79 protein-coding genes, 1 pseudogene and 1 riboswitch (1 of these 81 cut by a window edge) are annotated in these 82595 nt (G+C 66.7%); of the genes and pseudogenes, 39 read left to right on the top strand and 41 right to left on the bottom strand.

Features of this window, described 5'->3' with window-relative positions:
• Positions 1 to 116: 116 nt before the first annotated feature.
• From KNW02_RS03605 to KNW02_RS03565, 9 genes and pseudogenes are all read right to left on the bottom strand, one after another.
• A pseudogene (locus KNW02_RS03605) lies at positions 117 to 419 on the bottom strand (transposase); the annotation flags it as partial.
• A gap of 238 nt (positions 420 to 657) precedes the next feature.
• Positions 658 to 819, bottom strand: a complete 162-nt coding sequence (locus KNW02_RS03600) for a hypothetical protein (RefSeq protein ID WP_216031893.1) — start codon at positions 817 to 819, stop codon at positions 658 to 660.
• 196 nt (positions 820 to 1015) lie between these two features.
• Positions 1016 to 4354, bottom strand: a complete 3339-nt coding sequence (gene carB, locus KNW02_RS03595; RefSeq protein WP_216031892.1) for a carbamoyl-phosphate synthase large subunit — start codon at positions 4352 to 4354, stop codon at positions 1016 to 1018.
• Positions 4355 to 4536: 182 nt separating this feature from the next.
• Positions 4537 to 5316 (bottom strand): DUF1217 domain-containing protein, encoded by a 780-nt coding sequence (locus KNW02_RS03590; RefSeq protein ID WP_216031891.1) that lies wholly within the window; start codon positions 5314 to 5316, stop codon positions 4537 to 4539.
• A 7-nt stretch (positions 5317 to 5323) separates the two neighbouring features.
• Positions 5324 to 5728, bottom strand: a complete 405-nt coding sequence (gene flbT / locus KNW02_RS03585; protein WP_216031890.1) for a flagellar biosynthesis repressor FlbT — start codon at positions 5726 to 5728, stop codon at positions 5324 to 5326.
• Positions 5725 to 6072 (bottom strand): flagellar biosynthesis regulator FlaF, encoded by a 348-nt coding sequence (gene flaF / locus KNW02_RS03580; RefSeq protein WP_216031889.1) that lies wholly within the window; start codon positions 6070 to 6072, stop codon positions 5725 to 5727. Before flaF ends, flbT begins: the two co-directional genes overlap by 4 nt.
• A gap of 82 nt (positions 6073 to 6154) precedes the next feature.
• Positions 6155 to 6997 carry a flagellin N-terminal helical domain-containing protein gene (locus KNW02_RS03575; RefSeq protein ID WP_216031888.1) on the bottom strand — a complete coding sequence of 281 codons (843 nt, stop codon included), beginning with the start codon at positions 6995 to 6997 and terminating at the stop codon, positions 6155 to 6157.
• A gap of 175 nt (positions 6998 to 7172) precedes the next feature.
• Positions 7173 to 7490 (bottom strand): hypothetical protein, encoded by a 318-nt coding sequence (locus KNW02_RS03570; RefSeq protein ID WP_216031887.1) that lies wholly within the window; start codon positions 7488 to 7490, stop codon positions 7173 to 7175.
• Positions 7487 to 7735, bottom strand: coding sequence for a rod-binding protein (locus KNW02_RS03565; protein WP_216031886.1), 249 nt, complete (start codon positions 7733 to 7735; stop codon positions 7487 to 7489). Before KNW02_RS03565 ends, KNW02_RS03570 begins: the two co-directional genes overlap by 4 nt.
• Before the next feature lie 106 nt (positions 7736 to 7841).
• On the opposite strand from KNW02_RS03565, the gene KNW02_RS03560 reads away from it, so the two are divergent.
• Complete coding sequence (locus tag KNW02_RS03560; protein ID WP_216031885.1) at positions 7842 to 8969, top strand: flagellar hook-length control protein FliK; 1128 nt, start codon at positions 7842 to 7844, stop codon at positions 8967 to 8969.
• A gap of 11 nt (positions 8970 to 8980) precedes the next feature.
• Positions 8981 to 9646 (top strand): flagellar hook capping FlgD N-terminal domain-containing protein, encoded by a 666-nt coding sequence (locus KNW02_RS03555; protein ID WP_216031884.1) that lies wholly within the window; start codon positions 8981 to 8983, stop codon positions 9644 to 9646.
• A gap of 13 nt (positions 9647 to 9659) precedes the next feature.
• On the opposite strand, the gene cbbR is transcribed toward KNW02_RS03555, so the two are convergent.
• Positions 9660 to 10580, bottom strand: coding sequence for a LysR family regulator CbbR (gene cbbR / locus KNW02_RS03550; protein ID WP_216031883.1), 921 nt, complete (start codon positions 10578 to 10580; stop codon positions 9660 to 9662).
• Positions 10581 to 10681: 101 nt separating this feature from the next.
• Between cbbR and KNW02_RS03545 the strand changes: the two genes are divergently transcribed.
• From KNW02_RS03545 to KNW02_RS03475, 15 genes are all read left to right on the top strand, one after another.
• Positions 10682 to 11677, top strand: coding sequence for a class 1 fructose-bisphosphatase (locus tag KNW02_RS03545; RefSeq protein WP_216031882.1), 996 nt, complete (start codon positions 10682 to 10684; stop codon positions 11675 to 11677).
• An 8-nt stretch (positions 11678 to 11685) separates the two neighbouring features.
• On the top strand, positions 11686 to 12558 hold the full coding sequence (locus tag KNW02_RS03540; protein ID WP_216031881.1) for a phosphoribulokinase: 873 nt from the start codon (positions 11686 to 11688) through the stop codon (positions 12556 to 12558).
• A gap of 12 nt (positions 12559 to 12570) precedes the next feature.
• The gene (gene tkt / locus KNW02_RS03535) at positions 12571 to 14571 is read left to right on the top strand and encodes a transketolase (RefSeq protein WP_216031880.1); all 2001 of its coding nucleotides are present in this window, start codon (positions 12571 to 12573) and stop codon (positions 14569 to 14571) included.
• The gene (gene fba, locus KNW02_RS03530; RefSeq protein WP_216031879.1) at positions 14571 to 15650 is read left to right on the top strand and encodes a class II fructose-bisphosphate aldolase; all 1080 of its coding nucleotides are present in this window, start codon (positions 14571 to 14573) and stop codon (positions 15648 to 15650) included. Before tkt ends, fba begins: the two co-directional genes overlap by 1 nt.
• Positions 15651 to 15663: 13 nt before the next feature.
• On the top strand, positions 15664 to 17127 hold the full coding sequence (locus KNW02_RS03525) for a form I ribulose bisphosphate carboxylase large subunit (RefSeq protein ID WP_216031878.1): 1464 nt from the start codon (positions 15664 to 15666) through the stop codon (positions 17125 to 17127).
• Between the two features lie 11 nt (positions 17128 to 17138).
• A complete protein-coding gene (locus KNW02_RS03520; RefSeq protein WP_216031877.1) occupies positions 17139 to 17528 on the top strand; it encodes a ribulose bisphosphate carboxylase small subunit in 390 nt (129 codons plus the stop codon).
• 94 nt (positions 17529 to 17622) lie between these two features.
• A complete protein-coding gene (cbbX, locus tag KNW02_RS03515; RefSeq protein ID WP_216031876.1) occupies positions 17623 to 18552 on the top strand; it encodes a CbbX protein in 930 nt (309 codons plus the stop codon).
• Positions 18549 to 19238 (top strand): ribulose-phosphate 3-epimerase, encoded by a 690-nt coding sequence (rpe, locus tag KNW02_RS03510; protein ID WP_216031875.1) that lies wholly within the window; start codon positions 18549 to 18551, stop codon positions 19236 to 19238. Before cbbX ends, rpe begins: the two co-directional genes overlap by 4 nt.
• A gap of 51 nt (positions 19239 to 19289) precedes the next feature.
• Positions 19290 to 20069 (top strand): SDR family oxidoreductase, encoded by a 780-nt coding sequence (locus KNW02_RS03505; protein WP_216031874.1) that lies wholly within the window; start codon positions 19290 to 19292, stop codon positions 20067 to 20069.
• Between the two features lie 69 nt (positions 20070 to 20138).
• The gene (locus KNW02_RS03500) at positions 20139 to 21218 is read left to right on the top strand and encodes an ABC transporter ATP-binding protein (protein ID WP_216031873.1); all 1080 of its coding nucleotides are present in this window, start codon (positions 20139 to 20141) and stop codon (positions 21216 to 21218) included.
• A 104-nt stretch (positions 21219 to 21322) separates the two neighbouring features.
• Positions 21323 to 21412: riboswitch (glycine riboswitch) on the top strand.
• Between the two features lie 149 nt (positions 21413 to 21561).
• The gene (gene gcvT / locus KNW02_RS03495; protein WP_216031872.1) at positions 21562 to 22686 is read left to right on the top strand and encodes a glycine cleavage system aminomethyltransferase GcvT; all 1125 of its coding nucleotides are present in this window, start codon (positions 21562 to 21564) and stop codon (positions 22684 to 22686) included.
• 17 nt (positions 22687 to 22703) lie between these two features.
• On the top strand, positions 22704 to 23060 hold the full coding sequence (gene gcvH / locus KNW02_RS03490) for a glycine cleavage system protein GcvH (RefSeq protein WP_216031907.1): 357 nt from the start codon (positions 22704 to 22706) through the stop codon (positions 23058 to 23060).
• A gap of 81 nt (positions 23061 to 23141) precedes the next feature.
• On the top strand, positions 23142 to 23501 hold the full coding sequence (locus KNW02_RS03485; protein ID WP_216031871.1) for a VOC family protein: 360 nt from the start codon (positions 23142 to 23144) through the stop codon (positions 23499 to 23501).
• A gap of 21 nt (positions 23502 to 23522) precedes the next feature.
• Positions 23523 to 26363, top strand: coding sequence for an aminomethyl-transferring glycine dehydrogenase (gene gcvP, locus KNW02_RS03480; protein WP_216031870.1), 2841 nt, complete (start codon positions 23523 to 23525; stop codon positions 26361 to 26363).
• An 86-nt stretch (positions 26364 to 26449) separates the two neighbouring features.
• Positions 26450 to 26902, top strand: coding sequence for a thioredoxin family protein (locus tag KNW02_RS03475; RefSeq protein ID WP_252733412.1), 453 nt, complete (start codon positions 26450 to 26452; stop codon positions 26900 to 26902).
• Here the strand turns inward: KNW02_RS03475 and KNW02_RS03470 are convergent.
• A complete protein-coding gene (locus tag KNW02_RS03470) occupies positions 26899 to 27975 on the bottom strand; it encodes a glycosyltransferase 61 family protein (protein WP_216031869.1) in 1077 nt (358 codons plus the stop codon). The genes KNW02_RS03475 and KNW02_RS03470 overlap by 4 nt on opposite strands.
• A gap of 73 nt (positions 27976 to 28048) precedes the next feature.
• Between KNW02_RS03470 and KNW02_RS03465 the strand changes: the two genes are divergently transcribed.
• Complete coding sequence (locus tag KNW02_RS03465; protein ID WP_216031868.1) at positions 28049 to 28375, top strand: antibiotic biosynthesis monooxygenase; 327 nt, start codon at positions 28049 to 28051, stop codon at positions 28373 to 28375.
• A 252-nt stretch (positions 28376 to 28627) separates the two neighbouring features.
• On the opposite strand, the gene KNW02_RS03460 is transcribed toward KNW02_RS03465, so the two are convergent.
• Positions 28628 to 28843: a hypothetical protein gene (locus KNW02_RS03460; RefSeq protein ID WP_216031867.1), complete on the bottom strand. Its 216-nt coding sequence runs from the start codon at positions 28841 to 28843 to the stop codon at positions 28628 to 28630.
• 180 nt (positions 28844 to 29023) lie between these two features.
• Here KNW02_RS03460 and KNW02_RS03455 point away from each other — a divergent pair, with 180 nt between their 5' ends.
• Positions 29024 to 29653, top strand: a complete 630-nt coding sequence (locus tag KNW02_RS03455; RefSeq protein ID WP_216031866.1) for a DsbA family protein — start codon at positions 29024 to 29026, stop codon at positions 29651 to 29653.
• Here the strand turns inward: KNW02_RS03455 and KNW02_RS03450 are convergent.
• A complete protein-coding gene (locus KNW02_RS03450; protein ID WP_431356735.1) occupies positions 29650 to 29943 on the bottom strand; it encodes an HNH endonuclease family protein in 294 nt (97 codons plus the stop codon). The two genes, KNW02_RS03455 and KNW02_RS03450, sit on opposite strands and share 4 nt — an antisense overlap.
• Before the next feature lie 369 nt (positions 29944 to 30312).
• Here KNW02_RS03450 and KNW02_RS03445 point away from each other — a divergent pair, with 369 nt between their 5' ends.
• Complete coding sequence (locus KNW02_RS03445; RefSeq protein ID WP_216031864.1) at positions 30313 to 31506, top strand: NnrS family protein; 1194 nt, start codon at positions 30313 to 30315, stop codon at positions 31504 to 31506.
• A 64-nt stretch (positions 31507 to 31570) separates the two neighbouring features.
• Here KNW02_RS03445 and KNW02_RS03440 read toward each other — a convergent pair whose 3' ends face one another.
• Genes KNW02_RS03440 through KNW02_RS03410 form a run of 7 tightly spaced genes read right to left on the bottom strand, consistent with a single transcriptional unit; the run spans position 31571 to position 42288 of the window.
• Positions 31571 to 32080: a DUF2478 domain-containing protein gene (locus tag KNW02_RS03440; protein ID WP_216031863.1), complete on the bottom strand. Its 510-nt coding sequence runs from the start codon at positions 32078 to 32080 to the stop codon at positions 31571 to 31573.
• Positions 32081 to 32091: 11 nt separating this feature from the next.
• Positions 32092 to 32880: a peptidylprolyl isomerase gene (locus KNW02_RS03435; RefSeq protein WP_216031862.1), complete on the bottom strand. Its 789-nt coding sequence runs from the start codon at positions 32878 to 32880 to the stop codon at positions 32092 to 32094.
• Between the two features lie 4 nt (positions 32881 to 32884).
• Positions 32885 to 33571 carry a respiratory nitrate reductase subunit gamma gene (narI, locus tag KNW02_RS03430; RefSeq protein WP_216031861.1) on the bottom strand — a complete coding sequence of 229 codons (687 nt, stop codon included), beginning with the start codon at positions 33569 to 33571 and terminating at the stop codon, positions 32885 to 32887.
• A 13-nt stretch (positions 33572 to 33584) separates the two neighbouring features.
• A complete protein-coding gene (gene narJ, locus KNW02_RS03425) occupies positions 33585 to 34271 on the bottom strand; it encodes a nitrate reductase molybdenum cofactor assembly chaperone (RefSeq protein ID WP_216031860.1) in 687 nt (228 codons plus the stop codon).
• Positions 34268 to 35785 (bottom strand): nitrate reductase subunit beta, encoded by a 1518-nt coding sequence (gene narH, locus KNW02_RS03420; protein WP_216031859.1) that lies wholly within the window; start codon positions 35783 to 35785, stop codon positions 34268 to 34270. Before narH ends, narJ begins: the two co-directional genes overlap by 4 nt.
• On the bottom strand, positions 35782 to 39549 hold the full coding sequence (locus KNW02_RS03415) for a nitrate reductase subunit alpha (protein WP_216031858.1): 3768 nt from the start codon (positions 39547 to 39549) through the stop codon (positions 35782 to 35784). The genes narH and KNW02_RS03415 overlap by 4 nt, the downstream gene beginning before the upstream one ends.
• A gap of 21 nt (positions 39550 to 39570) precedes the next feature.
• Entirely contained in the window at positions 39571 to 42288 is a 2718-nt protein-coding gene (locus tag KNW02_RS03410) for a nitrate/nitrite transporter (RefSeq protein WP_216031857.1), read from the bottom strand.
• Positions 42289 to 42581: 293 nt separating this feature from the next.
• Between KNW02_RS03410 and KNW02_RS03405 the strand changes: the two genes are divergently transcribed.
• Positions 42582 to 43268 (top strand): helix-turn-helix domain-containing protein, encoded by a 687-nt coding sequence (locus tag KNW02_RS03405; protein WP_216031856.1) that lies wholly within the window; start codon positions 42582 to 42584, stop codon positions 43266 to 43268.
• A gap of 281 nt (positions 43269 to 43549) precedes the next feature.
• Here KNW02_RS03405 and KNW02_RS03400 read toward each other — a convergent pair whose 3' ends face one another.
• The 3 genes from KNW02_RS03400 to KNW02_RS03390 all read right to left on the bottom strand — a co-directional run bounded on the left by KNW02_RS03400 (position 43550) and on the right by KNW02_RS03390 (position 47414).
• The gene (locus KNW02_RS03400) at positions 43550 to 44353 is read right to left on the bottom strand and encodes an inositol monophosphatase family protein (RefSeq protein WP_216031855.1); all 804 of its coding nucleotides are present in this window, start codon (positions 44351 to 44353) and stop codon (positions 43550 to 43552) included.
• The gene (locus KNW02_RS03395; protein WP_216031854.1) at positions 44340 to 45713 is read right to left on the bottom strand and encodes a TldD/PmbA family protein; all 1374 of its coding nucleotides are present in this window, start codon (positions 45711 to 45713) and stop codon (positions 44340 to 44342) included. Before KNW02_RS03395 ends, KNW02_RS03400 begins: the two co-directional genes overlap by 14 nt.
• Before the next feature lie 102 nt (positions 45714 to 45815).
• Complete coding sequence (locus KNW02_RS03390; RefSeq protein ID WP_216031853.1) at positions 45816 to 47414, bottom strand: DUF2125 domain-containing protein; 1599 nt, start codon at positions 47412 to 47414, stop codon at positions 45816 to 45818.
• Positions 47415 to 47490: 76 nt separating this feature from the next.
• On the opposite strand from KNW02_RS03390, the gene KNW02_RS03385 reads away from it, so the two are divergent.
• Positions 47491 to 48111 carry an enoyl-CoA hydratase/isomerase family protein gene (locus KNW02_RS03385; RefSeq protein ID WP_348524672.1) on the top strand — a complete coding sequence of 207 codons (621 nt, stop codon included), beginning with the start codon at positions 47491 to 47493 and terminating at the stop codon, positions 48109 to 48111.
• Here KNW02_RS03385 and KNW02_RS03380 read toward each other — a convergent pair.
• From KNW02_RS03380 to KNW02_RS03365, 4 genes are all read right to left on the bottom strand, one after another.
• A complete protein-coding gene (locus tag KNW02_RS03380; protein ID WP_216031851.1) occupies positions 48102 to 48443 on the bottom strand; it encodes a DUF2853 family protein in 342 nt (113 codons plus the stop codon). The genes KNW02_RS03385 and KNW02_RS03380 overlap by 10 nt on opposite strands.
• Positions 48444 to 48527: 84 nt before the next feature.
• On the bottom strand, positions 48528 to 49817 hold the full coding sequence (locus KNW02_RS03375; RefSeq protein WP_216031850.1) for a TRAP transporter large permease: 1290 nt from the start codon (positions 49815 to 49817) through the stop codon (positions 48528 to 48530).
• Entirely contained in the window at positions 49810 to 50304 is a 495-nt protein-coding gene (locus KNW02_RS03370) for a TRAP transporter small permease (RefSeq protein ID WP_216031849.1), read from the bottom strand. Before KNW02_RS03370 ends, KNW02_RS03375 begins: the two co-directional genes overlap by 8 nt.
• A 7-nt stretch (positions 50305 to 50311) precedes the next feature.
• On the bottom strand, positions 50312 to 51280 hold the full coding sequence (locus KNW02_RS03365; protein WP_216031848.1) for a TRAP transporter substrate-binding protein: 969 nt from the start codon (positions 51278 to 51280) through the stop codon (positions 50312 to 50314).
• A 294-nt stretch (positions 51281 to 51574) separates the two neighbouring features.
• Between KNW02_RS03365 and KNW02_RS03360 the strand changes: the two genes are divergently transcribed.
• From KNW02_RS03360 to KNW02_RS03340, 5 genes are all read left to right on the top strand, one after another.
• Positions 51575 to 52330 (top strand): amino acid ABC transporter substrate-binding protein, encoded by a 756-nt coding sequence (locus KNW02_RS03360; protein ID WP_216031847.1) that lies wholly within the window; start codon positions 51575 to 51577, stop codon positions 52328 to 52330.
• Positions 52331 to 52354: 24 nt separating this feature from the next.
• Entirely contained in the window at positions 52355 to 53005 is a 651-nt protein-coding gene (locus KNW02_RS03355) for an amino acid ABC transporter permease (protein ID WP_216031905.1), read from the top strand.
• A complete protein-coding gene (locus KNW02_RS03350) occupies positions 53002 to 53742 on the top strand; it encodes an amino acid ABC transporter ATP-binding protein (protein ID WP_216031846.1) in 741 nt (246 codons plus the stop codon). Before KNW02_RS03355 ends, KNW02_RS03350 begins: the two co-directional genes overlap by 4 nt.
• A gap of 225 nt (positions 53743 to 53967) precedes the next feature.
• On the top strand, positions 53968 to 55491 hold the full coding sequence (locus tag KNW02_RS03345) for a M16 family metallopeptidase (protein WP_216031845.1): 1524 nt from the start codon (positions 53968 to 53970) through the stop codon (positions 55489 to 55491).
• Entirely contained in the window at positions 55488 to 56816 is a 1329-nt protein-coding gene (locus KNW02_RS03340) for a M16 family metallopeptidase (RefSeq protein WP_216031844.1), read from the top strand. Before KNW02_RS03345 ends, KNW02_RS03340 begins: the two co-directional genes overlap by 4 nt.
• 36 nt (positions 56817 to 56852) lie before the next feature.
• On the opposite strand, the gene KNW02_RS03335 is transcribed toward KNW02_RS03340, so the two are convergent.
• Positions 56853 to 57029, bottom strand: coding sequence for a hypothetical protein (locus tag KNW02_RS03335; protein ID WP_216031843.1), 177 nt, complete (start codon positions 57027 to 57029; stop codon positions 56853 to 56855).
• Between the two features lie 128 nt (positions 57030 to 57157).
• On the opposite strand from KNW02_RS03335, the gene mutL reads away from it, so the two are divergent.
• Positions 57158 to 58984 (top strand): DNA mismatch repair endonuclease MutL, encoded by a 1827-nt coding sequence (mutL, locus tag KNW02_RS03330; RefSeq protein ID WP_216031842.1) that lies wholly within the window; start codon positions 57158 to 57160, stop codon positions 58982 to 58984.
• Positions 58985 to 59031: 47 nt separating this feature from the next.
• Entirely contained in the window at positions 59032 to 59403 is a 372-nt protein-coding gene (locus KNW02_RS03325; protein WP_216031841.1) for a DUF3775 domain-containing protein, read from the top strand.
• A gap of 33 nt (positions 59404 to 59436) precedes the next feature.
• Here the strand turns inward: KNW02_RS03325 and KNW02_RS03320 are convergent, their stop codons facing one another.
• Positions 59437 to 60567: a PQQ-dependent sugar dehydrogenase gene (locus tag KNW02_RS03320; protein ID WP_252733410.1), complete on the bottom strand. Its 1131-nt coding sequence runs from the start codon at positions 60565 to 60567 to the stop codon at positions 59437 to 59439.
• A gap of 219 nt (positions 60568 to 60786) precedes the next feature.
• Between KNW02_RS03320 and KNW02_RS03315 the strand changes: the two genes are divergently transcribed.
• Positions 60787 to 61551 carry an MBL fold metallo-hydrolase gene (locus KNW02_RS03315; protein WP_216031839.1) on the top strand — a complete coding sequence of 255 codons (765 nt, stop codon included), beginning with the start codon at positions 60787 to 60789 and terminating at the stop codon, positions 61549 to 61551.
• Between the two features lie 185 nt (positions 61552 to 61736).
• Positions 61737 to 62084, top strand: coding sequence for a heat shock protein HspQ (gene hspQ / locus KNW02_RS03310; protein WP_431356734.1), 348 nt, complete (start codon positions 61737 to 61739; stop codon positions 62082 to 62084).
• A gap of 85 nt (positions 62085 to 62169) precedes the next feature.
• On the opposite strand, the gene KNW02_RS03305 is transcribed toward hspQ, so the two are convergent.
• On the bottom strand, positions 62170 to 62670 hold the full coding sequence (locus KNW02_RS03305; RefSeq protein ID WP_216031838.1) for an ATP-binding protein: 501 nt from the start codon (positions 62668 to 62670) through the stop codon (positions 62170 to 62172).
• Entirely contained in the window at positions 62667 to 62999 is a 333-nt protein-coding gene (locus KNW02_RS03300; RefSeq protein WP_216031837.1) for an STAS domain-containing protein, read from the bottom strand. Before KNW02_RS03300 ends, KNW02_RS03305 begins: the two co-directional genes overlap by 4 nt.
• Before the next feature lie 88 nt (positions 63000 to 63087).
• Here KNW02_RS03300 and KNW02_RS03295 point away from each other — a divergent pair, with 88 nt between their 5' ends.
• Positions 63088 to 64254: an acetyl-CoA C-acyltransferase gene (locus KNW02_RS03295; protein ID WP_216031836.1), complete on the top strand. Its 1167-nt coding sequence runs from the start codon at positions 63088 to 63090 to the stop codon at positions 64252 to 64254.
• A 61-nt stretch (positions 64255 to 64315) separates the two neighbouring features.
• Here KNW02_RS03295 and KNW02_RS03290 read toward each other — a convergent pair whose 3' ends face one another.
• The 5 genes from KNW02_RS03290 to KNW02_RS03270 all read right to left on the bottom strand — a co-directional run bounded on the left by KNW02_RS03290 (position 64316) and on the right by KNW02_RS03270 (position 70628).
• Positions 64316 to 64837, bottom strand: coding sequence for a DUF3035 domain-containing protein (locus KNW02_RS03290; RefSeq protein WP_216031835.1), 522 nt, complete (start codon positions 64835 to 64837; stop codon positions 64316 to 64318).
• 29 nt (positions 64838 to 64866) lie between these two features.
• On the bottom strand, positions 64867 to 65550 hold the full coding sequence (lspA, locus tag KNW02_RS03285; RefSeq protein WP_252733408.1) for a signal peptidase II: 684 nt from the start codon (positions 65548 to 65550) through the stop codon (positions 64867 to 64869).
• A gap of 12 nt (positions 65551 to 65562) precedes the next feature.
• Positions 65563 to 67152 carry a bifunctional phosphoribosylaminoimidazolecarboxamide formyltransferase/IMP cyclohydrolase gene (purH, locus tag KNW02_RS03280; RefSeq protein ID WP_216031834.1) on the bottom strand — a complete coding sequence of 530 codons (1590 nt, stop codon included), beginning with the start codon at positions 67150 to 67152 and terminating at the stop codon, positions 65563 to 65565.
• A 93-nt stretch (positions 67153 to 67245) separates the two neighbouring features.
• Entirely contained in the window at positions 67246 to 68520 is a 1275-nt protein-coding gene (gene rhaI / locus KNW02_RS03275; protein ID WP_216031833.1) for an L-rhamnose catabolism isomerase, read from the bottom strand.
• 5 nt (positions 68521 to 68525) lie between these two features.
• On the bottom strand, positions 68526 to 70628 hold the full coding sequence (locus KNW02_RS03270; RefSeq protein WP_216031832.1) for a bifunctional rhamnulose-1-phosphate aldolase/short-chain dehydrogenase: 2103 nt from the start codon (positions 70626 to 70628) through the stop codon (positions 68526 to 68528).
• A gap of 186 nt (positions 70629 to 70814) precedes the next feature.
• Between KNW02_RS03270 and KNW02_RS03265 the strand changes: the two genes are divergently transcribed.
• Genes KNW02_RS03265 through KNW02_RS03235 form a run of 7 tightly spaced genes read left to right on the top strand, consistent with a single transcriptional unit; the run spans position 70815 to position 77869 of the window.
• Positions 70815 to 71621: a DeoR/GlpR family DNA-binding transcription regulator gene (locus KNW02_RS03265; protein WP_216031831.1), complete on the top strand. Its 807-nt coding sequence runs from the start codon at positions 70815 to 70817 to the stop codon at positions 71619 to 71621.
• A 29-nt stretch (positions 71622 to 71650) separates the two neighbouring features.
• Positions 71651 to 72646 (top strand): rhamnose ABC transporter substrate-binding protein, encoded by a 996-nt coding sequence (rhaS, locus tag KNW02_RS03260; RefSeq protein ID WP_216031830.1) that lies wholly within the window; start codon positions 71651 to 71653, stop codon positions 72644 to 72646.
• 58 nt (positions 72647 to 72704) lie between these two features.
• Positions 72705 to 74231, top strand: a complete 1527-nt coding sequence (locus tag KNW02_RS03255) for a sugar ABC transporter ATP-binding protein (protein ID WP_216031829.1) — start codon at positions 72705 to 72707, stop codon at positions 74229 to 74231.
• Complete coding sequence (locus KNW02_RS03250; protein WP_216031828.1) at positions 74228 to 75199, top strand: ABC transporter permease; 972 nt, start codon at positions 74228 to 74230, stop codon at positions 75197 to 75199. The genes KNW02_RS03255 and KNW02_RS03250 overlap by 4 nt, the downstream gene beginning before the upstream one ends.
• Complete coding sequence (locus tag KNW02_RS03245) at positions 75196 to 76197, top strand: ABC transporter permease (RefSeq protein ID WP_216031827.1); 1002 nt, start codon at positions 75196 to 75198, stop codon at positions 76195 to 76197. The genes KNW02_RS03250 and KNW02_RS03245 overlap by 4 nt, the downstream gene beginning before the upstream one ends.
• Positions 76197 to 76511, top strand: a complete 315-nt coding sequence (gene rhaM / locus KNW02_RS03240) for an L-rhamnose mutarotase (RefSeq protein WP_216031826.1) — start codon at positions 76197 to 76199, stop codon at positions 76509 to 76511. The genes KNW02_RS03245 and rhaM overlap by 1 nt, the downstream gene beginning before the upstream one ends.
• Positions 76508 to 77869, top strand: a complete 1362-nt coding sequence (locus KNW02_RS03235; protein ID WP_216031825.1) for an FGGY-family carbohydrate kinase — start codon at positions 76508 to 76510, stop codon at positions 77867 to 77869. The genes rhaM and KNW02_RS03235 overlap by 4 nt, the downstream gene beginning before the upstream one ends.
• A gap of 8 nt (positions 77870 to 77877) precedes the next feature.
• Here KNW02_RS03235 and KNW02_RS03230 read toward each other — a convergent pair whose 3' ends face one another.
• The 5 genes from KNW02_RS03230 to KNW02_RS03210 all read right to left on the bottom strand — a co-directional run.
• Entirely contained in the window at positions 77878 to 78804 is a 927-nt protein-coding gene (locus tag KNW02_RS03230; protein WP_216031824.1) for a glucokinase, read from the bottom strand.
• A 13-nt stretch (positions 78805 to 78817) separates the two neighbouring features.
• Positions 78818 to 79924, bottom strand: coding sequence for an ABC transporter ATP-binding protein (locus tag KNW02_RS03225; RefSeq protein WP_216031823.1), 1107 nt, complete (start codon positions 79922 to 79924; stop codon positions 78818 to 78820).
• 4 nt (positions 79925 to 79928) lie between these two features.
• A complete protein-coding gene (locus tag KNW02_RS03220; protein ID WP_216031902.1) occupies positions 79929 to 80768 on the bottom strand; it encodes a carbohydrate ABC transporter permease in 840 nt (279 codons plus the stop codon).
• A gap of 4 nt (positions 80769 to 80772) precedes the next feature.
• On the bottom strand, positions 80773 to 81645 hold the full coding sequence (locus KNW02_RS03215; RefSeq protein WP_216031822.1) for a carbohydrate ABC transporter permease: 873 nt from the start codon (positions 81643 to 81645) through the stop codon (positions 80773 to 80775).
• A gap of 64 nt (positions 81646 to 81709) precedes the next feature.
• On the bottom strand, positions 81710 to 82595 hold the 3' portion of the coding sequence (locus KNW02_RS03210; RefSeq protein WP_431356733.1) for an ABC transporter substrate-binding protein. The gene runs 356 nt beyond the window's last position; 886 of the gene's 1242 nt are visible here — the last part of the coding sequence; the start codon falls outside the window, past its right edge; its stop codon occupies positions 81710 to 81712.

The following is an 82595-nucleotide window of genomic DNA, read 5'->3' as shown; positions in this document are numbered from 1 at the left end:
AAACAGGATCACGGTTTTAGGGAAATGCGCGCCCTTGAAGGAAACCGTCATTACACCATCTTCCCCTTCCGAAGTCCGACAGGATCATACTTCACCTGACCGGCTGAGGAAAACTCGCGACAAAGCCTGCCGTCGATCAGAGCGTATTCGAGGTCAGCGTCATCGCTCATGGCTTTGAAAAGACTCTCGAAAACACCAGCCTTCGCCCATCGGCGGAAGCGACGGAACTGGCTGTTCCAGTTGCCGAAACCGGGCGGCAGGTCGCGCCATGGAGATCCAGTGCGCACACGCCAGAACACCGCTTCCAGAAACAAGCGATTATCCTTGGCCGTCACACCGGCATCGCTGCTCTTCCCCGGCAGATGCGGTTTAAGCCGCTGCCAAACTTGATCCGTCAGCACGAACCGTTCTTCGTTCATTCAAACCTCCCTTTGGGAAGCTTGAATCAGAAATCAGGCAGGGTGAAAACCTTGAATGTCCACGGACCCTAGTCCGGTGCTGGCGCGGGAAGGACATGGAGGTGAGAGCGTTGTGTTCGCTGGCACCCATGAACTCAACAAACGCGCAGACAGAGAAGTAAGCACTGCCACACCAATTGCCACACAATGAGATGGGTTGGTTTTATATAATCATATGATATTATTGAATTATTTTAAATTATCCGCGCAAAGCGACGGACTTCGTCTCCGGGTAATAGGTCTGTTCGACAACACCGATCCGCCTGATCGCATCCAGACGGGGCATCCCTTGCCCCGTCAGAACCTCAACCTGACGCCATTTCGACACAATCACTTCCGGCTTCGGTCGCTTGTTTGCCATTCTCGATCCTCCGTTTCCTAACCATAACGGCGGACCACTTCACTGGGGGAGGATCAGAAATCGCGAGGCAGGATATCGACTCCAGAGAGTATCTGGAGCAAGCGGAAGCGGAAACACCCGTCCTGTTCCTGCGAACCACTGGGGGCTGACCAACACATCAGACCATCGGGCAGCACACGCCATCGGAAGCTTGTCCTCAAGCCTGCAATGACCTCACCCCGACTTCCCCCTCTTCCCGCGACCTGATGGCCGCCACTGCCGCGATGCTGCCTGCCGCGGTGGTGTAATAGGGGATCTTGTCATAGAGGGCGACGGCGCGGATCTCGCGGCTGTCGGCGATGGCCTGGGCGCCCTCGGTGGTGTTCAGGACCATCGCGATCTCGTTGTTCTTCAGCCGGTCGACGATGTTCGGGCGGCCCTCATAGACCTTGTTCACGCGGGTCGATTCGACGCCGTGCCGGGCGAGGAAATCGGCCGTGCCGGAGGTGGCCAGCAGCGCAAAGCCCATCGCCACCAGGTCGCGGGCGGCATCGGCCATGGCCCCGGTCTTGTCGGCGTCGCGGATCGAGACGAAGACCAGCCCGGATTGCGGCAGGGTCACGCCGGCGCCAAGCTGGGATTTCAGGAAGGCGCGCGGGAAGTTGCGGTCCCAGCCCATCACCTCGCCGGTCGAGCGCATCTCGGGGCCGAGCAGCGTATCGACGCCGGGGAAGCGGGCGAAGGGCATCACCGCCTCCTTGACCGAGAACCAGGGCGTGTTCGGGTCGGCCAGCGTCAGCGGGTCGGCCAACGGCAGGTCATCCTCGGGGCCGACGCCCTTCGGATAGGCCGCGCGGGCGGGGAAGTTCGACAGCGGCTCGCCCGCCATCAGCCGCGCGGCGATCGAGGCGATGGCGCTGTCGGTGGCCTTGGCGACGAAGGGCACGGTGCGGGAGGCGCGGGGGTTCACCTCGAGGACGTAGATATCGCCGTCCTTCAGCGCGAACTGCACGTTCATCAACCCGCGGACCTGCAGCGCGCGGGCCATCGCCCCGGTCTGGCGCTTGAGTTCGGCGATGGTGGCGGCGTCCAGCGTGTGCGGGGGCAGCGAGCAGGCCGAATCGCCGGAATGGACGCCCGCCTCCTCGATATGTTCCATGATGCCGGCGACATGCACCGCCTCGCCGTCGCAGAGCGCGTCGACATCGACCTCGATCGCGCCGGTCAGGTAGCTGTCCAGAAGCACCGGGTTCCTGCCGCTGACCGAGACCGCCTCGGTGATGTAGCGCTTCAGCTGGTCCATGTCGCGCACGATCTCCATCGCGCGGCCGCCCAGCACATAGGAGGGGCGGATGACCAGCGGGAAGCCGATGCGTTCGGCGATCTCGATCGCCTGGGCGTCGCTGTGGGCGATGCCGTTGATCGGCTGGCGCAGGTTCAGGTCGTGGAGCAGCCTCTGGAAGCGTTCGCGGTCCTCGGCCAGGTCGATGGCGTCGGGGGTGGTGCCGAGGATCGGGATGCCCTCGGCCTCGAGCGCGTTGGCGAGTTTCAGCGGCGTCTGGCCGCCGAACTGGACGATGACGCCGTGAAGGGTGCCGTTCTGCCGTTCGGTGCGCAGGATTTCGAGGACATGTTCAAGCGTCAGCGGCTCGAAATAGAGCCGGTCCGAGGTGTCGTAATCGGTCGAGACGGTTTCGGGGTTGCAGTTGATCATGATCGTCTCGAACCCGGCCTCGGTCAGCGCGAAACAGGCGTGACAGCAGCAGTAGTCGAATTCGATCCCCTGGCCGATGCGGTTCGGGCCGCCGCCGAGGATCACGACCTTTTTCGCCGCGGTGGGGCGGGATTCGCATTCCACATCGCCCATCGCCGGGGATTCGTAGGTGGAATACATATAGGGGGTCTGGGCCTCGAATTCGGCGGCGCAGGTGTCGATGCGCTTGAACACCGGGCGGATGTCGAGGGCGGCGCGGGCGCGGCGGATCGCGGCCTCGTCACGGCCGGTCAGGGCGGCGAGGCGGGCATCCGAAAAGCCCATCATCTTGAGGCCGCGCAGGGCCTCGGCATCCTTGGGCAGGCCGGCCTCGCGGATCGCGGCCTCGGCCGCGACGATCTCGCGGATGCGGCTGAGGAACCAGGGGTCGAAATGGGTGATGCGCTGGATTTCGTCGTCGCCGAGGCCGAAGCGCATGGCCTGGGCGATGACCCGCAGCCGGTCGGGGGTCTGCAGCGACAGCGCCTTGATGACCGCGGGCTTGCCTTCGTCGGCGGCGCCGGGGATGGTGATCTCATCGAGGCCGGTCAGGCCGTTCTCCATGCTGGCCAGCGCCTTCTGCAGGCTTTCGTGGAAGCTACGGCCGATGGCCATGACCTCGCCCACGGATTTCATCGCGGTGGTCAGTTCGGGCTTCGAGCCGGGGAATTTCTCGAAGGCGAAGCGCGGGATCTTGGTCACGACATAGTCGATACTGGGCTCGAAACTGGCCGGCGTGACGCGGGTGATGTCGTTGTCCAGCTCGTCCAGCGTATAGCCCACGGCCAGTTTCGCGGCGATCTTGGCGATCGGGAACCCCGTCGCCTTCGACGCCAGCGCCGACGAGCGGCTGACCCGCGGGTTCATCTCGATCACCACCATGCGGCCGTCGGCCGGGTTGATCGCCCATTGCACGTTCGAGCCGCCGGTCTCGACGCCGATCTCGCGCAGGACCGCGATGCTGCCATTGCGCATCCGCTGGTATTCGCGGTCGGTCAGGGTCAGCGCCGGGGCCACGGTGATGGAATCGCCGGTATGCACGCCCATCGGATCGACGTTTTCGATGGAGCAGACGATGATGGCATTGTCGGCGCGGTCGCGCACCACCTCCATCTCGTATTCCTTCCAGCCCAGCAGGCTTTCATCGACCAGAACCTGCGCGACCGGCGAGGCGTCGAGGCCCGAGCGCACGATGCGTTCGTAATCGTCGCGGTTATAGGCGACGCCGCCGCCGGTGCCGCCAAGGGTGAAGGCGGGACGGATGATCGCGGGCAGGCCGATATCCTCCAGCGCCTCCATCGCCAGCGCGACACCGGCGGACACGTCGTATCGGCCATTGGCGTGCTTCGGCGCCGAGACGATGGTGGCGCGCGGGTTTTCCAGCCCGATGCGGTCCATCGCCTCGCGGAACAGCTTGCGGTCCTCGGCCATCTCGATGGCGGAACGCTGTGCGCCGATCAGTTCCACCCCATAGCGGTTCAGCGCCCCCGAATCGGCCAGCGCCAGGGCGGTGTTCAGGCCGGTCTGCCCGCCCATGGTTGGCAGCAGCGCGTCGGGCCGTTCCTTGGCGATGATCTTTTCGACGATCTCGGGGGTGATCGGCTCGATATAGGTGGCGTCGGCCATTTCCGGGTCGGTCATGATCGTCGCCGGGTTCGAGTTCACCAGGATCACCCGGTAACCTTCTTCGCGCAGCGCCTTGCAGGCCTGCGCCCCGGAATAGTCGAATTCGCAGGCCTGCCCGATGACGATCGGCCCCGCCCCGATGATCAGGATCGATTTGATATCGGTTCTTTTCGGCATGGGAGGCTCCGGACGGTCTGGGATGGGCGCAAATCGTCCGGGGTTATAGTCATGCGCGGCCGGGGCGCAAGGTCGGAAGGACCCTGCCGGCCAATTTGGATCGTCCCACCGGTCGCGGCCCGATCATCGGCGGTCATGCCATCGACTGCGCGGGGAACGCCCCGCGCCCGGCGCGCCGGCCCTCAGCCCGACAGAAGCGTCAGGGCGGCGCTGTAGCGGCTCTGGACCGGCGAGGCCTCAAGCTGCGATCTGGCCAGGAAATTCCGCACCAGGCGGTCGATGCCGTCCGCGGTCGTCAGATCGGCAAAGGCGGCACTGCCGAGGAAACGTTCGGACGCCCTGGTGAATTCCTCAAGCTGGCGGTCGATCGGCAGCTTGCCATAGGCACTGCCGAAACCGAAGGCGCCCTCGAACACCTTGCGCAGCGGCGGGTTGCCCAGAACCTCGAACCACAGTGTCCGGTCGGGCGAATCCCGTCCGGAAAACTGCTGCAATTCGCGCCTTGCATTCAGCGCCAGGCGCAGGTTCTCGTCGCTCTCGCCGACGCGCCGTTCGAATTCCCGCTCCAGATAGGCGGCCGAGACGCGATCGCCCAGCACCTGCCCGTCCGCCTGCCCGCTGCCATAGCCGAAGGCCGTGGCCAGCCGAAGGTAACGCTTGTCGCTGAGACGGTTGACCAGGGAGGCATCGTCGTCGATGTCGGATTCCAGCACCTTCTGGATGAAGGCCTTGCTGGCGATATCCTCTTCCAGCCCAAAGGCGCCCAGCGCGACGCTGAGCAGACGATAGTCCTTCACCAGAGCGCCGGCATCCTGCGCCGTGCCGATATTGTCGCGGAAATAGGCGGTCGACCGCTGCAGCATGGCGTCGCGGGCAAGGCTGTCCATATGCCTTGCCTCGCTGGTCTTCAGGATGTTCCAGCCTGCGATGCCGGTCGCGCCGATGGCAATGGGGATGGTCATCGGCGCCTCACTGTCTTTGCGCCGCGAAATAGCGCGCCTCGCGCGGCAGCAGGTCGCGCAGCCTGCGCATCGCCTGATAGGGGTTGCCGGCGACGGCAAAGGCGGTCGCCGCGTCCAGGATGCCGCGGCTGTCGCGGTCATCGAAGACCTGGCTCAGTTGTTCGATCGCCAGGACAAGCTGGCGGCGCCCCTCATCGGCTTCGGCGTCGCCCGACAGGATCAGCTGCGCGATATAGCAGGCGCGGGCGACCGGCGTGTCGGCGCGTTCGGGATGGATCGCGTCGCGCAGCCGCAGCACCTTCACATTCGGCGTCTTGATCGAGATCTTGGCCCGCCGTTCGCCATTCTCGATGACGGCGCCATTGATCAGGATCCGCTCGTTCGGCGCCAGTTTCAGGACCAGCCCGCTCATGCACCGGCCTCGCCGCGCAGGCCCTTCAGGACCGAGATGTTGATGTCGATCAGGGCATCGGTCGTCGCCCCGCCGGCCAGGACCGCATGCCCGTGGCGCAGCGAAAACCCGGCCAGCGACAGCAGCCCCGCCTTGACCTCATCGGGCAGCGCGTTACCGGCATCGGCCAGATCGGTCGCCAGCAATGTCCACAGCTCGTTGTTGAGGTGGATCGCGGCGATGGCTTCGGGGCTGCGGCCGGCGCGGTCGGATTGCCGCAACTGGCGCGTCACGCGCGAGATGACATCATATTCGGCGTCGCGTGCGCTCCGGACGGCATTGGTGCCGTATCCGTTCTCAGACAAGGGAGTTACCGCGTTCAAGGTTCATGTTCCGATATGAAATGGGATGGGAAGGCGGGGCGCCCGAGGGCGCCCCGTAAGGTTGTCAGCGGAACAGCGCCAGGATCGAGGACGGCGCCTGGTTGGCGATCGACAGGGCCTGGATGCCCAGCTGCTGCTGGGTCTGCAGGGCCTGCAGACGGGCCGACGCCTCTTCCATATCGGCATCGACCAGCGAACCGATCCCCGATTTCAGCGAATCGGCCAGCTTGCCGACAAAGTTTGACTGGTCGGCAATCTGCTTGCCGGCCGAACCCAGGGCGGCAGCCCCGTTGATGGCAAGCTCGATCAGTGCCTCGAGGTCGTGCACCGCGGTATCGGCCGTCGCGCGGTCGGTGATCGCGGTAATCGTGCCACCGACGATATCGGCCTCGAAATCGACCGAGTTGACCACGATCGTGTTCGAGGCCGTCGCTGCCGTCGCCACCTGGCGATCCAGCGAGGCCAGAACCGTGAAGGTGGCCCCGCCATCGATGCCGTTGGTGCTGAGCAGGTTCACCCCGTTCATCTGGGTACCCGACACGATCGAGGTGATCTGCGCCATTTTGGCGGTGATGTCGGTCTGGACCTTCGCATAGTCGAAGCCGTCGGTGCCGGCGTTAAGCGCCAGGTTCTTCATCTCCTTCAGCAGATCGGTCACCTGCTCGGCGCCGGCGCGCGCGGTGGACACCGTCGCCTCGGCGACGTTCAGGCCGCTCTGGATGGTCTTGAAGGCGGCCTGATCGGTTTCCATGACCTTGGAAATGGCCCAGATCGCGGCGTTGTCCTGGGCGTTGGCGATGGATTTGCCGGTCGAGATCTCGGCCTGGGCCTTGTTCAGGTTCGAGTTGATCGACTTCAGGGTCTGCAGCGCGACGATGGCGCCGTTATTGGTCAGAATGCTGGACATGTTGTCCTCCGGAATTTGGGGCGCTTTACGCCCTTGATTGCGACAATCGGCCTTCTGACCTTGCGGGCAGTCTTGCCCCGCACGTTTCGCCGTGCGTCCACCGTTCTACCGGGCGGCGATTTACAAATAGTGAATTCCTGTCCACCACTCAAACACAGGTCATCGCGCATTTTACCTAAAAACGATGCGGCGGCGGCGCGGCGGTCACGGCCGTCTGCCGGCGGCCATTGTCGTCATAGGTCTGCAGGCTGCGCGCGGCCTGGATGATCGCGCGCACATCCTCCAGCGCGCGCTGCGCCCCCTGCTGCGAGGCCTCGGCCAGAACCCGCAACTCGGCCAGCCGCGCCTCGAACCGGGCGCGTTCGGCCGCGGGAATGCCGGTCCGGGTCGCCAGATCGGCAAAATCGCCGATCAGCGCCAGCGCCCTGTCCACCTGCCCGGCGATCACCGCGGATTTGGCCGCGGCAAGCTTGTCCATCAGCCGCGCGCTCATCCTTGTGCCCCCGGCAGGATGGCCGAAAAGCCCAGATCCATCCGCCGCGCCATGATCGCGGCATATTCGCGGTTCAGGAAACTGGCGAACTGATCCTCGCCCGCGCCGCCCGAAAATGCGCCCTGACCGGGCTGCGGGCCGCAATATTTCAACATCTCCTCAAGAAAGGCCTGTTCCAGCCGGTCGGCGGGGGCAGGCTGCGGATGGGCCGTCGCCGCCGGGGGCGCAAGCTGATTGATCTGCATGAACGGAAACTCCGAATTGCCTCGAATTCTCGACGTTACGCGCTAGCGGTAAATAATTGGTAAGGGTTATCGCTTAGATCTGCCGCGAAGCGATGGGCGGATAGTCATGACCGATGCAGTCTTTATGAAAGTGGGTTTCGACCGGACAGGCGACGGGCCGGCGGGCCGTCCGGCCGCGGAACCCGGCGCGCAGGATGCGGCCGGGGGCGAGTTCCGGTCCGAGGTCGATTCGGCCGAAGGCCCTGCGCCAGAGCCGGCCGCCCGCCCGGCGGAACCCCCGGCCGAGGTCGAGGCCGACCGGCCGGCCGAATCGGTGGACACAAGCCTGCCACCCCTGGCCGCAGGGGACTGGCCCGAGGCCGAGGATCCGGCGCCGGGCGCGGACCCGCTGGTCGATCTGCTGGAGGGCTGGTCCGGGGTCAGCGCCGGCCTTGGGAAAGCGGTCGGGATGCCGGACGCAGAGGCCGCAGAGGCCGGAGAGGCCCCGGCGGTGACCACGATCCGGGTGGCCGTGCCATCGGCAGCAGAGGATACGGAGGCGCCGGGCGCCGCCACGGCGCCGACCGAGGAGGCCGCGACCGGCGAGGCAGAGGCCGCGACCCGCTTCGACCGATTACCGGATCGGGCCGCCGCACCCGACGAGCCTGTCCCTGCCGCCCAGCGCCGCGCCGATTCGGCGCCGGCCGCATCCGTCGAGGCGCAGCCGGGATTGCGCGCCATCGATGCCGAAGCCCCGGCCCCGCGCAGCGAGGTGCTGGCGGTGCCGGCCTCCGCCAGCGCGGATCCGATGCGGGCGGCGGCGCTTCAAGCGGACTGGCGGCCCGCCGCCGCCCATCCCCAGTCGGTCATGCGCCAGATCGCGGATGCGGTGGTGACGATGCGCGAGGACCGGATCGAGATTGCCCTGTCCCCCGAGGAACTGGGCCGGGTACGCATGATCCTGAGCGGGACCGAGCGCGCGCCCCAGGTCACCTTCTGGATCGAGCGCCCCGAAGTCATGGACATGATCCGCCGCAACACGACCCTGCTGGAACAGCATTTCGGTGAGGCCGGATTCGAGGGCGCCGGATTCGAGTTCCGCGAGGATCGCGGCAGCCGCGACACCGCGCCCAACAGCCCGCGCCCAGGCGGCGACGACGACCCGACCGGGCTGCAGATCCTGACCGCCGGGCAGATGGTCAGCCCGATGGCGGGCATGTCATCGGGCCTTCGGCATATCGACCTGAGATTGTGAAAGGAGAAGGCATGATTTCCGCCACCAGCAGTTCCGCCGCCACCGCGGCCTCGGCCACAGCCGCCAGCGCCGCCGCGCCGGCGACGACCAGCGCCGATTTCGACACATTCCTGAAGATGCTGACGGCACAGTTGCAGAACCAGGACCCGCTGAACCCGATGGAGGGAACCGAATTCGCGGTCCAGCTGGCGACCTTTTCCGGGGTCGAGCAGCAGGCGCAGACCAACAAGCTGCTGAACCAGCTGATCCAGCAGATGGGCGGCGGCGGGCTGGGCGAGGTGGCCGAATGGATCGGCAAGGAGGCGCGGACGACCGAGCCGGTCTGGTTCGGGGACAAGGCGCTGGCGCTGGATGTCGATCCGCATGCGGCCGCCGACAGCGTGATTCTGGTGGCCCGCGATCCCCTTGGACGCGAGATCACGCGCGAGGAGATCGGCCCCGGATCGGGGCAGATCGACTGGTTCGGCCGCGACGATCTGGGCGAGAAGCTGCCGGACGGGCTGTATTCCTTCAGCATCGAAAGCCGGCGCAATGGCGAGGTGATTTCAGAGGACAGGGTTGGCGCCTATGCGCGGATCATCGAGGCCGAGACCGGCACGAGCGGGATCAAGCTGATCTTCGAGGGCGGAAGCTCCGCCCCGGCGACCGGCATCGAGGCCCTGCGCGAGGCCGGCTGACCGGCCCGCAGCCTCAGACCGAGGGCAGGAAGGCGCCGCGCATCGCCTCGATCTGGTGGTGGACGCGGGCCGTGGCCGGGGTCATCTCGCGGTCGGCGCGGCGCAGCAGGTACCAGCTGCGCTGGATCGGCAGCCCGATCGCCGACAGCGCTACCAGCCGCCCCGAACGCAGTTCCTCGGTCACCGTGTGCTGCGAGATCAGGGCGATGCCCAGCCCGGCGATCACCGCCTGCTTGATCGTCTCGTTGGTGCCCATCTCGACCGCCCGCCAGGGCGCGCCCTCGCCCAGGCGATCCAGCAGCCGGGTCATCAGGATGCGGGTGCCCGAGCCGGATTCGCGCGACAGGAAGGTTTCGGCCAGCAACTCGCCGGGGGTCACCGGATCCTGCCCGGCCAGCGGGTGATCGGGCGCGGCGATGATGATATGGGGATGCGGGCCGACCGGATCGGCGATGACCGCGGGCTCGCGCGGCGGCCGGCCCATGATCGCCAGGTCCAGCTCGTTTCCCGCCAGCGCCGCGATGGTCGCATCGCGGTTGCCGATCCGCAGCGTCACCTCGACATCGGGCAAAAGACGCAGCAGCCGGGCCACGAGGCCGGGGGCGAAATACTTTCCGGTGGAGACGACCCCCAGCACGACGGTGCCGCTGTGCCCCTGACGCAGCGCCGCGATCTCGCGCCCGGCGCGGGCCAGCGCGGTGGCGATCTCGGCCTCGGCCTGCAGCAGCGCCCGCCCTTCGGGGGTGGCGAAGAAGGCGCCATGCTCGCCCCGCTCCATCAGCGGGCAGCCGGCCAGATCCTCCAGCCCGCGCAACTGGCTGTGCACCGCCGGCGGCGTCAGCCCCATGGCGGCGGCGGCGGCGGTCAGGCTGCCGGTCTCGGCGACCGCGCGCAGGCTGCGCAACTGCCGCAGGGTCAGGGCGTCGAGGCGCATCTTAACTAATCCTGAATTATGCTTCGATCTTATTAAATTTTATAAAAGCCCCTTCCCTGTCAAGGTCCAGCCATGCCGCGTTGCCGCCAGGGGAGGGGCCGATGACCGGGCCGAGTATCGACACCACGCATATTCCCGAGGGGCTGCGCCCGCTGATGCAGGCCATTGCGCGCGGCGGCGCGGCGCTGTCGGGGGTGATCCGCCGGGGCGACCGCAGCATGGGCGCCGAGGTCGGCACCAACAGCGACGGCGACGGGCAGAAGCGGCTGGATCTCTATGCCGACGCGCTGTTCCTCGACGCGCTGAAGGGCGCGGGCCTGCGCTGGTTTGCCAGCGAAGAGCGGGACCAGCCCATCGCCATGCAGCCCGGCGGCGAATTCGCGCTGGCCATCGATCCGCTGGACGGGTCGTCGAATATCGATACCAATGTCTCGATCGGGACGATCTTTGCGATCTACCCGGCCGCGGACGAGGCCGGGGCCAGCTTTCTGCGCCCCGCGCGCGACATGATCGCCGGCGGCTATATCATCTACGGGCCGCGCTGCTGCCTGCTGGTCAGCTTTGGCGACGGCACCCAGTTCTATACGCTGAACCCCGATACCGGGGGTTTCGATCTGACCGATGCGCGCGTCGAGATGCCGGACTGTTCCTTCGAATTCGCCATCAACGCCTCGAACTACCGGCACTGGCCGCGCCCGGTCCGGGCCTATATCGACGATTGCCTGGCCGGGGCCGAGGGACCGCGCGCGAAGAATTTCAACATGCGCTGGATCGCCTCGCTGGTGGCCGAGGCGCATCGCATCCTGATCCGCGGCGGCATCTTCCTGTATCCCGCCGACGGCCGCGACGGCTATCAGAACGGCCGGCTGCGGATGCTGTACGAATGCGCGCCCATCGCAATGCTGATCGAGCAGGCGGGCGGCCGCGCCACCGATGGCGCGCTGCCGATCCTCGACGGCCGCATCGACAGCCTGCATGGCCGCACCCCCTTCGTCTTCGGATCGGCCGAGAAGGTCGACCGCGTCGCCGCCTATCACGACCTGCCCGAGGCCGAGGTCTCGGCGCTGTTCGGCAATCGCGGCCTGTTCCGCGCCTGAGGAAACCCATGAGCAAGAAACACCCCATCATCTCGGTCACCGGCAGTTCCGGGGCGGGCACCACCACGGTCAAGGCCACCTTCGACCAGATCTTCCGCCGCGAGGGGATCAGCGCGGTCAGCATCGAGGGCGATGCCTTCCACCGTTTCGACCGCGCCGCGATGAAGGCGGAACTGGCCAAGCGGCAGGCCGAGGGCGACCAGACCTTCAGCCATTTCAGCTATGACGCCAATGAGCTGGCAAAGCTGGAGGAGGTGTTCCGCATCTATGGCGAAACCGGCGCGGGCGAGACGCGCCATTACGTCCATGACGAGGCCGAGGCCGAAAGATGGGGCAGCGCGCCCGGCACCTTTACCGGCTGGGCGGCCTTCGAGGATGGCTCAGACCTTCTGTTCTACGAGGGGCTGCACGGCGCGGTGGCCAATGGCGAGGTGAACCTGGCCCAGCTGGCCGATCTGAAGATCGGCGTTGTGCCGGTCATCAACCTGGAATGGATCCAGAAGATCCACCGCGACAAGGCCAGCCGCGGCTATACGACCGAGGCCGTGACCGACACCATCCTGCGCCGCATGCAGGCCTATGTGCATTGCATCTGCCCGCAATTCACCCAGACCGACATCAATTTCCAGCGCGTGCCGGTGGTCGATACCTCGAACCCGTTCATCGCGCGCTGGATTCCAACGGCGGATGAAAGCCTTGTCGTGATCCGTTTCCGCAACCCGCGCGGCATCGATTTTCCCTACCTGACCTCGATGATCGACGGGTCCTGGATGAGCCGGGCGAACTCGATCGTCATTCCGGGGCCGAAGCTGGATCTGGCCATGCAGCTGATCCTGACGCCGATGATCCTGCGGCTGGTCAGTGAATCGAAGCGCGCCTGAAGGAGAAACCGCATGAACCAGATGACCCGTATCGACCCGGCGCTGGAAACCCGCATGGCGAATGCCATCCGCGCGCTGGCCATGGATGCCGTCGAGGCGGCGAAATCCGGCCATCCGGGCGCGCCGATGGGCATGGCCGATGTGGCGACCGTGCTGTTCAACCGCTTCATCAGCATCGATCCGGCGGATCATCGCTGGCCCGACCGCGACCGTTTCGTGATGTCGGCCGGCCATGGCTCGATGCTGGTCTATGCGATCAATCACCTGCTGGGCTATGACGACATGGGCATGGACCAGATCCGCGGCTTCCGCCAGTTGGGCAGCCGCACGGCCGGGCATCCCGAATACGGCCACGCCAAGGGGATCGAGACCACCACCGGCCCCCTGGGTCAGGGCATCACCACCGCCGTCGGCATGGCGCTGGCGGAACGGATGGCCAATGCCCGCTGGGGCGATGATCTGGTCGATCACTTCACCTATGTCATCGCCGGCGACGGCTGCCTGATGGAAGGGATCAGCCACGAGGCCATCGACATGGCAGGCCACCTGCGTCTGGGCCGGCTGCTCGTGCTGTGGGACGACAACGGCATCACCATCGACGGCAGCACCGATCTGTCCACCTCGACCGATCAGCAGGCGCGCTTTGCCGCCGCCGGCTGGCATGTCGCGGCCGTGGACGGGCATGACCGCGAGGCGGTGGCGGCGGCCATTCGGGCCGCGCGCGCGGATCAACGCCCCTCAATGATCGCCTGCAGGACGGTGATCGGCTTTGGCGCGCCGAACAAGCAAGGCAGCCATGACGTTCATGGCGCGCCGCTGGGGGCCGAGGAAATCGCCGCCGCGCGGCGGGTGCTGGACTGGCCGCATGACCCCTTCTCCCTGCCCGCGGATGTCTCCGCCGCCTGGGCCGCGATCGCGGCGCGGGGGGCGGCGGCGCGGGCCGACTGGACGGCGCGGTTGGACGCATCCGCCGACCGCGCCGCTTTTCTGGCCGCGCAGGGGGCGCCCGATGCGGCGGCGCTGCGCAGTGCCATCGGGGAATATTGTCACCGGCTGGTCGCGGATCGCCCGAAGGTCGCAACCCGCAAATCCAGCGAAATGGCGCTGGAGGTGATCAACGCCACCCTGCCCCGGACCATTGGCGGAAGCGCCGACCTGACCGGATCGAACAACACCCGCAGCGCCGGGATGCAGGCGATCCGTCCGGGCGATTACGCCGGCCGCTATGTCCATTACGGCATCCGCGAACATGCCATGGCCGCGGCGATGAACGGCCTCGCGCTGCATGGCGGGTTCATTCCCTATGGCGGCACCTTCCTCGCCTTCGCGGACTATTCGCGGCCGGCGATCCGGCTGGGCGCGCTGATGGGGGTAAAGGTCGTCCATGTGATGACCCATGACAGCATCGGGCTGGGCGAGGACGGCCCGACCCATCAGCCGGTCGAGCATCTGGCCGCTCTGCGCGCCATTCCGAACCTGCAGGTGTTCCGCCCGGCCGATGCGGTCGAGACCGCCGAGGCGTGGGAGATCGCGCTGACCAGCGAGGGCACGCCCTCGGTTCTGGCGCTGTCGCGGCAGAACCTGCCGGCCGTCAGGATCGAGGATGACGGCACCAATCGCAGCCGTCGCGGCGCCTATGTACTGCGCGAAACCCCGGTCGAGCGCGACCTGACGCTGATCGCCACCGGATCCGAGGTCGAGATCGCGCTGGCCGCCGCCGACCTGCTGGCGGGCGCACGGATCAACGCCGCCGTGGTCTCGGCCCCCTGCTTCGAGCTGTTCGCGGCGCAGGACGCCGATTACCGGCGCGGAGTTCTGGGCTTTGCCCCGCGCATCGGCATCGAGGCGGCGATCCGGCAGGGCTGGGAGCTGATGCTGCGCCCCGAGGACGGCTTTGTCGGCATGACCGGCTTTGGCGCCTCGGCGCCGGCCGCCGATCTTTACCGCCATTTCGGCATCACGGCCGAGGCCGCGGCCGATCTGGCCCGCGATCTGATCCAGGGAGGACACTGATGGCGCTGATCACGCTGAGACAGCTTTTGGACCACGCCGCCGAGCACGGCTATGGCGTGCCCGCCTTCAACATCAACAACATGGAGCAGGGGCTGGCGATCGTGAAGGCCGCCGCCGTCGTCGATGCGCCGGTGATCCTGCAGGCCAGCCGGGGCGCGCGTTCCTATGCCGGCGACATCATGCTGCGCCGCATGGTCGAGGCGCTGGCCGAGATGAACCCCACGATCCCGATCTGCCTGCATCAGGACCACGGCAACAACCTTGCCACCTGCATGTCGGCGATCCGGCACGGATTCACCTCGGTGATGATGGATGGCTCGCTGCACGAGGACATGAAGACGCCGGCCGATTACGACTATAACGTCGTGGTGACGGCCAGGGTGTCCGAGGCCGCGCATGGCGTCGGCGCCTCGGTCGAGGGCGAGCTGGGCGTGCTGGGCAGCCTTGAGACCGGCGAGGCGGCGGCCGAGGACGGCTCGGGCGCGGAAGGCAAGCTGGATCACAGCCAGTTGCTGACCGACCCCGATCAGGCGGTCGATTTCGTCACCCGCACGGGATGCGACGCGCTGGCGATCGCCTGCGGCACCAGCCACGGCGCCTACAAGTTCAGCCGCAAGCCCGATGGCGACATCCTCGCCATGCATGTGATCGAGGCGATCCATGACCGGCTGCCGGGCACGCATCTGGTCATGCACGGATCAAGCAGCGTGCCACAATATCTGCAGGACCTGATCAACGGCGCCGGCGGCGAGATGCCGCAGACCTATGGCGTCCCGGTCGAGGAGATCGAGCGCGGCATTCGCCACGGCGTGCGCAAGGTCAATATCGACACCGATTGCCGCATGGCGATGACCGGCCAGTTCCGCAGGATCGCCCGCGAGAAGCCGGACGAGTTCGATCCGCGCAAGTTCCTGATCCCGGCGATGGAGGAACTGACGGCGCTCTGCCGCGACCGGTTCGAGCGCTTCGGCACGGCGGGTCATGCCAGCCGAATCAGGGTCATCGCGATGGACGAGATGGCCAAACGCTATGCGTCGGGGGCGCTTGACCCGGCCATCACCGGCGCGCGCGCCGCCTGAGAGGAGGGAAGCCATGAACGAGATGTCGAATACCGAAATCACCGACAAGAAAAAGCGTTATGCCGCCGGCGTGCTGAAATACGCGCAGATGGGCTATTGGGACGGCGATTACCAGCCGAAGGACACCGACGTGCTGGCGCTGTTCCGGATCACCCCGCAGGAGGGCGTCGATCCGATCGAGGCGGCGGCGGCGGTGGCGGGCGAAAGCTCGACCGCGACCTGGACCGTGGTCTGGACCGACCGGCTGACGGCGGCCGACCAGTATCGCGCCAAGGCCTATCGGGTAGAACCCGTGCCGGGTCAGGAAGGCCAGTATTTCGCCTATGTCGCCTATGACCTGATCCTGTTCGAGGAAGGATCGATCGCCAATGTCACCGCCTCGATCATCGGCAATGTCTTCAGCTTCAAGCCGCTGAAGGCCGCCCGGCTCGAGGACATGCGCTTTCCGGTGGCCTATATGAAGACCTTTGCCGGTCCCCCCACCGGCATCGTGGTCGAGCGCGAGCGGCTGGACAAGTTCGGCCGCCCGCTGCTCGGCGCCACGACCAAGCCGAAGCTGGGCCTGTCGGGCAAGAATTACGGCCGCGTCGTCTATGAGGGGCTGAAGGGCGGGCTGGATTTCATGAAGGATGACGAGAACATCAACTCGCAGCCCTTCATGCATTGGCGCGACCGGTTCCTCTACTGCATGGAGGCGGTGAACAAGGCCACCGCCGCCACCGGCGAGATCAAGGGCCACTACCTGAACATCACCGCCGGCACGATGGAAGAGATGTACCGCCGCGGCGAGTTCGCCAAGGAACTCGGGTCGTGCATCGTCATGGTCGATCTGATCGTCGGCTGGACGGCGATCCAGTCGATCAGCAACTGGTGCCGCCAGAACGACATGATCCTGCACATGCACCGCGCCGGCCACGGCACCTATACGCGCCAGAAGAGCCACGGCATCAGCTTCCGCGTGATCGCCAAATGGCTGCGCATGGCCGGCGTCGATCACCTGCATTGCGGCACCGCCGTCGGCAAGCTGGAGGGCGACCCGCTGACCGTGCAGGGCTATTACAATGTCTGCCGCGAGATCCGGAACGAGGTCGACCTGCCGCGCGGCATCTTCTTCGAGCAGGACTGGGGCGATCTGAAGAAGGTGATGCCCGTCGCCTCGGGCGGCATCCATGCCGGGCAGATGCACCAGCTGATCGACCTCTTCGGCGACGATGTGGTGCTGCAGTTCGGCGGCGGCACCATCGGCCATCCGATGGGCATCCAGGCCGGCGCGACCGCGAACCGGGTGGCGCTGGAGGCGATGGTGCAGGCCCGCAACGAGGGCGTGAACATCGCGACCGACGGGCCGGAAATCCTGCGCAGGGCGGCCAAATGGTGCAAGCCGCTGGAGGCCGCGCTGGAGACCTGGGGCAACATCACCTTCAACTATACCTCGACCGACACCTCGGACTTCGTGCCGACGGCCGCGGTCAGCTAAGGGAGCATGACATGCGTATCACTCAGGGCTGCTTTTCCTTCCTGCCCGATCTGGACGACGCCCAGATCACCGCGCAGATCGAGTACATCCTGTCGAAGGAATGGTCGGTCGGCATCGAGTTCACCGACGAGCCGCATCCCCGCAACACCTATTGGGAGATGTGGGGCAATCCGATGTTCGACCTGAAGGACGCCAAGGGCGTGATGATCGAGCTGGACGACTGCCGCAAGGCGCATGGCGAGAAATACATCCGCATCAACGCCTTCGACAATGCCCGCGGCTGGGAAACGGTGATGATGTCCTTCATCGTCAACCGCCCCGAGACCGAACCTTCGTTCCGCAGCTGGCGGCAGGAGGTCGATGGCCGCTCGATCCGCTATACGCATGAACTGGTCGGCTGAGAGCCGGGCCTGACGGCCCGGCGGAAGCCGGGGGGCTTCGCGCCCCCCGGAACCCCCCGCGGGATATTTTCGTGAAGAAGAAGGGATCAGGGTCATGGATGAGGCGGGCGAACGGGCGCGGCCGGCGCGGATCGACCTGAAGGCGGAATACGAAAGCTCGGGCGTGCGCGAGGTGCTGGACGAGCTGGAGGCGGAACTGATCGGGCTGGCGCCGGTGAAGCGGCGCATCCGCGAGACCGCGGCGCTGCTGCTGGTCGACCGGGCGCGGCGCGAGATGGGGCTGGCGCATGAGACGCCGACGCTGCACATGTCCTTCACCGGCAATCCCGGCACCGGCAAGACCACCGTGGCGCTGAAGATGGCGGGGTTGCTGCATCGGTTGGGCTATGTCCGCAAGGGCCATCTGGTCAGCGTCACCCGCGACGACCTGGTCGGCCAGTATATCGGCCATACCGCGCCCAAGACCAAGGAGGTGCTGAAGAAGGCGATGGGCGGGGTGCTGTTCATCGACGAGGCCTATTACCTCTACAAGCCCGACAACGAGCGCGATTACGGGCAGGAGGCGATCGAGATCCTGTTGCAGGTGATGGAGAACAACCGCGACGATCTGGTGGTGATCATGGCCGGCTATGCCGACCGCATGGACCGGTTCTTTTCCGCCAATCCCGGGTTCCGCTCGCGCATCGCGCATCACATCGAGTTTCCCGACTATACCGATGCCGAACTGGGGCGGATCTCGGGCGCGATGCTGGGGGCGCAGGGCTATCGCTTCGATGCGGCCGGGCGGGCGGCGATGGACGACTATGTGCGGCTGCGCCGCGGGCAGCCGCATTTCGCCAATGCGCGATCCATCCGCAACGCGCTGGACCGGGCGAGGCTGCGACAGGCGAACCGGCTGTTCGAGCATGACGGACCGGTTGACGCCGAGACGCTTTCGACCATATCGGAGGCGGATATCCGGGCCAGCCGCGTCTTTTCGGGCGGGCTGGACATCGACGGCAGCCGCAGGAGAGATGAGCCATGACATTCGACCGCAAGATCAGGATCGCGCCTTCGATCCTGTCGGCCGATTTCGCCGATTTCGGGCGCGAGATCCGCGCCATCGAGGCTGAGGGCGCCGATTGGGTCCATATCGATGTGATGGACGGGCATTTCGTGCCGAACCTGACCTTCGGGCCGCCCGCCGTGAAGGCCTTCCGGCCGCATGTCACCACCTTCATGGACGTGCATCTGATGATCGCGCCGGTCGATCCCTATATCGAGGCCTATGCCGAGGCCGGGGCCGACATGATCACCGCCCATGTCGAGGCGGGCCCGCATCCGCACCGTACCCTGCAGGCGATCCGCGCGACGGGAAAGAAAGCGGGGATTTCGCTTAATCCCGGCACGCCGCTGGAAGCCATCGAATATCTGCTGGACCTCTGCGACATGGTGCTGATCATGACGGTGAACCCGGGCTTCGGCGGGCAGAAGTTCATCCATGGCCAGATCGACAAGATCGCCCGGCTGCGCGGCATGATCGGCGACCGGCCGATCCATATCCAGGTGGATGGCGGCGTCGATCCGAAAACCGCGCCCGTCGTGGCCAGGGCCGGGGCGGATGTGCTGGTCGCGGGCTCGGCCGTGTTCAAGGGCGGATCGGTCAGCCAGCCCGAGATCTACGGCGCCAACATCCGCGCCATCCGCGAGGCCGCCGAAGCCGGGATTTGACAATCCGCATCCGCGCGCGTTTCCTTGGCCGCACACCGAGGGGAGGGCGCGATGGATCTGGGTATCAGGGGCAAACGGGGGCTGGTCTGCGCGGCCTCGAAGGGGCTGGGCCGGGGCTGTGCCGAGGCTTTGGCCGAAGCCGGCGTCGATCTGGTGATCAACAGCCGCACCGAGGCCGAGATCGCGGCCACGGCGGGCGACATCGCCGGCAGATACGGCGTGAAGGTCACCCCGGTCGCCGCCGATATCACCACCGATGAGGGCCGCGCCCGGGTGCTGGCTGCGTTGGGCGAGGCCGATATCCTGGTCACCAATGCCGGCGGGCCGCCGCCGGGCATGTGGACCGACTGGAACCGCGAGGATTTCATCAAGGCCATCGATGCCAACATGCTGTCGGCGGTGGCGCTGATGCAGGCGCTGGTGCCGGGGATGATGGCGCGCGGCTGGGGCCGGGTCGTCAACATCACCTCGCAATCGGTCCGTTCGCCCATCGCCGTTCTGGGTCTGTCGAACACCGCCCGGGCCGGGCTGACCGGTTTCGTGGCCGGCATGTCGCGGCAGGTGGCGGGGCACGGGGTCTGCGTCAACAACATCCTGCCCGGGATCCATGCCACCGCCCGCGCCGACAGCCTAGACAAGGGTGTCTCGGACAAGGAGGGGATCAGCGTCGATCAGGCCCGCGAGAACCGACAGGCGACCATCCCGACCGGCACCTATGGCCGGCCCGAGGATTTCGGCGCCACCTGCGCCTTCCTGTGCAGCCAGCAGGCGCGGTTCATCGTCGGCCAGAACATTCTGCTGGATGGTGGCGCGCTGAACGTCACCATCTGAGCCAAGCTTGCAGGCCTTTCATGCCCCTGCTAGGGCAGTCGAAACCTTAGTGAAAGAATCGGCAAGGCCGTGACGACACCGCCCCGACTGGAGGTCCAGCATCTGATCCGTGCCTTCGACGGCTTGCGGGTCGTCGATGATGTCTCCTTCACCGTGGCGGCGGGCGAGGTTGCCTGCCTGCTGGGCCCCTCGGGCTGCGGCAAGTCCACGACGCTGCGCATCGTCGCGGGCGTCGACATGCAGGACAGCGGCAGCATCTTCGTCGATGGCCGGCTGATCTGCGACACCGTCTTCCGCATCCCGCCGGAACGCCGCGCCATCGGGCTGATGTTTCAGGATTTCGCCCTGTTCCCGCATCTGCCGGTCAGCGAGAATGTCGCCTTCGGGCTGCCGGGCGGGTTCGCCACCAACCGCGCCCGCGTGGGCGAACTGCTGGAGCGGGTGCAGATGTCGAACCATGTCGACAGCTATCCGCATGAGCTGTCGGGCGGCGAACAGCAGCGGGTCGCGCTGGCCCGGGCGCTGGCGCCGAAGCCGCGGGTGCTGCTGATGGACGAGCCGTTCAGCGGCCTTGACGAACGGCTGCGCGACGGCATCCGCGACGACACGCTGGCGCTGCTGAAGGAGGAACGCACCGCCGTTCTGCTGGTCACGCATGAGCCGGACGAGGCGATGCGCATGGCCGACCAGATCCTGCTGATGCGCGCCGGCCGGATCGTCCAGCAGGGCGCGCCCTATAATCTGTACAATGCGCCGGTGGATCGCAGGGCCGCCGCATTCTTCAGCGATATCAATGTGCTGACCGGTCAGGTCCGGGGAGCGCTGACCGACACGCCCTTCGGGCAGTTCCTGACGCCTGGGATCCCCGAAGGCCACGCGGTCGAGATCGTCATCCGGCCCCAGCATCTGAAGATCGATTTCCACCGCGCCGGCCAGGGCCCCGCCCCCACCGCCGAGAACGGCACGGCGGCCTTGGCCCGCGTCACCCGCGCCCGCTATCTCGGCAGCGAATCGCTGGTCGAATTCGCCACCGAGATGGGCGATATCGCCCTGACCGCCAGCGTGCCGGGCGTCTTCCTGCCCCCCGCCGGCACGCCGATGTGGCTGATGCTGCGCCGCGACCGGGTGTTCGTCTTTCCCAAGATCTGAGCCCGGCCGCGCCGATCGCCGCCCAGAACCTCCGAATGCGACGGTCTGCGCCGCGGCTGCGACAAAAGGACTTGCGTCATGTGCAGGCTGCGGCTAGCAGTCGCGCACGGAATTCGGGAGAAGCCGGCCCTGCGCCGGTGCCGAAGGAGCAGCCGCCCCGGCGAACTCTCAGGCGAAAGGACCGTCTTCCGACAATGACTCTGGAGAGTGGCCGCCAACCGGCCCGCCGAAGGGATAGCGATCTCAGGCGCCCGGCCGGGCAGGGACAGAGGGGGCATCGTCATGTGGGCCATCAGCCCGCCCAACCGATGCCGGAGATCCGGCGAGACCTGAAGGAGGCCATATGGCCGAAGAATTGCGCCGGACCGGGCTTTACGATCTGCATGTGGCGCGCGGGGCGCGCATGGTTCCCTTCGCGGGCTGGGAAATGCCCGTGCAATATCCGATGGGGGTGATGGGCGAGCATCTGCATACCCGCGGTCATGCCGGCCTGTTCGATGTCAGCCATATGGGCCAGGTGCTGGTGGTGCCGAAGGACGGCAACCTGCAGACCGCGGCGCTGGCGCTGGAAAGCCTGATCCCCGCCGACGTGCTGGGCCTGGCCGAGGGGCGGCAGCGCTATGGGCTGTTCACCAATGAGGACGGCGGCATCCTCGACGATCTGATGTTCGCCAATCGCGGCGATCATTATCTGCTGGTCGTCAATGCCGCCTGCGCCGATCAGGACATCGCCCATCTGCAAGGGCTGGACGGCGTCGAGATCGTCCCGGTCACGGATCGCGGGCTGCTGGCGCTGCAGGGCCCCGAGGCGGCGGGCGTCCTGTCGGCCCTGATCCCCGGCGCGGCCGGGATGCGCTTCATGGACAGTGCCATCATGGACTGGGACGGAGCCGAGATGTGGCTGTCGCGTTCGGGCTATACCGGCGAGGACGGGTTCGAGATCTCGGTGCCCGCGGCGCGGCTGGCCGAGTTTGCCCAAGCATTGCTGGCCCAGCCGGGGGTCGAGCCCATCGGCCTTGGCGCCCGCGACAGCCTGCGGCTGGAGGCCGGGATGCCGCTTTACGGTCATGACATGGATGCCGGCGTGACCCCGGCCGAGGCAGCACTTGGCTGGTCGATCCAGAAGGTCCGCCGGCCGGGCGGCGCCCGCGCGGGCGGCTTTCCGGGCGCCGGGCGCGTGCTGGCCGAACTGGCCGATGGAGTTGCGGCGACCCGCCGCGGGCTGCGCCCCGAGGGCCGCGCCCCGATCCGCGAGGGGGTGGCGATCTTTGCCGAGGCCGAGGGCGGCGAGCCCATCGGCACGGTCAGTTCGGGCGGCTTCGGCCCCTCGGTCGAGGGGCCCATCGCCATGGCCCGCATCCCGTCCGGCATCGCGGACGGCGCCACGCTTCATGCCGAATTGCGCGGCAAGCGCCTGCCTGTGACAGTCGCGCCGCTTCCCTTCATCACGCCGTCCTACAAACGCTGAGGAGCCTGAACCCCATGCTGAAATATACCGAAGACCACGAATGGCTGCGCGCCGAGGGCGACGAGATCGTCGTCGGCATCACCGCCCATGCCAGCGAGCAGCTGGGCGACGTGGTGTTCATCGAACTGCCCGAGGAGGGCCGCGAGGTCGCGGCGGGCGAGGAGATCGTGGTGATCGAATCGGTCAAGGCAGCCTCGGACATCACCGCGCCGGTGGCGGGCGTTCTGACGGCGGTGAACAGCGCGCTGGCCGATGCGCCGGGCGATGTGAATGCCGATCCGATGGCGGCGTGGTTCTTTCGCATCAAACCGACCGAGCCCGGCGTCATGGACGGATTTCTGGACGAGGCGGCCTATCAGGCGCTGATCGGCTGATGAAGGGTCTGGCCCGGCGGCCGGGCCGAAGCCGGGGGCTGTCTGCCCCCGGACCCCCGAGGATATTTGCATGAAGAAGAAATGAGCGTCCTGCGGATTGTCCCGAACCTCGCGGCGCAGGATCTTCTGCGGCTGGCGGATTTCTATCGCGCGGCTTTCGGGTTCGAGATGTCCCTGGACATGGGCTGGATCGCCTTTCTTGAATTGGGCCGGCCGCAGAGGATCGAGCTTCATGCGGCGTCGCAGGGCGGGTCGGGGACCGATCTGCCGGTGATCTCGATCGAGGTCGACGATCTGGCCGAGGCGGAGCGGGGCGTCAGCGCAGCCGGTGGCGAGATCGTCTATGGTCCGGTTGACGAGCCGTGGGGGTTGCGCCGATTCTATCTGCGCGATCCCGAAGGAAATCTGGTGAACGTGCTTTGCCATGGCCGGCAAGGTTGAAACTGAGAAAGATGGAAGCGAATGGCCCGCTGGAAACCCACCGACTATAATCCCGATGATTTCGCCAATCGCCGGCATATCGGCCCCTCGCCCGCCGAGATGGCCGAGATGCTGAAGGCGGTCGGGGCGGACAGTCTGGATGCGCTGATCGAGCAGACCGTGCCGCAGGCGATCCGGCAGGAGAGGCCGCTGGACTGGCCGGCCCTGTCCGAGGCCGCCCTGCTGGCGCGGATGGAGGAGGTCGCGAAGCAGAACCGGGTCATGACCAGCCTGATCGGGCAGGGCTATTTCGGCACCGTCACCCCGCCGGCGATCCAGCGCAACATCCTTGAGAACCCGGCATGGTACACCGCCTATACCCCCTACCAGCCCGAGATCGCGCAGGGCCGGCTGGAGGCCCTGCTGAACTTCCAGACCATGGTCGCCGACCTGACCGGGCTGCCGGTCGCCAATGCCTCGCTGCTGGACGAGGCGACGGCGGCAGCGGAGGCCATGGCCATGGCCAGGCGGCAGGCGAAATCCAGGGCCGATGCCTTCTTCGTCGCCCATGACCTGCATCCGCAGACCATCGCCGTGATCGAGACGCGGGCGGCGCCCCTTGGCATCCGCATCGTCAAGGGCTCGATCGACGATCTGGTGCCGGATCAGGTCTTCGGCGCGATCTTCCAGTATCCGGGCACCTACGGCCATATCCGCGACCTGAGCCCCGAGATCGCGGCGCTGCATCAGGCCAAGGCGCTGGCGGTGGTGGCGACCGATCTGCTGGCCCTGTGCCTGCTGAAGGAGCCGGGCGCGATGGGCGCCGATATCGCCGTCGGCAGCGCCCAGCGTTTCGGCGTGCCGATGGGCTATGGCGGCCCGCATGCCGCCTTCATGTCCTGCCGGGACGAGCTGAAACGCGCCATGCCCGGCCGGATCGTCGGGGTCAGCATCGATGCCAGCGGCAACCAGGCCTATCGGCTGAGCCTGCAGACGCGCGAGCAGCATATCCGCCGCGAGAAGGCCACCAGCAATGTCTGTACGGCGCAGGCGCTGCTGGCGGTGATGGCCAGCTTCTATGCCGTGTTCCACGGCCCCGAGGGGCTGCGGGCCATCGCGCAGCGGGTGCATCTGAACGCCGCGACCCTGGCCGAGGCCCTGCGCGCCGCCGATGCAGAGGTCGCGCCGGGCGCGTTTTTCGACACGATCACGGTCAAGGTCGGCGTGGGTCAGGCCGGCATCCTGGCCGCGGCCGAGCAGCGCGGCATCAACCTGCGCAAGGTCGGCCGCGACCGCGTGGGGATCAGCGTCGATGAAACCACCGATGCCGGCGTGATCGCGCGGCTGCTGGACGCCTTCGGCATAACCGATTGCGCCCGGCCCGCCACCGCCCCGGCGATCCCCGACGAATTGCTGCGCGACAGCGATTACCTGACCCATCCGGTCTTTCACATGAACCGGGCGGAATCCGAGATGATGCGCTATATGCGCCGCCTGTCGGACCGCGATCTGGCGCTGGACCGGGCGATGATCCCGCTGGGGTCCTGCACGATGAAGCTGAACGCGGCGGCCGAGATGATGCCGATCACCTGGCCGGAATTCGGCGCGCTGCATCCCTTCGCGCCGCGCCATCAGGCGGCGGGATATGCCGAGGCCATCGCCGATCTGACCGACAAGCTGTGCGAGATCACCGGCTATGACGCCTTCTCGATGCAGCCGAACAGCGGCGCGCAGGGCGAATATGCGGGGCTTCTGACCATCGCCGCCTATCACCGCGCCAATGGCGATCAGCAGCGCGACATCTGCCTGATCCCGATGAGCGCGCATGGCACTAACCCGGCCAGCGCGCAGATGGCCGGGATGCAGGTCGTGGTGGTGAAATCGGCGCCGAACGGCGATATCGACCTTGAGGATTTCGCCGACAAGGCCAAGGCCGCGGGCGAGAAGCTGGCGGCGGTGATGATCACCTATCCCTCGACCCATGGCGTCTTCGAGGACACCGTGCGCGAGGTCTGCCGGATCACCCATGACCATGGCGGGCAGGTCTATATCGACGGCGCGAACATGAACGCGCTGGTCGGTCTGGTAAAGCCGGGCGAGATCGGCGGCGATGTCAGCCACCTGAACCTGCACAAGACCTTCGCCATCCCGCATGGCGGCGGCGGGCCGGGCATGGGGCCGATCGGCGTCAAGGCGCATCTGGCGCCGCATCTGCCCGGCGATCCCTGCGAGGGCGACAGCGGCGCGGTCAGCGCGGCCCCCTATGGCAGCGCGTCCATCCTGCTGATCTCATGGGCCTATATCCTGATGATGGGTGGCGAGGGTCTGACCCAGGCGACGCGCGTGGCGATCCTGAACGCCAATTACATCGCCAGCCGGCTGGCCGGGGCCTATCCGATCCTGTTCATGGGCAATCGCGGCCGGGTGGCGCATGAATGCATCCTCGACACCCGGCCCTTCGCCGAACATGGCGTGACCGTGGACGATATCGCCAAGCGGCTGATCGACAACGGCTTCCACGCCCCGACGATGAGCTGGCCGGTTGCCGGCACGCTGATGGTCGAGCCGACGGAATCCGAGACCAAGGCCGAGATCGACCGCTTCATCACGGCGCTTCTGGCGATCCGCGACGAGATCACCGAGGTTGCCGAGGGCCGCATCAGCGCCGAGGAATCACCCCTGCGCCGGGCGCCGCATACGGTCGAGGATCTGGTCGCCGAATGGGACCGGCCCTACAGCCGCGAGCAGGGCTGCTTCCCGCCGGGCGCCTTCCGGGTGGACAAGTACTGGCCTCCGGTCGGGCGGGTCGACAATGCCTATGGCGACCGCAACCTGATCTGCACCTGCCCGCCGCTGGACAGCTATGCCGAGGCGGCCGAGTGATCGGCCGCATCCGCAAGCGGACGTGATACGGCAGGGCCGGGCTTGATCGGTCCGGTCACTGTCCACATATATCTCGCAAATGATATATGTGGCGAAGCATGGCCGAGACGCTGAAACTGACCTGCCTTGACTGCGGCCAGACCAACGCCCTGCCCGCCGCCCGGCTGGGCGCCGCGCCAAAATGCGGCACCTGCGGGGCGGCCTTGCTGCCGGCAAAGCCGGTGGCGGTCGATTTCGAGACGCTGCAAAAGGCGGCCCGGACCGACGGGTTGCCCTTGCTGGCGGATTTCTGGGCCCCCTGGTGCGGTCCCTGCCGGGCGATGGCGCCCGAGTTCGAGAAGGCGGCGGCACTGTTGAAGGGCCGGGCGCGGCTGGTCAAGATCGACACCGAGCGCGAGCCCACCGCCAGCATCCGCTGGAATATCCGCGGCATTCCCGCCTTCATCCTGTTCAGGGACGGGCGCGAGGTCGCACGGCAGGCCGGCGCCCGCCCGGCGGCCGATCTGGTCCGTTTCGTCGAAGGCGCGACGGTGCGTTAGGCGAAGCGCGCCGGGGGCGCATCGCGTCCGAACAGATCCAGCGTCGCCATCAACTCGTCGCGTTCCAGCCGGAAACTGCCATCGCCGCCCTCGGCGACCAGCAGGCCGAAACGCTGGTCCAGACGATTGGCCAGTTGCTTCAGCGTCGCGGCCACGCGATCGGGCGGCTGGATCGGTACGATGGCGGCATCCTTCGGCGCGACCATCATGCCATGCACCAGATGGCTACCCTCGACGCCGACGATGGCAGCGGCGGCGCCGCAGGCCTCGATCAGTTCGTCCACGCTGGCCTCAAGCGGGTCGATGGCCAGAAAGCCGCGCTCGGCGACCAGTGCCTCGGCCAGATCCAGTTCGTTCTCCAGCAGCCGGGCCTCACCGGCGCTGCCGCGCAGCAGGAAGACACCGGCCACCGGGCGTGGGCTGCGACCTTCCAGCAGCCGGCAACGCAGCGCATCCTGACGCCGTGCCCGGTGGCTGTTATTGGCGAAATCATCGAACATCACCAGTTCGGTGAAATGCACGTCGCCCTCGACCCGCTCGGGCGACATGCCAAGCAGGTCTTCATAGCGGGCCTTGTGGCTTCCAACAGGCGACGCCGCCCCGCTGACCGGCCGGCCCGCCGCCTCGGCCAGATCATAGGCCACGCAGGCATCCATCAGCCAGCTTCCGAACCAGCGATTGGCCGACCAGTCCTCATAGAGCGCGCCGCTGATCCGGCTCTCGGGGCGGGGCGTCAGGCCAAAGCGCCGTTCGCGCGCGCGCAGGTGATATTCGGCGCCGCCATGGTACAGCACACCATCCACCAGATCGACTTCGCGCAACCGCCAGGCCATTGTCGGCCCCTCTTCACAGACCTCTTCCTCGACCAGCGCATGCAAGGTCTCGGGCAGGGGCGCGAAGATGCTTGCCCGGATCCGCTCGACCTGCCCCGGAAGGACCAGCGAACGACGGTACTGCATGGTTTCCGCCGGCGCGACCTGCCAGCGGTCCTCGGCTCCGGCGAAGAAATCGGAGCCGGACAGACCAGCAAGTTGTCGCAGGCGGGAGGTAAAGGCGCGGAGGGAATGGAACATGTTGAAAACCGCTTTATGATCTGATGGCCGCCATTGGTCGTTGGTAAAAGATATTCAACCGTAACGAGGTAATATGCTGGTTCAATTGGTCAGTATCCGGGTTCTTCCAGAACATCGCGACAGGTTCATCGAAGCGTTCCGGATCAATTGCGAAGGCAGCCGGCGCGAGCCGGGGAACCTGCGGTTCGACCTGCTCTGCGATCCCGAGGACGAGAACAGCTTTTCGGTCTATGAGGTCTTTACCGGCCCCGAGGCGCTGCACGCCCATGTCCGGACCGAACACTATCGCCGTTGTGTCGAGATGATCACCCCGATCTGCGTCGGTCAAAGAACCAAGCGCTTCTTCACCCCGGTTCTTGTCGAGGCTGCGCCGGGCAGCCGGACGGACGGCACCGGCTGAACTGTCATGTGCAGATATCGCCACCACGCGGAAAACCCCCGCGCGACCAAAGGGCGCGGCACGGCCGCCTGCCTCGGTCGCCCACCACAAACACGTCATGATAGGCAACTATCCGCCGACGCCGTGTGGGTCAACCGTTATCGATGTCCGAAAAGCCGGGTTGCCACGCCCCGGATGCGTTCGCCAAAATACCGCCCTTCGCCGCGGCCATGGGGGCGCGGCGGCAGGTCGAGGGATCGGCTTGCCCGAAGCCTAGGAAGTCACCTGCCGGGCATGCGAGCAGTTCGACTTGCGGGCCGGGGTGATCAGCTCGGGCTGGCTCTGCTGATTGACCTCACCGGCGGCGGGCGCGGTCTGCACGGCGGGCGCGGGCGCGGGCACGGGTTTCGGGGCTTCCACCTGTTGCGCAAGGACCGGCAATGCGGTCAGCGGGACCAGCGCAAACGCGGCGAGGATGCGGCGAAGCATGGCGGTTCCTTTCGGCATGATCCTGGATCAATGGCGTCAGCATGGGGCCGAATCAGCGTATCGCCAAAGGAATCCCGCTCACATCGCCGTCATTTCCGCCCGCACCGGAACGTGACTGTCCCTCTGTCTCTGGCCGTTCTACCACTTGGGATGACCCGCCGATGACCGAGAGGAGCCCCCATGCCCACCCGCCGCCATCTTCTGATCAGCAGCGCGGCCCTTGGCGCCGCAACCGCCCTGCCGGCCCTGGGGCAGTCCGCCAACCGACCGAACCCGATGCCCGAGGAACTGCGCGAGGCGCTGGAGCGCGATCCCAACGCCCCGGTCCTCGGCAATCCCAGGGGCGACATCACCCTTGTCGAGTTCTTCGACTACAACTGTCCCTTCTGCAAGAAGATGGTCGGCCCGATGCAGCAGCTGATAAGCTCGGACCCGCAGCTGCGCGTGGTCTATCGCGAATGGCCGGTCTTCGGCGCAGATTCCGAATTCGCCGCCCGCGCCTCGCTCGCCTCGCTGGATCAGGGCAAATACTGGCAGTTCCACGCCTCCCTGCTGGGCATGAAGGGCCGCGCGGTCGAAGCGACGGTGATGCGATCCGCCCGCGAGGTCGGACTGGATGAGGCGCGTCTGCGCAAGGACATGCAGGCGGCGCGCATCGACGAGCATATTCAGACCTCCTTCGCGCTGGCCGATCACATGGGGCTGATGGGCACGCCGACCTTCATTGCCGGCGACGAGGGCGCCTTCGGCGAGATGAGCCTGAAAGAGATGCAGGGCCTGATTACCCGCGCCCGCGACACGCTGGGCTAACGGACCTTGCCCTTCCAGCCGGGCGGCCGCCGGGCCACCCAGGCAAAGAAGCGCGCCAGATCCGGATGGGCGCGCAGGGCCTCGACGCTGTTGTAGCGGCGGGCGAGTTCGGTCTCGCTTAGGGTCTTGTGGATGGTCGAGTGACAGACCTGATGGATCAGGATCACCGGGCCGCCCTTGCCACCGCGCAATCGCGGCGTCAGGTGGTGGCGGCTTTGCGGCACACCGGGCGGGATCGGACGATCGCAGAGCGGACAGACGGGGTCCGGCCCGGCAGTCTCCGCAGCCATGTCCGGCATGGGTGTCCCACCCCTCCCGGCCCCCCGTGTCCTTGCCATCTCGTCGTTCCCTTCCCGGTTGCAGGGTGGATCGCGTCCCGTGGCACCGACCCGTTTCGCAGCCCGTCGAAGGCCAGAATAATGCCTTGAGATGGTGCCGGAAACACGCGCCTCGCATGGACCCTTCTGCACCGCGGTGATATAGAAGCGCCGTCCGGGCGAGCCAGGTCCGAGCGATCTCGGCCATGGGCCGCGCCGGTGGTATCACCACCCCGCCTCACCGTCCGGATCCCTGGCGCAGCGCGTCACTGACGCCACGCATCCGGGACATATTCTTTGGCCCGCCAGTCACCGACGGGCCGGATCTGGAAAGGTAGCGACATGACAAGTACCGCCGAACGCACGGGCCGGTTTCACGGGCCCGCAGTCCTGACCTATGGGTTCCGGCCGTTCTTCCTGCTGGCCGGGCTGTGGGCGGCGGCGGCGATGCTGCTGTGGGTCGTGATGCTGTCGGGCGGGACGCCCCTGCCCCTGAGCCTCGATCCGATCAGCTGGCATGCGCATGAATTCCTGTTCGGCTATCTCGGCGCGGTCATTGCCGGATTCGTCCTGACCGCGGTCCCGAACTGGACCGGCAGGCGGCCACTGGCGGGCACACCGTTGGCCGGGCTGGTGCTTCTGTGGCTGTCGGGGCGGCTTGCGATCGCGGTCTCGGGCTGGCTGCCCTGGCCTGCGGTGGCGGCCATTGATCTGTCGCTGGCCGTGGCACTGGTGCTGTTCCTGACCCGCGAGGTGATCCAGAGCGGGAACTGGCGCAACCTGCCGGTCGTCGGGCTGATCGGGCTCTATGGGCTGGCCAATGCTGTGTTTCTGGCCGAGGCGGCTGGCGGCGGCGTCGCCTTCGACGGGGTCGGCATGCGCCTCGGGCTTGCGGCGGCGGTGCTGCTGATCGCGCTGATCGGCGGCCGCATCATCCCGGCCTTTACCCGCAACTGGCTGACCGCGCGTGGCTCGGCGCGGCTGCCGCAACCCTTCGACCGTTTCGACGCCGCGGTCCTCGGCCTGAGCGCGGTGACACTTCTGGCCTTCGTCGCCGCCCCCGACACGGCCGGGCTGCGCTGGCTGATGCTGGCGGCGGGGGCCGCGCATCTGTGGCGGCTGTCGCGCTGGTGCGGCGGGCTGACCCGGGCCGAGCCGCTGCTCTGGGTGCTGCATGTCGCCTATGCGATGCTGGCGCTTGGCTTTGTCGCAGAGGCGGCGGCCGGCTTCGATCTGATCACCCGGGCGGCGGCCCGCCATCTGTGGCTGGCCGGCGCGATCGGTCTGATGACGGTCGGGGTGATGACCCGGGCGACGCGCGGCCATACCGGCAGGCCCCTGCAGGCCGACCGGCCGACGCTGCTGATCTATCTGGCGCTGATCGGGTCGGCCTTGCTGCGGGTGGCGGCCGGGCTGTGGTCCGACCCGATGCCGCTGCTGCATCTGTCGGCCGGGCTGTGGCTGGCCGCATTCGCCGGCTTCGCGCTGGCCTACGGGCCGATCCTGCTGCGCCCCAAGCCGGCACCGGGCTCGTAAGAGCCGACGAAAACGGCCCGGTCGCGCCGGCCGGGCCTTTCATCGGGGCAAATACAGGTTTCGCTCAGGCGGTGGCCGGCACCGCGTCCCGACACCAGCCGATCACCGCCCGCTCGTCCCCCGGCAGGGCACGGGCCAGCCCCCCGGCGAAACCCTCGAAGGCCGGCAGGTTCAGGCCGTTCACGCCGATCAGGACCGGCAGGCCGCAGGTCAGGGCCTCGGCGATCAGCGGCGCGAGGCCGCGGCCCTCGGCCTCCTGCTTGCCGAACTTGTTGACGATCAGCAGATCGGCCGAAGGCAGGGCGCGGGCCACGCCCAGAACCGCCTGTTCCAGCGCCCCGGCATCCAGACGGCAGCCGCGTGCCAGATCGCCGCGATCCTCGCTGATCCGCAGGACCGGGCCGTCGGGCAGCACCACGATGTCCATGTCGCACCGGGCGCGGTCCGGACGCAGGACATTGCTTTGCACGGTGCCGGCAAGGCGCAGCCCATCGGCCCGCAGCAGATCGGCGATGCCGGCCAGGAAACGGTCATTGGCACCGCGTCCGGGCAGGCTGACATAGGCGAGGCGCATTCCGGTCTCCCTCAGGTCATCTCGATGCCGCTGATCTCGGCCCCCGCGACCAGCGCGGCGACGAAATCGCGGCTGGCGCGCAGCCAGGCGGCCTTGTCATGCGCCTCGCGCAGCGCCGGCAGCACCGCCTCGAAGGGCAGAACCTCGCCCCGCGCGCAGGCATCCAGCCGGATGACGTGCAGACCATAGCGCGATTCGGCCAGTTCGATCTGCCCCTCGTTCATGCGCGCCATCACCGCCTCGAATTCCGGCACGGTATCGCCCGAGGACAGTTGCCCCAACAGCCCGCCCGCGGTTTTCGACGAACAGGCGCTGTGGCGGGTAGCCAGTTCGGCAAAGCGCCGCGGCTCGTCCCGCAACTCGGCCAGCACCGCCTCGGCCATCTGCCGCGCGGCGGAGCGGGCCTCGGCATCCCCGGGGACCGCGGCGAACAGGATATGCGCGGCCTCGAACAGCGAGGGCGCGCGGAACCGGTCGGGATCGGCCTCATAGGCGGCCCGCAGCCCGGCCTCGTCGCAGGGTTCGGGCGAAACCGCCTGATCCAGCAATTGCCGGATCAGCGCCTCGTCCTCGGTCTCCCACTGGCCGGGCGCGGTTTCGACCGGTTGCGGGGCCAGCCCGCAGGCCCGCGCCTGCTGCAACAGCAATTCGCGGATCGCCAGCGCGCGGGCGGCGGATTTCCAAGCCAGTCCCGGCTTGCCCTTGGGCGCGGGGTGGTTCTGCGCCTCGGCCGCGATGCGGCCGGGGTCGATGGTCACGCCGTTCACGACGACCGGCGGCAGCAGCGGTTTCAGTTCCATCGCCTCACTCCGCCGGATGCCGCTTGGTCCGCACGATCTGGTAGCCGGGCCGCCACAGATAGCGGACCGGGGCCGAGATCATGTGCACCAGCCGGGTGAAGGGGAACAGCAGGAAGATGGTCAGGCCCAGGAAGATATGCAGCTTGAACAGGATGTTGACACCGGCCATGTGATCGGCCGCGCCGGATCGCAGATAGACGATGCTCTGCGCCCAGGACATCAGCCGCACCATTTCCTCGCCGTCCAGATGCTGCAGCGAGACGAGGATGGTCAGCAGCCCCAGCACCAGTTGCAGCACCAGAAGCGCAAGGATGCCGGTATCGGCAAGGGTGGAGTTGGCGCGGACGCGCGGATCCGTCATGCGCCGGTGCAGCAGAATCGCGCCCCCGGTCAGCGCCATGATGCCGGCGATGCCGCCCACGCTCATGGCCAGGATCTGCTTGGCGCTGTGGCTGATGCCGATGGCGTCGAAGATCACGACCGGGGTCAGCAGCCCGACGACATGACCGAAGAGGATGATCAGCACGCCGACATGAAACAGGACCGAGCCGATGACGAATTGCCGCCGGCGCAGGATCTGGCTGGATTTCGACTTCCAGGTGAAGGGATCGCGGTCATAGCGGATGATCGAGCCGAGGATCATCACGGTGATGGCGATATAGGGATAGATGCCAAAGAAGAAGTTGTTCATGACTGTGCCTCGTTCATTCGGCGGCCTGCGCGGGGGCGCGCGGGTCCATGCGGGCAAGGATGTCGCGGCTGACCGGGCAGCCGGCATTGGGATCGGGGCCGAAGGTGACCTGCGCCTCTTCCCAGACGGCATCCAGCGCGGCCAGATCCTCGGGGTCGTCATCGGGGATCGCGGCCAGTTCGGCCGAAGGCGCGATCTCGGTCTGGGCCAGCGTGACCAGGGCCGAGAACACCGCCGCATAGGGCGAGCCGCGCCGGATCAGCCGCTCGGCCAGCGCGGTCAGGATATGACCGGCATCGGCCAGCATCGAGCGCGCCTCGGCCAGGGGCCGGGTGGACAGGTATTCCAGCAGCACCGGCAGATGGTCGGGCAGTTCCGTGCCGGCCAGATCGAAGCCGCCGGCGCGATAGGTTTCCAGCAGGTCGACCATGGCGCCGCCGCGGTCGCGGCTTTCGCCATGGACATGCTCGAACAGGTTCAGGGACAGGGTACGCGAGCGGTCGAACAGCAGCACATAGCGTTCCTGAAGATCATAGAGATCGTCATGGGCCAGCGATTGCAGAAGCGGCGCCAGTTCCTTTTGCCGGGTGGGGCCAAGCAGCCCCTCGTCATGCAGGACGGCGTCGATGGCGGGGATCGCCTCAGCCAGATCCGGGCCGGGATAGCTGAGCAGGGCGGAGAGTGCCTTGAAGGTCTTCATGCGATGAACTCCTGCGGGCTGCGGAACTTCTTGCCGCCGAACATCGAGCCGCTGCTGCCCGACGAGCAGCCGTTGCCGTCGGTAAAGCCGCAGCCGCCGCGCAGGTCATAGGCGTCCTCGACCAGTTCGCGGTGCGTCGTCGGGATGACAAAGCGGTCCTCGTAATTGGCGATGGCCAGAAGCTGATACATCTCGTCGATCTGCAGGGGCGTCAGGCCGACGCGCTGCGCCGCGCCCAGGTTGATCACGCCGTCGATCGACTTCGACCGCATGTAGGAGCGCATGGCCAGCATCCGCTCCAGCGCCAGCGCCACCGGGGCCTCGTCGCCCGCCGTCAGCATGTTCGCCAGATAGCGCAGCGGGATGCGCAGGCTGCGGACATCGGGCATGTCGTCCTGTGCCGCGATCCTGCCCGCCTCGGCGGCGTTCTGGATCGGCGACAGCGGCGGCACATACCAGACCATCGGCAGGGTGCGATATTCGGGATGCAGCGGGAAGGCGATCTTCCACTCCATCGCCATCTTCCAGATCGGCGATTTCTGCGCGCCGATGATCCAGTCCTCGGGCACGCCCTCGGCGCGGGCGGCGGCGATGACTTCGGGATCGTTCGGATCGAGGAACACGCCCAGTTGCGCGTCGTAAAGATCCTTCTCGGCCTCGACCCCGGCCGCCTCGGCGATGCGGTCGGCGTCATACAGCATCACGCCGAGATAGCGGATGCGGCCGACGCAGGTTTCCGAACAGACCGTCGGCTGGCCGCTTTCCAGACGCGGATAGCACAGCACGCATTTTTCCGATTTGCCGGTGGACCAGTTGTAATAGATCTTCTTGTAGGGGCAGCCCGAGACGCACATCCGCCAGCCCCGGCACTTTTCCTGGTCGATCAGCACGACGCCGTCATCCTCGCGCTTGTAGATCGCGCCCGAAGGGCAGGAGGCGACGCAGGCCGGGTTCAGGCAATGTTCGCACAAACGCGGCAGATACATCATGAAGGTGTTTTCGTATTCGCCGTAGATCTCCTTCTGCACGCCCTCGAAATTGTAGTCCTGCGAGCGTTTGGCGAATTCGCCGCCGAGGATTTCCTCCCAGTTCGGCCCCCATTCGATCTTTTCCATCCGCTCGCCCGAGATCAGCGAACGCGGCCGTGCGGTCGGGAAGGCCGGCATCTCGGGCGCCGATTTCAGATGGTCGTAGTCAAAGGTGAAGGGCTCGTAGAAATCGTCGATCTCGGGCAGGTCGGGGTTGGCGAAGATATTCGCAAGGATCCGCCACTTGCCGCCCTGCTTGGGTTGCAGATGGCCCGAGCGGGTCCGGGTCCAGCCGCCGTTCCAGCGTTTCTGGTTCTCCCAGTCCTTGGGATAGCCGATGCCGGGCTTGGTTTCGACATTGTTGAACCATGCGTATTCGACGCCCTCGCGCGAGGTCCAGACGTTCTTGCAGGTGACCGAACAGGTGTGACAGCCGATGCATTTGTCGAGGTTCAGCACCATGCCGATTTGCGCACGTACTTTCATTCCGCTGCCTCCGTCGTTTGGGTTGCGGTTCCCGCCTCCAGCGGGGTGTCGAGCCAGTCGACCTTGTCCAGTTTGCGGACGATCACGAATTCGTCCCGGTTCGAACCGACCGTGCCGTAATAGTTGAACCCGTAGGCCAGCTGGGCATAGCCGCCGATCATGTGGGTGGGTTTCAGCACGACGCGGGTGACCGAGTTGTGGATGCCGCCGCGCAAATTGGTGATCTGGCTGCCGGGCGTGTTCACGATCTTTTCCTGGGCGTGATACATGAAGGCGGTGCCTTCCTTCATCCGCTGGCTGACCACGGCGCGGGCGGTGATGACGCCGTTGCTGTTGAAGACCTCGATCCAGTCGTTGTCGACCAGCCCCGCCTTGCGCGCATCGACCTCGGAGATCCAGACGCAGGGGCCGCCGCGGTTCAGCGTCAGCATCAGCAGGTTGTCGGTATAGGTCGAGTGGATGCCCCATTTCTGGTGCGGGGTGATGAAGTTCAGCACCACATGCTTTTCGCCATTGGCCAGCGATTTCGTGGCCGCGGCCCCCACCGTCTTCAGATCGACGGGCGGCCGCCAGGTCACGAAACCCTCGCCGAAGGCGCGCATCCATTCATGGTCCTGATACAGCTGCTGACGGCCGGTGACGGTGCGCCAGGGGATCAGTTCATGCACGTTGGTCCAGCCGGCGTTATAGCAGACCTCCTCGCTTTCGATCCCCGACCATGTGGGCGAGCTGATGATCTTGCGCGGCTGGGCGGCAATGTCACGGAAGCGGATTTTCTCGTCCTCCTTGACCTCGGCCAGATGCTTGTGATCGCGGCCGGTCGCCTTGCCAAGCGCCTCCCATGCCTTCACCGCCACCTCGCCGTTCGTCTCGGGCGCCAGCATCAGCACCACCTCGGCGGCGTCGATGGCGGTCTCGATCCGGGCCATGCCCTTGGTCACGCCCTCCTCGGTCACCCGGCCGTTCAGCGCCTGAAGGTGATGCACCTCGGTTTCGGTGTTCCAGCTGATGCCCTTGCCGCCATTGCCGACCTTTTCCATCAGCGGGCCAAGCGCGGTGAACCGCTTGTAGAGGTTCGGATAGTCGCGCGTGACCTCGATATAGGCGGGCGCGGTCTCGCCGGGGATCAGGTCGCACTGATCGCGCTTCCAGTCGCGCACCGCGTCCTGGGCGATCTCGCCGGGGCTGTCATGCTGCAGCGGCAACTGCACCACGTCGGTTTCCTCGCCCAAGACCTCGGGCGCCACCTCCGAGAATTTCCGGGCGATCGACTTGAAGATCTCCCAGTCGGATTTCGACTCGTAGGCCGGATCCACCGCCGCCTGCAGCGGGTGGATGAACGGGTGCATGTCCGAGGTGTTCATGTCGTCCTTTTCGTACCAGGACGCGGTCGGCAGCACGATATCGGCATAGACGGCCGTGGTGGACATGCGGAAGTCGATGGTCACCAGCAGGTCCAGCTTGCCCTCGGGCGCCTCGTCATGCCAGACCGCCTCGACCGGCTTCTGCCCGCCTTCGGCCCCCAGATCCTTGCCCTGAACGCCGTGATCGGTACCCAGAAGGTGCTTGAGGAAATACTCGTGCCCCTTGCCGGACGAGCCCAGCAGGTTCGAACGCCAGACGAACAGGTTGCGCGGCCAGTTCTCGGGCGCGTCGGGATCCTCGCAGGACATCTGCAATTCGCCCGATTTCAAACGCTGGGCGACATAGTCCCTGACCGGCACGCCGGCTTCCTTGGCCGCGCGCCCGACCTCGAGCGGGTTGGTCTTCAGCTGCGGCGCCGAGGGCAGCCAGCCCATGCGCTCGGCCCGGATGTTGTAGTCGATCAGGCTGAGCCGGCTCCAGTCGCCCTCGGGCGCGGTCGGCGACAGGATTTCGGCCGAACTGACCGTCTCATAGCGCCACTGGTCGGTATGCGCGTACCAGGCGCTGGTCGCGTTCATGTGCCGCGGCGGACGCGCCCAGTCCAGCGCGAAGGCCAGCGCCGTCCAGCCGGTCTGCGGGCGCAGTTTCTCCTGCCCGACATAATGCGACCAGCCGCCGCCGGACTGGCCGACGCAGCCGCACATCACCAGCATGTTGATGACGGCGCGATAGTTCATGTCCATGTGGAACCAGTGGTTCATCGCCGCGCCGATGATGACCATGGAACGGCCATTGGTCTTTTCGGCATTGGCGGCGAATTCGCGCGCCACCTGGATGATCCTGTCGCGGCGCACGCCAGTGATGCGCTCGGCCCAGGCCGGGGTGAAGGGCACGTCGGCGTCGTAATCCGAGGCGACATGATCGCCGCCCAGGCCCCGGTCGAGGCCATAATTGGCGCAGAACAGGTCAAAGACCGTGGCCACCAGCGCCTCGCTGCCGTCGGCCAGCGCGATGCGCTTGACCGGCACGTTGCGGGTCAGGACCTCGCCGCGGTCATCGACCTCGAAGCCGTTGGTGGCACTGCCGCCGAAATAGGGGAAATCGACGGCGGCCACCTCGTCGCGGTCCTCGTCGAGGATCAGGCTCAGCTTCAGCGTGACATCCGCGCCATCGGCCTTTTCCTCGAGGTTCCACTTGCCCCGCTCTTCGCCCCAGCGGAACCCGACCGAACCATTGGGCACGACCAGCTTGCCGCTGTTCTCGTCGATGGCGACGGTCTTCCATTCGGGGTTGATCTTCTGGCCCATCCCCTCGGCCAGATCGGCGGCGCGCAACTGCCGGCCCGGCACCAGCCGCTCACCCTGCCGGTCCAGCCTGACCAGCATCGGCATGTCGGAATAGCGGCGGCAGTAATCCTCGAAATAGGGCACCTGCCGGTCCAGGTGGAACTCGCGCAGGATGACGTGGCCGAAGGCCATACCGAGGGCCGCGTCGGTGCCCTGCTTGGCGTTCAGCCAGATATCGCCGAATTTCGCCGCTTCGGAATAGTCCGGGCAGATCACCGCCGATTTGGTGCCGCGATAGCGCGCCTCGGTGTAGAAATGCGCATCCGGCGTCCGCGTCTGCGGCACGTTCGAGCCCCACAGCAGCAGATAGCCCGCATTATACCAGTCGGCCGATTCCGGCACGTCGGTCTGTTCGCCCCAGGTCTGCGGGCTTGCCGGCGGCAGGTCGCAATACCAGTCATAGAAGGACATGCAGGTACCACCCAGAAGCGACAGATAGCGCGTGCCGGCGGCATAGGAGATCATCGACATCGCCGGGATCGGCGAGAAGCCGAACACCCGGTCGGGACCGTAGGTCCTGGCGGTATAGGCGTTGGCGGCGGCGACGATCTCGGTCGCCTCGTCCCAGGTCGCCCGCACGAAGCCGCCCTTGCCGCGGGTCTTGGTATAGCTGGCCCGGGCCTGCGGGTCCTTCTGGATCGCCTCCCAGGCCGCGATCGGCGACATGGTCTTGCGCTTTTCCCGCCACAGCCGCATCAGCCGGCCGCGGATCAGCGGGTTCTTCACCCGGTTCGCGGAATAGAGATACCAGCTGTAGCTTGCCCCCCGCGCGCAACCGCGCGGCTCGTGATTGGGCAGGTCGGGGCGGGTGCGCGGATAGTCGGTCTGCTGCGTCTCCCATGTGACGATGCCCGACTTGACATAGATCTTCCACGAGCAGGACCCGGTGCAGTTCACCCCATGGGTCGAGCGGACGATCTTGTCGTGCCGCCAGCGGGCGCGATAGGTATCCTCCCAGTCGCGGTTCTCGGTGGTGGTCTGCCCGTGCCCCTCGGCGAACACGTCCTTGCGGTTCGATTTCAGGAAGTTCAGGCGATCCAGAAGATGGCTCATCTTGCTGTCTCCTTTGGATGATCAGGCGGTTTGCGGGGCAGCGGCTGCGGGCCGCCCACGCTCGATGTCGTAAAGAAGGCCACCGCGCCGGGTGTAATAGGCCCAGGTGATCGCGAGGCAGAGCACGTAGAACACGAGGAAGCCCCACAGCGCGCCCACGGGCGAGCCCATCATGCCGATCGAGGTTCCGTAGGCCTTGGGGATGAAGAAGGCGCCATAGGCGGCAATCGCCGAGGTGAAGGCGATGATCGCGGCACTTTCCCGCTCGGACTGGCGGCGGCGGTCATCGGCCTCCAGGTCGGGCATCAGCCGCGGCACTTCCTTCGACATGATGATCGGGATCATCTGGAAGGTCGAGGCATTGCCGACCCCGGTCAGGAAGAACAGCGCCATGAAGGCCGCGAAGAAGCCCGTGAAGCTGCCCGCGCCAAGCGCGCTGATGACCCCGAAGGTGGCGACGATCATGCCGGCAAAGGTCCAGAAGGTGACCCTGCCGCCGCCGAAGCGGTCGCTGACCCAGCCGGTGCCGGCACGGCTGAGCGCACCGACCAGCGGCCCGAGGAACACGAATTGCAGCGCGTTCACCTCGGGGAAGGCCAGCTTGGTCAGCAGCGGGAAGCCCGCCGAATAGCCGATGAAGCTGCCGAAGGTGCCGGTATAGAGGATGCACATCAGCCAGTTATGCTTGCGCGTGAAGATGATCGCCTGCTCGCGGAAACTGGCGCGTGCATCGGCGATGTCGTTCATGCCCAGCCAGGCGGCAGCGGTCGCCAGCAGGATGAAGGGCACCCAGATGAAGCCCGCGTTCTGCATCCACAGCTGACCGCCCTCGCCCAGTTCCTGCGGGGCGCCACCGAGCGCGCCGAAGACGCCCGCGGTGATGACCAGCGGCACCAGGAACTGCATGACCGAGACGCCCAGGTTGCCCAGGCCCGCATTCAGCGCCAGCGCATTGCCCTTTTCGGCCTTCGGGAAGAAGAAGGCGATATTGGCCATGGACGAGGCGAAGTTGCCGCCGCCGAAGCCGCACAGCAGCGCCAGCGTCAGGAAGATCAGGTAGGGCGTATCGGGGTTCTGCACCGCATAGCCGATGCCAAGCGCCGGCAGCAGCAGCGAGGCGGTGGACAGGGTCGTCCACAGCCGCCCGCCGAAGATCGGCACCATGAAGCTGTAGAAGATCCGCAGCGTGGCGCCCGACAGGCCCGGCAGCGAGGCCAGCCAGAACAGCTGTCCGGTGGTGAACTCGAAGCCGATGGCGGGCAGCCGCGCGACGACGACCGACCAGACCATCCAGACCGCGAAGGCCAGCAGCAGCGCCGGGATCGAGATCCACAGGTTGCGCCGCGCCAGCTTGCGGCCCTTCTCGGCCCAGAAGACCGGATCCTCGGGGCGCCAGTCGTCCAGCACCTTCGGCATGACCGTGCGCTCGGGGTCGTGGATCTCGGCCAGTTCGGGGAAGCTGGGCAGTTTGCCCAGTTCGGTTCCCGCCGCCTTCTGCTCCATCTGGCGGACCGACAGATGCATCCAGCCCGCCGAGACCAGAACGATCAGGAACAGAAGCAGGAAGCACGAGGTATAGATGCCGGTCAGATCCAGCAGCGCGCCGAAGATGATCGGCAGGATGAAGCCGCCCAGACCGCCGATCATGCCGACGAGGCCGCCGACCGCGCCGACATGGTTCGGGTAATAGACCGGGATATGCTTGTAGACGGCCGCCTTGCCGAGGCTCATGAAGAAGCCCAGCACGAACAGCGTGATGACGAAGGGCACCATGCCCATCTCGGTCGAGAAGGTGATCGGACCGTCCTTGCCGCGGATGACGTAATCGGTCGGCGGATAGGACAGCATGAACAGCAGCACCGCCGAGAAGCCGAAGGTCCAGTACATGACCGTGCGGGCGCCGAAACGATCCGACAGCACGCCGCCATAGGCGCGGAACACGCTGGCCGCGAGGCTGAAGGCCGCGGCCGCCATGCCGGCGACGCGCACATCGGCGCCATAGACATCGGTCAGGTAATGCGGCAGCCACAACGCCAGCGCGACGAAGCCGCCGAAGACGAAGAAATAGTACAGCGAGAAGCGCCAGACCTGCAGGTTCTTCAGCGGCGCGAACTGCTCGGCCAGCGAGGGCGCGGCAATGCCCTGTTCGCGCCGGGCGCGGAAGGCCGGATCGTCGCGGGCCATCAGGAAGAACACCACGCCCATCAGCACGATGGCCACGGCCCAGATCTGCGCCACCGCCTCCCAGCCCCAGGCGACCAGCACGAAGGGCGCCAGAAACTTGGTCACCGCCGCACCGACATTGCCCATCCCGAAGATGCCAAGCGCGGTGCCCTGCTTTCCGGCCGGGAACCACTTCGACACATAGGCCACGCCGATGATGAACGACCCGCCGGCCAGGCCGACGCCAAGCGCCGCCACCAGAAAGGCCGGATAGGTCTCGGCCCAGGTCAGCGCCCAGGTGGCGGCCCCGGTCAGGATCATCTGCAGCGAAAAGATCAGGCGACCGCCATAGCGCTCGGTCCAGACGCCCAGGATCAGGCGGGTCAGCGAGCCGGTGAGGATGGGGGTGGCGATCAGCAGGCCATATTGGGATTCGGTCAGGCCAAGCTCATCCTTGATGGCCAGCCCGATGATGGAAAAGATGGTCCAGACGGCAAAGCAAAGCGTGAAGGCGGTGGTGCTGAGCCAAAGCGCCCTCTGCTGCTCTGCCGGAGATGCGGTCTTCTGGTCAGACATAACGACTGCTCCGTTGGGCCCGGCAAGAAAGCCGGGCGGTTCACGGACAACCAACACGAGAGCAAAATCGCGAATTTGATCTCAATCAAATGCTCGGGCGGGTCCGGCGGAAAGCGACCGCAATTGCCGTTCGCGCCGCGACAGCTTCGCGAACCTGACCCGCCGTTCCGGCATCCGTCATCGGAGGAATCGACGGCTGACGTGCCGCGATTTGACTTATGTCATGTCGACATGGGCCCCGAATGCGCAAGACTCGCCGTATCAAAAACTGGCAAACCGATTCGCAGGACGGCATGCGCGACGACGAAAGACAGGAAATCCGCGGGCTCGAAATCTTCGCCAACATGGCCGAGCCCAGCTTTGACGCGATGATGCAGGCGGCCTATGCGCAGGAGTTTCCCGCCCAGTTGCAGCTTGTCCGGCAGGGCGGGCGGGCGGATTTCCTGCATGTGCTGGTCGAGGGCACGGTCGAGCTGTTCGCCGAATGGAACGGCCATGACACCACCATGGCGATCCTGCGGCCGGTGACCAGCTTCATCCTCGCCGCCTGCATGCGCGATGCGCATTACCTGATGTCGGCCCGGACCCTTCAGCCCAGCAGGATCGTGCTGATCCCGGCCGTCGATATCCGCGAAACCTTCCGCCGCGATCCCGATTTCGCCGTGGACGCCGCCAACGAGCTTGCATCGGCCTATCGCAGCATGGTCCGGCATGCAAAAAGCCTCAAGCTGAGGAATTCGCGCGAACGGCTTGCCGCCTACCTGCTGCGGCTGTCGGCCGAGAATGGCGGCGCGGCCGGCTTCATGCTGCCGCATGAAAAGCGTTTGCTGGCCTCGCATCTGGGCATGACGCCCGAAAGCCTCTCGCGCGCCTTCCGGGCACTGTCGGACCATGGCGTGCATATCCAGGGCATGCGCGTCACCCTGACCGATCCGGACCAGGTGCGGGATATCGCCGTTCCCGATCCGCTGATCGACTGACCCGGAAACCGGCAAATTGACAGCGGTCGCGGGATGCCGCGACCATGGCGGCGCAACGACCGTGATCCGCCGGCGCGGTGGGAGGGCTTCAGCTGCCCGCCCCCTTATCCTCCCCTTCGGCAGGACACCGCCCGGATGCGGCACCCCTGCCCCCGACGCTGGCCGTGCTGGCGATTCTTGCGGTGTTCCGGTTCCGGCTGGGCATGATGCCGGTGCTGGCCGGGGCGGCAGCGGCCGGCATGGCGCTGTATCTGACGGACCTGACCGGATAGCCCGCCGCGTCAGCCGGCCGGCCGCAAGCCGGGATCATCCAGCGCCGCCAGCAACTCGCCATGCAGACGGGGGCCGGCCACGATCAGGCCATCGACCATGCCGCGCTGGCTGTTGAAGCGCATCCGGCGGCCATACCGGTCGCTGACCGCGGCCCCGGCCCGTTCGGCGATCAGGCTGCCCGCGGCGATGTCCCATTCCCATGCCGCGCGCAGCGACAGGGCCGCATCGAAACGCCCCTCGGCGGCAAGGCAGAGCCGCCAGGCCAGCGAGGGGCGGAATTCGCGCCGGAAATCCGGCACCCGTCCGTCCTTCCAATGGCCGGGCTCGGAGACGGCGCGATAGGTCAGCACGCTGGCACCCGACACGCCCCTGTCGGTCGGGGCGATGGGCTCGCCGTTCAAGAGCGCCGGTCCCTCGCCAAAGGCGGTATAGCAACGACCGCTGACCGGCAGGAAGACGACCGCCGCCACGATCCGGTCGCCGCGCGCGACAGCAAGGGAATGCGAGAACCCCTCTTGCCCGGCGATGAAGGCGCGGGTGCCGTCGATCGGGTCGATGATGAAGCAATGCTCGGCGTCCAGCCGCGAGGAATCCGCCTCGCTCTCCTCGGACAGCCAGCCATAGCCCGGGCGCGCACCCGTCAGCCGCGCGTGCAGTTCCTCGTTGACGGCCAGATCGGCCTCGGTCACCGGACCCGCGTCATCGGCCTTGTCCCAGGCTTTCGGATCCTGCCGCCAGAAATCCAGCGCGATCCGGCCCGCGGCGCGGGCGGCGCCTTCCAGCAGGGCAAGATCCTCGTCAGGCGCCGGCAACGGTCATCCCCTCGACCAGCAGGCTGGGCACCTCGGCCGCGCGCCAAGGCAGGGCGTCATTGCCGGCCCGCAGGCTCAGCAGCATGTCGCGCAGGTTGCCGGCGATGGTGCATTCATTGACCGGATAGGCGATCCGGCCGTTCTCGACCCAGAACCCGGCCGCGCCGCGCGAATAATCCCCGGTGGTGCCGTTGATCGACGCGCCCAGCATCGAGGTGACCACCAGCCCGGTCCCCATCCCGGCCAGCAATTCGTCGAAACCGGCCGCGCCGGGCGTCAGGATCACGTTGCTGTTCGTCGGCGAGGGCGGCGAGGCCAGACCGCGCGCCGCCGAGGCGGTGCTGCCAAGGCCCAGCTTGCGCCCGGTCGCCAGATCCAGGGTCCAGCCCTGCAACACCCCGTCTGCGACGATCCTGCGCGGCCTCGTCGCCAGCCCCTCGGCATCGAAGGGCCGCGACGAGGGATAGCGGGGGCGACGCGGATCCTCGGCCAGATCCATGCCCACCGGCAGCACCGGCTCGCCCATGGCCTTGCGCAGCCAGCTGGCGCCGCGGGCGATGGCGCTGCCATTCACCGCCGACAGCAGATGCCCGATCAGCGAGGCCGACACCCGCCGGTCATAGAGGATCGGAAAGGCTCCGGTCGGCGGCTTCCTCGACCCGGCGCGGGCCAATGTGCGCTCGGCCGCCAGACGGCCGATGTCCTCGGGCTCGGGCAGATCCGCCGCCCAGACGCGGGATTCGGCGGCATAGTCGCGCTCCATCCCCAGCCCCTCGCCGGTGATCGCCACGGCCGAGATCGCATGCGTGGTCCGCCCGTAACCGCCCGAAAACCCGTTCGAAGCGGCCAGCCACAGATGCCGGCGGCTGAAACTGGCATTCGCGGCCTCGACCTGCGAGATGCCCTTCGCGGCCAGCGCCGCCGCTTCGGCCCGCAGCGCCAGGTCCTGCAGGGCATCGGGCGCGGGATCGGGGCGGTCGTCGCCGATCTGCAGGGCCGTCGCGTCGCGGACCTGCGCCAACTGATCCGGTTCGGCCAGCCCAAGCGCGTCGTCCACCGGCGCCTCGCGGGCCATGGCAACGGCGCGGGCGGCCATCTCGGCGATGCTGGCGGCGCTGTGATCCGAGGCCGAGACACAGGCCTGACGCCCGCCGATCAGCACGCGCAGGCCGATCTCGACCCCTTCGGCGCGGTCGGCATGTTCCAGCGCGCCGCCGCGCACATCGATGCTGACCGACTGGCCCCGCATCGCCAGCGCATCGGCCTGTTCGGCCCCGGCCTTCCTTGCCGCCGAGACCAGCGCTTCGGCCAGCCCCTGCAACACTGCGGCCCGATCTGCGGATTCACCCTCGCCGGTCATCTCACCCTCGTCATCCTTCGCCCCTTTTCCCGCGCCTTGGCGGCGGGCGCAAACGAAAAGGGCCGGACGGATGCCCGGCCCCCTTTCAGCATGTGCCCCGGATCACTTGACCTGCTGGCCATTGGCGAAGATCGAGCCGTTCTCGCGGAATTCCAGGCTGGTCTGCAATTCGTCCGGCTTGCCCTCGACCGGACGGGCGAACATGGCCAGCATCATCCGCGCGCCCATCACCTGCTCCTGCGGCACGAAACCCATCGAGACCAGCTTGTCCAGCAGCGCGTTGAGGCCGGTAAAGCTGCCCTCGACGGTGCCGACCGGCTGCTCGGCGCCTTCGGGAATGGTCAGGTCGCCGCTCAGATCGGCGCGCGCGCCCACCGCCTCGAGCAGGAACTGCTTGATGCGCACGGTTTCCGGCGTGAAGGGCATCGGCATTTCGGGCATGATCTCGTCCCCGGTCGCCGGCTGATCCGTCGCCGCCCCGTCGGTGGCCGCAGTCTCCTCCATCGTCGCCGCCATCCGCTGGGCCAGGGTCGGATCCAGCAGATCCTCGGTCACCCGCGCCTCGCCCTCCAGATCGACCGTCAGGTTTGCAGGATCGCGCGGCAGCGCCCCCTGCGGGTCGAACATGGCCCAGATGCCGTCGGCCAGGGTCAGCCCGGAGAGGCTGTAGCTCAGCTTGTAGGGCTGCGGTTCGTCCGATTTCGAGATCGGGAAATTCAGCATGCCCGAAGCCGTCTCGATCGCGTAACTGATCGGGAAGGGCAATCCGCCGACGGTCATCTCGGCCTCGGTGCCCTTGGCCGAGCCGCCATAGGACACCCCCTCGCGCGACATGCTGAACAGCAGTTCGCTGCTGTCCGAGGCGAATGAGGCGCTGCCATTCTGCGGCATCCCCTCTGCGTCGGTGCCCGAAAACTGGGCCTCTCCGGTCACGGCACCCAACGCCAGCCCGCCCTGGACGACCATCCCAGCCCGGAACGCCTCATGCGGGTTGTCGACCATGTCGAACTTGCCCTCGGGTGCGATCATGCTGCCGCTTGCCGTCAGGCCATCCACATGCGAGGTCGCGGTGACGCTGCCCGCGTTGCCATCCGCCGTGTCGGGATCGGTCATCGACAGCGTCAGGTCCAGCCCCTTGGCGGCCAGGTCATAGGTCGATTGCTGGCCTGCCTTCGAGTTGCTGCGATACTCGCCCGCGACCCCGGTCATCACCAGCCGGACCGGCATGTCCGCACCCGCGCCCGCGGTCTCGTCGGTGTCGAAGCGGGCCGATATCTCGATGGTCGGATAGGTCATCACATGCAGCATGTCCCCGGCGCTGCCCGAGGACAGCATCTCATTGCCGGGAACGGTGATGACCGAACTGAGGTTCACGTCTTCGTCATCGACGGTTTTCGATACCATATCGGCGCTGACCGGGCCGTCGATGATGGTGCGCACCTTCGCGTCGCCGGTCTGCTGCAGGGTCATTTTCGGGACGACGATGCTCAGCTCGGTCGTCTCGGAATCGGTCGAGAACACGATTTCGGACAGGGTCAGCGTGCCGCCGGCATCATCGGTGGCCGCGATGGCCACGTCGTATCCCATGTCGGTGTAGTATCTGCTGAGATTTTCCCAGACCTCGGCCGGGGTCACCTCGGCCAAAAGCGGTGCGGCGCCTGCCAGAAGCGCGACGGCCGAGGTTGCAAGCGAGCGGAACATGCCGGATACCTTTCGAAATGCAATAAACCTGCACGCTGTCTGGCACAGCGGCAGGGCGAGGAAAAGGGAACATTCCGTGATCCGATCCGAACGGCGCGGCGGGCTGGCGGTGCTGACCATCGACCGGCAGGACAAGGCCAACTCGCTGACCGAAACGATGCTGCGCGACCTGACCGCAGCGCTGGACCAGATCGCCGCGGGCGATAGCGGCGCGGTGATCCTGACCGGGGCGGGCACGGTCTTCTCGGCCGGCGCCGATCTGGCCGAGGCCAAGGCCGGGCTGGCGAAATCGCCGGAATGGGAACGGCTGTCGGCGCGCGTCGCCACCATGCCCTGCCTGACCGTCGCGGCACTGAACGGCACGCTGGCGGGCGGCGCCTTCGGCATGGTGCTGGCCTGCGACCTGCGCATCGCGGTGCCGGGCGCCAGGTTCTTCTATCCGGTGATGAAGCTGGGGTTTCTGCCGCAGCCCAGCGATCCGCGGCGCATGACCCGGCTGGTCGGCGCGGCGCGGGCCAAGATGATCCTGATGGCGGGCCAGAAGATCGGCGCCGAGGAGGCGCTGGACTGGGGCCTGATCGACCGCATCGCCCCAGACGCCACGCTTCTGGCCGAAGCCGAGGCACTGGCGGCCGATTGCCTGGCCGCCGCCCCCGACCACGTCACCGCCATCAAGGCGATGATCGGTCAGCTATAGGCCGCTTCCCGGCCGAAATGCCGGCACAGCATGTAATAGATCACCGCGCGATACTTGTTGCGGTTCGACCGGCCATAGGCGTCGATCACCTTGTTGATCGCGGCCAGCAGGTCCGGGCTGTCGGGCAGGCCCAGCTTCTTGATCAGATAGCTCGAGCGGACCCGCTCCAGCTCGGCCTCGTCGCTGGCGGCGACGGTTTCGGCATCGGCATTGTAGATCGACGGCCCGCAGCCGATCGTGACCTTGGTCAGCAGGGCCATATCCGGCGCCTGGCCAAACTTGTCCTGAATGTCGGTGGCGTATTTCGCGATCAATTCATCACGCTTGCCCATCGTCCCCCTCCTTTGGTTATGAAAATCCTCGGAAAGAATGCTTGCGGGCGGCACATTTATCAAGTCCGCAGATTTACACTGATCCTATCGCGCGAACCCGCCGATCGCCGGCAACCATGTCGAGAGTCCGGGCACGAAGGTCAGGATCAGCAGAACCGCGATGGCCGCGACGAAGAAGGGCGGCAATTCGCGGATCAGCGCCGCAGGCGACTGCCGGGTGGCCGAGGCGACGACGAAGATCAGCCCGCCGACCGGCGGCGTGATCAGCCCGAAGGTCAGGTTGACGATGACGATGATGGCGAAATGGTCGGGCGCGATGCCCAGGCTGTGGGCGATGGGCGCAAGGATCGGCACCAGGATCATCACCCCGGGCAGCGGATCCATGAACATGCCGAAGACCAGCAGCAGCAGGTTCACCATCAGCAGGAAGGCGATGGGCGACAGATCCATGGCGATCACCGCATCGGCCATGGCCTGCGGCACGCCCTCGATGATCAGCACCCAGGCGAAGGCGCGGGCGGCGGCAAGGATCATCAGCACCGCGACCGACATGATCCCCGCCCGCCAGAACGCCCCCCACAGATCGCCCAGCGTGAAGCCGCGATAGATGACCGCGCTGACGACGATGGCATAGGCGACCGCGATGACCGAGGCCTCGGTCGGGGTAAAGACGCCGCCACGGATGCCGCCGACGATCAGCACCACCAGAAGCAGCGCCGGAAGGGCCGCAAAGCTGTTGCGGATCATCTGCCGGACGGGCGGGCGCGGCTCGGCGCTGCGATAGCCGCGCCTGCGGCTGATCCACCAGTTCACCCCGGCCATCGCGGCCGAGATCAGCAGCCCCGGCAGGATCCCCGCGACGAACAGCGACCCGACCGAGACGTTGCGGTCCTGCAGCGCATAGATGATCATGGTGATCGAGGGCGGGATGATCGGCCCCACGACCGCCGTGGCGATGGTCAGCGCGCCGGCATAGGCGCGCGAATAGCCGCCCTTCTCCATCATCCGCACCATCATCGCCCCCGGGCCCGCCGCATCGGCCAGCGCCGAGCCCGAGATGCCGGCGAACAGCGTCGAGGTCAGCACATTGGCATAGCCCAGCCCGCCCCGCAGATGGCCGACGAATTGCGAGGCAAAGCGCAGCAACATGGCCGAGATCGCGCCGGTCGACATGATCTCGGCGGCAAGGATGAAGAAGGGCACGGCCAGCAACGGAAAACTGTCGAGGCCGGTGAACATCTCCTTGACCACCACGACCAGCGGATAGCGCCCGGTGATGCCGACCGCCGCAAAGGCCGCCAGCGCCAGCGCAAAGGCCACCGGCACGCCGATCAGCATCAGGATCAGGAAGGCGGCGATCAGGATCTCAACCACGCGCGGCCTCGTCGCCGGGGGCGAAGCCGGCCCGCAGATAGCGCGGCGCGATCAGTGCCAGATGAACGATCATCAGCGCGAAACCGGCCGGCATGGCGGCATAGACCCATCTCATCGGCAATCGCAGAGCCGCCGATTTCTGGATCGCCATGCGGTTCATATAGTCGATGCCGACCCAGACCATGAAGGCGAAAAAGCCGAACAGGATCAGCAGGATCGCCCATCGCAGCGCATACTGGGCGGGACCGGGCAGCGCCTCCTGCGCATTGGCGATGGCGACATGGGCGCCCTCGCGCAGGGCCAGCCCGCTGCCGAGGAAGGTCAGCCAGATCATCGTGTAGCGCGCCACCTCGTCCGACCAGGGCAGCGAGAAGCCACCCCAGTAGCGGCCGGCGACGTTCCAGCCGACGACCACCGCCATCAGCGCCAGACCGGCGATGACGGCGGTGCCGTTCAGGATGACGAAAACGCGCTCGATCCGCCGCATCAGACCGTCATTCGGCGGCCTGGATCCGGTCCATCAGCTCCTTGCCGAACTGCGCCTCGTAGGCCTTGTAGGGCTCTTCCAGCGCGGCGCGGAATTCCGCCTTCTGTTCGGGCGTCAACTCGTTCACCTCCATGCCGGCGGCCTTCAGCGCCTCGACGCCCGATGCCTCGACCTCATCGACATAGCCGCGCATGGCCGCAACCGCATCCACGGCCGCCTGATCGAAGGCCGCCTTCTGCGCGTCATCCAGCCCGTTCCACAGCGAGGGCGCGATCAGGATGACGGCCGGCGAATAGACATGACCGTCCAGCGTCAGGTATTTCTGCACCTCATTCAGCTTGGCCGAGACGATCACCGACAGCGGGTTTTCCTGCCCGTCGATGGCGCCCTGCTGCAGGGCGCCGATCACCTCGGGCCATGCCATCGGCGTGGGCGCCGCGCCAAGCGCCTGGAAGGCGGCGATATGGACCGGGTTTTCCATGGTGCGGATCTTCAGCCCACTGGCATCGGCGGGGGTCGAGATCGGATTGCGGTTGTTGGTGATATGGCGGAACCCCTGCTCGCCCCAGGCCAGCGCGTGAATGCCGGCAGCGTCGAACTTTGCCAGCATCTCCTGACCGATCTCGCCATCCAGCACCCCGCGGGCGTGATCGAGGCTGGTCAGCAGGAAGGGCACGTCGAAAACCCCGGCCTCGGGCACGAAATTCGACAGCGTCCCGGTCGAGACGATGGTCATCTCGACCGTGCCCAGTTGCACGCCCTCGACCACCTCGCGCTCGCCGCCCAGGCCCGACGAGGGGAAATGGCGAAAGCTGAACTGATCGCCAAGTGCTGCGGTCAGCGATTCCTCGAACGCCTTGGCGGCGACGCCGTAATGGCTGTCCTCGGCCAGCGCATAGCCGATCTTGATTTCCTGCGCGGCGGCGGGCGCGACGGCGGCGGCGCCGATCAGCGCGGCGGCATAGACATGCTTCATGTGATATCCTCCCATCATTTTGGGGCAGAGTTTGCGCGACATGCAGGCCAAGCGCAATCTCCTGCGATCCATCACCTTTCCGGGCAGAAAATCGGAAACTCGTTCCTGTCGCAACAGCGATGACGGGTGGCCACGGAACAGAGTTCCTTGCGCCTGCCAGCCGATCGCATATCGTTCCGCACGACGCGATCACGGCTGAGATGCCATCCTTTTTTCACCGTCCGGTCGGTTGGCCGGTTGCCCCGGCCCGCGCAAGGCCGCATCTACAGGACTAGAAATTCAAGGAGTTTACCGATGCGCAAGACGCTTCTGACCGCCATCCTCGCCCTGACCACCGCCCTGCCCGCCGCCGCCGAAACCATCCGCGTCGGCATGTCGGGCGGCTATTTCCCCTTCACCTTCACCAAGGCCGACGAATTGCAGGGCTTCGAGGTCGATTTCATGAATGCCGTCGCCGAGGTCACCGGCGACGAGGTCGAATTCGTCACCATGTCCTTTTCCGGGCTGATCGGCGCGCTGGAAGCGAACCGCATCGACACCGTGGCCAACCAGATCACCATCACGCCCGAGCGCGAGGCGAAATTCGTCTTCACCCAGCCCTATGTCTATGACGGCGCGCAGGTCGTCGTGAAGGCCGGCAACGAGGACCAGATCACCGGCCCCGAAAGCCTGAAAGGCAAGTCGGTCGCGGTCAATCTCGGCTCGAACTTCGAGGAACTGCTGCGCGCCCTGCCCTATGCCGACGAGATCGACATCCGCACCTATGACAGCAATATCGAACAGGACACCGCCCTTGGCCGGGTCGATGCCTTCGTCATGGACCGGGTCTCGACCGCGCAGGTGATCGCGAAAAGCCCGCTGCCGCTGGCCCAGGCCGGCGAGCCTTTCGACGAAATCCGGAACGCCCTGCCCTTCCGCAATGACGAGGCCGGCCTGGCGCTGCGCGACCGCGTCGACGCCGCCATCACCACGCTGAAAGAGAACGGCAAGCTTGCCGAAATCTCGCAGAAATGGCTTGAAGCGGATGTGACGAAGCCGCTGGCGGAATAACTCCGGGTGCTGGACATTGCCTATATGGGGGAACTGGTGCCGGTCATCGCCGGCTATGTTCCCCTGACCCTGTTCATGGCCGTGGTGGCGATGGCCGCCGCACTGGTGCTGGCCGCGATCCTTGCCATCGTGCGGGTGCTGCGGCTGCCGGTGCTGGACCGGATCGTGGCGGTGTTCATCAGCTTCTTCCGCGGCACGCCACTGCTGGTGCAGCTGTTCCTGTTCTATTACGGGCTGCCCCAGCTTCTGGCCTTCATGACCAATATCAACGGCGTGACCGCCGCGATCTTCGGGCTCACGCTGCATTTCGCGGCCTATATGGCCGAAAGCATCCGCGGCGCGATCCTTGGCGTCGACCGCAGCCAATGGGAGGCGGCGCAGTCCATCGGCATGACGCAGGCCCAGTTGCTGCGCCGCATCATCCTGCCGCAGGCCGCCCGCATCGCCGCGCCGACGCTGATGAACTATTTCATCGACATGATCAAAAGCACCTCGCTGGCCTTCACCCTCGGCGTGACCGAGATGATGGGCGCGGCGCAGAAAGAGGCAGCGGGCAGCTTTCTCTATCTCGAGGCCTTCCTCGTCGTCGCCCTGTTCTACTGGGCCATCGTCGAGGTGCTGTCGGTCGGCCAGCGCCGGCTGGAACTTCGCCTCGGCAAGGCGGTGGCGCGATGAGCTGCGAGATCCGCATCGACGGGCTGGTCAAGCGTTTCGGCGGCAGCACCGTGCTGAACGGCATCGACCTGCATCTGAAGCCGGGCGAACGGGTGGCGATCATCGGCCCCTCGGGCACCGGCAAATCGACGCTGCTGCGCTGCCTGAACTTTCTCGACCGCCCGGATGAGGGACGCATCACCCTGGGCGATCTGAGCCTGGACGCCGCCCGCGCCCATCGCGACGAGATCCTGGCGCTGCGGCGGCGCACCGGCTTCGTGTTCCAGAACTATGCCCTCTTCGCCAACAAGACCGCGCGCCAGAACATCATGGAAGGGCTGACCACCGTGCGCGGCTGGCCCGAAGCAAAGGCCGGCGCCCGCGCCGACGCGATCCTGCGCCAGATCGGGCTGGGCGATCGCGGCGACAGCTATCCGGCCGGGCTGTCGGGCGGCCAGCAGCAGCGCGTGGGCATCGGCCGCGCCATGGCGCTCGAGGCCGACCTGATGCTGTTCGACGAACCGACCAGCGCGCTGGACCCGGAATGGGTGGGCGAGGTCCTCGACCTGATCCGCCGCATCGCCGGCGGCCGCCAGACCATGCTGATCGTCACCCACGAGATGCAGTTCGCCCGCGAGATCGCCGACCGGGTGGTGTTCATGGAAGGCGGGCGGATCGTCGAACAGGGTCCACCCGACCGGATCTTCGGCGCCGCCGAGGACGAACGCACCCGCGCCTTCCTGCGCCGCGTCGGCTGATCCTCCGGTGGCATCGCGGATCGCCGGCAACCTGGCTCAGCTCGCCCGACCCTCGCACTCTTTGAAAATACCTCGGGGTCGGGGGCAGCGCCCCCGCGAACGCATCTGGTGCGGGCGGCACGCCCGCTCCGCCGGATCACCCTCTGCACACAATCCCGCGAGATCGGCTTGCACCCCGGCCGCCGCCGGGTCAGATTCCGGCCCGAGAACAAGGAGCTTGCCCCGATGATGCGCCGCCTCGCCTTGTCCAGCGCGCTGTCGCTGACCCTGTCGCTGCCTGCCCTGCCTGCGCTGGCCCAGACCGCCGAGATGCCGGAGATGCCCGAGGGCATCAGCCATTTCACCCTGCCGAACGGGCTGGAAACGGTGGTGATCGAGGATCCCCGCGCCCCGGTCATCGTGCAGATGCTGTGGTACCGGATCGGCTCGGCCGATGAACCGCCGGGCAAGTCCGGCATCGCCCATTACCTCGAACACCTGATGTTCAAGGGTACCGACAAGCTGGAACCCGGGGAACTGTCGAAGACCGTCACCGCCAATGGCGGCATGGACAACGCCTTCACCTCCTACGACTACACCGCCTATTTCCAGCGTATCGCCAGCGACCGGCTGCCGCTGATCATGGAGATGGAGGCCGACCGGATGGCCAATCTCAGGATCGGCGAGGATGACTGGCAGGCCGAACGGCAGGTGGTGCTTGAGGAACGCGCACAGCGCACCGACAGCGATCCCCGTTCGCTTTTCGCCGAGGAACGCGACGCGGTGCAGTTCTACAACCATCCTTACGGCCGCCCGGTCATCGGCTGGCGGCAGGAAATGGAGGAGCTGACCCGCGAGGATGCGATCGCCTGGTACGACGATCACTATTCGCCGAACAAGGCGGTGCTGATCCTCGCCGGCGATGTCACCCCCGAGAAGGCGCGCGAACTGGCCGAAACATATTACGGCCAGCTCCCGGCCCGGGGCGAGGCCGCGCCGCGCATCCGCCCGCAGGAACCCGTGCAGCGCGCATCCCGAAGGATGCAGATGCAGGATGCGCGCGTGGCCCAGCCGACGCTGATCCGCAGCCATATCGCCACCGAGCGCAACCCGGGCGATCAGGAACCCGCCGCCGCGCTGACGGTTCTTGCCGAATTGCTGGGCGGCTCGATGCAGACCTCGGTCCTGGGGCGCGAACTGGCGCTGCCCGGCAAGGCGATCTGGGTGAACGCGGGCTATGACGGGCTGGCGGTCGATCCGACGACCTTCACCCTGTCGATGGTTCCGGCCGAGGGGATCACACCCGAACAGGCCGAGGCGCTGCTGGATCAGGCGCTGGCGAAATTCGTCCAGGCCGGCCCCGACGCGGCCGATCTCGATCGCGTCAAGACACGCATCCGCGCCGCGCGCATCTATGCCCGCGATTCCGCCCATGGCCGGGCCTATGATTACGGGCAGGGGCTGGCGACGGGGCTGACCATCGAGGACGTGAACGACTGGCCCGACATCCTCGCGCAGGTCACGGCCGAAGATGTGCGCGCCGCAGCCCGGGACCTGCTGGCCGACACCGCCACCGTGACCGGCTGGCTCCTGCCCGCCCCCCCGCCCGAGGGCGAGGCCCGGCCCGCCAGGGCCCCGGCCCGCAAGCAGGACGGCACCAACGCGCAGGGAACGCCGCTGCCCGCCGCGGCGACGCCCGCACCCGCCGCGGATCGCCCGCCCGCCCGCCCCGCCCCGTCAGATGCCCGCAACAACGAGGTGCAAGGATGATCCGCGCCGCCATCGCCCTGTTTCTTGCGGTTCTCGCCGCCCCGGCCCAAGCCATCGACATCCAGCGGGTGATCTCGCCCGGTGGCATCGAGGCCTGGCTGGTCGAGGATCATTCGATCCCCTTCACCGCGCTCGATCTGGAATTCAGGGGCGGCGCCAGCCTCGATGCGCCGGGCAAGCGCGGGGCGATCAACCTGATGACCGCAACGCTGGAGGAAGGCGCCGGCAAGCTGGATTCGACCGCCTTCGCGCAGGCGGTCGAGGATCTGGGCGCGCGGCTGAATTTCGACGTGGGCGATGATTCACTCAGCGTCTCGATGCGGGCCCTGACCGAGAACCGCGATCAGGCCGCCAATCTCCTGGCGCTGGCGCTGAGCCAGCCGCGTTTCGACGACAGCGCCATCGAGCGTGTGCGTGCCCAGATCCAGGCGATCATCCGCCGCGAGGCGACCGATCCGCAATCCATCGCCGCCAAGGAGATGGCAAAGCAATCCTGGGGCGATCACCCCTATGGCAGTTCGACCAACGGTGACGCCGCTTCGGTTGCCGCGCTGAGCCGGCAGGATCTGGTCGCCGCCAAGAACCGGGTGCTGGCCCGCGACCGGGTGGTGATCGGCGCCGCCGGCGACATCACCCCCGAGGAACTGGGCCTGCTGGTGGACCGGATCCTTGGCCGGCTGCCCGAAGAGGGCACGGCGCCCCTGCCCGGGACGGCGGAACTGGCCGTGGCCGGCGGCGTCACCGTCATCGACTGGGACAGCCCGCAGACCATCGTCAGCTTTGCCGGCCCCGGCCTGCCGATCGACGATCCGGACTATTTCGCCGCCTATGTCGCCAATCACATCCTCGGCGGCGGCGGCTTCAGCTCGCGACTGATGGAGGAAATCCGCGAAAAGCGCGGACTGACCTATGGCGTCTATTCCGGCCTAGCCACCGGCATCTACGGCCAGAGCTGGCGCGGCGCCATGGCCGGCTCGAACGCGACCATCGGCGAGGCCTTGGCGCTGATCCGGCAGGAATGGGACCGCATGGCCGCCGAAGGCGTGACCGATCAGGAACTGACCGATGCCAAGACCTATCTGACCGGCGAATATCCGCTGCGATTCGACGGCAACGGCAAGATCGCCGCGATCCTGGCCGGGATGCAGCTGACCGGTTTTCCGATCGACTATCCGAACACCCGCAACCAGAAGGTCGAGGCCGTCACCGCCGCGGACGTGCAGCGCGTCGCACAACGCCTGCTGGATTCGGATAACCTGCGCTTCGTTCTGGTTGGCCGCCCCGAAGGCGTGGACCCGGACGAGGGCGCCGCGGCGACGAACTGACCGTCTGCAATCGCCTGCGAAGGCGCGCGGGGTGCGTTACCTGATCTGAACGGTGCCGCTGGCGCCCAGGGCGGCGCCGGCGACGGCGCCGACCGGGCCTGCGGCAAGCGCCCCGGCCGCGGCGCCGGTCGTGGCGCGCGTGGTGGTGTTCGGGCCGCAGGCGGCCAGCACCGACAAGGTTATCCAGGCAAGGACGGTGATCTGTTTGCGCATGGCAGTCTTCCTTTCGCGCCTATCGCGGCGCCGTATCCAAACGAACCGGGCCGGCCCAAGGTTTCCATCCCGCGCCTCGCCGGATGATTCGCTTTCCGCCTGCCCCAAGACCTGCTATATCTGGTAGCATGAATAACCACAGCCCCAATATCCGCCCGGTCATCCGGCAGCTTGACGAAGCGACGGCCAATCGTATCGCGGCCGGCGAGGTGGTGGAACGTCCTGCCTCGGCGGTGAAGGAACTGGTCGAGAACGCGCTGGATGCGGGGGCCACGCGGATCGACATCGCCGTGGAAGACGGCGGCAAGCGGCTGATCCGGGTCGCCGATGACGGTTGCGGCATGACGGCCGAGGATCTGCCGCTGGCATTGGCGCGCCATGCGACCAGCAAGATCGACGGCTCGGATCTGCTGGCGATCCGCAGCTTCGGTTTTCGGGGCGAGGCCCTGCCCTCGCTTGCCGCGGTCGGACGGCTGAGCATCACCTCGCGCGCGGCGGGCGCCGAGGGCGCGGTGATCGCGGTCAGCGCCGGAAAGGGCGCCCCGGTCCGCCCGGCGGCCGCCAATCGCGGCACCGTGGTCGAGCTGCGCGACCTGTTCTTCGCCACCCCCGCGCGGCTGAAGTTCATGCGCAGCGAGCGGGCCGAGACGCAGGCGGTGGCCGAAACCGTCCGCCGCCTCGCCATGGCCGAGCCCTTTGTCGGCTTCAGCCTCAGCGCCGATGGCCGCGAGATCTTCCGCGCCGATGCCGAACAGGGCGAGTTGTTCGGCGCCCTGCAGGCGCGGCTGGGCCGGGTCATGGGCCGCGATTTCACCGACAACGCCGTCGCCATTGACGCCACCCGCGACGGGCTGACCCTGACCGGCTTTGCCGCGCTGCCGACCTATTCGCGCGGTGCGGCGGTGGCGCAGCATCTTTATGTCAACGGACGCCCGGTCCGCGACAAGCTGCTGACCGGGGCGCTCAGGGCCGGCTACATGGATGTGCTGGCCTCGGGACGGCATCCGGCGGCGGTGCTGTATCTGACCTGCGATCCGCAACTGGTCGATGTGAACGTCCACCCGGCCAAGGCCGAGGTTCGTTTCCGCGACCCGCAGGCGGCGCGCGGGCTGGTGGTCAGCGCGCTGCGGCACGGACTGGCCAATGCCGGGCACCGCGCCTCATCAACAGTCGGCACTGCGACGCTGGCGGCCTTTCGCGCCGAGGTGCCGGGACCGGCCGCGACCCGGCCCTACCAGATGGATTACCGCCCGTCGCGGGGCGCGGTCCGCGCCGGTCTCGACCTGCAGGCGCCGCTGCCGACGCCCGAGACGGGCTTTGCCGAGACGCCTTCGGCCCGTTTCGAGGCCGCATCCAATGAGACTGCTGCCGAGGCTCCGCTGGGGGCCGCGCGGGCACAGATCCACGAGAATTACATCATCGCCCAGACCGGGGACGGTCTGGTGATCGTCGATCAGCATGCCGCGCATGAGCGACTGGTCTATGAGCGGCTGAAGGCGCAGGCCGAAGCCAACGGCATCGCCGGCCAGGCCCTCCTGATCCCCGAGATCGTCGAGCTGTCCGAAGCCGATGCCGCCCGCATCCTGTCCATCGCCGGCGATCTGGCCGGGCTCGGGCTGGTGATCGAGCCCTTCGGCGGCGGCGCCATCGCCGTCCGCGAGGCACCGGCCATGCTGAGCCGGCTGAACGCCGCCGCGCTGATCCGCGATATTCTCGACGACCTGGCCGATCAGGGTGCGTCGGATCGCCTGCGCGCCCGGATCGACGCGGTGCTGTCCTCGATGGCCTGCCATGGCTCGGTCCGGTCGGGGCGGCGCATGAGCGCCGAGGAGATGAACGCCCTGCTGCGCGAGATGGAACGGACACCAAAGTCCGGGCAGTGTAATCACGGCCGCCCGACCTGGGTCAAGCTGCGCCTGTCCGATATCGAAAGGCTGTTCGGCCGAAAGGATTGACCCCGCTGCCGACTGGGGCCAGAAAAGGGAAATCCTCGGAGGTTCCCATGCTTCAGATCAGCCCGGACAAGATCGCCCATGTCATCATTCGCGCCCGCGAATACGAAAGTGGGCTGAACCCCTGGGCCCATGCCGGCAGCCGCCGCCAGCACGGGACGCGGACCGAACTGCATGATTTCATCGAGGGGCTGAACGAGGACGAACAGGCCAGCCTTGTCGCGGTCATGTGGATCGGGCGCGAAAGCTTCGAGCCCGAGGATCTGGACGAGGCCATCGCCACCGCCCAGGCCGAGCGCAGCATTCCGACCGAGGACTACCTGATGGGCGAGCCGCGCCTGGCCGACCTTCTGGAGGCCGGCCTGGAATCGCTGGGGATTTCACCCGAAGCCGCTCAGGACGACCTGACCCGCCCGGTCTGAGCAGGACCCGCGCCGCGCCCTGCCACGCCCGCCTCAATCGGCCGGCGTGACCCGGATCATGGCGCCATCCTCGGCATCGATCAGCAGCATGATCGCGCCGTCCCGCGCCACGTCCACGTCGCGGATACGCCCCTCTTCACCCCACAGATGCCGCGCCTCGCCGATCACCCGGCCGTCGGCGATCTTCAGTTGCACCAGCGACTGCGTGCTCAGCCCGCCGAACAGCAGATCGCCCTGCCAGTCCGGAAACATCTCGCCATCATAAAAGATCATGCCGCTTGGCGCGACGATCGGGTCCCAGTAATAGACCGGCTGCTCGATTCCCTCCATCTGCGTCAGCCCGTCGCCGACCGGTGTGCCGTCATAATTGGTGCCATAGGTCACCAGCGGCCAACCGTAGTTCTTGCCTGCCTCGGGCCGGTTCAACTCGTCCCCGCCCCTCGGCCCATGCTCGATCGTCCACAACGCGCCATCGGGTCCCAGGGCCGCACCCTGCACATTGCGATGGCCATAGGACCATAGCTCGGGGATCGCCCCTTCGATCCCGGTGGCCCCCATCGGATCGCCGGTCAGGGGATCGACACGCACCACCTTGCCGATGGTCGATCCGACATCCTGGGTCGCGGGCGGCCGCTCGATCTCGCCACGCTCGCCAGTGGTGACAAACAGCCCGCCATCGTTGTCGAGGACCAGCCGCGCGCCCAGATGGATGTTCGAGTTCCACGGCTCCTGCCCCCAGAGCACCTGAAGCCCGTCGATCCTGCGGCCATCCTCGGACAGGATGCCGGTGGCAACCGAAGTCCCCGACAACTCGTACTGATGTATCTCGGAAAAGGCGACCCAGAGACGGCGGGTCTGGGCGAAATCCTCATCGACAATGACATCCAGCAAGCCGCCCTGGCCGCGATCATCTACCGGCGGCAGCCCCTCGATCGGCTCGGACAGTTTGCCGTCGGGCGAAACCATCCGCAGCCGCCCCGGCCGCTCGGTCACCAGCCAGCTGCCATCGGGCAGTTCCGCCATGCCCCAGGGATATTCCAGCCCTCCGACCACCACTTGCCGCCGCAGGTCGCGCGCCGGAAGCACCGGTGCCCTTGTCTGGCCATCGAAGGCAGGCGTCTGGTCCTGTCCATTGGGCGGACTCTCGTTGAAATCCTGCGCCATGGCGCATCCTGCAAACAGGGCTGTAAATGCAAAAACCGTCAATCGTTTCACGAAATGCTCCATCCGCGGGAATACCGGCGGACGGTAGCATGGCCGCCGCCGCGGCGTCTGCACCAACCGATCACGTCCGCGTCATCTGCATCGCGCATCCCCGCGCGGAACCTGCTGCCATCCTCGGGGGTTGGGTCCGAGATGAACCTGTCAGCAGGAGGATCCCCCATGCCCATCACCCGTCGCACCGGCCTTACCCTTGCCGCCGCCGCAATCGGCACCCCGTTCCTGCCCCGCCTGAGTGGCGCCCAGGACCGTGGACGCCTCACCTGGCCCATCGAGGGCGGCGAGGTCGTCTTTCATCCGGTCGAACATGCCTCGCTGGCGATCGAGACGCCGGGCGGGGTGATCTATGTCGATCCCGTTGGCGGTGGCGGGAAATATGCCGGCCTGCCCGAGCCTGCGCTGATCCTGATCACCCATGAGCATGGCGATCATTTCGACCTGCCGACGCTCGAGGCGCTGCCACCCGTCCGCCTGATCAGCAATCCGGCCGTGCATGACAAGCTGCCCGAAGCGATGAAGACACGCGCCAGCGCCATGGCCAATGGCGAAGCGGTCGAGGTCCTGGGGATGACGCTGGAGGCCGTTCCCGCCCATAACACGACCGAGGACCGGATGCAGTATCACCCGGTCGGGCGCGACAATGGCTATGTCCTGACGATCGGCGGTCAGCGCTTCTATGTCGCAGGCGATACCGAACCGACGCCCGAAATGCTTGGGCTGAGCGATGTCGCGCTTGCCTTCCTGCCCATGAACCTGCCCTACACGATGACCGTCGAGCAGGCGGCCGAGGCGGTCGCCGCCTTCAGGCCGGCGGCGGTGGTACCCTATCATCACCGCGGCAGCGACATTCAGGAATTCGCCCGGCTGGTCGGCGAGGGCGGCTCGGGCAGTGAGGTCATCATCGCCGCGTGGTATCCCGGCGGCTGAAACCGGGCGGCTTCCCTGCCCGGAATGCGCGAGGCACCGCGGCGGGATGAAGCCGGCGGAGCCGCCACGCCCCGGCGGGCATATTCCGGTTGCGCGCGGATACCGCCGAAGCCGGTGATATGGTGGACAGAATCACCGCTTCGCGTTAGAACATCCGACAGTCTGGCGAAATGCCGGAATCGAAGATGGGATCTCCGCGGATGCAGCCACATAACCGCATTGCAAAATACAGTCTGGGTCAGGTGGTCCGCCATCGCAACCGGCCGTTCCGCGGCGTGATCTTCGATGTCGATCCCGAATTCGCCAATACCCAGGAATGGTACGACTCCATCCCCGAAGATGTCCGCCCGGACAAGGACCAGCCCTTCTACCATCTTTATGCCGAAACCGAGGCGACCTATTACGTCGCCTATGTCTCGGAACAGAACCTGGTTCCGGATGCCTCGGGCGAGCCGCTGGAACATCCCGACGTGTCGGACATGTTCGGCGATTTCGCCGACGGGCGCTATCCGCTGGCGGGGCGGTTGAACTGACCTTCGACGCGCCGGGTAAGGTTTCTGAATCCATCCCCATGACCGGACACCGGAGCGGGTGGCCGATGCGCGAACCCCGGCGCCCTTACCGCGCCCCGTCCTCGGCCGAGAAGGGCACGCGGAAGGCCAGGAAATTGCGCTGGTCTTCGCGGTAATAGCACAGCGCCTGGGTCAGGTCCTGGATCAGGTACCAGCCGAAACCGCCCTCGGGCAGATCCTCCGGGTCCATTGCCGGCAGGCCGCGCGGAAGGATGCAATCCTCGGGCAAGGACACCCCGTCATCCGAGATTGCACAGGCCAGCCCGCCATCATGCCGGACGATGCTGAGATGGATCGACGGCGCCCCTTCGCCAGCGGATGACGGCCGGGCGGCGTGTTCGGCGATGTTATTCATCACCTCGGCCAGCACCAGCTCCAGCCGGCCCAGCGTATCCTCGCTGACCTCCGAGCGAAAGCGCAGCCGGATATCGGCCAGGGTGTCCCGCACCGCAGCGGGATTTGCGGGCAGCACCCGGTGAAACATCGGCTGGGTCCGCGTCGAGATGCGGCCATTCGGTCCGGCATTCTGCCGTTCGGTCGGAATCATTCCTTCTGCTCCTCGCTCTTTGCTGCGGGTCGGATGTGAAAGACGGTATCCATGCGCGTCAGACGGAACACGCGCTCGACATTCGGGGTCAGATCCTGCAGCACCATCGGCAGGTCCTCGGGCAGGGCCTTGCGCAGGGCGATCATCGCCCCCAGCCCCGAACTGTCCATGAAGTCCACGGCCGCCATCCGCATCTCGACCGGCTTGCGATGACGGATGATGATCTCGCGCAGCTTGTCCTTGAAGCGCGTCGCAATCGCCGCATCGATCCGCGTCTCGGCGATGGTGATGACAAGACCCGCGTCGGTATCGATGACCGTGAACTGCATGACGCCCCCTGGTTTCGCATTCCTCTCGCGTTGACTAGACGCAAAAGGTTACGATCCGGTAAGCGGGTCACCGAGAAGGGGAGAGATCATGACAGTTCAAGATATATTCGTCCTGGGCGCCGCGCGCACGCCGATGGGCGGCCTGATGGGCGCCTTTGCCGGCCAGACCGCCGCCGATCTGGGCGGCGTCGCGATCCGCGCCGCGCTTGAGCGTGCCTCGGTCGCCCCCGACCGGCCCGAGGCGCTGTTCATGGGCTGCGTCCTGCCGGCGGGCCAGGGTCAGGCCCCGGCGCGACAGGCCGGCTTTGCCGCCGGCCTGCCGAAATCGGTGCCGGCGACGACGCTGAACAAGATGTGCGGGTCAGGGATGCAGGCGGTGATGATGGCCGCGGATACGATCCGCGCCGGCAGCGCCGAACTGATCGTGGCGGGCGGCATGGAAAGCATGTCCAACGCGCCCTATCTGCTGCCGAAGATGCGTGCCGGCGCCCGGCTGGGCCATGCGCAGGCCATCGACCACATGTTTCTCGACGGGCTCGAGGATGCCTATGACAAGGGCCGCCTGATGGGCACCTTTGCCGAGGATTGCGCCACCGAGTTCAACTTCAGCCGCGCGGCGCAGGACGATTATGCGCTGGCCAGCCTGTCGCGCGCGAAGGCGGCCATTGCCTCGGGCGCCTTCGCGGCCGAGATCGCGCCGGTCACGATTGCGACCCGCAAGGGCGAAACCGTGGTCGATACCGACGAGCAGCCCGGCAATGCCATGCCCGAGAAGATCCCGCATCTGAAACCCGCCTTCCGCAAGGACGGTACGGTGACGGCGGCGAATTCCAGCTCGATCTCGGACGGGGCGGCGGCGCTGGTCATCGGCGCCGAGGGCGCGGGCGCCATTGCCCGGATCGTCGGCCATGCCAGCCACGCGCAGGAGCCGGGCAAGTTTCCGACCGCCCCCGTCCCGGCGGCCGAAAAGCTGCTGGAGCGGATCGGCTGGGCGAAGGACAGCGTCGATCTGTGGGAGGTGAACGAGGCTTTCGCGGTCGTGCCGATGGCCTTCATGGCGCGCATGGGCCTCGGCCATGACCGGGTGAACGTGAATGGCGGTGCCTGCGCGCTTGGCCATCCGATCGGCGCCTCGGGGGCACGGATCATCGTGACGCTGATTCACGCCCTGCAGGCACGGGGCGGGCGGCGCGGCGTCGCGGCCATCTGCATCGGCGGCGGCGAGGGCACGGCCGTCGCGGTCGAACTGACCTGAACCTGCCCGCGATCCGTCGCGATGCCCGGCACCTGCCCGGCCTTGCGACGGGCGGTTGGCCTCACTCCTCGACGGGGGTGGGCGAGGTCGAGGTGCGCGCCCCGGCGCGTTGCCAGCGCAGCTGCTCGGCCGCCGGGTCCAGCGTCATCGGCCGATAGGCCCGCAGGTAGACCGACGTGCCGAACAGCGCCTCGAGCGGGCGGCGCGAATTGCGCGACCGCCATTGCAGATCGGCCACCGCCAGCTGGGTCCGGATGGCCGGATCGGTCCCGAGGCGGCCGGTATAGACGACCAGCGCCTGGTCCGAGGCCGCGATGCCCTGATCGGCCAGTTGCGCCGGATTGCCGCCAAGGGCCGCAACCGCGTCTGCCTGCGGCGTCGGGTCGGTGATATTGGCGCCGCCCGGCGTCGGCGTGGGCAGAACCGCCAGATCGGGCGGCATGGTCAGTGGCTTGGTCGGCAGGATCGCGAACTCGTCGGGACTGTTCTGGCCGGACTCGATGTTCATCAGATGCGGATCGCCGCTACAGGCCGAAAGCCCGGCCACAGCCGCAAAACCCATCATCAGAGCGATTGCCCGCATTGACTGCCCCTTCCTGCTTTGCGCCCGTTCTAGCGTGATTTCCCGGCGCCGTCACGGGTGTTGTCCGTGCCCGGCAACGCGGTGCCGGATGCCGGCTTCGGCGCGTTGCGGGGCCGGGGCTTGCGGCCCGGTCCCCTGGATCCCGGGCCGGTCTGCGGTATCAGCACAAGGCCGATGGCGCCGGCAAAGATCGAGATGTCGGCGACGTTGAAACTGTAGGGATTCTGCCAGCCGGGCAGCGACATGTTCAGGAAATCCGCCACCGCGCCGTAATAGACCCGGTCGATGACGTTGCCGATGGCGCCACCAATCAACAGCCCGGCGGACAGCCGTGCGAAGCGCCCGGCCGCGCTGCGCCAGATCCAGATCCACACCCAGATGCAGATGGCGGCGGCGACCCCGATCAGGAGCCAGCGCGTCAGATCGGTCTCCGAGGCCATCAGCCCGAAATTGACCCCCTGATTCCAGGCCATGCGCAGGTTCAGCCAGGGCGGCAGAAGGTCGATCTCGCGCAGCCGGTCCAGGCGCAGGACGTGGACGACCCAGTATTTCAGCGCCTGATCCAGCAGCACGATGCCCACCGCCACCCAGGCGGTCAGGCGCATGTCGGCCCGCGCCGGCGGCTTGGGCTTGCGCGGCGCGCGCGGGCGCCGGGCCTTGGGCGTCTCTGGCGCCGGCTTTGGCGCGTCGTCGAGGGGCAGTTCGTGCTGCATCGCTGTCAGGGCTCAGTGGCGGAAATGTCGCTGACCGGTGAACACCATGGCAAGGCCAAGCCGGTTCGCGGCGGCGATCACCTCGCCATCGCGCATCGAGCCGCCGGGCTGGATCACCGCCCTGGCACCGGCCTCGGCCAACGCCTCGATGCCGTCGGCGAAGGGGAAGAAGGCGTCCGAGGCGACGACCGATCCGATGGTCAGCGGCTGCGACAGGCCAAGCGCCTCGGCCATGTCCTCGGATTTGCGCCGGCCGATGCGGGTGCTGTCCACCCGGCTCATCTGGCCGGCGCCGATGCCGACGGTGGCGCGGTCCCGGGCATAAACGATGGCGTTCGATTTCACATGCTTGGCGACGGTCCAGGCGAACAGCATGTCGGCCAGTTCGGCCTCGTCCGGCTGGCGTTCGGTCACGATCTTCAGCGCCGTGCGGGTGACATGCCCGCTGTCGCGTCCCTGCGCCAGAAATCCGCCCGCGACCTGCCGGAAGGTCATGCCGCCCGCGCGCGGATCGGGCAACCCGCCGGTGGTCAGCAGGCGCAGGTTCTTCTTGGCGGCAAAGATGCGCTTTGCGTCCTCATCGGCGTCGGGGGCGATGACGACCTCGGTGAAGATCTTCACGATTTCCTCGGCGGTGGCCCCGTCCAGAACCCGGTTCAGTGCCACGATGCCGCCGAAGGCCGAAGTCCGGTCGCAGTCGAAGGCGCGCCGATAGGCCTCGATGGCGGTGTCGCCACGGGCCACGCCGCAGGGATTGGCATGCTTGATGATCGCGCAGGCGGGGCCTTCGGCGGGATCGAACTCGGCCACCAGTTCGAAGGCCGAATCGGTGTCGTTGATGTTGTTGTAGCTCAGTTCCTTGCCCTGCCACTGGCGCGCGGTGGCGACACCGGGCCGCGCCTCGCCGGTCACATAGAAGGCCGCCTGCTGATGCGGGTTCTCGCCATAGCGCAGGCCCTGCGCCAGCGTTCCGGCAAAGGCGCGGCGGCGCGGGGTTTCCTCGCCGATGGCCTGCGCCATCCAGGTCGAGACGGCGGCGTCATAGGCCGCGGTGCGGGCATAGGCGATCTGCGCCTGCCGCTGGCGGAATTCATAGGTGGTGCGGTCGTCATTGGCATTCAGTTCGGCCAGCAGCGCCTCGTAATCCGCGACATCGACGATGACCGAGACGAAGCCGTGATTCTTGGCCGCCGCCCGGATCATCGCCGGGCCGCCGATATCGATATTCTCGATGCACTCGGCATAGTCCGCGCCCTTCGCCACCGTTTCCTCGAAGGGGTAGAGATTGACCACCAGCAGGTCGATGGGGCCGATGCCATGCGCCTCCATCGCCGCCAGATGCTCCTGATTGTCGCGCAGCGCCAGAAGCCCGCCATGCACCACCGGATGCAGGGTCTTGACCCGGCCGTCCATCATCTCGGGGAAGCCGGTCACATCGGCCACATCGACCACCGTCAGCCCGGCCTCGCGCAGCGCCTTGGCGCTGCCGCCGGTGGACAGGATTTCCACCCCGCGCGCCGACAGCTTGCGGGCGAACTCGATCAGCCCGGTCTTGTCGGAAACCGAGATCAGCGCGCGTTTCAGGGCGACGGGTTGGGACATGGCGGGGCCTCGCATCTGGGTTTGGCGCCCAACTACCCGCCCGCGCCGCGAAGGTCCAGCACCGCGCGCAGCATTCCGGTGCCCGGCCTTCCCTCAGACGATGCCGCCGCCCCCGCCGGTCGATTTCGGACGGCTCAGCGCGACCCGGGCGCGATAGCCCGAGGCCCGATAGACCGAAACCGGGTCGATGGCCGCGCCCGCGCGCAGCCGCGCCATGGCAAGGATCGGCTCGACATCGGTGCGGAACGCGGCGCGCAGCGTCGCCGCCGCCATCAGCGCGTCGTTTTCGCCGCGATAACCTTCCAGTGTAGCGCGATCCACGAGGCTTGCCTGCACATAGGCGCGCTGGATCTCGCAGGCGCTGACGATCAGGCTTTCGATCGGGTCGGTGACATTATGGCTCTGGTCGATCATATGGGCGAGGTTCAGGCCCGGCGTGTCCTCCAGTTCGACCAGCTCGTTGAAGACGAGGAACAGGCGGAACGGCTCGATCGTGCCGCTGTCCAGATCGTCATCGCCATATTTGCTGTCGTTGAAGTGAAAGCCGCCCAGCTTGCCCGCGCGGATCAGGCGGGCAACGATCATCTCGATATTCACATTCGGGGCGTGATGGCCCAGATCGACAAGGCATTGCGCCCTGTCGCCCAGTTCCTGCGCGATCATCAGGCTGGTGCCCCAGTCCTGCACCACGGTCGAGTAGAAGGCGGGCTCATAGATCTTGTGTTCGCTGAAGATGCGCCAGTCGCCCGGCAGCCCGGCATAGATCGCCTTCATCGCGTCCAGATAGCGCTCGAACTGACGGCTGAGCGAGGTCTGGCCGGGAAAGTTCGAGCCGTCCCCGATCCATACGGTCAGCGCCTTCGATCCGATGGCCTGCCCGATCTCGATACATTCCAGATTGTGTTCGATCGCCTGCTGGCGCGTCGCCGCATCGGTATGGCTGAGCGAGCCGAACTTGTAGCTTCGGACCTGGTCCGGCTGGTCCTGAAAGGTGTTCGAGTTCATCGCGTCGAAGCCCAGCCCGAGTTCCTCGGCCTTTTCGCGCAGCAGGGCGGGATCGGCCTTGTCCCAGGGGATATGCAGGCTGACCCTTGGCGTGGCGCCGGTCAGGCGATGGATCACGCCGCAATCATCCAGCTTGTCCATGATGCCGGTGGGCTCACCCTCGCCCGGAAAGCGGGCGAAACGGGTGCCGCCGGTGCCGGTGCCCCAGCTTGGAATGGCCACGCCGAAACCTGCGGCGCGGGCGGTCAGGGCCTCGATATCCACGCCCCGACGCGCCAGCCGGGCGCCAAGGGCGTCGTAATCGGCGGCCAGATCGGCCTGACGGGCGGCGTTTTCGGCTTCGATCAGATTTGCGTCGATCATGGTCATCACCGTGTGAAAGCCTGGACGTTGCCGGCGTCCACATTCAGGATGTTGCCGGTCGATTTGGCCGACAGGTCGGAGGCGAAGAAATAGGCGCCCTCGGCGATATCCTCGGGCAGGACCGAGCGTTTCAGCATCGAGCGCTGGCGATACATCTCCTCAAGCCCCTCCTTGTCGGTCCTGTAGGTCGAGGCGCGCTGGTCCAGCCATTCGCCCGACCAGATCTTCGAGCCGCGCAGCACCGCATCCGGGTTCACCACATTGACCCGGATCCCGGCCTCGGCGCCTTCCAGCGCCAGACAGCGGGCCAGATGGATTTCGGAGGCCTTCGCGGTGCAATAGGCGCTGGCATTGGGGCTGGCGGCCAGCCCGTTTTTCGAGGCGACGAAGATCACCGAACCGCCGATATCCTGCGCCCGCAGGGTGCGGAATGCCTCGCGGCTGACCAGGAAATAGCCGGTGGACAGGATATCCATGTTCTTGTTCCACAGCGCCAGCGAGGTGTCCTCGACCGGCGCCGAGGAGGCGATGCCGGCATTCGAGACGACGATGTCGATACCGCCGAATTCCACCGCCAGATCGGCATAGGCGCCGATCACCTGATTCTCGTCGGTGACATTCATCTGCACGCTGCGCACCACGTCCTTGCCGTGGCGGCCCGCCAGCCCCTCGCGCGCCTCATCCAGCGCCGCGGCGTCGATATCGGCCAGCATGACACAGGCACCCTCGGCCAGCAGTTTCTGCGCCGTGGCCGCCCCGATGCCGCCCGCGCCGCCGGTGACCAGCGCCACCCGCCCGGCCAGCGATTTCGGCTTGGGCATGCGCTGCAGCTTGGCCTCTTCCAGAAGCCAGTATTCGATGTCAAAGGCCTCCTGCTCGGGCAGGCCCTGATAGGTGGAAACACCCGAGGCGCCACGCATCACATTGATCGCGTTGACATAGAACTCACCCGAGATGCGCGCCGTCGCCTTGTCCAGCGCGAAGGTGATCATGCCGACGCCCGGGACCAGATAGACCACCGCATTCGGGTCGCGCAGGGCCGGACTGTCGGGATGCTTGCAGCGGTCGTAATAGGCGGCGTAATCGTCGCGATAGACGGCGACGGCATCGGCCAACCCGGCGATGGTCGCGTCCAGATCGGGGTTTGCGGGATCGAAATCGACGACCAGCGGGCGGATTTTCGTCCGCAGGAAATGGTCGGGGCAGGAGGTGCCGAGCGGTGCCAGATCGTCCAGCATCTGCGAGCCGACGAATTCCAGCACGGCGGGCTGATCGTCGAAATGGCCGACCTTGTGGCGATCCTTCGAGATCAGGCCACGGATCACCGGCATCAGCCGTGCCGCCACCTCGCGCCGCTGCGCCTCGGGCAGGGTCGGGCGCTTTTCGCCGCCAAAGGCGGGCTTGCCGGCGGTTTTCGCCTCAAGCCAGGCGGCGGCCTTGTTGATGATCTCCAGCGTCGTCAGATAGCAGCCCCTGGCGTCGTCATCCCATGTGAACAGCCCGTGGCTTTCCAGCACGCAGCCCTTGGCCTCGGGGTTCTCGGTCGCGAATTTTTCCAGCCACAGGCCCAGTTCATAGCCCGGCTTCTTCCAAGGCAGCCAGCCGATCTCGTCCCCGAAAATCTCGGCCGTCAGATCCCGCGAATTGACCGAAGCGGCGATGGCGATGATCGCATCCGAATGGACGTGATCGACATGCTTGCGCGGCACATAGGCATGCAGGGGCGTGTCGATGGATGCCGCGCGCGGGTTCAGCGCGAAGGTGCAATGCGGCAGATAGCCGACCATCTCATCCTCATGCGCGACGCCGCGATACTTGCCCTTCAGGGCCTGCAGCCTGTCCATGTAGAGGGTCGCGAATCCGTCCATCCTGATCGAGCCGATATCGCCGCCCGATCCCTTGACCCACAGCACCTCGACCGGCGCGCCGGTCAGCGGGTCGGTCTCGATCACCTTGGCCGAGGTATTGCCGCCGCCGTAATTGGTGACGCGCTTGTCCGAGCCCAGCAGGTTCGAGCGATAGAGCAGCTTTTCCGATTCGCTCATCGATGCGGCGCGGGCGTTATCCCACAGATTTTCAAGGCGATTGGCGGTGATGGTCGCGGTCATTGAAGCCTCCCCCTGGCGGGCGCTGCGCCCGGCCTTCGGCAACCGGATACATGCGAATCCACGCCAAAGTCAATCAATTTCAATCATAATCGATCATTATGCAGGTGCAGAATGGATATTCGCGCCCGAAATTGATTGACAATGATTAGAAATGATGGAAATCTGCCTGAAAGCAGGGAGGGGACAATGCTGGAGACCGAACGCCACCGGATCATCCTGTCGGCCGTGCAGGAACGCCCCGTCGTGACGGTGGCCGATCTCTGCGCGCTGACCGGCGTGTCCGAGGCGACGGTGCGCCGCGACATCGCCCAGCTGCACATCGCCAAGAAGCTGCGCCGGGTCCGCGGCGGGGCCGAGGCCATCGCGCCGCCGCAATTCGTCGGCATCAACGCCCGACCCTTTGCCGTCAGCCAGGCGATCAATATCGCCGAGAAACGCGCCATCGCGCAGGCCGCGGTCGATCTGTGCGAGGATGGCGATGCGATCATCATCAATGGCGGCACCACCACCTTCCAGATGGTCCATCCGCTGACCACCAAGCGGCTGCAGGTCTTTACCAACAGCTTTCCGATCGCCGAACATCTGCTGAAGCAGTCACGGAACACGGTGATGCTGCCGGCGGGCGCGATCTATCGCGAGCAGAACATCATCCTGTCGCCCTTCGACGATGACGGCAGCAACCATTTCTACGCCCGGCGCATGTTCATGGGCTGCCGCGGCCTCGGGCCTCTGGGGCTGATGGAGGGCGATCCGCTGCTGGTCCAGGCCGAGCAGAAGCTGATCGACCAGGCCGACGATCTGGTGGTGCTGGCCGACAGTTCGAAATTCAGCCGCCGCTCCAGCCTGCTGCTGTGCCCGCTGACCCGCATTCACACCGTCATCACCGATGACGGGATCGAGGACCGCGCCGCAAGCATGCTGGAGGCGGCGGAGATTCGTCTGATCGTGGCCGAGGTGGCCGCGTCGGACCGCCAGAAGCGCGCCGAGGAGTGACGCGCAAGACGCTCATAGGGAGGAACAACATGAGCATTCTGACCAAGGCCCTGACCACTGCCGCCATGGCGACCGCGCTGATCGCCGGCTCTGCGCAGGCGCAGGACGACATGCGCATCGCACTGGTTGTGAAGGCGCTTGGCATCGGCTTCTTCGAGGCCGCCAACAAGGGCGCGCAGGAGGCCGCCGCGGAACTGGGCGGGGTCGAGGTCATCTATACCGGCCCGACCGACACCACCGCCGAGGGCCAGATCGAGGTCATCAACAGCCTGATCGCGCAGCGCGTCGATGCCATCGCGGTCAGCGCCAACGACACCGACGCGCTGGTGCCGACGCTGAAGAAGGCGATGGATCGCGGGATCACCGTCATCAGCTGGGATTCGGGCGTCGCCCCCGAAGGACGGCTGATGCAGCTGAACCCCTCGTCCTCGCCGCTGATCGGCAACATGATCATCAAGCTGGCCGCCGACAACCTGCCCGAGGGCGGCGAGGTCGCGGTGCTGTCGGCCACCACCACCTCGACCAACCAGAACACCTGGATCGAGGAAATGAACAAGGTCGCCGGCAACTACCCGAACGTGAAGGTCGTGGGCACGGTCTATGGCGACGATCTGGCCGACAAGTCCTATCGCGAGGCGCAGGGGCTGATGCAGACCTACCCGGACCTGAAGGCGATCATCGCGCCGACCTCGGTCGGGATCGTGGCCGCCGCGCAGGCGGTGACCGATGCCGGCAAGGTCGGGCAGGTGAACGTGACCGGCCTCGGCCTGCCCTCGGAAATGGCGGGCCATGTGAAATCCGGCGCCTCCAAGTCCTTCGCGATCTGGAACCCGATCGATCTGGGCTATTCCGCGACCATGATCGCCTATCACCTGGCCAAGGGCGACGCCAAGGCCGAGCCGGGCGCGACAATATCCATCGGTCGCATGGGCGAGGTGACGCTGGACGACAATACCGAGGCGGCGATGGCCGATCCCTTCGTCTATGACGCCAGCAATATCGACGCGTTCAGCTCGATCTTCTGAGCCGTCCCGGGGTCCGGCCCGCAGGGGCCGGACCCGCCACCCCCCAAGGATCACAACCATGCTGGCTGAGACCGAAAGGCCGGTGCTGTCGCTGCGCGGCATCGTCAAGACATTCCCGGGCGTCCGGGCGCTGGACGGGGTGCAGATGGATCTGTTTCCCGGTCAGGTGACGGCGCTGATCGGCGAGAACGGCGCCGGCAAATCGACCATCGTGAAGGTGCTGACCGGCATCTATCAGCCCGATGAGGGGCAGATCACCGTCGACGGGGCCGAGACGCAGTTTCCCACCGCGCAGGCGGCGGGCGATGCCGGCGTCACCGCGATCCATCAGGAAACCGTGCTGTTCGACGAGATGACGGTGGCCGAGAACATCTTCATCGGCCATGCCCCGCGCGGGCGCTTCGGCCTGATCGACCGCAAGGCGATGCAGGACCGTGCGCGCGAGATCCTGGCCAGCATCGGCGCCGATCTGAACCCCGCCACGCGGCTGCGCGATCTGGGCATCGCCAGCAAGCATCTGGTCGCCATCGCCCGGGCGCTGTCGATCGACGCCCGCGTGGTGATCATGGACGAGCCCACCGCCGCCCTGTCGCACAAGGAAATCGCCGAGCTTTACGAGCTGGTCGAGAAACTGAAGCACCAAGGCAAGGCAATCCTGTTCATCAGCCACAAATTCGACGAGATCTTCCGCATCGCCGACCGCTGGACCGTGTTCCGCGACGGGCAGTTCGTGGGCGAAGGCCGGATGGCCGGCACCTCGGAATCCGAACTGGTCAAGCTGATGGTCGGCCGCGCCGTCGATCAGATCTATCCCAAGCGCCCGGCCAGGATCGGCAAGCCCGCGCTGACCGTCGCCGGCTATTGCCACCCGACCGAATTCGACGAGATCACGTTCACCCTGCATGAGGGCGAGATCCTCGGCTTCTACGGGCTTGTCGGCGCCGGCCGCAGCGAGGTGATGCAGGCGCTGTTCGGCATCACCCAGCCCTCGAAGGGCGCCTGCCGCATCGGCGAGGATGTGCGGGTGATCCGCTCGACCGCGCAGGCGGTTGAGGCGGGCATCGTCTATGTCCCCGAGGATCGCGGCCGGCAGGGCGTGGTCAAGGGGCTGCCGATCTTCCAGAACGTCACCCTGCCCTCGCTGCGGCAGACCAGCCGCAACGGCTTTCTGCGGCTGGCCGAGGAATTCGCACTGGCCCGCGAATACACCCAGCGGCTGGATCTGCGCGCGGCCAGCCTCGATCAGGACGTGGGCCTGCTGTCGGGCGGCAACCAGCAGAAGGTGGTGATCGCCAAATGGCTGGCCACGCGCCCGCGCGTCATCATTCTGGACGAGCCCACCAAGGGCATCGATATCGGATCGAAGGCCGCCGTACATGACTTCATGTCGGAACTGGCCGCACAGGGGCTGGCCGTGATCATGGTCAGCAGCGAAATCCCCGAGGTTCTGGGCATGTCCGACCGGGTCATCGTCATGCGCGAGGGCCGCATCGCCGCCGAATTCGAGGGCGAGGCGATGACGCCCGAAAACCTCGTCCGTGCCGCCGTCGGCATCGGCGCGCAGGAAAGAGGAGAAGCCGCATGAGCCTGCTGAAATCGCGCGAGGCCATTCTGGCACTGGCCATCGTCGCGCTGCTTGCGGTGATCGCCAGCCGCTTTCCGGCCTTCATCACGCCCCGCAATCTGGCCGGGGTGCTGACCGATACCTCGCCGCTGATCCTGCTGGCGCTTGGCCAGATGGCGGTGATCCTGACGAAATGCATCGACCTGTCGGTGGCCGCCAATCTGGCGCTCTGCGGCATGATCGCGGCACTGATGGACGGCATGGGCGTGCCGCTGCCGCTGATCCTGCTGGCGGTGATCGCGCTCGGCGCCGGGCTCGGGGCGGTGAACGGGCTTCTGGTCTGGCGGCTGGGCATCCCCTCGATCGTCGTCACGCTGGGCACCATGACCATCTATCGCGGCGCGATCTTCCTGCTGACCGGCGGCGCCTGGATCAACGCCCATCAGATGAGCGATGCCTTCAAGGCCTTCCCCCGCACGGTGGTCGCCGGGCTGCCGGTGATGGCGTGGATCGCCATCGCCATCGTCGCCGGCTTCGCGCTTCTGATGCTGCGCACGCCTCTGGGCCGGGCCTTCTATGCGGTCGGCGGCAACCCCCATGCGGCGGTCTATACCGGCATCTCGGTCGGCCGCACCCAGTTCGCCGCCTTCGTGCTGGCCGGCGCGCTGGCGGGGCTGACCGGCTATCTGTGGGTGGCGCGCTATGCCGTCGCTTATGTCGATATCGCCGGCGGGTTCGAGCTGGACGTGGTCGCGGCCTGCGTGATCGGCGGCATCGCCATCGCGGGCGGCGCCGGATCGGTCGTGGGCGCGGTCATGGGCGCGCTGTTTCTGGGCATCATCAAGAACGCCCTGCCGGTCGTCGGCATCTCGCCCTTCTGGCAGATGGCCATTTCGGGCAGCGCGATCCTGATCGCCATCGCCTTCAATGCCCGCGCCAACCGCGAGGCGGGCCGCATCATCCTGAAACAGGCGGAGCACCGGACATGACAGACGCCACCGTGACCCCCACCGGCCGCCAGATCCCCGACCGGCTGGTCAGCCCGCTGGCCCGCGCCCTGAAAAGCTGGGAGATGCTGCTGCTGATCGTGGCCGCCGCCATCTTCATCGCCAATTCGCTGGCCTCGCCCTATTTCCTCGATCCGTGGAACCTCAGCGACGCCACCTTCAACTTCACCGAAAAGGCGATGATCGCCTTCGCCATGGCGATGCTGATCGTCGCCGGCGAGATCGACCTGTCGGTCGGCTCGGCCATCGCGCTCTGTTCCACGGTGATGGGGCTCGCGATGGCGGCCGGCGCCGGGACGCCGGTTCTGGTCCTGCTGGGGCTGGGCACCGGGCTGGCCTGCGGCGCCTTCAACGGGCTTCTGGTCGCGCGTTTCGGCCTGCCCTCAATCGTCGTCACCATCGGCACCATGAGCCTGTTCCGCGGCATCAGCTATATCGTGCTGGGCGACAGTGCCTTCACCGGCTATCCGGCCAGCTTTGCCTGGTTCGGACAGGGCTATGTCTTCTGGGTGATCACGGTCGAACTGGTGATCTTCGCCATCGCCGCCGTCATCTTCGGCATCGTCCTGCACCGCACCAATTTCGGCCGCATGGTCTATGCCATCGGCAACAACGCCACCGCCGCGCGGTTTTCCGGCATCCGGGTCGAGCGGGTGAAGTTCATTCTGTTCCTGCTGACCGGGCTGATGAGCGGGATCGCCGCGATCTGCCTGACCTCGCGGCTCGGCTCGACCCGGCCCAGCATCGCCACCGGCTTCGAGCTTGAGGTGGTGACCATCGTCGTCCTCGGCGGGATCAGCATCCTTGGCGGCTCGGGCTCGATCCCCGGGGTGGTGATCGCGGCGCTGGTGATGGGGCTGGTGACCTTCGGGCTGGGCCTGTTGAACGTGCCGGGCATCGTCATGTCGATCATCGTGGGCGGGCTGCTGATCGGGGTCATCGCCCTGCCGCGCCTGTGGACCATGATCCGGAGGCGGTGATGCAGAAATATGCCTTCCGCATGATGCTGAAGCCCGGCAGGCAGGACGAATACCGCCGCCGCCATGACGAAATCTGGCCCGAACTGGTCGATCTGCTGCGCAGGGCCGGGGTCAGCGACTACTCGATCCATCTGGATCCGGAAACGAACGCGCTCTTCGGGGTTCTGTGGCGTACGGACGATCACGGCATGGACGATCTGCCCGCCCATCCGGTGATGCGGCGCTGGTGGGCGCATATGGCCGACCTCATGGCGACCCACCCGGATAACGAACCCGTCGCGGTGCCGCTGATCCCGATGTTTCACCTGCCATGACCCGCATCGCCGTCATCGATATCGGCAAGACCAATGCCAAGCTGGCGCTGGTCGAGGGCGAGACACTGGCCGAGATCGCGGTCGTCACCCGCCCCAACCGGCCGCTGCCGGGGCCGCCCTATCCCCATTTCGACCTCGACGGGCACTGGCAGTTCTTCCTGCATCATCTGGCCGTGTTCCACGCCCGCCACGGCATCGACGCGATCTCGGTCACCACCCATGGCGCGGCGGCGGTGCTGCTGGACCAGGACGGAGGCATCGCGGCGCCGATGCTGGACTACGAACATACAGGCCCCGATCTGCTGGCCAGGGGTTACGACGCCATCCGACCCGGCTTTGCCGAGACCGGGGCACCGCGGCTGCCGGCCGGGCTGAATCTGGGGGCGCAGCTTCACTGGCTGCTGGAAACCCGGCCCGATCTGGGCGCTCGCATCGCCCATATCGTCACCTATCCGCAATACTGGGGCTGGCGGCTGACCGGAGAGATGGCGACGGACGTGACCTCGCTGGGCTGTCATACCGATCTGTGGGAGCCGTGGACGGGGCGGTTTTCCGCGCTGGCCGGCAGGCTTGGCCTTGCAGTCCGGATCGCGCCGGCGCGGCGCTCGGATGAGGTGCTGGGCCATCTGCTGCCCGCAATTGCCGCGCAGACCGGATTGCGCGCCGGAACCCCGGTGGCGGTCGGCATCCATGACAGCAACGCCTCGCTCTACCCCTATCTGCTGGGGCGTGCTTCGCCCTTCGCCGTGGTCTCGACCGGGACATGGGTGGTGGCCATGGCGGTTGGCGGCAAGACCGCCGCACTGGATCCCGCGCGCGACGTGCTGGTGAATGTCAACGCGCTTGCAGAGCCGGTGCCCTCGGCCCGGTTCATGGGCGGGCGCGAATACGAGATCATCCGCAATGGCCGTGAAGCGGTCCCCGACGATGCCGACCGCGCCGCCATTCTGGCGCAGGGGCTGATGCTGCTGCCGGCGGTCGACCCGGGATCGGGCCCGTTTCAGGGCCGCAGCATGCGCTGGACCCAAGACCCCGCAAGTGACGGCCAGCGGATGCTGGCGCTGTCCTGGTATCTGGCCCTGATGACGGAAACCTGCCTCGGACTGATCGGCGCGGCCGGGCCGGTCCTGGTCGAAGGCCCTTTCGCGCGCAATCCCGATTTCCTCGATATGCTGGCCGTCCTTCGCCCCGAGGGGGTCGAGGTCGCGCAATCCGCCACCGGAACCTCGGCCGGGGCGGCGCTGCTGTGCATGGATCGCTCCACGCCTCCGCAGACCAGCGCCGTCACCCGGCCGGCGGATGCGGATGCGCTGGCGGGCTATGCGGCCAAGTGGCGTGCAGCCGCCGGGCAAGGATAGGCGGCGGATCAGGCCAGGGCGGCAAGGCAGCCGTGCAGCGCCGCCATGTCGTCGCGGATCAGGAAGATCGGCGTGTTCTCGGGAATGTGGCGCATGAACGGGTCGGCAAGGAAACCCGCCTCGAACTGCTCGATCCGGCTGGCGATGCTGCGCCCGACGCTGCCGGCGAGGAACAGCCCTTCCAGCGGCATGAACCGCAGGGCCAGTTCACGGCAGAGCAGCCCCACCAGTTCTGCAAAGATGTCATAGCTGGCGGCCGCTGCGGCCTCGCCGGCATCGGCGGCACGGGCGATTTCCTCGCTGCGCACCGGCGCGGCACCCGTGCGGGCGGCGTGAAAGCGCGACAGCCCCCGCCCGGCGAATGTCTCTTCGGTCGAGAAGAATTCCCGTGCGGTCCCGGCGCCCAGCAGTTCGGCCAGTCGCAGGTAGATATTGGCGGGCAGGTTGGTATGGCCCTCCTCCGCCTCCATCGCGGTGATCGCGCCGCCGGGCAGCACCCGGACGGCGCAGACATTGAAGCCGGTGCCCAGACCCACGACCAGCGCCTGACCGTTGCGGGCGCGCCCGTCGGGGGCGTTGCGCAGCACCGCCAGCCCGTCGCCCTGCAGGGCCGGGGTGGCATAGCCCAATGCGGTCAGATCGTTTATCAGCCGCACATGGTCGGCATCGGTCAGCCGCGCCAGCCGGCTTTCGTCAAAATCCCAGTCGCGGTTGGTCAGCTGCGCCCTGCCACCGCTGACCGGCCCGGCCACCGCCACGCAGACCGAGCTGATGCGCGGCTGGTCCTGTTCCTGCAGGAAGCGGCGCACGACATCGTCGAAGCTGGCGAAATCGTCGCCGCGAAAGCGGGTGACCGTCTGGCCGTCGATCACCCCGTTGCGCGCGATCGCCATCCGGGCATTGGTCCCGCCCACATCCCCCAGAAGCATCGCCATTCCGTCACCTCGCCTAGTTCAGCCGCAGACCATCCTGCGGCGAGAAGTATGAGACCTTCGAGAGGTCAAAGGCCAGCGGGAACATCTGCTTCGGCCGGACGGCGCTTTCGGCGCGCAGCCGGGCGGTGACCGGCGTGCCGCCCAGATGGGTGACGGCAAAGGTGTCGGCACCGGCAGGCTCGACCACATCGATCAGCACCTCGCCGCCGGCCTCGGGCGCGTGGCCCGGCAGATGCGCCTGACCGGTCGCCTCATGGATATCCTCGGGGCGGACGCCCAGCACGATTTCGGCCGGCAATTGCCGCGCCACCGGGTCGGTGATGACCAGCGGACCACCGCTGTCGCGGTCGATCTCGATGCGCGTGGCGCCGTCCTCGGTCCGGGCGCGGGCCGGGATCAGGTTCATCGCCGGGCTGCCCATGAAGTCGGCCACGAACATGTTGGCGGGGCGGTTGTAGATCTCGGCCGGCGTCCCGATCTGCTGGATCACGCCGCCCTTCATCACCACGATCCGGGTGGCCAGCGTCATCGCCTCGATCTGGTCGTGGGTGACATAGACGATCGAGGCGTTCAGATCCTGATGCAGCTTCTTGATCTCGGTGCGCATGCTGACCCGCAGCTTGGCATCGAGGTTCGACAGCGGTTCGTCGAACAGGAACAGCCGCGGGTCGCGGACCAGCGCCCGGCCCATCGCCACCCGCTGCCGCTGGCCGCCCGACAACTGCCCCGGCTTGCGGTTCAGCAGCGGCTCGATCTGCAACTGGCGCGCGACCTCGGCCAGCTTGGCCGCCTGCGTGGCCTTGTCCACGCCGCGCACCTGCATGCCGAAGGTGATGTTCCGGGCCACGCTCATGGTCGGGTAGAGCGCATAGGACTGGAACACCATGGCGATGTCGCGATCCTTGGGGCTGACCCCGGTCACGTCGCGCCCGCCGATGCGGATCGTGCCGCCGGTGATCGGCTCGAGCCCGGCGATGCAGTTCAGAAGCGTCGACTTGCCGCAGCCGGACGGCCCGACGAGAACGAGGAAATCGCCCTCGTCGATGCTGACATTGATGTCATGCAGGATATGGGTGTCACCATAGGATTTCTGCAGATGGTCGATTTCGAGGATGGGCATGGGCTCAGCCTTTCACGGAACCGGCGGTCAGGCCGCGGATGAAATATTTGCCGGCGACGACATAGACGAACAGCGTGGGCAGGGCGGCGATGATCGCGGCGGCCATGTCCACATTGTAGGCTTTGACGCCGGTGGTGGAGTTGACGATGTTGTTCAGTGCCACGGTGACAGGCTGGCTGCCCGCGCCGCTGAACGAAACCCCGAACAGGAAGTCGTTCCAGATCTGGGTGAACTGCCAGATCACCGAGACGGTGATGATCGGCAGCGACAGGGGCAGGAAGATGGCAAAGAAGATGCGGAAGAAGCCGGCGCCATCGACCCTGGCCGCGCGGACCAGCTCTTGCGGGATGGTGACATAGTAGTTGCGGAAGAACAGGGTGGTGAAGCCGATCCCGTAGATGACATGGACGAAGATCAGCCCCGGAATCGTGCCCGCCAGCCCCATCAGCCCCAGCATCCGCGCCATCGGCATCAGCACCACCTGGAAGGGGATGAAGCAGCCGAACAGGATCGCCGCGAAGAACAGGTTCGCGCCGCGAAAGCGCCATTGCGCGAAGACATAGCCGTTGATCGCGCCGATGACGGTCGAGATCGCCACCGCCGGAACCGCCATCAGGACCGAGTTCCAGAAGAACGGCCGCAGCCCCTCGCATTGCGTGCCCGCGCAGGCACTGGACCAGGCCTCCAGCCAGGGCTGGAAGGTGATCGCGCGCGGCAGCGCCAGAAGGCTGCCGGTCCGGATTTCCTCGAGGCTTTTCAGCGAGGTGGTCAGCATCACGAAGAGCGGCATCAGGTAGAACAGCGCAAACAGGATCAGGATGCCGTAAAGACCCCAGCGCAGCATGGTGTTAGTGGTCACGGCGCGGCCTCAATTCGCTGTAGAGATAGGGAACGACGATGGCGAAGATGACCATCATCATGATCATGGCGCTGGCCGCCGCCTGACCCAGATCGCCGCGCGAGAAGGCCATGGCATACATGTAGGTCGCGGGCAGGTCGGTGGCATAGCCCGGGCCGCCATTGGTCAGCGCGATCACAAGGTCGAAGGCCTTGATCGCCAGATGCGCCAGCACGATGAAGGCGGACAGGAAGATCGGCGCCATGGTCGGGATGATGATCGCCGTATAGATGCGATGGGTGGGAATTCCGTCCACCTGTGCGGCGCGGATGATCTCGGTATCGACCGAGCGCAGCCCGGCCAGAAACAGCGCCATGACAAAGCCCGAAGCCTGCCAGACGGCGGCGATCACCACGGTATAGATGGCCATTTCGGGCCGGATCAGCCAGTCGAAGGTGAAACTCTCGAAGCCCCAGCCGCGCACCATTTCCTGAATGCCGAGGCCGGGATTGAGAATCCACTTCCACGAGGTGCCGGTCACGATCAGCGACAGCGCCATCGGATAGAGATAGATGGTGCGCAACACCCCCTCGGAGCGGATCTGCTGATCAAGGAAGATCGCCAGCATCAGCCCGACCACCATCGAGATCACGATGAACAGCGCCCCGAAGATAAAGAGATTGTCCATCGCCACGTCCCAGCGCGGCGAGGCAACGAGACGGCCATACTGGCCAAACCCGTCGATCTCGTATCGCGGCATGAGCTTCGATTTCGTCAGGCTGACCCAGGCGGTCCAGCCGATGAAGCCATAGACGAAGACGAGGATCGCGACGAAGGACGGCGCCAAGACCAGCTTGGGCACGTTGCGTTCAAGCCATTCCATGTTTCGGATTCCCCCAAAAGAAAAACGCCGCGCCCCGGCAGGGCGCGGCGTTCGCGGCATGTGGTCACATCGTCGCGGCGACCGCGTCGGCCAGTTGCTGCACCGCATCGTCCGAGGACATGTCGCTGTTGAAGAAGTTGGTCACGACATCGGTCACGGCACCGGCCTGCGCCCCGCGCAACGCCATGCCATGCGCATAGGACGGCAACAGCGAGCCATCGCCCGCGTCCGCGTTCATGTCGGCATTGGACTGCTTGGCGCAATCGTCGAACTCGTCCAGCGCGACATCGGTGCGGGCCGGGATCGAGCCCTTGTTCAGGTTGAAGACCTTCTGGAACTCGGGCCCCATGATCAGCTTGGCCAGCAGCTTCTGGCCCTGCTGCTTGTCCTCGCCCTCGACCTCGAAGAAGGCAAAGCTGTCCACATTGTAGAGATAGCCGTCGCCCGGTGCCGGCCAGCAGACGAAATCGGTGCCCGGCACCTTGCCCGCGGCCAGGAATTCGCCCTTGGCCCAGTCGCCCATGATCTGGAAGGCCGCCTCGCCATTCATCACCATCGCCGTGGCCAGGTTCCAGTCGCGGCCCGAGAAGTTGTCATCGACATAGCCGCGCAGGGTCCGAAGCTGGTCGAAGACCTGCTTCATGGTGTCCGATGTCAGCGCCTCGGGGTTCAGGTCGATCAGCGCCGCCCGGTAGAAGTCTGGCCCGCCCAGCCCCAGCACCAGCGTCTCGAAGACGGTGGCATCCTGCCAGTTCTGGCCGCCATGCGCCAGGGGCGTGATGCCCGCCGCCTTCAGCTTCTCGGCGGCGGCGTTGAACTCGTCCCAGCTGGTCGGCATTGCGATGCCGTTGGCATCGAGGATCTGCTTGTTGCCCCAGATCCAGTTGATGCGGTGCACGTTCACCGGCGCCGCGCACCACTGGTCCTCGCATTTCATGTGTTCGGCCAGC

Source organism: Paracoccus marinaquae (genome assembly GCF_018860165.1).
GTDB lineage: Bacteria > Pseudomonadota > Alphaproteobacteria > Rhodobacterales > Rhodobacteraceae > Paracoccus > Paracoccus marinaquae.
The sequence above is the reverse complement of the archived record's forward strand: the minus strand, read 5'-3'. Positions and strand labels throughout refer to the sequence as shown.

What these genes read in the sequence shown, in the direction of transcription:
- KNW02_RS03600 (WP_216031893.1), bottom strand. Translation starts at nt 819, where the DNA reads ATGGCAAACAAGCGACCGAAGCCGGAAGTGATTGTGTCGAAATGGCGT.
- carB (WP_216031892.1), bottom strand. Translation starts at nt 4,354, where the DNA reads ATGCCGAAAAGAACCGATATCAAATCGATCCTGATCATCGGGGCGGGG.
- KNW02_RS03590 (WP_216031891.1), bottom strand. Translation starts at nt 5,316, where the DNA reads ATGACCATCCCCATTGCCATCGGCGCGACCGGCATCGCAGGCTGGAAC.
- flbT (WP_216031890.1), bottom strand. Translation starts at nt 5,728, where the DNA reads ATGAGCGGGCTGGTCCTGAAACTGGCGCCGAACGAGCGGATCCTGATC.
- KNW02_RS03575 (WP_216031888.1), bottom strand. Translation starts at nt 6,997, where the DNA reads ATGTCCAGCATTCTGACCAATAACGGCGCCATCGTCGCGCTGCAGACC.
- KNW02_RS03570 (WP_216031887.1), bottom strand. Translation starts at nt 7,490, where the DNA reads ATGAGCGCGCGGCTGATGGACAAGCTTGCCGCGGCCAAATCCGCGGTG.
- KNW02_RS03565 (WP_216031886.1), bottom strand. Translation starts at nt 7,735, where the DNA reads ATGCAGATCAATCAGCTTGCGCCCCCGGCGGCGACGGCCCATCCGCAG.
- KNW02_RS03560 (WP_216031885.1), top strand. Translation starts at nt 7,842, where the DNA reads ATGACCGATGCAGTCTTTATGAAAGTGGGTTTCGACCGGACAGGCGAC.
- KNW02_RS03555 (WP_216031884.1), top strand. Translation starts at nt 8,981, where the DNA reads ATGATTTCCGCCACCAGCAGTTCCGCCGCCACCGCGGCCTCGGCCACA.
- cbbR (WP_216031883.1), bottom strand. Translation starts at nt 10,580, where the DNA reads ATGCGCCTCGACGCCCTGACCCTGCGGCAGTTGCGCAGCCTGCGCGCG.
- KNW02_RS03545 (WP_216031882.1), top strand. Translation starts at nt 10,682, where the DNA reads ATGACCGGGCCGAGTATCGACACCACGCATATTCCCGAGGGGCTGCGC.
- KNW02_RS03540 (WP_216031881.1), top strand. Translation starts at nt 11,686, where the DNA reads ATGAGCAAGAAACACCCCATCATCTCGGTCACCGGCAGTTCCGGGGCG.
- tkt (WP_216031880.1), top strand. Translation starts at nt 12,571, where the DNA reads ATGAACCAGATGACCCGTATCGACCCGGCGCTGGAAACCCGCATGGCG.
- fba (WP_216031879.1), top strand. Translation starts at nt 14,571, where the DNA reads ATGGCGCTGATCACGCTGAGACAGCTTTTGGACCACGCCGCCGAGCAC.
- KNW02_RS03525 (WP_216031878.1), top strand. Translation starts at nt 15,664, where the DNA reads ATGAACGAGATGTCGAATACCGAAATCACCGACAAGAAAAAGCGTTAT.
- KNW02_RS03520 (WP_216031877.1), top strand. Translation starts at nt 17,139, where the DNA reads ATGCGTATCACTCAGGGCTGCTTTTCCTTCCTGCCCGATCTGGACGAC.
- cbbX (WP_216031876.1), top strand. Translation starts at nt 17,623, where the DNA reads ATGGATGAGGCGGGCGAACGGGCGCGGCCGGCGCGGATCGACCTGAAG.
- rpe (WP_216031875.1), top strand. Translation starts at nt 18,549, where the DNA reads ATGACATTCGACCGCAAGATCAGGATCGCGCCTTCGATCCTGTCGGCC.
- KNW02_RS03505 (WP_216031874.1), top strand. Translation starts at nt 19,290, where the DNA reads ATGGATCTGGGTATCAGGGGCAAACGGGGGCTGGTCTGCGCGGCCTCG.
- gcvT (WP_216031872.1), top strand. Translation starts at nt 21,562, where the DNA reads ATGGCCGAAGAATTGCGCCGGACCGGGCTTTACGATCTGCATGTGGCG.
- KNW02_RS03485 (WP_216031871.1), top strand. Translation starts at nt 23,142, where the DNA reads ATGAGCGTCCTGCGGATTGTCCCGAACCTCGCGGCGCAGGATCTTCTG.
- gcvP (WP_216031870.1), top strand. Translation starts at nt 23,523, where the DNA reads ATGGCCCGCTGGAAACCCACCGACTATAATCCCGATGATTTCGCCAAT.
- KNW02_RS03475 (WP_252733412.1), top strand. Translation starts at nt 26,450, where the DNA reads ATGTGGCGAAGCATGGCCGAGACGCTGAAACTGACCTGCCTTGACTGC.
- KNW02_RS03470 (WP_216031869.1), bottom strand. Translation starts at nt 27,975, where the DNA reads ATGTTCCATTCCCTCCGCGCCTTTACCTCCCGCCTGCGACAACTTGCT.
- KNW02_RS03465 (WP_216031868.1), top strand. Translation starts at nt 28,049, where the DNA reads ATGCTGGTTCAATTGGTCAGTATCCGGGTTCTTCCAGAACATCGCGAC.
- KNW02_RS03460 (WP_216031867.1), bottom strand. Translation starts at nt 28,843, where the DNA reads ATGCTTCGCCGCATCCTCGCCGCGTTTGCGCTGGTCCCGCTGACCGCA.
- KNW02_RS03455 (WP_216031866.1), top strand. Translation starts at nt 29,024, where the DNA reads ATGCCCACCCGCCGCCATCTTCTGATCAGCAGCGCGGCCCTTGGCGCC.
- KNW02_RS03450 (WP_431356735.1), bottom strand. Translation starts at nt 29,943, where the DNA reads ATGGCTGCGGAGACTGCCGGGCCGGACCCCGTCTGTCCGCTCTGCGAT.
- KNW02_RS03445 (WP_216031864.1), top strand. Translation starts at nt 30,313, where the DNA reads ATGACAAGTACCGCCGAACGCACGGGCCGGTTTCACGGGCCCGCAGTC.
- KNW02_RS03440 (WP_216031863.1), bottom strand. Translation starts at nt 32,080, where the DNA reads ATGCGCCTCGCCTATGTCAGCCTGCCCGGACGCGGTGCCAATGACCGT.
- KNW02_RS03435 (WP_216031862.1), bottom strand. Translation starts at nt 32,880, where the DNA reads ATGGAACTGAAACCGCTGCTGCCGCCGGTCGTCGTGAACGGCGTGACC.
- narI (WP_216031861.1), bottom strand. Translation starts at nt 33,571, where the DNA reads ATGAACAACTTCTTCTTTGGCATCTATCCCTATATCGCCATCACCGTG.
- narJ (WP_216031860.1), bottom strand. Translation starts at nt 34,271, where the DNA reads ATGAAGACCTTCAAGGCACTCTCCGCCCTGCTCAGCTATCCCGGCCCG.
- narH (WP_216031859.1), bottom strand. Translation starts at nt 35,785, where the DNA reads ATGAAAGTACGTGCGCAAATCGGCATGGTGCTGAACCTCGACAAATGC.
- KNW02_RS03415 (WP_216031858.1), bottom strand. Translation starts at nt 39,549, where the DNA reads ATGAGCCATCTTCTGGATCGCCTGAACTTCCTGAAATCGAACCGCAAG.
- KNW02_RS03410 (WP_216031857.1), bottom strand. Translation starts at nt 42,288, where the DNA reads ATGTCTGACCAGAAGACCGCATCTCCGGCAGAGCAGCAGAGGGCGCTT.
- KNW02_RS03405 (WP_216031856.1), top strand. Translation starts at nt 42,582, where the DNA reads ATGCGCGACGACGAAAGACAGGAAATCCGCGGGCTCGAAATCTTCGCC.
- KNW02_RS03395 (WP_216031854.1), bottom strand. Translation starts at nt 45,713, where the DNA reads ATGACCGGCGAGGGTGAATCCGCAGATCGGGCCGCAGTGTTGCAGGGG.
- KNW02_RS03390 (WP_216031853.1), bottom strand. Translation starts at nt 47,414, where the DNA reads ATGTTCCGCTCGCTTGCAACCTCGGCCGTCGCGCTTCTGGCAGGCGCC.
- KNW02_RS03380 (WP_216031851.1), bottom strand. Translation starts at nt 48,443, where the DNA reads ATGGGCAAGCGTGATGAATTGATCGCGAAATACGCCACCGACATTCAG.
- KNW02_RS03370 (WP_216031849.1), bottom strand. Translation starts at nt 50,304, where the DNA reads ATGCGGCGGATCGAGCGCGTTTTCGTCATCCTGAACGGCACCGCCGTC.
- KNW02_RS03365 (WP_216031848.1), bottom strand. Translation starts at nt 51,280, where the DNA reads ATGAAGCATGTCTATGCCGCCGCGCTGATCGGCGCCGCCGCCGTCGCG.
- KNW02_RS03360 (WP_216031847.1), top strand. Translation starts at nt 51,575, where the DNA reads ATGCGCAAGACGCTTCTGACCGCCATCCTCGCCCTGACCACCGCCCTG.
- KNW02_RS03355 (WP_216031905.1), top strand. Translation starts at nt 52,355, where the DNA reads ATGGGGGAACTGGTGCCGGTCATCGCCGGCTATGTTCCCCTGACCCTG.
- KNW02_RS03350 (WP_216031846.1), top strand. Translation starts at nt 53,002, where the DNA reads ATGAGCTGCGAGATCCGCATCGACGGGCTGGTCAAGCGTTTCGGCGGC.
- KNW02_RS03345 (WP_216031845.1), top strand. Translation starts at nt 53,968, where the DNA reads ATGATGCGCCGCCTCGCCTTGTCCAGCGCGCTGTCGCTGACCCTGTCG.
- KNW02_RS03340 (WP_216031844.1), top strand. Translation starts at nt 55,488, where the DNA reads ATGATCCGCGCCGCCATCGCCCTGTTTCTTGCGGTTCTCGCCGCCCCG.
- KNW02_RS03335 (WP_216031843.1), bottom strand. Translation starts at nt 57,029, where the DNA reads ATGCGCAAACAGATCACCGTCCTTGCCTGGATAACCTTGTCGGTGCTG.
- mutL (WP_216031842.1), top strand. Translation starts at nt 57,158, where the DNA reads ATGAATAACCACAGCCCCAATATCCGCCCGGTCATCCGGCAGCTTGAC.
- KNW02_RS03325 (WP_216031841.1), top strand. Translation starts at nt 59,032, where the DNA reads ATGCTTCAGATCAGCCCGGACAAGATCGCCCATGTCATCATTCGCGCC.
- KNW02_RS03320 (WP_252733410.1), bottom strand. Translation starts at nt 60,567, where the DNA reads ATGGCGCAGGATTTCAACGAGAGTCCGCCCAATGGACAGGACCAGACG.
- KNW02_RS03315 (WP_216031839.1), top strand. Translation starts at nt 60,787, where the DNA reads ATGCCCATCACCCGTCGCACCGGCCTTACCCTTGCCGCCGCCGCAATC.
- hspQ (WP_431356734.1), top strand. Translation starts at nt 61,737, where the DNA reads ATGGGATCTCCGCGGATGCAGCCACATAACCGCATTGCAAAATACAGT.
- KNW02_RS03305 (WP_216031838.1), bottom strand. Translation starts at nt 62,670, where the DNA reads ATGATTCCGACCGAACGGCAGAATGCCGGACCGAATGGCCGCATCTCG.
- KNW02_RS03300 (WP_216031837.1), bottom strand. Translation starts at nt 62,999, where the DNA reads ATGCAGTTCACGGTCATCGATACCGACGCGGGTCTTGTCATCACCATC.
- KNW02_RS03295 (WP_216031836.1), top strand. Translation starts at nt 63,088, where the DNA reads ATGACAGTTCAAGATATATTCGTCCTGGGCGCCGCGCGCACGCCGATG.
- KNW02_RS03290 (WP_216031835.1), bottom strand. Translation starts at nt 64,837, where the DNA reads ATGCGGGCAATCGCTCTGATGATGGGTTTTGCGGCTGTGGCCGGGCTT.
- lspA (WP_252733408.1), bottom strand. Translation starts at nt 65,550, where the DNA reads ATGCAGCACGAACTGCCCCTCGACGACGCGCCAAAGCCGGCGCCAGAG.
- purH (WP_216031834.1), bottom strand. Translation starts at nt 67,152, where the DNA reads ATGTCCCAACCCGTCGCCCTGAAACGCGCGCTGATCTCGGTTTCCGAC.
- rhaI (WP_216031833.1), bottom strand. Translation starts at nt 68,520, where the DNA reads ATGATCGACGCAAATCTGATCGAAGCCGAAAACGCCGCCCGTCAGGCC.
- KNW02_RS03270 (WP_216031832.1), bottom strand. Translation starts at nt 70,628, where the DNA reads ATGACCGCGACCATCACCGCCAATCGCCTTGAAAATCTGTGGGATAAC.
- KNW02_RS03265 (WP_216031831.1), top strand. Translation starts at nt 70,815, where the DNA reads ATGCTGGAGACCGAACGCCACCGGATCATCCTGTCGGCCGTGCAGGAA.
- rhaS (WP_216031830.1), top strand. Translation starts at nt 71,651, where the DNA reads ATGAGCATTCTGACCAAGGCCCTGACCACTGCCGCCATGGCGACCGCG.
- KNW02_RS03255 (WP_216031829.1), top strand. Translation starts at nt 72,705, where the DNA reads ATGCTGGCTGAGACCGAAAGGCCGGTGCTGTCGCTGCGCGGCATCGTC.
- KNW02_RS03250 (WP_216031828.1), top strand. Translation starts at nt 74,228, where the DNA reads ATGAGCCTGCTGAAATCGCGCGAGGCCATTCTGGCACTGGCCATCGTC.
- KNW02_RS03245 (WP_216031827.1), top strand. Translation starts at nt 75,196, where the DNA reads ATGACAGACGCCACCGTGACCCCCACCGGCCGCCAGATCCCCGACCGG.
- rhaM (WP_216031826.1), top strand. Translation starts at nt 76,197, where the DNA reads ATGCAGAAATATGCCTTCCGCATGATGCTGAAGCCCGGCAGGCAGGAC.
- KNW02_RS03235 (WP_216031825.1), top strand. Translation starts at nt 76,508, where the DNA reads ATGACCCGCATCGCCGTCATCGATATCGGCAAGACCAATGCCAAGCTG.
- KNW02_RS03230 (WP_216031824.1), bottom strand. Translation starts at nt 78,804, where the DNA reads ATGGCGATGCTTCTGGGGGATGTGGGCGGGACCAATGCCCGGATGGCG.
- KNW02_RS03225 (WP_216031823.1), bottom strand. Translation starts at nt 79,924, where the DNA reads ATGCCCATCCTCGAAATCGACCATCTGCAGAAATCCTATGGTGACACC.
- KNW02_RS03220 (WP_216031902.1), bottom strand. Translation starts at nt 80,768, where the DNA reads ATGCTGCGCTGGGGTCTTTACGGCATCCTGATCCTGTTTGCGCTGTTC.
- KNW02_RS03215 (WP_216031822.1), bottom strand. Translation starts at nt 81,645, where the DNA reads ATGGAATGGCTTGAACGCAACGTGCCCAAGCTGGTCTTGGCGCCGTCC.